This window comes from Shewanella woodyi ATCC 51908 (genome assembly GCF_000019525.1).
Lineage (GTDB): Bacteria > Pseudomonadota > Gammaproteobacteria > Enterobacterales > Shewanellaceae > Shewanella > Shewanella woodyi.
Genome location: NC_010506.1, coordinates 3,806,323 through 3,921,665 on the forward strand (window position 1 = coordinate 3,806,323; position 115,343 = coordinate 3,921,665).

Sequence of the window (115,343 nt, forward strand, 5' to 3'; positions counted from 1 at the left end):
GACGGTCAAGCACCTCAAGTGGACGATGCGAACCGTCTTCGCCTTGATGATTGGGAACTTCGTGAAGAGATCCAGCAGCACTGTCGTGACTTGTGGCCATCGGTAACTACCGAGAACTTAAGCGAGCTTACTGACTACCGTGAATACAAGGATGAGTTCTTGAAGCTATTTGGTTTCGGTGTCGAAGGTGTTGATTATGATGCCGATGTTAACCCAGAGGTTAACTTTGACGTTGAACAGTTTTAAAAACAGCCAAATAAACTGTACAAAATAAAAACTAAGGTGCGTTACTTCAAAAAGTAGCGCATTTTTTTTATTTTAAGTTCCTCATTTGAAAGTAATAATCTAAAATCCGCGCTTCTTACTTATGCCAATAAAGGTAATAAAAAATGAAAATTAGTGCTCGCAATTCATTGAACGGAAAAATCAAATCAATCGCTGAAGGTTCAGTGAACAATGAAGTGGTTATTGAACTTGCACCAGGTGTAGAGATCACTTCTGTAGTGACTAAAGCATCATGTGAAAGTTTAGGTCTTGTTGTTGGTGGCAGCGCTTACGCTATCATCAAAGCAAGCAACGTAATGGTTGCTGTAGATTAACATACCCAAGCTACCTCAAGATGCTCATTTCAGAGCTCCCGTAGGATAGCTGAACAAGGCAGTGATTGAGGAGAATGGTTATTCCCTTGTTGATATCACTAACGCAGTGCAGCGGTTCTACGGGAACTCCCGAAGGGCATGGCGAGAAGCAACATTTTTCTGTGTTATGAAATATTGAATTAGAATAACTAGTCCTACTATTTCATGCCTTGAACTCTGTCACTTCTCGACATGCTGAACCCTGCACCTTGAAGTTGTTTGGGTATAATAACAAGCGTTATTGCTTTTCAATGCAATATACTGAAAAGTATATTGCATTATCTCCCCTCCCCCCACTAACCCAGTCCTCATAATAGTCCTCAGCTCAAACAAGATAAGCCTCACAGCTCCGCTTACCCTTTGCTTACTTCATTAGTGATTAAGCTAGAAATAGCAAAGAGATCCGTGGAGGAAATGACGAAAAATGTCTGGAACCTTATTTATCAACAAATAGGGCCATGTGCAAAAAAGGTCAGCAGATGCTGACCTTTTTATTGGGTTAGTGCTTACTCAATTTATTGTACAGATGAGTAAACCACTTCACTGTTAGCTTTTAGTGTTGCGATAAGCGCACGGTAACTGCCTTCACTGTATTGGGCATTAAGTCGCTGCTTAAGTGCACCTAGCATGTTCTCATCGATGCCTTGAGCTGCATTGACTTTATCAAGCACAATCACTGCATAACCAGAAGCAAGTGCTACGGTATCAACAACAGCACTGTCCGCTGGCTGAGCCATCTGGAATGCCTTGTTGATGATAGCGCCATCAATATCTTGCTCAAAACGCCCTGCATTTGTCTTAGTGACAAACTCAACCTCAGTACTAGGGAAAGCTGTCATCAGCTCCTGAGCCTGCTCTCTAGCAACCTCATTAGCTTGTTCCTGCTGTAGTCGCTGAACAATACCTGATTTCACTTTATCAAAAGCAACCGTTCCTGCAGCCGTGTGAGACTTAATACGGATCACCATAGCGTGATTAGCATCAACCTCAATCACATCACTGTTCATACCATCGAGTAGAACACTGTCTGAAAACGCCGCTTTTAATACATCAGGCTTATCGAAAGGAGCTGGCGCACTGTTTCTTGCAAATACAGGTGTCGTTTGCACTTCAACACCTAACTCTTTCGCAGCTTCACTTAACGTATCAGGTACTTCGTAACTGACGTCTGCTAATGTTTGCTGTAGGCCGAAATACGTATCGATAGCATGCTTCTCTTTAAGCTGAGCAAGTATTTTAGCTTTGACGTCTTCAAATGGCGCTTCGGCACCAGGCTGTAGATCAAGTAACTTGATGATGTGGTAGCCAAAGCTCGTCTTAACTACGGCTGAGTATTCACCATTTGAAAGAGAGAAGAGCACGTCATCAAACTCTGGCTCCATCACCCCTTTCTCAAACCAATCCAGCTGTCCACCTTGCTCACCGCTAAAGGTATCTTCAGATTCTGTTTTGGCCAATTCAGCGAACTCTTCACCTGCCTGCAACTTAGCGTAGATAGCATCAGCTTTTGCTTTCGCCGCTGACTCATCATCACCTAAGTTAACAAGAATATGCGCAGCTAAACGCTTTTCAGGCTTTAGATACTGCTGCTTATTCTCGTCATAATAAGTTTGTGCCTCTTCATCGGTCACTACCACGTCGTTTGCCATATCTTTTGCATTAAGCTCAATATATTCAAGGCTAAGGGTTTCTGGACTCATGAACTGAGCTAGGTTGGCATCATAAAAAGCTCTAGCATCTTCATCAGATACTACGGCCTGAGCGATATAAGGAGTGGCATCAATAACATGATAGCGAATATCGCGTGTTTGCCCTTGAATTCCAGCCAAGTAATCGGCTTCACTAGGCAATACAAACTCAGAACCAACTAAAGAGGCAACCAACTGGCGACGAGTCATATCGGTACGCATCATGTCTCTGAATGAGTTGGCTTGGTAACCTAACTGACGAAGGATTGCTTGATATCTATCATTATCAAACTTTCCATCAGTTTGAAATGCAGGCTCAGTCATAATTGCCGTTCTAATCTGCTCATCAGACACACGCAAACCGAGTTCAGTCGCGCTCTGATCCAGTAGTTTTTCAGCAACAAGACGCTCTAAAACACTCTGCTTTACGCTGGCTAAATAACTGTCATCAGCAGCCAGTGCTTCAAACATCTCGCCTAATTGTTGCTCTAAACGAGCACGTTCACTTTGATAGGCCTGTTCCAAAGCTGATTCACTGATCTCTTCACCGTTAACAGTAGCTGCAGCAGCCTCTGTCGATGAACCTAAATAGCTACTCACGCCAGTAAATGCAAAGGAAAGTATCACTAGAACCAGAATGCTTTTTGCAATCACGCCCTGTGAGCCTTCGCGAATCTTCTCTAACATTGGATATCTCGCTCGTTGCGATAAAAAAATAAAAAGGCGCATCACGGTGTTCGAGATGCGCCTTTTCGTAAACATTAGGGTTTAGCGGAGTGTTTCACTCAACAGAACCCTATCATACTTAACTATTTATAAAAGCACCGCCAGAAGCAGTGCTTTTATCTCTATAAGAAGCTTTAAAGAAAGTATGAAGCCTTACAAAAAGGCTAAAAACTATCTTAGTTTACAGCGTCTTTCAGAGCTTTACCTGCTTTGAATGCAGGAATGTTAGCTGCAGCGATCTTGATCTCAGCACCCGTTTGTGGGTTGCGACCAGTACGCTCTGCGCGTTGACGCACTTCGAAAGTACCAAAACCAACAAGAGAAATCTTATCGCCATCTTTTAAGCCGTCAGTAACTGCTTCAATGAAAGAATCTAATGCACGGCCAGCAGCGGCTTTAGAAATGTCAGCACCAGAAGCGATTTTCTCGATTAGTTCAGATTTGTTCATGTCATCCCCTTGAATGTAATTTTTGTGTCGCAACCATCTCCTTCTCTGGAATGGTCTGCGGAGGCTTTTATAACAAGCTTGAAACTAAAGTTCAAGCTCTACTGGAAAAGCATATAAATATAATTGGAAATAGCTCAAAACCAGCAGCCCCAAGGGCTTGAGGGCGATGAGCTAACCACAGACCTAGGCTACCACAGCTAGCGACTTTAAAAAGCCCCTTTTTGCACTTTTTTTGCAGCATTTCGCTATTTTCATGAGTTAACCCAAGTTTTTCACGATTTCAAAGCCTTCAATTGGTCGTTCTAACGCCAATTTAAGCACTTCGTCAACCCAACGCACCGGATGAATTTCAAGATCGGCAACCACATTTGCCGGAATTTCCTCCAGATCACGCTCGTTTTCTTGCGGAATTAAGACAACTTTTGTGCCTCCACGGTGAGCTGCAAGTAATTTCTCCTTCAAGCCACCAATAGGAAGTACCTCACCACGCAGAGTAATTTCACCTGTCATGGCGACATCGGCGCGAACAGGATTACCCGTTAAACTCGACACCAAGGCGGTACACATTGCCGCACCAGCTGAAGGGCCATCTTTAGGTGTTGCTCCTTCAGGAACGTGTACATGGATATCACGTTTCTCGTAAAAATCTGGATTGATACCTAGCTGTTCAGCACGAGCTCTAACCACAGTCATTGCCGCTTGAATCGACTCCTGCATCACATCACCTAGTGAGCCTGTGTAGCTTAGCTTTCCTTTTCCAGGTACAGAGGTCGCTTCTATGGTTAACAGATCGCCACCCACTTCGGTCCAGGCAAGGCCTGTGACTTGACCGATTTGGTTATTAGATTCCGCTTTACCATAATCGCAGCGCTGAACCCCTAAGAAGGACTTCAAGTTATCTTGCGTCACTTCAATATGTTTCACGCTCTTATCCAGTAAAATCTGCTTAACCACCTTACGGCAGATCTTAGAGAGTTCACGCTCAAGCGCTCGCACACCGGCTTCACGAGTGTAGTAACGAATAATACCGATAATGGCACTATCGTGAACTGTCACCTCTTTTGGCTTGAGTCCATTTCGCTCAATCTGCTTCTGCAGTAAATGCTGCTTAGCGATGTTAAGCTTTTCATCTTCTGTGTAACCGGAGAGGCGAATCACCTCCATACGGTCCAGCAGTGGGCCTGGAATATTCATCGAGTTAGAGGTTGCAACGAACATCACATCAGAGAGATCATAATCAACCTCTAAATAGTGATCGCTGAAACTTGCATTCTGCTCAGGATCTAACACTTCAAGCAATGCAGATGCTGGGTCGCCACGCATATCACTGCTCATCTTATCGATCTCGTCGAGCAGGAATAGTGGGTTTTTAACCCCAACTTTCGACATCTTCTGGATAACTTTACCAGGCATTGAGCCAATGTAGGTACGTCGATGACCGCGGATCTCCGCTTCATCACGCACACCACCTAAAGCGACACGGACATACTTACGTCCCGTAGCTTTCGCAATAGATTGACCAAGTGACGTTTTACCTACACCCGGTGGTCCAACTAAGCACAAGATAGGGCCTTTAAGCTGCTTAACACGACTCTGAACCGCTAGGTACTCTAAGATGCGCTCTTTAACCTTCTCTAGTCCGAAATGATCGGTATCGAGAACATCTTGCGCCTTAGCCAAGTCACGTTTGATTTTAGAGCGCTGATACCAAGGCACAGAGACCATCCAATCAACGTAGCTACGTACTACCGTAGCTTCTGCCGACATTGGCGACATCATCTTTAACTTATTTAGCTCAGCAGTGGCTTTTTCTTTAGCCTCTTCCGGCATTTTAGCTTCATCTATCTTCTTCGCTAGGCTCTCAAATTCATCATGAGACTCGTCGATATCGCCGAGCTCCTTCTGAATCGCCTTCATCTGCTCATTAAGGTAGTACTCGCGCTGACTCTTCTCCATCTGCTTTTTAACACGTGAACGGATCCGCTTCTCAACCTGCAATAGGTCAATCTCAGACTCCATCATCGCCATTAAATATTCCAGACGTTCAGCAACATCCACCATCTCAAGCACAGATTGCTTGTCTTCAAGCTTCAGCGGCATGTGAGCAGCCATGGTGTCTGCTAGACGTGGCGCTTCATCGATACCAGATAAAGAGGTCAACACCTCAGGTGGGATCTTCTTATTGAGCTTGATATAGCCTTCAAACTGTCCCACAGCAGAGCGTACCAGTACCTCCTCCTCTTTCTCAGCCATAGGGTCTGATTCAAGGTAATGAGCCTGAGCGACAAAGAAGGACTCTTCGTCGGTGTACTTCTCAATACGAGCACGTTTGCCACCTTCGACCAACACCTTTACTGTGCCGTCAGGTAGTTTAAGTAACTGCAAAATTGAGGCAACTGTACCAACCTCAAAGATGTCATCTGTAGTTGGGTCGTCAAGCTCAGCATCACGCTGAGCGACTAAAATGATCTGCTTGTCTTGTTCCATCGCCGTTTCTAGGCAACGGATTGACTTTTCCCGTCCAACGAACAACGGAATTACCATATGGGGATACACCACCACATCTCTTAGTGGCAATACGGGTAGTTCGATTCGCGCTTCACTCTCTTGTGTCATAGCTCGATTCCGTTTGATGATAATACTAATCAGTATATTGGGATGAATTCATTAGTTTCAATAGCTAATAGGTATTTAATAAGCTGAGAGTATAAAAAAGGAGCCATATAGGCTCCTGTTTTTCTGCTTGCTATTGATTCGCTGAATTATTGTTCAGCGCTAGCAGCTTGAGACTCACTATTTTCATAGATGAGTATAGGAGTTGACTCCCCTTTTACCACTGATTCATCGATGACAACTTTTGCCACATTATCAGTTGAAGGCAGGTCATACATAATATCGAGTAAAATACCCTCAACAATTGAACGTAGACCACGTGCACCTGTTTTACGTGTTTTAGCTTTTAAAGCTATCGCTTTAAGTGCATCTTCACGGAACTCAAGTTCAACATCTTCCATCTCAAACAGTGCTGCAAACTGCTTAGTCAGTGCATTCTTTGGCTCAGATAAGATCTGAATCAAAGCTGCATCGTCAAGCTCAGCCAATGTTGCTAGGACAGGAAGACGACCGATGAACTCAGGGATCAAACCATACTTAACCAGATCTTCAGGTTCAACCTGCATCAAGGTATCAGAGATAGTTGCCTTGTCGTCCTCACCCTTCACCTGAGCACCAAAGCCGATACCCGTTCCAGTGTGAGAGCGCTGCTCAATCACTTTTTCTAAACCTGAGAAAGCGCCACCACAAACGAAGAGGATCTTAGAGGTATCAACCTGTAAAAACTCCTGCTGTGGGTGCTTGCGTCCACCTTGAGGTGGAACAGCTGCAATGGTTCCCTCAATCAATTTAAGTAGGGCTTGCTGTACACCTTCACCCGATACATCACGTGTAATTGATGGGTTGTCAGACTTACGGCTGATTTTATCGATCTCATCGATATAAACGATACCGCGCTGTGCCTTTTCAACATCATAGTCACACTTTTGTAGTAATTTCTGAATGATGTTCTCAACATCTTCACCCACATAACCTGCTTCGGTCAGTGTTGTGGCATCAGCCATGGTGAAAGGAACATTCAGAAAACGGGCAAGAGTTTCTGCCAATAAAGTTTTACCGCTACCGGTTGGGCCTATCAGCAAGATATTACTTTTACCTAACTCTACACCATCTTTAGGACCAGCATTTTTCAAACGCTTATAGTGATTATAAACGGCAACAGAAAGCACTTTCTTCGCTTTCTCTTGTCCAATTACATAATCATCTAGATGCGCTCTCAACTCGTGTGGAGTCGGTAACTTGTCTTGATCTTGTTTCGGTGAGATCTCTTTAATCTCTTCCCTGATGATGTCGTTGCAGAGCTCTACACACTCATCGCAAACGTACACCGAAGGACCAGCGATGAGTTTTCTTACCTCATGTTGGCTCTTTCCACAAAAAGAGCAGTAGAGTAGTTTCCCACTATCACCTGTACTTTTGTTATCGCTCATTACTCTACCTCTTGAACAGTCTGCACTACTGTCTAAATCGCCTACAGCCTAATCTCATCATAGCTCAGGCGAAGATAAAAATCAGCCCCGTTGTTCAAACACCGAATCAACTAAACCATATTCAGCAGCCTGTGCTGCACTCATAAAGTTATCACGATCGGTATCACGCTCGATAACTTCCAATGGCTGACCAGTATGCTCTGCCAAAATATTGTTTAGCTTGTTCTTGATCCCTAAGATCTCTTGCGCATGGATAGCGAAATCCGATGCCTGACCTTGGAAGCCACCTAATGGCTGATGGATCATCACACGTGAATTAGGTAAACAGTGACGTTTTCCCTTCGCACCACCGGCAAGCAGGAATGCCCCCATGCTTGCAGCTTGGCCGATACATACAGTGCTGACGTTTGGTTTAATAAACTGCATCGTATCGTAAATAGCCATACCTGCAGTGACAGAACCACCTGGAGAGTTGATATAGAGCGAGATCTCTTGATCTGGATTCTCAGATTCCAAAAACAGTAACTGAGCTACGATAAGGTTAGCCATATGTTCTTCAACTTGGCCAACAAGGAAGATGACGCGCTCTTTAAGCAGACGAGAATAGATATCGTATGAACGTTCACCTTTAGCGGTTTGTTCAACCACCATAGGAACGAGTGCATTTAGTACTGATTCTGGTGCATTTTGCATTATTTATAATCCCTAAATAAAAACGGCTCGCATGAGGAACCTCATACGAGCCATTATAAATGGTGAACAACCATTTAAGTCAAGCGAAGCTTAACCTTGTTGAGTAGCCTTGTTCATAAATTCTTCAAAGTTGACTGCTTTCTCAGTCACTTTTGCAGTTTTTAACAATGCTTCAACGGCTTGTTCCTCAAGAGCGACATTACGCATGTTCTGCATCATCTCTTGGTTGCCATTGTAATATTCAACAACTTCACTTGGATCTTCGTATGCAGAAGCCATAGAAGCGATAAGTCCTTGAACTCGCTCTTCTTCAGCTTTCAGCTCGTTAGTCTTGATGACTTCACCCAATAATAGACCAACTTTTACGCGACGTTCAGCTTGTTCAGTAAATAAATCAGCTGGAAGTTCTGGCATGTTGGCAGCTTGGTCACCGAAGCGTTGCATAGCTTGCTTACGTAGCACTTCAACTTCACCAGCAATTAGAGAAGCAGGAAGCTCAATCTCGTTCTGCTCTAGCAGACCATTAAGTACTTGCTCTTTCACATTTGCTTTAAGCGCTTGCTCAAGTTCACGACCCATGTTCTTGCTGATCTCAGCTTTAAGTGCTTCTAGGCCACCTTCAGCGACACCGAAAAGTGTAGCGAACTCATCGTTCACTTCAGGTAGGTTAGCCGCTTGTACTTCATTCAAAGTAATAGCGAACTTAGCAACTTTACCCTTTAGGTTTTCAGCGTGGTAATCTTCAGGGAAAGTAACTTCGATATCGAACTCTTCACCTGCTTTATGACCTTCAACGCCTGATTCAAAACCAGGGATCATACGGCCAGAACCTAGTTGAAGTTCGAAATCTTCAGCTTTTCCGCCTTCGAACTCTTCACCATCGATAGAACCAACAAAGTTGATTTTAGCTTTGTCGCCATCGGCAGCAGCACGTTCAACAGCTTCATAAGTAGCGTGTTGCTTACGTAGTGTTTCGATCATAGTGTCGACATCAGCATCGGTAACATCTGAAGTTGGTTGCTCAACAGCAATATCTTCTAGACCTTTCAACTCTACTTCTGGGTAGATTTCGAAAGTTGCTACAAACTGGAAGTTCTCAGCATCTGATTCGCCAGGAACGAAAGTTGGCGCACCAGCTGGGTTCAATTTCTCAGCGATGATAGCTTCAACGAAATTACGTTGCATGACTTCGCCAGTGATATCTTGACGAATAGCTTTTCCATAACGCTTGTTGATGACACTTACAGGTACTTTTCCTGGGCGAAAACCAGGAATACGAGCACGCTTAGCTTCGTTTTTTAAACTATCGTTTACAGCTTTCTCAATCTGCTCTGCAGGAACAGAGATGGTCAGACGGCGCTCTAGGCCTTGTGTTGTTTCAACAGAAACTTGCATTTTCTTACCTCAAAATAAGTCTAACGTCCTTTGTAATAGTCGAATTTTCAACTATTAAAGTATTCGTTTCTTGATCTTAAAATTTGACTAAACACCCCGTGAATACTCAGATCCAGCGTTAGTCATTCATAATTGATATTTATCAAGACGCGACATTATAGCCACGCTTTACAGCAGAGTCGACCACAAAACGTGAATTTCAGGCGTAAAAAAAGCGACCTTAGGTCGCTTTTTTTACTTTCTTACAAAGAAATGGGGTGACTGATGGGGTTCGAACCCACGACAACCGGAATCACAATCCGGGACTCTACCAACTGAGCTACAATCACCACTGATATGGTACGCCCGGCAGGATTCGAACCTGCGGCCACCCGCTTAGAAGGCGGGTGCTCTATCCAACTGAGCTACGGGCGCTTCGAAAATGAGTTAAATACGACTCATATCCTGAATTAGCATTGAAAGACTAATCTTTCATTTTACTCGCAATAAAGCAAATAAATATCAAGTGGTCGGTGATAGAGGATTCGAACCTCTGACCCTCTGGTCCCAAACCAGATGCGCTACCGGGCTGCGCTAATCACCGAGAATCTAACTTTTTCTATTTCTTCAATCAGCACCAGAGTGTCTCTGGTTCCGCTATCGATTCCAATACTGGATGCGACATAAGGCTGCGCTAATCACCGAAACTTTACAACACTCTCAAATCAAAGGCTGTTTGCCTTCTCGTTGAGAACGGAGCGCATATTAGCCCCTACTCTTAGATGCGTCAACGGTTTTTTTATAAAGAAAGTGAGCTTGGCTATTTAACCAACTAAACGCGCTAAAAGCACACAAGTATTCATCATAAATAGCTCAAAGTTAAAAATATGGAGCAAGCGGCTACTATACAGGTAGTCAAGATTAAAGAGCTTCCAGCCTTTCATGGGGCTTAGAACCTAATTAATAGGCTAGCCTTGTCACTTCAAGCTAAGTAGGCTTTCATTAAAATGCTTTAGATGAAGTAAATTATCCGTATATCAGAACTGATTGTTGCGCAGGTTAATAAATGACACCGAGTCTATGGCCTGTTAAAATGCTGCCGATTTTCATTATCGCGCCTTTATAAAGGATATCTCCCCCACATGACAGCTCAAACAATCGATGGAAAAGCCATTGCACAGTCCATTCGAACACAACTCAAAGAAAAAGTGACAGCCCGTAAAGAGGCTGGTAAAAGAGTCCCAGGTTTAGCCGTTATCTTAGTCGGTGCCGATCCAGCCTCACAGGTCTATGTAGGTAGTAAGCGCCGCGCCTGTGAAGAGGTAGGTTTTTTATCTCGCTCCTATGATCTCGAATCCAGCACCACTGAAGAGCAACTGCTCTCACTCATCGATGAGTGTAACCAAGATCCAGCAATTGATGGGATCTTGGTGCAATTGCCGCTTCCTGAGCATATTGAAGAGTCAAAAGTGATTGAGCGTATCCGTCCCGATAAAGATGTTGACGGTTTCCACCCCTATAATGTGGGTCGACTTGCACAGCGTATCCCAGTTTTACGCTCATGCACGCCAATGGGGATCATGACCCTGATAAAATCGACTGGCGTCGACACTTATGGCTTGGATGCGCTTGTAGTAGGTGCATCAAATATCGTTGGCCGCCCGATGAGCCTTGAGCTACTGCTTGCGGGTTGTACAACCACAACTTGCCACCGTTTTACCCGTAACCTTGAGCAAAAAGTAAGACAAGCCGATCTGGTCGTTGTCGCTGTCGGTAAGCCAGGCTTTATTCCTGGCGAGTGGATAAAACCCGGCGCTTTAGTCATTGATGTTGGTATCAACCGCCTCGAAGATGGCAGTTTAGTAGGCGATGTTCAATATGATGTTGCCGCTCAAAATGCCAGCTTTATTACCCCAGTTCCCGGTGGTGTCGGCCCTATGACCATCGCGAGTCTGTTAGAGAATACTCTCTATGCAGCTGAGCAGTATCACGATGAAGCTTAAGTTCTAGGTTCTAAAGCACAACGAAGATTTATACCCATCCCTGGTAAATCTTCATCAATGTTCCAGACATAAAAAAACCTGCATTAAGCAGGTTTTTTTATGTGGTGAGTTCTAAATTACTTCTTACGCCACGTTGTCCCTTCAGGGCCATCTTCCAAAATCACACCTAAGGCGTTAAGTCCATCACGGGCGATATCCGCAGCAGGCCAATCTTTCTCAGCTCGTGCTCGATTACGCTCTGCGATTAATGCTTCAACCTCAGCGACTTCAGCATCGTTACTCTCGCCTTTAAAGAAGCTATCGACATCTTGCTCGAGTATACCAAGTACACCAGCCAACTCTTTTAGACGCACTGCGAGAGCCGAAGCTTGAGCTAAATCAGTGACTTTAAGACGGTTAACCTCACGCACCATATCAAACAATACTGAATATGCTTCAGGCGTATTAAAGTCATCATCCATCGCCTGTTTAAACTTAGACACAAAGTTTTCAGCCGCCGCAGGCTCAACAGTTAAATCCAGATCTTTTAGTGCCGTGTACAGACGTGCTAATGCAGATTTAGCTTGCTTAAGGTTATCTTCTGAGTAGTTAAGTTGGCTACGGTAGTGACCAGACAACAAGAAGTAACGAATTGTCGCCGCATCATAATGAGCTAATACATCTCGGATAGTGAAGAAGTTATTAAGAGACTTAGACATCTTCTCTTTATCGACCATCACCATGCCTGTGTGCATCCAGTAGTTCACATAAGGCGTATTATGGGCGCAGCAAGATTGTGCGATCTCATTTTCATGATGAGGGAACTGAAGATCGCTACCACCACCATGAATATCAAAATGTTGGCCAAGATGCTTGCTGTTCATGGCTGAACACTCGATATGCCAACCTGGACGACCAGGTCCCCATGGAGACTCCCAAGTCGGCTCACCTGGTTTTGACATCTTCCACAGTACGAAATCCATAGGATCGCGCTTGGAGTCTTCGACTTCGACACGAGCTCCGGCCTGTAGTTGCTCTAAATTTTGTCCAGACAAACGACCATACTCAGGGAATGAAGAGACACTAAACAACACATCACCATTGGATGACACATAGGCGTGCTCTTTCTCAATAAGCTTTTCAACCATCTCGATAATCTCAGCCATGTGCAACGTTGCTCTAGGCTCAAAATCGGGACGCTTCATGTTTAACGAGTCGAAATCTTTATGCATTTCACCGATCAAACGCTCTGTCAGTGAATCACAGCTCTCCTTGTTTTCTGCCGCACGCTTGATGATCTTGTCATCAACATCAGTAATGTTACGCAGAAAATTCACATCGTAACCAGAATAGCGTAGGTACCTTACTATCATGTCGAAAGCTACAAAGGTACGCCCGTGACCAATATGACATAAATCATAGATGGTGATCCCACACACATACATGCCAACTTTACCTGGCTGTAATGGTTTAAATTCCTCTTTTTGGCGGGTCAGGCTGTTGTATAGCTTCAACATCGATATTCTCTTCTACAAAAAACAAATAAAATAGTGGGTTTAGTCTATCATTGGCAAACTAGCGCTTCCATTAGTTTTAAAGCTTAATAGCGCGATGGTAAACACATTTATCAAACTCGGCAGCAAGAGTCACGAATAAAAGCTGAAAAAGCCAGCAGTTCACAGCATTACTCTTTATGCGCTAACGCATTTACGTTAGAATCCTGCCACTATTTTTTATTGTTAACTTAATGAGAATCAAATCATGATCACTCTTCATACTAATCACGGTGAGATCGTTTTAAAACTTGACGCAGAAAAAGCGCCAATTACCGCAGAAAACTTCACCAAGTACGTTAAAGATGGCTTCTTTGATGGCACTGTTTTCCACCGTGTCATTGACGGTTTCATGATCCAAGGTGGCGGTTTCACTGAAGATATGGTCCAAAAGAACAGTGGCGAAACCATCAAGAACGAAGCTAATAACGGTTTATCAAACCTAGTTGGCACTATCGCGATGGCAAGAACCTCTGATCCTCATTCAGCAACAGCTCAGTTCTTCATCAACATCAACGACAACACTTTCCTTGATTTTAAGTCTGAAACCTCTCAAGGTTGGGGTTACTGCGTATTTGGTAAAGTGACAGCTGGTATGGATGTCGTCAATAAAATTAAAGCGGTTAGCACAGGCAACCGTGGCATGCATCAAGATGTGCCTCTTGAAGCAGTTATCATTGAAAAAGTAACCATTGCTGACGCTGAATAAGCCAGCTTAATGCGTACACTTTTTATTGGCGATCTGCATCTATCTGCAGATCGCCCTGATATCACCTCAGCCTTCAACCATTTCCTCGATAATGAACTTCATGATGTGGAAGCTCTCTATATCTTAGGTGATCTGTTTGAAGTATGGATTGGGGATGATATTGCAGAGCCTTTTGCTCTTGAACTCGCCACAAAATTAAAAGCTATCTCAAGCCGATTGCCCATCTACTATATCCACGGTAATCGTGACTTCCTCATTGGTCATGTGTATGCTCAGCAATCTGGCATGACCTTACTCCCCGAAGTCCATAAGTTCAATCTATACGGCGTGCCAACAGTCATTCTTCATGGCGATAGTCTGTGCACTTTAGATAAGGCATACCAAAGGTTCAGATGCTTTAGAAACCTAAAACTCGTCAAGTGGCTCTATGGCAAACTCCCAAAGAACTCTCGACTCAAGATAGCCAGAGATATTCGCTCTAAAAGCACTCAAAGTAATCAGCGTAAAAGCATGACCATCATGGATGTAGAAAGTGAAGCTGTAGAGCAGTTGCTGGAGCAAACAGATGCAATGCAGATGATCCATGGTCATACCCACAGACCCAAGATGCACACTATCCACACTCAAACACATACTCAAAAAGAGTGTACAAAAACACGAATCGTGGTGGGTGACTGGTATGAACAAACCAGTGTGCTAAGCATCAGTCCTGAAAAAATCTCACTATCGGCCAGCCCACTGGTGTAAATTGACTTAGAAGGCAGTGGCCATTTCTACGTCAATACGTCTAGAAGTTAACTCCCACAACGTCTCTGAAACGAGCTTTTTCGGGTAGTTTGAAAGTAATTTTTACTCTTGGGCACCGCTGTGAAAGTTAAACTCAGGATCGATAGAGCTAATAAGCTCAGCTTCACGCTCTGCAATAATGGCCACCCGCTCACTAATATCACCTCCAGCAATATCTTCAGCTAAAAGTAAGTAATCCTGATAATGTCTGGCTTCTGAGCGCAGCAGTGACACATAAAATTTGTTGAGAACCTCATCAAGATATGGCGCTAATTTCGCAAAACGTTCACAAGATCTCGCCTCAATAAATGCCCCGATAATCAATTTATCTATCATGGCAGCAGGTTCATGGGTTCGAACCATCTTCATCATCCCTTTGGCATAACGACCTGCTCTGCGGTTTTCATAGGGGATCCCCCTCTCAAGCATTATCTCTAATACCTGCTCGAAATGGTGAAACTCCTCTTTAATCAACCGAACCATTTTGCTGATCAAGGCATCGCCCTGCTCAAAACCCGCTTTAGCAGTCAGTTCAATTGAGACATCATTCTTTTTACTGCTTCTCGCTAAAAAGACCGCAATGTCCCTGTCTTTGCGATACACAAACTCCTCATAGGGCTTAGCCCATTCAAGTAGTTGCTTACCACTTTGTTGCTCAACCGCATATTTTCTCACCAGAAACATCGCTGTTTGCGCTGCTTTTAGCTCGCAATTACAGTGATCAATTAACAGTGTAGGTAGGTTCTCAGGCTTAATTGCCGCTTGGATCCAACTATCGGGGGTTTCACATTTAAGAAAAGCATGTATCGGGGCTAACAACTGCTGCATCTGCTCTCAACTAAGGATAAGTCTAATTAATGATATTGTATCAGTTACTCACACTAAATGAGCTAGCTAATTTAAGGCCGTTTCTCGACAAATCTTTATTAAATTGATTCACGACAGAATAAAAAAAGAGCAAAAAGAGATTAAATCCAACAAATCAATAACAAAGTAAACTTGACTCCTCCTCATTTTTGTTCAATAAATAAACTTATGCAGAGCAAGTTTTAGCTAAGCATTATTGGAAACATATCGTGAGCCGCATGGTCTTTGGGAAATGACCAATAGGCTAATACCCATAACAACAATAGATCACATTTGGGTATAGAGGGTTCGTCTGCAGTTTGGCGAGCAAAAAGTAAAGCTAAACAAGGATAATTATAATGATATTGAATCACTTAATGGGGCTATACACTCATCCAAAAGAGGAGTGGCACACAATTGAACAGAATCATGAAGCATTAAAGAGCAGTCTGAGTCATGTGCTTTTAGTAGCACTCATCCCAGTGATCTGCACCTTTTTCGCTTCAACTGAGATAGGTTGGAACTTAGGCGTTGGCGACCCACTCTTCCTCACACAGCAAAGTGCGATGTTAATGTCTGTGGGCATGTATTTCGGATTAATCGCAGGCGTATTTGGCCTTGCATACTTAGCATTTTGGATGGCAAAAACTTTCGACGCCGATCCGAGCTTTACTCAAGCACTAGAGCTCGCCTCTTACACAGCGACGCCACTGTTTATGGTAGGTTTAGCTGCACTCTATCCAAGTATTTGGTTTGTAATGGTTATCGGCCTACTGGGTTTAACTTACTCCGTTTACCTTCTCTATACCGGCGTACCTATCATCATGAATATTCCCGAAGAGAAAGGCTTTATCTACGCAAGTTCAGTTGTCACAGCAGGCTTAGTACTGTTAGTCGCCTTAATGGCGTCAAGTGTGATTTTATGGAGCATGGGCTTAGGCCCAATCCAGCAATAATATTAACTCCTAGCAAACAAAAAGGCTTTAGGGTTTCCCCTAAAGCCTTTTTAGATCTTACGTATGGTACTAATTACTGAGAACTCATTACTGAGAAGAGTCTCGTAATGCAACGGTTAGATTGAATACCAAGTTTTCTGGTGTTGAATCTTTATTGTCTGCACAGAAGTAGCCTTCACGCTCAAACTGATATGCTTTTTCAGCTTCTGCAGCCACAAGACCTGCTTCAACGAAACCATGAGCTACAACCAGAGAGTCTGGGTTAAGTACCTCATCGACAGTCTCAGCAGCCGCTGGGTTAGCATCGGTAAACAGACGATCGTAAAGGCGGAACTCTGCAGGTTTAGCAGATGTTGCTTCAACCCAATGGATAACCCCTTTTACTTTACGCCCATCTGATGGATTCTTACCTAGCGTCTCATCATCATAGCTACAGTAGATAGTAGTGACATTGCCATCGGCATCTTTATCACAACGCTCTGCTTTAATGACATAAGCGTTACGTAAACGCACCTCTTTGCCTTGAACCAGACGCTTGTACTTCTTATTCGCTTCTTCACGGAAGTCATCAGCATCGATATAAAGTTCACGACCAAAAGCCAATTCACGCTTGCCCATCTCTTCATTAGTTGGGTGTATTGGTGCGCTCAAGGTTTCAATTTGACCTTCTGGGTAGTTCTCGATTATCACCTTAACAGGGTTGATCACAGCCATTGCACGAGGCGCTTTGTCATTAAGCTCCTCACGGATACACGCATCTAACATTCCAACTTCTACCATGTTGTCCTGCTTAGTTACGCCAATGCGTAAACAGAACTCACGGATAGCCGACGGCGTATAACCACGGCGACGAAGCGCTGCAATGGTCGGCATACGTGGGTCATCCCAGCCATTAACCAATTTACGAGTCACAAGATCGTTAAGCTTACGCTTAGACATCAAGGTGTACTCTAGGTTTAGACGAGAAAACTCATACTGACGAGTACGATTTGGCGCTTGGAAATCATCTAAGTGATCCAATACCCAATCATACAAACGGCGATTATCCTGAAACTCTAATGTACAAAGTGAGTGACTGATGTTCTCAATCGCATCTGAGATACAGTGAGTAAAATCGTACATAGGATAGATACACCACTTATCACCAGTTTGATGGTGATGAGCAAAACGGACACGATAGATTATCGGATCACGCATGCACATAAATGATGATGCCATGTCGATTTTAGCTCGAAGAGAACACTCTCCCTCTTTGAACTCACCTTTACGCATCTTTTCAAATAGCTCGAGGTTCTCAGCTACTGATGTGTCACGATAAGGACTGTTCTTTCCAGGCGCTTTAAGTGTGCCGCGATACTCGCGAGTCTCTTCCCCATTAAGGAAACAGACATAGGCTAAGCCTTTCTCGATCAACTCAATCGCATACTTATGTAACTGGTCAAAATAGTTTGATGAGTAGCGAATATCGCCATCCCAGTCAAAACCAAGCCACTTCACATCATCCTGAATAGAATGAACATAATCGATATCTTCTTTCTCAGGATTCGTGTCATCGAAACGTAAGTTACATTGGCCCTTGTAATCCTTTGCTATACCGAAGTTTAAGCAGATAGATTTTGCATGGCCGATATGAAGAAAGCCATTAGGCTCAGGTGGAAAACGGGTATGCACACTCTCATGCTTACCGCTTTCAAGATCTTCATCTATGATATTACGAATGAAGTTACTAGGACGAACTTCGCTGTCCAGATGACTCATGATATTCCTCTTAAAGAACGCGGACCAGCCATCCGCTCGATGATTGTCATCAAGGTAATGGCATAGGCAGGTTTTGATGTAATTAAAAAGATGATCCTATATCTCTGACGGAGATACAACGCTTGATACAGAAATATTTAAAACTAAACATGATAAAACAAAAAAGCAGCGATAAACGCTGCTTTTTAAGACGAAATGAAGTTTATTCGGTAATGATTTTAATACCAGGAATAATTGTTTGACTACGTTTCGCTTTGCGTTTTAACCAGAAGTAGAAGAATACCAGAGCCACAGCAAAGAATCCAATCCATAAACTTGAGGTCAATGGGTGGGCGCTAAAAGTCGCCGCTTGATAAAATACTGTCGCTGTTCCGTAGGCTAAAGCAAATGTCCAAACCCCAGCAAATGCCGCCCAGCGCCCGCCAAATTCACCGACTAAAGCCCCCATCGCAGCAACACATGGCGTGTATAGCAAAATGAAAAGCAGGTAAGCAAATGCCGCAGTGACACCAGTAAATCCAGCTTGAAGTGCCGTAAAGGTCGATGTATCTACCTCAAGCTCCTCAGATGCAGCTTCTACAGAGGAGACATCCCCAACAGAAAGAGAGAGAGGATCATCAAGCTTGATGCCAAACAGATTCTCAGGAATGGTGGCTATCGCCTCATTCAGTGATTCAATAAAAGGAGTCAGCTCTTCATCACCATCGGTTGGCGTGCTATATAAACTGTTTAAGGTACCGACCACAGCTTCTTTAGCAAAAATACCAGTGATAATGCCAACGGTTGCTGGCCAGTTATCCTGCTCAACCCCCATAGGTGCAAATAGAGGTGTCACCTTTTGGCTTGCTACACTCAATACAGACTCAGAGCTATCTTCATGACCAAAGGTGCCGTCAATACCAATGGCATTGACAAAATTAAGCAGCGTCACAACAATCACAATGGTTTTACCCGCCCCTAAAATAAAGCTCTTAGTGCGTTTTCCGGTGCGATTTAATACGGTTTTTAACTTAGGCTTCTCATAGCTTGGTAGCTCCATCACAACCGCACTGCTTGTGCCAGGCAATAGGGTTGAGCGTAATAACAATCCTGTACCTACTGCAGCTAGTACGCCAATAATATAGAGAAGAAACACTAAGTTCTGCCCAGACTCTGGGAAAAATGCCGCAGCAAATAGCGCATAAACAGGAAGACGAGCACCACAAGACATAAACGGCGCCATCATTCCCGTGACAATACGCTCACGCTCACTGCCTAGAGTACGTGTTGCCATAATGGCAGGTACGGAGCAACCAAAACCCACAATCATAGGCACAAAGGCCTTGCCAGGTAGGCCTATTCGACGCATTAAGCCATCGACAACGAAGGCTGCACGAGCCATGTACCCAGAACCTTCAAGTACAGAGAGCGCCAAAAACAGAGCGGCAATGACAGGAATAAAGGTCGCAACGGTTTGCACACCTTGTCCGACACCACCTGCAACAATTGTCACCAACCAAGCTGGGGAGCCGATGCTTGACATCAATGCGCCTAGATGATCAACAAACAGTGCCCCAGCTGTGATATCGAAGAAGTCGATAAATGAGCTACCGACATTGATACTAAACATAAACATCAAGTACATAACAAACAAAAAGACAGGCACACCTGCAACTGGATGCAGAATAACCTTGTCTAGCTTGTCACTGATCGTTTCAGCACCGTTGGCAGCCACAGAGGAGTCGTAGACACTTTGCACAAAATCAAAGCGGGTTGTAGCCACCATGATCTCAATATCTTTACCCTGACTCGAAAGTGACTCAGAACATTGATTCACCTCATCAAGCATTTGACCATTTTTACACTGACCACAGCCAAGTCCATTGGCTAACATCGCAAGCGCACGACCACGGCTTAAGGTCTCATCACTTGAAAGTAGTGAGGTAACGCCTGTTTCTATTTGTGCATCATAATTTAAGACTAAAGGTGCTTCAGAGACTTTCCCATCAAGCAGATCAACGACCTGTTCCTTAACCTTTTCAATATCCCCTTCATCACGAGAACAAACACTGACCACAGGGCAACCTAAAGTCTCACTCATCTTGGCTGTGTTAATCTCAATGCCATGCTTCTTTGCGGCATCAATTTTGTTCAGCACTACCACCATAGGAATGCCAAGTTCACGCAGCTGAACGGTCAGATATAGGTGACGTTCAATATTGGTTGCATCGACTAAATTAATAATGCCGTCGACTTGTTGTTCTGCCAGATATTGCTGCGCAATCTGCTCATCCAAAGAGCAATCACAGCTGCTTCCTGCTGGAAGCAGATCATAAATACCTGGAAGGTCAGTGAGATACACATCTGCACCGTTAAGGGTAAAAAGGCCTGTTTTCTTCTCAACTGTCACACCTGACCAGTTACCAACTTGCTGATTGGCTCCTGTTAATGCGTTAAAAAGCGTCGACTTACCTGCATTTGGGTTACCGACTGTGACACAATGAAACTGCTTAGCCATTCGCTTTTTCCACCTCAAGTTCTACTACTTCAACTCTCTCGACTTCAATAATGTCGGCCAAATCACGGCGCATACATAAGCGACTTCCACGAATATCAAGCTCTAAGCCCGAGCCTAATGGCGCTTTACGAAGCAATCGAAAACGAGTATTTGGCGTGATCCCCATTGAAAGTAACTTGCGCTTAACGACTGCAGGCAGGTCCAGTTGACCGACTACAGCGATGGTGGCGTGCTCACCTGGATTTAAATCGCTTAATTTCATTATGCTTTATACCTTGTGACAGGCCTCAATAATTCTAAAACTCGAACCGATTTTAACGGAGGTAAAGGAGAAATAATCCTACCTAGATCAATATTTGGTATTGGAAACGATAATAGTTTTCAATTGTATTCTGTATTATGTGACAAAAGTCCCAACTAATAAACGCTCTAATGGAATTAATTCCTTTACCCGCTCTTTTGTGAGAACGATTATCACTACGGACGGGAGTATGGCGAAGCAAACCTGAACATTAAGTGATATAAGTCACGATTTTACTTTTCCTTTTCTCAATCACCGCCTTTTACCTATTAATCACACAAGCTTGTTAAAACAGGGTCACAAGAGTATTAAAGAATTGAATACGTCAGTAACCATCCCCACTTTAATTAGCCGGCGAAAATATAAAACATCACAGAAACGCCCCTCAAGTATCTACCCCTAAAGAAATAGTCAGACCTAACTCACATAAAGCGGTTAAAACACCTGCTAAATGCTTCGCGCTTAGATAGCCTATAGGTGGAAATTAATTCCACACACTAATCTATTGATTTTCAAGGAATTGAGAATAAGAATCACTCTTATCTCAGCCTGAGCTAAATTAGCTATGATTAGTGATGATTAAAACTATTGCAGGGAATAATCATGATGAAACAGTTCAATTTTAATGCAGCGACAAAAGCTGTGTTAGGTGCAGGACTTCTCTCTTTTGCTCTGATCGGTTGCGGCAGCGACGGTGATGATGGCTCAAACGGAGAAGATGGTATTATCGGTGTTAACATCGATTCAGCAAAAAGTGTCAATGCCGTTTTTACAAGCGCTAAAGTAGAAAATGGTGCCGTATTCGTTGATTTTAAACTTGAAGATGGTAATGGCGTCGCTGTATTAGGCCTAACCAAAGATCACGATCTACGCTTTGGTATCGCCCAACTGACCCATGAAGTGCGCACTTTTGGTGAAGGCGAAGAAGCAGTTGAGTTCGATCGTGGCTTCCAGTGGCAAGCGTATATCAACGCAGAAAAAACACCAAATGAAGACTGGATCCCCGATGGCGAAACAGACATCAATCCATCAAATCAATTCCAAGCTAACGTAGAAAAAGCGTCTAGCTGTGAAACCTGTTTTGTTGATAATAAAGACGGCACATACAGCTATACTTTCCAACAAAATGTCTCAGGCGTAACTTCTCCAGTAGAGGTTGTTTACAGCGCTGAAAATACACAACGTGCCACACTGGAACTTGAGCTGCCTTCTTTTGCAGTCAATGCCCACTTTGACTGGCAACCATCTACTGGCTTAACTGAAGATATTCAAAGCCGTGATGTGGTTTCTATCGATGCATGTTATACCTGTCACCAGCCTGATAGCATAGCATTCCACGGCGGACGTCGTATCGATCTTGAAAACTGTGCTTCTTGCCATACTGGCACCTCTGGCGATCCTGAAACAGGTAACAGTGTAGATTTCACCTATATGATCCATGCGATCCATAAAGGTGATGCTCGTACAACTTACGCCCCAGATTCACCAGACGCTGATGAGAAAGGTAATATTCCAGCACCATACAAGGTGATTGGATATGGTGGTGGCGTACACGATTATGGCAAGGTGATGTATCCACAAAAGCCAGCTGCTGATTGTGCCGCTTGTCACGTTACAGGTGAGAACGCCCCAGCTGATGCAGAGTTGTTCCTTGCTAACCAAAGCAATACGGCTTGTATCGCCTGTCATACCACTATGCCAAAAGCCTATCATGACCCAAGCGATGAAAACTGTATCTCTTGTCATATCGAAGAGGGTTACGCACGTAGTGGCGCAGAAGCTCATGGCGATGCGACTAAGCGTTACAAGGCAAGCCAAGATTATTCAGCTAAATTTAGCAATATCAAAGTTGCAGGCGATGTGTTGACTTTCGATGTGCAAATTCTTAACGAAAATGGTGAACCTGTAGCAAAAGAGTTTATCGCAAACCCTAGTAAATATACTAAGTCTAGCGTTTACTTCTCTTGGGATACCGATAAGGATTACCCGGCGTACACTGATGGCACTAAATACAGTGCACGTGGTTTCGCGCTATTAAACCCTGACGTATCAAGCTACGATCCAGCAACAAAGACATTCACCATTGATAGCACCAAGAGCGCGCTTGAGCTTCCAGCTAACTTAAATGGTAAGAGTGTTGAGCTATTTGCTGGTGTTGCAACTTGTTTCAAAGCCGGTGGTTATGGTCGTCCAACTGTTGAGCCTACAGCTTGTCAATATGACGAAACTGATCCAACTAAGCTTCTAACCGACGCCGCTTATATCCAAGATGCTCCGTTAGGCTTTACTTGGAATGATACTGACACCAGTGAGCCAGCAAAAGCTCGTCGTGACATTATCGACAGCAGCAAGTGTATGGGATGTCACAATCAAGAGATCGTTCACTATGACAACGGCGTGAACTGTCAAACATGTCACACTCCGGACAAAGGACTCAATAAGTGGGGTGGTAATGTACCAACTAGCTTCGCTTATAAAGCTCACCATGCAGAAGGCCACTACCTGAAGTATGCTGGTGTTGGTTCAAGTACTGTTGTTAAGACAGATTGTAAAACATGTCACACAGACAGCGGTATCGAGCTAGGTCGCTCTCCTGACCGTGCATGGCGTTACGGTGATGCTGACGGTAATGATATCTGGGTATCATCAGATGCTGGTGCATGTTTAAGCTGTCATCAGAAGTACTTAAGTGACTCAGGCAAGGCACACATCACCACTAATGGTGGTATCTTAGATGGTGTTGATGCTGAAGATGTGCAAAACCGTGCTAAAGAAGCTTGTTCTACTTGTCACTCTCCAGAGAAAGTGATGGAGTTACACGGACACTAATTGATTAAGGTGGATGGGACAACCCCCATCCATCAATATTCAATTCACCCATAAGGGAGGCTTAGCCTCCCTTTTTAATGAGAACGATTACCAACAAACTGCAAAAAAATGAGTTACAACTTTCACACATCTACCATCGATAACAGCAACTTTTTCTCCCTTTACCCCCTCCCCTTTATACCCCTTTATAAATAGACGGATCTTGGTCACACATTAGTACCCATTTTGCAGATTTTTGCAGATTTTATGCGCTCATTACGTTAGCCTTTGGTTGGGGATTTTTGTTTCCAGCATTGGCTTAAGTAGCACATTTATAATGAAAAACATGCGAATGATAATCAGTATCGTTTTTCGCCCAGAGCACATAAGTCGATGTCAAACCTATGCAGGGAAAAAATGATGAACGTACAAAATAATAAATTTGCGCTGCTTCTCGCAGCAAGCGCCGTATCAATGGCCTTAACCGGTTGTGGCGGCAGTGATGGCAATGATGGCGACAGCGGTAAGCCAGGTGGTCCAGCAGCTGAAGTGGTTAATGTTTTAAACCTTGATGTCACAAAAGTGACCTACCAAGATGGCAATCCATCAATCACGGTTTTCGCAACCAATGAAGAAGATTTACCTGTCGTTGGGTTAACAGCGCTAGAAGTTAAAGCGGTTGCTCAGCTTCTTCCTCAAGGCGCTACTGGAGCTGGCGATAGTGCTCAATGGCAAAAAACAGGGTCTGAGAAGGTCTTTGTCGATCACAAGAATGGTAACTACACTTTCGATATAGCCTTAGAGGGTTACAACCCAGAGCTAACACAAAGATACAATGTCATAGCCAGTGCATCGACACTGCAAGATGGCATCACCACAGTGCCTCGCACAGAGCTCTCTGAAGATTTCTCAGGTGACGGTTACCAAGCGCTGTATACCAAAGATATCGTCTCTACCCAAACCTGTAATACTTGTCATGCCCAGGGAGAGAAGATCTACCACGGCTACACATCAGCAGAGACTTGTGCCTCTTGCCACACCCAAGAGTGGGCAGAAGGTCGCGGTAAGCCTGAAGTCGCTTTCACACATATGGTTCATAACGTCCATAACTCAGCGAAAGGCTACAAGGCTGACAGAACCACAGGCGAATTCACTAAAGACGCTAAAAAAGCCCACGCCCTGTTACAAGACAACTGTAAAACGTGTCACGTAGCGCCAGCAGAAGACAGCGATGAGTTAAGTGAATGGGGTAACTGGTCACGAGTTCCAACCATGGAAACCTGTACTAGCTGCCACGTCAATATCGACTTTAAAGCTGGCAAAGGTCACTCTCAACAAGATGACAACTCAAACTGTATCGCTTGTCACAACGCAAGTTGGACTGAAGAGCTACACACTGACGGTTTTGCACAGAAAAAAGCCTTTGTTGGCCAATATGGTATGGACGCATCACTAAGTGCTGTGGCGACCGATACCGGCAGTGACACCACCTTAAGTGTCACTATCACCAATGCTGAAGGCATCGCTCTCGATGCAAGCGCACTAGTTGCCAACATCCAGCAGCTTGAAACCATCACTAACGTTGGCCCTAACTTCCCAATTATGGGTTATAACCCAAATCCAGCTGGGTTAAAGAAAGTGGCTATCGATTTCGTTAAGGCTGGTATTTTAGACGCCAATGTTGAGATTGTGGATGGCAAATTTGTCACCGTTATCAAAAATCTTCCATACGGTACAGGTGATACTGACACCGCCTTTAGCTTTGTTGGTTTGGCACTGTGTAATGACGGTACTGACTTAGTTGCTTGTGGTGAAGGCGTTGAAAGTACAGGCATGAAGGCTGAACTTGCTCACGGCACGCTATCTGGTGAAGCGCCAAGCGTTCGTCATACAGACACGGTTGAGTTTACTGCATGTGAAAGCTGTCATGGTACAGAGTGGGGAATTCATCAAGGTTCTCGTCACCCAGGTTTTGTGATGACAGAGCAACTTGGTCGCGTCAATGAAGCTGGTGAGATGATTGTGGGTATTGACGGCTGTGCAAGCTGCCACACTCCTGATGGTACTTATGCTTCTGGTGCAAACTTAGGCTCAATTGAGATGAAACTGCATAAGACCCATAGTCAAGGCGACTACGGGGCCATTCCTGGTATGAACTGTAGCCAGTGTCACTCAGACTTTAAGCAAGAAGCCTTCGCTAAAAAAGGTGCGCTTGCAACCGATGGCGGCTACACAACCCCAATCGCAGCCACGTGTTATTCATGTCACAGCTACAGCGGTGACAAGTTTAAGAATCACGTTGAGAGTCAAGGTGCTAAAGTCAATGCTGACTACACTGTCGCTAATGAAGCAGCCCAGTTAGAAACCTGCTTTATGTGCCACAACCCAAGCATCAATGATCACACTTCGGTGAAGATGTAATTTGCCATTTTGAGATTGAACCTGGGGGAGTCTCTCCCCCACTTTCTCCAAAGTATGCAAATTCAGGAAATCTATTATGAAGATCATAAAAACAATGAAAAAATTCTCTACTGGCATGCTGCCGGCACTGATGGTCTCAGCCATCTTATCGCTGGGCTTCGCCACATCTGCAACCGCTTCTAAGTGGGATGCAAAGATGACTCCAGATGAAGTCGAAGCCACACTTGATAAGAAGTTTGCCGAAGGTAAATACTCACCTAAGGGCGCAGACTCCTGTTTGATGTGTCACCGCCGCTCTGAAAAAGTGATGGATATTTTCAAAGGTGTTCACGGTGCTATCGATTCAAGTAAGAGTCCGATGGCTGGCCTGCAGTGTGAGTCATGTCATGGCCCCCAGGGTAATCATAACAAAGGCGGCAATGAGCCGATGATCGCCTTCGGTCCACAGTCAACTCTTTCTGCAGAAAAGCAAAACAGTGTCTGTATGAGCTGCCATCAGGATGATAAGCGCATGGCGTGGAATGGTGGTCACCATGACAATGCTGATGTTGCCTGCGCCTCTTGTCACTCTGTCCATACGGAAAAAGATCCTGTTCTGTCTAAAAACACTGAGATGGAAGTGTGTACTAGCTGCCACACCAAACAGAAAGCAGACATGAACAAGCGCTCTAGTCACCCAATGAAATGGAACCAGATGGTGTGTAGCGATTGCCACAACCCACATGGCACCATGAGCGACTCAGATCTTGTCAAGCCTAGCGTGAATGAAACCTGCTACTCATGCCATGCAGAAAAACGTGGCCCAAAGCTGTGGGAACATGCCCCCGTCACTGAAGATTGTGTTACCTGTCACAACCCTCATGGCAGTGTAAACGATGCCATGTTAAAGACACGCGCACCACAACTATGTCAGCAATGCCATGCCAGCGATGGTCACGCAAGCAATGCTTACTTAGGTAACACAAGCCAAGGTGCTAGTGTCGGCGGAAATGCTTTCACAGGTGGCCGTAGTTGTTTGAATTGTCATAACCAGATCCATGGTTCAAACCACCCATCTGGCAAGCTATTTCAGCGCTAAAAAGGAGTCGAGAAGATGAAATTCAAATTAAATTTAGTCACGCTCGCCCTTCTTGCTAATGCTGGCATTGCCAGTACAGCAATGGCAGCTGGAGGCTACGGTCTGCAAAATGCCAATACAGACAAGGTGAAGTTCGATAAGTGGGACTGTAAACGCTGTGTGGTTGAAACCGGCGTTAACGGCACCGTTGGTGTGGGCGTGGGTTATAACGATAGTAATGATATTCGATCTGCCAATGCTTTTGCTGCTGAAAATGAGTTTGCAGGCAAGGTCGATGCTGATCTCACTTATGTGGGTAAAAGCGGCTACCGCGCCACTGTCGAAGCTGACAATCTAGGCATGGAAAACGGTCGGTTAGATATCAATGCGGGTAAAGTGGGTCAATACAATTTGAACTTGAACTATCGTCAAATTGCGACCTACAAAACCGACAGTGCCATGAGCCCATATCTGGGCATCGGCGGCGATGATCTAACCTTGCCAGATAATTGGCAAACGGCGGGTTCTAGTCAGGATATGAGCGAGCTATATAACAGCTTAAATCCACTTGAGCTGTCGCTAGAGCGTAAGCGTGCAGGCCTAGGCTTTGCTTACCAAGGTGAGGAGTTATGGAGCACCTACGTTAACTATCAGCGTGAAGATAAAACTGGACTCAAGCAAGCTTCTGGCAGCTTCTTCAATCAGTCAATGATGTTAGCAGAACCTGTTGACTACACCACAGATACCATTGAAGCTGGCGTCAAACTAAAAGGCGATAACTGGTTTACCGCTATCAACTATAACGGTTCCGTCTTTAAGAATGCGTATAGTCAATTGGGTTTCGACAATGCATTTAACCCAACTTTTGGTGCGGCAACACACGGCTATATGTCTCTTGATCCAGATAATGAAGCCCACACAGTATCATTGATGGGTCAGATGAATCTTAGTCAAACCATCATGAGCGCACGTGTTCATTATGGTCAGATGACACAAGATCAAGCCTTTGTCACCTCAGGTTACGGCTACCAAGTGCCAACTGAATCTCTTGATGGCAAAGTTGATATGACTGGGGTTAATCTAAAGTTAGTCTCACGTATCAGTCGAAGCGTACGCGTTAACGCTAGCTACGATTACTCAGATCGTGATAACAAGACCAACATCGAAGAGTGGACTCAGATCAGCATCAATGACGTTAACGGCCAAGTTGCCTATAACACGCCATATGATATCACCACTCAACGCGCTAAGTTAGGCGTCGACTACCGTATCAACCGTGGTATGAAGCTTGAAGCCGGTTACGATTACCGTACTGATGAGCGTTCATATCAAGACCGTGAAACCACAGATGAAAACACGCTTTGGACTAAATTCCGCCTAAGCAGTTTCGAAAACTGGGATATGTGGGTTAAGGGAAGTTACGGTCAACGAGATGGTTCGCAATATCAGGCATCTGAGTGGACATCGAGTGAGTCAAATGATCTTCTACGTAAATATAACTTAGCCGATCGCAAACGCACCATGATTGAAGCTCGTGTCACTCACAACCCTACCGATAGCCTTACGTTAGACTTAGGTACTCGTTATGCTATTGATGACTATGATGAGACTCAGATTGGCTTAACGGAGTCAACCGACCTAAGTTATGACGCTAGCGTCACTTATATGTTAAGCGATGACATGACACTGACGGCTTTCTACAACCGTCAAAACATCGAATCTGAACAGGCTGGCAGTAGCAGTTTCTCTGCGCCAACTTGGACTGGTGTCGTTGAAGATCAAGTCGACGTGATAGGTGCTGGCTGGAGCTACAATAATCTGATGGAGAAGAAACTGCGCCTTGGCGTAGATTACACTTACTCAAATTCAGACAGTAATACTCAAGTCACTCAAGGTATCACTGGTGACTACGGTGATTACTACGCTAAGGTCCACAACGTCAATATCTATGGTCAATACCAAGCCACTGAGAAGATGGCACTGCGTGTAGACTATAAGATGGAGAAGTATGAAGATAACGATGCTGGCAATGATATCGCGCCAGACGGGATCTGGAATGTAGTCGGTTTTGGCTCTAACAGCCACGATTATAACGCTCACTTAATCATGTTAAGTATGAGCTACCGCTTGTAAGCTTCGAGCTTAGAGCTTCGAGCTTCGAGCTTCGAGCTTCGAGCTTCGAAAAAAGGCTAGATCCCATACCCATGGGTTCTAGCCTTTTCTTTTGGTAAAGATATACTGGTGTTAACGCCCACTAGAGATTTTTACTGCAAGTAATGAAAACAGATAATCTCACCAATTTAATGGCTCAAATTTCTGCCTGTCAGCTTTGTCAGGAAGAGCTTCCCCTACCAGCTAAACCCATTATTCAACTCTCAAGTGAATCTAAAATATTGATTGTAGGCCAAGCGCCTGGAATTAGGGCTCACGATCATGGACGCGCATTTAGTGACCCCAGTGGAGAGAGATTGAGATCATGGCTGGGGGTCAGTGATGAGCAGTTCTACGACCCTAGTCTTTTTGCTATCTTACCCATGGGATTCTGTTTTCCCGGCACCATAATCACCAACGGGAAAAAAAGTGGCGATAAACCACCACTAAAAAGATGTGCAGAGACTTGGCGTGAAGCACTACTCAGTCAATTACCTCAAGTTGAACTGACCATTATTCTCGGCCAATATGCCATCGACTATCACCTAGGGAAGTCTGCAGAGGGTAAAAAGCTCACCGTGACCCAGGCTATCTCCCAATGGCAAGATTACTGGCCAGAATATATGGTGTTGCCCCACCCCAGCCCCAGAAATAACCTATTTTTGAAAAAACACCCTGAGTGCGAAGCGAACCTGCTACCAGCACTTAAAGCACGAGTAACAAAGCTTATTGCTGCTAACAAAAACTGGTAAAGATAGACAAAAAAAGCCTACATACTTGATGTAGGCTTTAGGTCTGAGTTTGTGCTTAAAAACTTATGCACGAGGTGCTTACATAAGCAAACGCATCTGTCACATCCGCCACTGGGTAGCCAAGATCCCTTGCGGCATTCTCAGCACCGCATGCAGCATCTTTAAAATCACTTGTCGCAGACCAATAGAGTTGGTTGGCTAGTACAAATACATCAAAAGATTTATGGGTATCCCATCCAGTCTTATTAGACAAAAGGTAAAATGCTCGGTTAAATACACCTGAAGAGTAGTGAACGTCCATACCGTCAGTGTAGTAAGATGCGTCACCGATTGAGTTACCGTCTTGGGTAGGATCATCCATATAACGCAGTGCACCACTGCCTTTAACTATGTCATACCCCACCTTCCAGTCGTTACTACCGCGCATGTAGAACTCAGCAGCTTCACCAGCCATATCGGAAAAAGACTCATTAATTCCGCCTGACTGACCACTGTACTCAAGACCTGAGTTTTGCTCTGTAAACCCATGGCTCACCTCATGAGCAGATACATCTAAGCTCACCAAAGGATAAAAATAACTATCGCCATCACCGAAAGACATCGCTCTTCCATCCCAAAAGGCATTTTCATATCTACGGCCATAGTGCACACGCATCTCTAACTGAAAGGTGAGAGGAGCAGTTTGATACCAATCTTGGTACATATTAAAGATAACATTACCAAAGTAATGAGCATCATTTAGTGGGGAATATGCATCATTGGTTGTCTTATAGGTGTTTTCAGGACAGGTAAAGGTGAATGTATTTCCTCCACGAGTCTTGCTCTTCATGTTAATGGTTTTAACATTGTCGTTCACCATGGAGCAGGTGCCACCAGACTCCTGTACCGCTAAGGGACCAAAGTCACTGCCATAATAGTATCGACCAACTTTAGCATTTCCTCCTGGTCCACTGGCATCATAGGGAACAGGTGTGCCACCACCAGTACCGCCACCAGGTTTACCTTTACCATTTTTAGCCGTCATTAGCTCATTCCAATGACGAATAACCTCACCACTGTTGGCATCAACTAAGCCCGCAGGACGGGAAATAGTGTCGCCTTTATCACTCAGATATGACACGCGATAAGCTAAACGGGGAGCCTTATCCTGCATCAAGACCACCAGCTCAACCTCTTTTTGACCCGAAGCGGCAGAGCCTTGATATAGCTTATTGAGTGAAGCAATCGCCTGACCTCGAGTGATCCCAGCTTGAACAGAGAACTCATCATCAATTTGCGCCAAACGACCAGAAGCTATATTTGACTCGCCATCAGTTTCAACCACTAGATGGTGGCCATAAACAGGCACGCCATTGAACATCTGTTTTTGTTTACTTTTTTGAGTCCCCTTTGCGGTTTTAACTGAGAGGCTCTTTTCAAAGTGATTGAGTTGACTTACTCCTGCAGCATGATTAATTGATTGATTTTTATTAAATTTAAACTCAGCTGCTTGTAGATGAAACGAACTTGTCACACACACTGCGACTAAAGTTGGAACTAACCTAGGTATTTTCATTATTATGTCCTATTTGGATGTCGGATACTAAATAAACGGCATTCAGTGGACACATATTGTCACAATTTTAACAAAACTGAAACTTCCATCTTTAAACTGTGGTTTTTTCAGATAAAAGGCACTGCAATAACAAGTTAAGCAGTATTATAAACTAGGGAAGTAAAATAGAATTTATTCCAATTAGCTAAGCTTAAATCACTCACCAAATACCAGGGTTAAATCTTGATACGTTAAGGTTTAAAACATTTAAATATTAATAATATGAACAAACATTTAGTGGAACTTGACGAGCTTTAGTCCTTAGACTCAAGTTTAATTAAACATCCCCTCCATTAAGCTATTATCTCAACCTTGCAGAAACCAATATCATCATGCTCCCTACTGGGAATACACCAAACTTTAACAACACCAATGGTTATCTGCTGCAATCCACACTCTCTCATATGAGTAACGATCATCTTAATCGTTAATCCCAAACTTAAGTCAAAGTAGTAACAGGTCTATAAAACTGTTCTTTGAATAGCAGTTCGCTTGCTTCAAGCTGGCATAACGGCTTTATTAAACTTTGTTATGCCTCATAGTTCATATGCCTAAAATCCTTTAAGCTAAATGAAACTTTTAGGAGAATGCCTGTGTACTTTCTTGACTCAACCTTGGCTCAACTGATTGTTGAACGCACGATGAAGATCATCGTTCACAACATCAATGTAATGAACGCTCAAGGTGTGATCTTAGGCTCTGGCGAGAGCCATAGAATAGGCTCAACTCATGAGGGAGCACTACTCGCCATTAGCCAAAACAGAACAGTCGAGATCAATGCGGCCAGTGCAGATACTCTCCATGGCGTTAAAGCAGGCATTAACTTACCTTTACATTATCAGGGTGAGATTATTGGTGTTATTGGTATTACCGGCGATCCCGAGCGCTTAAACAGCTATGGAGAGCTGCTTAAGATGACAGCAGAGTTGATTGTGGAGCAAGCAAACTCTCTTGAGCTAGCTCAATGGCAGTATCGCCAAAAAGAGGAGTTTATTCTTCAGCTAATTAACTCCACGCAGGAGTTAACACCACACCTGATTGATTGGGCTTCACAGCTTGATATTGATATCTACGCGCCTCGCGTCGCTGCCATCATTCAGGTTCAGGGAGATAAAGAGCAGATCTCTGCCAACTCAATTTTAAAAAAGGTGCTAAATCTGCTCGAAAGCCCCTCCCGCGGCAATCTAGTTGCCATGACTTCAATGACAGAACTGGTTATTTTAAAACCCGCTTTCCTCAATGGTAAACAGTGGGATCCTCAGCTAGAAAGTCAACGTATCGATCAGCTTCTCTCCCGTTTACCTCTAAAGATGAACGCCAGATTAAAAGTATCTCTTGGCCACTTCTTCATTAAACCAGCCGATATCTCACGCTCTTACCAAACCGCAAAAGAGACCTTAGCCTTGGGTATGCAGTTGTCACCAGATCAAAACAAATATCTCTATGATGATTACTCCCTGCGTGTTCTGCTCTCAACCCTCAAAAACGATTGGCGCGGTGAGGAGTTAATCACCCCGTTTCAGACATTAATAGATGCAGATAAAAAGGGCCAACTCAATAAAACTTTAACAGCCTATCTTACCCATTTTGGTGATCAGCAAAAATGTGCCAATGCACTGTTTATTCACAGAAACACATTAAGATACCGCTTAGATAAGATCCAACAGATCACAGGAGTTGATATTCAGCAGCTCGATGGGCTACTCCAGCTCTATCTCGGACAAATATTGACGAGCCAATAGATAATAACAATCAGTATAAAAAGCCTCTCACCGACCACCAACTTTAGCCAAGGGTGATAAACAAAACTGTTATTGTACTTCCCATGGTGTAAGCCTAAGAAGATATTGCTCCCAAAAACTCTCTCTTAACTAAACTTAATTAAATGTAAGCAGCAGTTAAAGGCTGAGCGGTGAAGAAAAAAGCAGTAAATGAACGCGAACCAAATAACCTCAATTTATCCACATTAAATATTGAAGTTGAAGAGGTGGATTGGCATAAATGGCAACGGCTTATCAATATTTGCGCCGAGATGCTTAATGCGCCAGCCATGATCATTAACCGCGTCACTCCCGAAGGAGTTGAGAAGTTTCTCGCATCACAAACATGCCAGAAGCAGCTAGACACAAACCAATTTAATATGGATCACAACAAGTTTTGTCTAAATGTCATAACCGAAAGTCAGATATTGTACGTTAAAGATATTAGAGAAGATTGCAGGTATCAAAAGGAGGAGATGCCTTACCTCTCCTACCTTGGGCTCCCTATCACTTGGCCAGACGGCAGTATCTTTGGCTCCTTAAGCGTACTGGATACACAAACAACGAATTATCCTGATGAATATATTGATGCACTCAGTGTAATAAAGGAGGTGATTGATAGTGATCTTCGCCACCTCTACAAAGAGGATCAACTGTTGAAGATGAGTTATACCGATCCTCTAACCCAAATCTATAACCGCCGTGGCTTAATTGATCTTTTACAGAGCACTCAGGATCTAGCGCGCAGACTAAAGCGCCAACTCATCTTAATCTATTTCGACCTCGATAAGTTTAAAACCGCTAATGACAAGTATGGCCATGATATGGGAGATAAACTCCTTAATCTTTTTGCTATGAATCTGAAGAAAAATAGCCGTAGCTGCGATCTCGTTGCACGCTGGGGAGGCGATGAATTTATTGTCATCATACATGCTGAGGATATCGAATCTATTAAGGTCTATATTGATCGCATGAACCAACACCTTGCCGATCAAACCTACCTTCCGGAGATCCACTTCTCCTATGGCTATGCAGTCATTAAACCTGATGACAGTTCAACACTGGCACAACTGCTCTCAACCGCTGATGAGAACATGTATCGCAATAAACAGCTAAAGAGAACAGATCATAAGAAATGACCTTGTTTCCCACTACCTCCCTAGCGTATCATCACTATAATATGAGCGATAACCCACTGTTATAAAACGATGAAGCCAACTCTTCTTGTCTGCTTTACCCTTCTATTATCTCCCCTTATCTGTCATGCAGTCCAACTTAGCGACTATGATGCGGATGTTGCCGCCCTGCTGCTTGAGTATCAAGGAGATGGTGACGTTGCAGCGCTACTTAGGAAGTATCAGGGAACCACTGCAAGCTCAGCCATGGCAAGGCCATCGGTACTCACCATCAAAGAGCAAGGTGACGCCAGCACCTATGTGGATTTCGAGCGGGGTATCATCTTAATCGAAACTCCAGACAAAGCTTTGCTGAAAGAAGCTATCGTGCAGGTTTTACTCACTCAAATTGACCCTAAGCTTATCGACGCTAAAACTGCTCAAGACTTTGGTTTAATCAATAAGGGAAAGAAGCCTTTTTTCTGGGGACAAATACACGATCATCAAGGAGAAGCAATTGAGTACTCCTGGCGGGCAGAGCGTTTTGCGGATTATCTCATCAAGCACAAGCTCAGCCAAGACAGTCGTGTCAGAGTCGCCATACATATGGTAGCCGAACATACCAAGATAGCTGGAGGGAAATATATTCACTACGCTCAAGCCGCAAGCCGACGTTATGGAGTATCAACCGAACTCATAATGGCCATTATGGAAACGGAAAGCTCATTTAACCCTATGGCCAGATCCCGCTCTAACGCCCTAGGCTTAATGCAGGTCAAAGCCAATACCGCGGGACGTGATTACTTCTCTTTAATTAAGGGTTACAAACACACCCCCTCTTCTGCATACCTTTATGATCCACAAAAAAATATCGATCTTGGTACTGGTTACCTACAGATATTATCAAAGCGCTATTTAGCAGGCATTAATCATCCTAAAAAACTGGAGTATGCCATGATCTCAAGCTACAACGGTGGCAGCGGCAACCTATGGAAAAGTTTAGATCCTCAAGCAAATCGCACTAAAGCGATAGCCCGGATCAATAAGATGAGTGTTAGCGAGTTTTATTGGTTTCTCACCAACAGACATATCAGGGGAGAGACCCGCAACTACTTAAAAAAGGTTAGCAGTAAACAAAAGAAATATGCTCACCTGTAATATCAATCAATATACAGATTGATCCCTCAGCGATAAAAAGCTCCCCTTCCCAATTAAGCTCAATGGCTTCAGCCTTCCTAAAGAGAAGGTATCTCTTATACCGATTGGTATTAACTGGCTCAGCTCGCCTCTTCTCTCAATTATTGTGCATGCGCACAATAAAGTGACCTATATAAAAGTAAAATTAGTGATCACAGACGATGATTGATTGTATTGAGCACAGGATAATAGCCAAAAAACTTAGCCATCACGGCTAATCCATAAAAATAGCGATAAAAACCCAAACAGGGACCCCTATGAGCCAAGTACTTATCTTGTTGGCAGTGATACTCTTCATTGTTATTGCCACCTCAAAATTTAAATTACATCCATTTTTAACACTGATTTTAGCCTCCTTCATCACCGCGTTTGCCTATGGCCTCCCCAGTGCAGACATTGCCAAAACCATCACCAGCGGATTTGGTGGGATCTTAGGATATATTGGGTTAGTGATCGTACTAGGTACCATCATAGGAACCATACTGGAAAAAAGCGGCGCCGCTATCACCATGGCCGATGTGGTCATAAAAGTGCTAGGTAAACGCTTCCCCACTCTCACCATGTCGATAATCGGTTACTTGGTTTCTATCCCAGTATTTTGTGACTCTGGCTTTGTGATCTTAAACTCACTAAAACAGTCGATGGCTAATCGTATGAAGGTCTCGAGCGTCTCTATGAGTGTCGCCCTTGCCACAGGCCTGTACGCCACCCATACCTTTGTGCCGCCCACACCGGGCCCGATTGCTGCTGCGGGTAATTTAGGCCTTGAATCAAACTTAGGTTTAGTGATCTTTGTAGGCGTATTTGTTGCTGCAATTGCAGCACTTGCCGGTACCCTATGGGCAAACCGCTTCGCTAATGTCGAACCTGACGGTGAAGGCGCTGAGGAGCTAAAAACTCAGGTTGAGGAGTTTGATAACCTAAAAGCGGCCTACGGCACATTGCCAAGTCCAACTAGTGCATTTGCACCGATATTCGTGCCTATCTTACTTATCTGTTTCGGCTCTATCGCTAACTTCCCGTCATCTCCATTAGGCAACGGTTTAATGTTCGACGTGCTGGCTTTCCTAGGTCAGCCAGTCAATGCACTCATGATAGGTCTGCTACTTTCTGTTTCACTGCTTAAAAGCAGCGATAAAATCAGAGAGTTCAGTGAGCGTATCAGCCAAGGTTTAGTCGTTGCTGCGCCCATTCTATTAATCACAGGGGCAGGTGGTGCATTCGGTGCAGTCCTTAAAGCCACAGAGATAGGTAACTTCCTAGGCACATCACTCTCGGCACTTGGGATCGGGATCTTTATGCCATTTATCGTGGCTGCTGCATTAAAGTCAGCCCAAGGCTCATCAACAGTAGCCTTAGTTGCAACATCTGCACTCGTTGCCCCAATGCTCGGCGATATTGGCCTGGCAAGCGATATGGGACGCGTACTAACGGTTATGGCTATTGGTGCAGGCGCGATGACCGTCTCTCACGCCAATGACAGCTTCTTCTGGGTCGTCACTCAATTTAGCCGCATGAGTGTTAAACAGGCCTATAAAGCACAAACCGTGGCAACACTTATCCAGGGCCTGACTGCAATGACGTTAGTGTTTATCCTGAGCTTAGTGCTACTTTAAACTGATATACGCCACCAAATTTAGTGCCTGCGATCGAGATAGCGTCAGGCACTAATTCAAAAATTAAGCGACCTCCTCCTATAGGAAAACACGATGAAAATAGTTATCGCCCCCGATTCATTTAAAGAGAGCTTGAGTGCGATGGAAGTGGCCGATGAGATTGAACGCGGCTTTAAGATGGTGTTACCCGATGCAGAGTTCATCAAGCTCCCTGTTGCCGATGGTGGTGAAGGCACTGTTCAGTCGATGGTCGATGCAACTCAAGGCAGCATTATCAATCTTGAGGTGACGGGCCCCTTAGGTAACCGCGTACACGCACACTATGGCATTTTGGGTGACAATGACGACAACGCAGTCAAAACGGCAGTGATAGAGATGGCATCAGCCTCTGGACTGCACCATGTGCCGATACATTTGCGCGATCCGCTTATCACCACAAGTTACGGCACTGGAGAGCTCATCTGTAACGCACTCAATCGGGGGATTAAGCGTATCTTAATCGGACTCGGTGGTAGTGCCACAAACGATGGCGGAGCAGGAATGGCTCAAGCGCTCGGGGTTCACCTACTAGATAAAAAGGGCAACCCCTTGCCAGTAGGTGGCGCATCTCTTCAGCAACTTGAACGCATTGATCTTAAAGATATTCACCCGCTTATCGCGGAGTGTGAATTTGAAGTCGCCTGTGATGTAGATAACCCACTCTGTGGCGAAAAAGGGGCCTCTGCTATTTTTGGACCTCAAAAAGGGGCTAGCCCTGAGGTGGTCTCAATACTGGATGCTGCCCTAACTCGTTATGCCGATATCATTGCTCAACACCCACTCCCTGACAGGCGTAATATGGCAGGCTCTGGCGCCGCTGGCGGCATGGGCTTAGGGGTCATGGCTTTTCTAGGGGCTTCACTCAGACCCGGCATCGATATCGTGATGGAAACCGTAAAGCTCGATGAAAAGATAAAAGGTGCCCAGCTTGTTATCACAGGTGAAGGAAGATTAGACAGTCAAACTTTACACGGAAAAACCCCTATGGGAGTGACACGGATCGCAAACGCACTGCAGATCCCTGTGATAGCTATCGCAGGATGTGTCAGTGATGATGCTAATATCTTACTCAAGCACGGTATCAGCGCTATCTTCTCTATCACACCAAGAGCACTGCCTATTGAGGAGGTGCTCGCTAGCGCAAAGCATAACCTGTTTACCACTTCGCACAATATTGCAGCACTTTATGCCCAAACAACTTCAAGATGCAGGATTCAGCATGTCGAGAAGTGACAGAGTTCAAGGTCGTTAATTGCTCCTGCATTAACGACATTCCCGCCATCCGTGGCGGTTTTCATGAAATAGTAGGACTAGTTGTTCTCGGCTCTGGCATCCTCGGTAACAGCTCCTGCGTTACTCTACCTCCTGAATCCATTCAGTCGTGCTTAGCCCTACCTTCTGCATCTGACTTCCATGGAAAGGAAGAAATGTCTTATTTTGTATGGAACAAAATAGACCATGCAATCGTAATTCAATCATTTCATAACACAGAAAAATGTTGCTTCTCGCCATGCCCTTCGGGAGTTCCCGTAGAATCCCTGCACTGCGTTAGTGATATTAACAAGGGAATAACCATTGTCTTCAATCACTGCCTTGTTCAGCTATCCTACGGGGCTCTGAAACGAGCATCTTGAGGTCGCTTGGGGATATACAATGCAGCATAAAGTGGGGTAATCCTGATGAAGAGTAATTACTGGTGACTCTTCACTCTTCTCCTTAGCGCATAGAGAGAAAGAGGCTGGTTAAACAAGCGCCACAACTTTACATTCCCCCTGAATCGATTTAACTTTGCCCTTGATGCTCCCAAGATCATAAAGTAAAGTGAGCCCCCTTTTGGAAAACTGCAACTAATAGCAGCTCCTATTGAACATAGTGTGATAGCAAAGAGAAAACCATGTCGATGACACAAAGACGAGCCACAGCTTCTGAAGAGGCACTACTGCGCATCTTCACCGTCCCTGAAGCCCCTGATTCCACCTTGAGTGTCATCGAACAAAATATCTCCCAGAACCTAATGGGCTTTCTGCAGGAGAGTGTCGTGGCGGTCGAAAAGCCTCTATCTGAGATTGAGCGAGATTTCCAACAACATCAGATCCCCTCGGCGCCGCAGTTTGTCTCTGATTACGCCGACGATATGATGAAAACCTTGGTCGCCCACTCAGTACATACCTCGGCTCCTAGTTTTATCGGGCATATGACCTCAGCCCTTCCCTATTTTGTCCTACCGCTGTCTAAGATGATGGTAGGGTTAAACCAGAACTTGGTAAAAATCGAAACATCCAAAGCCTTTACTCCTCTGGAGCGTCAAGTCTTAGGCATGATGCATCATCTTATCTACAGTGAGAGTGATGAGTTTTATCAAAGCTGGATGCACAGTGCTAACTACTCGCTGGGGGCTTTTTGTTCTGGCGGTACAGTGGCCAATATCACAGCGCTCTGGACCGCTCGTAACCAACTATTAAAGGCTGATGGCGACTTTAAAGGGGTATCGGCTCAAGGTTTAGTGAAAGGGCTACGCCATTATGGTTATGACGATTTGGCAATCTTAGTATCTCAGCGTGGCCACTATTCACTGGCCAAAACCGCCGATCTACTCGGCATAGGCCGTGAAAATATCATTCAGATCCCAACATCGTCTGATAACAAGGTCGATGTGAGTAAGATGCGCGAGATGGCAGCTAAGCTCAATGATGACAACATCAAGGTGATGGCAATTGTCGGTGTTGCTGGCACGACTGAAACCGGCAATATCGATCCCTTAGATGAGTTAGCCACCTTAGCATCTGAGCTAAATTGTCATTTCCATGTTGATGCAGCATGGGGCGGCGCATCGCTGCTATCAAATAAGTATCGTCACCTGCTTAAAGGGATAGAGCGAGCGGACTCAGTCACCATAGATGCACACAAACAGATGTACGTGCCTATGGGTGCGGGTATGGTTATCTTTAAAGATCCCGCTTTTGCCAACGCCATTAAACATCATGCAGAATATATTCTTAGAAAAGGCTCTAAAGATTTAGGCAGTCAGACATTGGAGGGCTCTCGCCCTGGCATGGCGATGCTGGTTCATGCTTGTCTTCAGGTGATCGGTCGCGACGGTTACGAGATATTAATTAACAATAGCTTAGAGAAGGCGCGATATTTTGCCGATCTGATAAAACAACATCAAGACTTTGAGCTGGTATCAGAGCCTGAACTGTGTCTACTCACCTACCGCTACGTACCAAAGTCAGTTCAAATGGCTATGGCACAAGCCAGAGAGAACAAAGATGTTCAATCCCTTATCGAATTTAACCGTTTATTAGATGGCCTCACTAAATTTGTGCAGAAACGCCAACGAGAGCAGGGAACCTCTTTTGTCTCCCGTACTCGAATCAACCCAGAAGCAGGCATAGTGGATATAAAGTCTGTGGTATTTAGGGTCGTACTCGCCAATCCATTAACTACCCATGAAATATTAGCTCAAGTCCTAAGCGAGCAAAGTGAGATAGCCAATCAAGATAATAAGTTTCTGCCGCAGCTATTACAGTTAGCTAACTTAAAAAATTAACGCTTAAGAAAAAGGCGAAGAGAGCAAATCTCCTCGCCTTTTTTATATTGCGAATTAATTAACACATTAGTTGAATTTACTCCTACTTAAGCTGGGCTTATCGAGCTCCAGCTGCATAAACAAGGTGTTGTTTCTGCCCTCTGACTGATGAAAAGTAAAACCATTTTTCTCCATCACCATAATGGAGGCGGTATTATCGATATCGACCCCGCCCACAAAGGATTTTACCTCTCCTGAGGCTTTCGCCCACTCAACTAAACCTGCGATCAATTCACTTGCATAGCCCTTTCCCCAGTAGTTTTCGGCTAACAGATACCCAAGGTGAAGCTCACTTTTAATAGAAGCGTTATCAGCTCCTTGAGCAATTGCTTCTAGCTCTTGTGCCAACTCATGCAGAAATACAAAGCCGATAACTTGATCATCTGAGCTCTCCTGTACCACTAAAAAGCAGCTCTCACTGGCTCTGTCATTCATCCAGAGAAGGGCATCTTCAATGTGATTAATGTCTTGCCAGCCTTCTGGTAAAGTCGCTGTAACTCCAGGGGTTAAAGTTTCTAATACAGTTTGGGCTAATTTGACTTCAGAAACACCACAATTAACGTGTTCCCACCAGCTAGAGACGGTTAATCTAGGGGTCCTAAAATGGCATAAATCTTCGAATTCATTCATATTCGACCTCTTTATTCTATAGATCACATCTTGTTAAATAAGGTCACTCGATAAAACGACTCAGTACGGCATCGGTTGGTAAGATACAGGTATCGCGGCGACCAAAAAGTGTATAACGATTTCGTGCTAACAAACGGTAAAAATAATCTCTTATCCCCCTTGGCAGAAACTTAGCGATTGTAAATACAGGCCATAAACCAGATAGAGATTGAGCGATCTCTAAAGCAGCATCAGTGCGCATATAGCAGCGATTATCTTTGATAAGTAAAAAAGTTTCCCCCATCTCTCCATCCACGTTATAGGAAGCGATTAACTCCTTGGCGGTGTCACTCTGCATCGGTGTAAAAACAAAGCGACATTCGGGATCTCTGTTAATAATAAAATTCACGGCACCATGGCAAAGGTTACATACGCCATCAAAGATAATGATCTCTTTTTGCTCCATCTCTCTTCTCACCGTACCTCCAAAATAACTCAATACCAAACGAATCCTAGATGCGAGTATATGTTTTTGCAGTAGAGCACGACTCATCTTGATGCGTGTTCAGGTACTCATCTCCTCCTTAAGTATAAAATGTGACACCTTAAATATAGCGTTAAAACATAAAGATAGCTCAAAAAATACCGATAAATATTTTTTACAAATAATCACTTTGATTACAGATTGAGGTTAAGCACAATTTTGTACAAAAATCTTGCAGGCTTTTACGCTATGATAATTTGATGAAAACGACAGAGTCCAGAGTCCATACACAAAAAGAAGTTGCCGAGTTCACCCATGTCAAAGAGTTAGGGGGAATTGAGCTGCTTAGCGCCAGCTACCATAAGCAAAACTTCTCCCGCCACAGTCATGAGGGCTATACCGTGGGAGTGATAGAATCTGGAGCGCAACGTTTTTACCGTACTGGTGGCAATCATATTGCTCCCCAGAACAGCATCATCTTAGTCAATGCCGATGAGGTACACAATGGCTGCTCCGCTGCAGAAAATGGTTGGTCCTACCGCGCTATGTATCCTCTACCTGAACAGTTTTCTCAGTTAAATCAGGAGTTGGGGTTAGCCAGTAAAGGGGCCCCCTACTTTCCTGAACCTGTGGTTTATGACAAACCTATGGCCGAGATGCTGCGTATGATGTTCCACACTCTGGACACCTCTGACAACCGGCTACTGCGTGAAACCTTGCTCTACTCCGCGATGATGAAACTGATATCTCGACATAGCCGAACCAAAGCTGAGCCTTCGAAACCAGCTGCAGCTCAAACTCAGCTGTTACTGGTAAAAGAGTTTCTTGATGACTATCCAAGTATCGATATTTCACTTGAAGAGTTAGCCACACTGGCAGGACTAAGCCCCTTTTACCTCATTAAACAGTTTCAAAAAAAGTATGGTCTTCCCCCGCACGCTTATCAGATCCAATCACGGATCCGGCTTGCAAAACAGAAGATCAAAGAGGGATATAAACTAATGGATGTAGCACTGGAGTGTGGCTTTCATGATCAAAGCCACCTAAGCCGCCACTTTAAGCGCACCATGGGAGTTACTCCGGGGAAATATGCTAAGTAATCGAGTATAACCACAAGTTTGTACAAGCTTGAAAGCTTAAGATAGGTTAACTTCATTTTCTACCTTCAATTATTTTCGGATCTCTGACTCCATGGATTCACCGTCAAAAGAAACCATAACCACCACAGCGCTTGATGCAGCGATTAAAGGCACTCTCGTTATTCTCCCTCTCACTATCGCAGTGATCCCTTGGGGAATTCTTGCTGGCTCATTTGCCCTTGATGCAGGCTTAACACCAATGGAGAGTCAGGCGATGTCAGCCGTTATTTTTGCTGGTGCCGCCCAACTCGTTGCTTTAGGCATGATAAAAGCTGGAGTTGGTTTAACAGCTATATTGATCACCACTCTACTTATTACATCACGACACTTTCTCTATGGTATGGCCATGAGGGAACAGATAAGCCCTATGCCGTTAAAATGGCGCTTAACCTTAGGTTTCCTTTTGACCGATGAGCTTTTTGCGATCGCCAATCAAGGTAAGCAACATAAGTTAGACCCTTGGTTTGCTTTTGGTGGCGGCTTTAGTTTCTATCTCGGTTGGAATATCGCCACAGCCATCGGGATCATTGCAGGCCAAACCCTGCCAAATTTAGACTCTTGGGGACTAGATTTTGCCATCGCAGCTACTTTTATCGCCATCGTTGTTCCCGCAATCAAAAAGCCATCCATTCTTATCTGTGTGCTTGTCTCTTTAGTAATGAGCCTTATCTGTGAATTGATGAATATTCAGGCAGGTTTATTGATTGCCGCCCTATCAGGCATGGCCTGTGGCACCTTGTACGCGAAAGTAACGGGAGAGAAAGCATGATCTGGTTAACTATCATCACCATGGCCATACTCGTTTTTGGCAGCCGCTACCTTTTTCTTGAACCTAAGTTACCTGTCAGGTTAAGTAAAAACACCCTAACATTTTTAAGTTACTCAGCCCCCGCAGTACTCACCGCCATATTTGCACCAATTGTCTTTATACGGGAAGGAGAGCTAGCCTTAAGCTTAGATAATAGCTATTTGATTGCAGCTGTACTGGCTGCATTGCTGGCATATACCACTCGAAATATCCTTTTAACCACAGTAGTAAGCATGGGTCTATTTTTTATCATTCACTAATTATGGAGTTTATATGACATCGAAAAACAACCTTGAACAGATGCCAATGAAGGTGACCTGTCATGTGAAATATATCATCGACCCAGATATGCTCAGTGAATTTGAACACTATGCCAAGCTCTGGATCCCTCTGGTTGAAAAATTTGGCGGACAACACCACGGATACTTTCTACCCAGTGAGGGCGCCAATGATGTTGCTATTGCCCTCTTCTCCTTCCCAAGCCTAGCGGATTACGAGGTCTATCGACATGAATCAGCTCAGGATGTTGATTGCCTTTCCGCATTTTATTACGCTAAAAAACATAAGTTTATTCTTAGATATGAACGTAGCTTTATGCGTCCAGTTCTTGAATAAGTGCTATTTCCCGCTACTTTTTCTTACTTTCATCTCCGTACTTCACTTCCATTAATGCAATGTAGTCATGCATCTCCTCTCCTGGCGACACGGCAAAGTGTCGTTCTAACTTTGTCAGATGAATAATTCTATCGACTCTGAAATTACGAAAGTCAGCTCTTAATTCACACCAGGCCAACAAGGTCCAGATCCCTTTCCAAAAATAGATGGCAAGAGGCCTTATCTCTCTTTGAGTGGCCTCCTCGTTAGCATCTCGGTAATCCATTAAAAGGTACTCACGTAAACGTGAAGACTTTCTCAGCATATCCAGAAACTTAAACTCGTCATTATCGATATAGAAATCAGGCGCAAACATGAGTGACTGATACTCTTGCAACCTTGATGGCAGTACGGCTTCAACCTTTATCATCGCTTGCTTGGCAGCACTTGACAACTCCTCCCCTCCCCAAGCCTGAACCATACGCATGCCCACTTGAATCGCTTCAAGTTCAGCTTCATTGAACATCAAGGGCGGAACATTAACCTCCTGGCGTAGTAGGTAGCCCACTCCTGCTTCTCCCTCAATAGGAATCCCACTTAGGCTGAGGTCTTGAATATCACGATAAACAGTACGAGTAGATACCTCCAGTCGCTCTGCAAGCTGCTGCGCAGTGGTTAATCGTCTGCTTCTGAGGATCTGTACTATCTGGAATAACCGATCGGCACGGCGCATAACACTCCTTGGGATAAATACTCTAGTTCACTTGTTTGTATAACAGGGAATGTAAAATAGAAACAGTAAGATTCCCTTAATAAGAACTAAGAGCTGCACGCTCAAACAACAAGTTTGCGGTTAACACCAATATAGATATCTACCCCATCCGTTGCCGTATAACACTCATAGTCAGTGAGGTATCGACGCGAATATGAGCAGTTTTCATCATTAAAGTATTGCCATACCTCACCCCATAGTTTGATCACGACTTCAGGCATCTCTCCCTTTGCCCTGAACCTCAGGTATTCACCCGCTTCTAGATTGAGCTTGGTTAACTCTGAGTTTATAGGTTCAACTTGCTCTTTCATCAGTCCAAGGAGAACATTAAACTCACCGTTTACATCAGACTCATAATCAAAATAACAGCCATAAATAGGTGAGCTGGTATTACTCTGTACATCGCTACGCTGCATAAACCCCTGCCAAAGTGGCGCAATTTTTTGGGTATTAACATCTTGCTCAGCACGGTTTGAGGTTCTAACAAACATCCCCTTGACCCCTATGGCCTCTTGGGTAACTAAAACCGGCATACAAGGCTCCTCCTTAAACTGACTCATTATCACTCCTTTATCTAATACATTGAATTAATTTAACTAATAAAGCCAGTTCAATACTGGCTTCAGGTCCTAACACACTCTCTACTTACTCTCCATTGACCAGAGGCCAACGGTATTGCCTTCACAGTCTTCAAACAGGGCGATAAAACCGCACTCCCCCTCTTTAATTGGCATCACAGGGAGCAGTATATTCACGCCAGCTTGAGCAATCTTTTCCACTAAAGGTGTGAGTTTGTCACTTAAATGTAGATAAAGCACACTACCATGCGCCGAGGGCTTCATCATCTCATGCTTAACTAAACCTATGCTGGCCGCTTCTTTATCCTCAGTTTCCAGAATAGCCATATCCATATCATTCATGGTTTCTCGCCTGAAACTGACACCGAAGTGCTTACCATAAAACTCAACAGCCCTGTCCATATTCTCAACGGCAATCTCACCCCAGACTAATGGTGCTTGATGTAACATACTGAACTCCTTCTTATTACTAAGCTAACATTCGACATGAATATTTTCTCTTAGCGATGAAACAAGCATAAAACAGGGCTACTGACACCATAGTGTCAGTAGAGTATCAATCGAGGGATATTTAAATTCTCTGCATCAATAAACTTCATACCCTCATAAGAAGTCTTCATAATAAGGGCACAAAAAAAGCACCCTAAAGGTGCTCTTGAGTCGTGAGGTTTAACTGCTTAAACTAATATGTCACTTTTTGAATATGCGTGATCACTGCATCACCATCTAATGGTTTGTAGATATTAACCATAGCTGGGTATACAGAACTGCCTAAACCTGGGATCTGTGCATTACAGAAATAAGCATAATTCAATCCAGCAACAACTTGTGTTGCCACGGCAACAGGTGAGTAATCCACACCGACAAAATGCTCCATCGCTTCAGAGAAAGCTTCCTTTGCTTGAGTATCGATTTCTGAAGTGAATGGGCCATAGGCACCAAGATTTTGATTTGACATGATATATTCCTTTATAAGTGGTATTCCTATTCATAGTAATCAAGTCGCCACACATTCAGGGTAAGATGGCTCGTTGACAGTCCTAATCAAGTTAGGGCTTTAACTATAGTAACCAATATCGCTATTTGCCAAAAATCTTATGTAAATTTCAAATCGACATAAAAATCAAATAATATCAACAAATTAAATTCTTATATATTTTGAAACATCACCTCTAACCTAAAAGTGAGAATTATCTGATCCAACCTTTCGCTCTCAAGCTCTTTACGCCAGTTGTACTCAGGAGTGATCTCGAAAAACAACCATTCACGCAGAAAATTCTGACGATATGTCACTGCCACTCTCGCATTCTCAACATAATGATATGGAGTGTCGACGCCATAGATACTGGCAATATAGTTGATGGCTTGTTGACTGCTAATGTAGTGGTAAAGGTTTAAGCTGCTGCCAAACTCCCAGCCATTTCCCCGATTTTCGTACTGAGCCACGGCGCTCCAGCGCAGGAGAAACTCCTCATTAAATGAGTGTTCAATATCAAATTCGGTAGACTCACCCGTCACTTTTTTCTCTTGGTAAACTTTCTGAGTCAGACGGGTAACGGTATTATGTGAAATGGGATAGGTATAACGCCAACGAGCCTCTAATTTAGGCTTCAAATTCGCCTTAATATTAAAGCTCACTCTGTCTTTCCCATACCAATCATAGCGCAAACCAATATCTCGCTCCCCCTCGTCATCAGGTCCTTTGAGAAACGCAAAAGGATCATCTTCACCTTGAGTATCAATGATCACCTTTAGTTTTTGGTTTACACCAGGTAGATTAAATCGAGCATTCAGCTCTGTTCGGTACTTAGCCCCCTCCTTTTGGTAGTAGGAAAAATCATTTGTCCAACGAACCAAAGTCCCAGCACGAGCATCCTCTTGGCTACGCTCATCAACAAAGAAACTATCGAACCAGATAGCAGGCTGGCAAAATTTAGTATTGAGGTAATCAAATGCCCCATCAATCACCCCATCTTGCTCAGATTGAGTAAAACAGGGATTAGAGATTTCTGCATCACTGCTGCGTTCTTGAGACTTTTCTATCTCATCATCGGCAAAACTGAGTGTTGATATGAAAATAGAGCAACATAGTATAAAGCGTAAAAAGATCAACAAGGCTCCAAAAAACTATAAATATCAATCAGATTTTAATGAATAAACCTAAATTATGTAATAAAGTAAATCAAACTAATTTATAAGGAATCCCATTGATAAAAGTGATTAGGTGTTGCTTATTAATCATCTTCTCTTTTCATGCTAACGCTGAAAATGATGCCAGTATGCTTTTTAACACCATTAACGAGCGACTCTCCTATATGGAAGATGTCGCACTCTTTAAAGCTGTCAATCACCTCCCCATTGAGGACTCACCACGAGAAAAAAGGGTGATAGCTAGCGCTCAAATCTCCGCCGCTACACAAGGGCTAGACTCTGCTCTTATTAAGGACTTTTTTAAAGCACAAATCGACGTTGCTAAGGCAATACAGTACCGTTACCGTGCAGACTTACTCTCGCAACCACGTCTAGACACTCCCAAAGACCTTAGGCTAGAGATCCGCCCTCATCTTATCCGCCTTGGAGATAGCTTGATTGTGCAGCTCAGCAACTACATCAAGAAACATGGTCAGATACAAGCCAATGAATTTGAAACGTTTAACAGCAGTATTGAACATAGATACATCAGCGATGCCGACAAGTTGCGGCTATTTAACGCTTTAATGCAAGTGGACTATTTAAATAAGCCGGATTCAAATAAGCTAGACTAGTAACCAAGCAGGGGATAGAGCTTCCCCTCCCGAATCACCTTATCTGCATTCGCTAACGTTCCATCTCTTGCCCAACTTTTCAGCACAGGAGTGAAAATAGCTTTCACTCTTGTCTCATCCATGCCAGGTATCACCTCCTTGTGATAGAGCATTTTCAATAAAATACCATCTAATCCGGAGAGAAGATCTTGCGGGGTTTTATCATTAAAAATAGAGGGGTATACTTTATCTGAATCATTAGGTAGGCCCATTATCTGTGTCAACTCCTCAACCACACAAGCCAATAACTTGCCATGCATCTGCGCCTGATCAACAGGTATCACAATCCATGCTTTAACTATCTCATCCTTAGTATTAGTGGCAACATTTGCCATACACACAGCACCATGAAGATTCTTTGCCGCCCCAGGCCCTAACAGAGATTTAACCTCCTGGAGCCACCGGCTCTGCCTAGTAAAAACCAGATGAACATTAGCCTGATCCAGCTTATTAACAAGCTGGAGTTCATGTCCAGTAATTGCAGACAGATGCTCCATATGCATACGGGCGAGCGCTTCATGTTTCTTCTCATCACCCACACGATGATCCAACCAAATCCCGATCGGCTGAGTCCATTTACGTACTAAGTGTTTTCCTGTGTCATACTCATTTCTCAGCGCAACCTCAACAAACGCCTGTTGTAGGTATTCAGGGGTTTTCCAATCAGACGCTAAAGAGGAAACTGAGACAAATAAGCACAAAAGTACTAATAAATGATTAAGTTTGTTCTTCAAATTAGGCTCCATAATCCACAATATAGACAGAGTAACAAAAGCATTGAACAATTGCTTTTAAGTAAACACACCACAACAAACAGACCAATGCTTAAAGTTTCTTCGCTTCGACACTTTAATTCATAAAACCTAAATAAGTTTGTCGGAAATCACATTTATGCTCAATTATCTCCCCTATACTGCACGCCCTTCTCGGGGTTCTGTTAGTTTTTCCATTCATATTTTGGTTCTAAACTCCCTATCTTATATTGCTTATGTCATTTCGCCCGATATTTTCGTACATCTTGCTTAATGCAGTAATTTAAGATTATATGCAGAACCCTTATAAGGTTAGATAAGAACCGATTAAGGAGATGTCCATAATGGACACTGTAATTAGCAAAACTGAAACCGCCTCGACACAAATCGAAGTCAAATCAAGCTGGAGTAAAAGTGATACCCTATGGGTATTAGGGCTTTATGGAACAGCAGTAGGTGCTGGCACTCTTTTTCTTCCCATTAACGCAGCACAAGGTGGTTTAATACCACTGATAATGATGGCCCTTCTTGCACTCCCTATGACCTTCTTCGCCCATCAGGGGATGACACGATTTGTGTTATCAGGGTCTAAGCCAGGAGCTGGGATCACAGAGGTGGTTGAGGAGCATTTTGGTGTTGGCATGGGTAAGGTTATCACCTTGCTTTACTTCTTTGCAATCTACCCCATTCTATTAGTCTACAGTGTCGCACTAACCAACACTGTTGAGAGTTTTCTGCTGCACCAGCTAAATATCACCCCACCTAACCGTGCGACTTTAGCTTTAGTCTTGATCATAGCCTTGATTGCAGTGGTGCGCTTAGGAGAGCAGTTAATCATCAAGGCGATGAGTGTATTGGTATTCCCCTTTGTCGCTGTACTTCTGATGCTCTCTTTCTATTTAATTCCTTACTGGAACACGGCAATCTTTAATAACATCGTGCCTGCAGAGGGAGGGATCAGCACTATCGTCATGGCTCTGTGGCTAATTCTGCCTGTGATGGTCTTTTCATTTAATCACTCGCCGGTTATCTCCTCCTTCGCCGTCGATCGCAAAAAAGCACATGGTGATAATGCTGAAAAGCAGTGTTCACGAATTCTAGCTATGAGCCATATTCTCATGGTCGCCACTGTGATGTTTTTTGTCTTTAGCTGTGTACTAAGCCTCTCTCCTGCAAATTTGGCAGAAGCAAAGGCACAAAATGTGTCGATATTAACCTATTTGGCAAATCACTTTAATACACCAATTATCGCCTATGCCGCGCCTATAGTAGCAATAATAGCTATCACGAAGTCGTTCTTCGGTCACTATATTGGTGCCAGTGAAGGTTTTAATGGCTTAATAATTAAATCTGCACGTAGCAGGAAGAAGGAGATCAGTTCAGTCACCTTAAATCGTTTTACGACTGCCTTTATGCTGCTAACAACCTGGGCTGTAGCCACAATTAATCCCAATATCTTAGGCATGATCGAAAGCTTAGGCGGTCCGATTATCGCACTACTACTTTTTATAATGCCTATGTATGCCATCAAAAAAGTACCAGCAATGAAGCAGTATTCAGGTCAATTAAGTAATTTTTTCGTCGTTATTATCGGGCTAATTTCGATATCGGCAATCTTCTACTCTCTTGTTCAGTAAATAAAAAGGAGACAAAAACTTAGCAGTTTATGTCTCCTTAACAAGCATTTACAATCTCGCTCCTCTATATGACCATAGACGCAATATAGAGGAGTACAACAGGAGGAGAAGAAGTAGGCTCATCACGCCTCCAGAGTCATTTTTAATCTCTATTTTCTCCCCCTCTTTAACCGTGATTTTGACTTTCGCCGTTGCCATTGCACCTGAAGAGTCGATAATAAAATAGGTAATCTCAAATTCACCTAGAAACTCGCTATCTGGAGTGATCAGCAGTTTATTCCCGCTCATCTCCACCTTGCCAATATCAGAAGATACCTTGTGCAGTGATAGTCGATCGCCGTCAGGATCACTATCGTTACTCAGTACATCTATACTCTCTTGTGAATTTACCAACATGGTCAACTCATCATCCACTGCCAGTGGTAATGAATTTCCTGTTACCACATCGAGCAAGACATTGGCTTTAGCAACTCCACCCATCTCATCTGAAATGACATAGCTGATAGTGTCATTTCCCAAAAAGCTGTCAGAAATCGGTCGATACCAGATAACTCCATCAATAATTTCTGTCATGCCAAGTTCAGCAACAGCTTCAATAACGACAAGATTATCGCCGTCGCTATCACTGTCATTGTCTAATACATCCAGTGGTGACTCTACTGCTCTCACCAACTCAATGAAATCATCCACGGCAACAGGGTCATGATTATCAATCGAATTAAAACTTTCAAGATCTGTTAATCCGCCGGGATCCATCAAAATACCATTTTCCAAACCATCGGAATCATTCAGCCCTCCCTCTTTAATGGTTAACCTCAGACACCAATCTCCTACCGTAAGCCCAGAAACCCAGCTAGGATCATTGGGCTCAGGACATAAACCTTGATTTGAATGGGCGCTTGCCAGTTGATCCCCCTCACTGGTATCAAAATCAACCCACTCATTGCTCTGTTGAGAGAATTTTAAATATACTGCCTCTTCCGGAATAGGTTTTCGCTGTGGAAATACCACTTGATAATCACTTCCTTTGGGCTTACCGAAAATGACAAAATCAAATACACCGCCCTCTAAAATTTGGCTATTATCCAGCAGTGATGTCAACTCATCATCTAGAATTTGAATTCCTCCAGAGCGGCTTTGTAAAGCAATATCACCTCGCATAATGCAGGTCTCAGCTTCGGATTCAACCAAAAAGAGACGACCATCACTCTCTTGCTCATTGATGACTGAACAATTTTCAGGAGTCGCAAGTACAACTGGTTGCGACTGGATTAACATATTAACTCTTGCTGTGACCTCAAGCCCTTGAGCAGAAGTTAACATTAAGCTTATCTGCACATTCCCAGATGAGATCTCTTGAGGATCAAACACAAATTGGGATACTTGGGTAGAATGGTTCACTATCTCTTGACTCGAAAACCATTGATAGGAAGCGTCTGCAACATCACCCGAATCGACAAGGGTATAAATAGTGACTAGCCCATCAGTATCTTTGACGGTATATGTTTCGATACCAGCTTGAAGTGGTTTCAATCTAATATCGGGCGCACGGGCCTCTTCAGTAATAGTTAGTAGATGCGCAGACTTGCCAGCAAGGTTAGCTTCATCAGATAACTTAATCTCTAAGGTTTCATCTCCCTCAACCAGAGAGTCACTAAAGGTTTTAAAGTGAATATGTCCCAGACGCCCTTGAGTTAAGCTGATGCTACCAGAGAGAAGGTCATGATCATTTTCGTCTGCAGTGCCACCTAGAGAATAATCCAGCACAACCGGATAATCAGGAGCATCACCATTAAGATAGAACCCCACACTCACCGCACCTCCCTCCTGTACATGACTATCACTACGAAGTGAGACTAAAGGGTGAACTTTAACACTTTGACTGCGGCTGGTTTTACGTCCTCTAGCATCTTCAGCTGTCCATAACACCTGATGGTTACCTGGCTCAAAGTAACTTCCCGATGATTGGCTAACGCTAATAGGGTTATTGAGATGATCCTTTGCAGTGGCAAACCCTAGTGAAACTTTTGTGAGTAGACCTGTAGCGTTAACCTCAATATCTTGCGGTAACACTAAGGTAGGTGGTGCCCCTAACTCAGGATCACTGGTAATTGACACCTCAACGTTCGCTGTCGCTGTCAATCCGCCACTATCGGCAATGGTATAGCTGAGAATGTCTGTTCCGACGAAATCAAGAGGGCTTTGATATTCCAGTTTATCACCGACAAGCGTCACCTCTCCCAAAACAGCACTGGCCTCCTGTAGCGTGATAAGATCATCTACATCAGGGTCAGAGTCATTGACTAAGACCTCTATCAACCCCTTCTGACCCTCTACAAGAGTAAAACTATCATCTTCAGCTATAGGGGCATCATTGATATCTATCACCCTAAGCTCAAACGTAACACTCTTCGCCTCTCTCTCTTGTGAATCGCTAATATGGAAAGTTATGCCTGAATAGGTCGCAATATCTTTGACTCCAGGTGCACCTTTGACCTCCCCTGTTGCACTGTCAAGTTGCAGCCATTCCGGTAAATTATCAGCCCGAAATACAAAAGGAGCTTCTCCTCCAACCACTTTTTGTGTCACGAACAGGTGCTCATCTTGCAACAAAGTATCTGGTAACTGTGTTTCTAAGCTAAGTAATAATTTATCAACAACGAATGCCGTTACGCTTAATAGATTAGAGATATTTCCAGCAGTATCGGTAATACGCAGCAGACAATCACTATAGTTGCCATCTGCTAGCTCATTAAAGGTGACCGTGTTTTCACCTTCTGTTGCGATAACAGTGCTTGAGCTACAACTGCCTAAATAACTAATACTGCCAGCTTCTGTGCTGCTGAAACTGTAACTTGGCGTGCTGTCTGATGTAGGCGTAGTGACTGGAGTGACCTCACTTAAGGTTGCCCCTTTGCTGTCCACCACAAAGCTATTTACACTTAAGAGGTTGGAAAGATTACCTGCAACATCGGTCACCCGCAGCTGACAATCACTGTAATTGCCATCAGCTAGTGCATTAAAAGTGATGGTATTACTGCCACTGACTGCCACCGAGGTGGCTGAACTACAGCTGCCTAAGTAACTGATACTGCCCGTTTCTGTGCTGCTAAAACTGTAACTAGGTGTGTTGTCACTTGTGGGCGTAGCGACAGGAGTGACCTCACTTAAGATAGCCCCAGTGCTGTCCACCACAAAACTGCTGACATCGAGTAAGTTTGAGAGATTACCCGCAGCATCAGTCACTCGCAGCTGACAATCACTGTAGTTGCCATCAGCTAATGTATTAAAAGTGATGGTATTACTGCCACTGACAGCCACCGATGTGGCTGAACTACAACTGCCTAAGTAACTGATGCTGCCCGCTTCTGTGCTACTGAAACTGTAACTTGGCGTGCTGTCACTTGTGGGCGTAGTAACTGGGGAAACCTCACTTAAGGTTGCCCCTGTGCTGTCTACCACAAAGCTGCTGATACTTAAGAGGTTGGAAAGATTACCTGCAGCATCAGTCACCCGCAACTGACAATCGCTGTAACTGCCATCAGCTAATGCATTAATGGTGATGGTATTACTGCCACTGACCGCCACCGAACTCGCCGAACTACAACTGCCTAAGTAACTGATACTGCCGGCTTCTGTGCTGCTGAAACTGTAACTTGGCGTGCTATCCGTTGTGGGCGTAGTGACAGGAGTGACCTCACTTAAGGTTGCCCCTGTGCTGTCCACCACAAAGCTGTTGATACTTAAGAGGTTGGAAAGATTACCTGCAGCATCGGTCACCCGTAGCTGACAATCACTGTAGTTGCCATCAGCTAATGCATTAAAAGTGATGGTGTTACTGCCACTGACCGCCACCGAACTCGCCGAACTACAACTGCCTAAGTAACTGATACTGCCCGCTTCTGTGCTACTGAAACTGTAACTTGGCGTGCTATCCGTTGTGGGGGTAGTGACAGGAGTGATCTCACTTAAGGTTGCCCCTGTGCTGTCTACCACAAAGCTGCTGATACTTAAGAGGTTGGAAAGATTACCTGCAGCATCAGTCACCCGCAGCTGACAATCGCTGTAACTGCCATCAGCTAATGCATTAATGGTGATGGTATTACTGCCACTGACCGCCACCGAACTCGCTGAACTACAGCTACCTAAGTAACTGATACTGCCCGCTTCTGTGCTGCTGAAACTATAACTAGGTGTGCTGTCACTTGTGGGCGTAGTGACAGGAGTGATCTCACTTAAGGTTGCCCCTGTGCTGTCCACCACAAAACTGTTGATACTTAAGAAGTTGGAAAGATTACCTGCAGTATCGGTCACCCGCAGCTGACAATCACTGTAGTTGCCATCAGCTAATGTATTAAAAGTGATGGTATTACTGCCACTGACCGCCACCGAACTCGCTGAACTACAGCTACCTAAGTAACTGATACTGCCCGCTTCTGTGCTGCTGAAACTATAACTAGGTGTGCTGTCACTTGTGGGTGTTGCGACAGGAGTGACTTCACTCAAGGTTGCCTCTGTGCTGTCCACCACAAAACTGCTAACACTGAGTAAGTTGGAAAGATTCCCCGCCGAATCAGTCACTCGCAGCTGACAATCGCTGTAGTTGCCATCAGCTAATGTATTAAAGATGATGGTATTACTGCCACTGACTGCCACCGACGTGGCTGAACTACAACTGCCTAAGTAACTGATGCTGCCCGCTTCTGTACTGCTGAAACTGTAACTAGGTGTATTATCTGATGTGGGAGTATTAATAGCGCCACTCTCAGCAATAACAGGAGTACTATTGTCTACCACTAAACCTGTTGTTTCACTGGTATCACTGTTACCAGCCAGATCGATAACTGAAACAGTATCATTGCTGGTCAATATCTCTCCTCCACCAGAACCTATAGTGCCGCTACATAAAACGGTATTACTTACTGTGGCAGGTGTTGGTGAACAAGTCATATCCGCTATCGTCAAACTTGACCCCGTCTCCACGCCTGTACAAGTTGTGGAGATATTGGTGGAATCATTAGCCGTACTAGGATTACTACTACAACTTGGTGCTGCTGGTGCGGCAGTATCAATTTTCACTAATAACGTTGGAGAGTGGGCAGACTCATCACCTGAGAAAGTATCGGTATAGCTGATATTATGATCACCATCAGACAATACACCTGCAGTAATAGACTCTGTTCCCACACTAGTACAGATCTGAGTAGCAAGATTAGTGTCTGAAGTAGGATTGTCGGAGTAAAGCGTAATTGTATTACCAATGTTGCTACAATTAATATCAAAGCTTGGCGTCTTATCTAAAGTAATGTTGTCACTGATCACCACTCCAGAGTCCGATGTAACCAGCAGATCGGGTGTCTGTGATGGCGTTACTGGTGCACACTCTCTTCCACCATCAGTTATGACCCAACTATCACTGGCGATCATATTTACCCGCGCACCTTCACTGGCACAATAAACAGAGTTGCCGCCATCAAATATAACGCCGCTTTGTAATGTTTGCGCGTTAAAACTAACCAGAAGAGCGTCGTAATTCACCTTTGACAGTGTTGCTCCGGAAAACATTGAGCTCATATTGCCAACGCTGGAGATGTCCCAGCTATCAAGGTTTTGATCAAAATTGGTGGCGTTTTGAAACATAGAAACCATAACGGTCACTTTCGTAGTATCCCAACTACTAATATCCTGATTAAAGGCTATCGCACCATCAAACAGAAAAGACATATTGGTAACTTTAGCCGTATCCCATACACCAAGAGGCTGATTAAAATCACTGGCATTCTGGAACATACTTAACATGCTGCTCACTTTTGAGGTATTCCAGATTGAAATGTTCTGATTAAATGTACTGGCTCCTTCAAACATGGCTTGCATAGTGAACACCTTGGAAGTATCCCAGCTGCTAATATCTTGGTCGAACGCAGAAGCGCCTCTGAACATATCCAGCATGTTAGTGATATTCGAGGTGTCCCAGTGATTAATGTCATCATCCATGGTCGTCGCATCGCGAAACATTGCTCGTAAACTAGTCATTCCGGTCAATATTGGTGCGTCAGTTGCGTCTATTGTCAGATTAGTGGCACCATAAAATGCATTTTGCATGCTAGTCCAGACACCTGCTCCCCACTGGTCTACTGAGAGTATTTTCTCCTTATCACCAACATTGTTAAAATAGATCCTAGGGAAATCTCCCCGTATACGTATGCTATAAGTACCTGCCGTACCAAAATCATGAGTCACCGAACCTGTTAAGCCAAACTCATCAAACGTACCGTCGTTATTCCAATCCACATCATATGAGTATCCCGTTCCGGTAGTTGGAATAGTTATTGATGTCGCGTTAGAACTGCCACTATTATCTGTTTTCCATGTGGTCACAAAATGCATATTAGGACAGCTTTTTCCACCATCAGTAATTACCCAGCTATCACTAGCGATCATATTGTCTCTAGCAGACTCACCACTACAATACTTGGAGTTCCCTCCGTCAAAGCTAACCCCATTTTGTAGAGTTTGCCCATTCCAAGCAGTAAACAACGCATCATAATTAGCTGTGGTGAGCGTGACACCAGAAAACATAGAGCCCATATCAGTGACATTCGAGACATCCCAACTATTCATATTAGGGTTTGCAGAAGTTGCACCAGAGAACATTGATGACATGTTAGTAACGGCTGAAGTGTTCCAACTACTGGTATCTGGATTGGCTGAAGTTGCATTGAAAAACATAAGCTTCATCGAGATAACTGATGAAGTATCCCAACTACTGGTATTTGGATTAGCGGATGTAGCACCACTAAACATAGAGCGCATGGTCGTCACCGAAGAAGTATCCCAGCTACTGGTATCTGGGGTCACCGATGTCGCAGCAAAAAACATGGCATACATACTAGTTACAGATGAGGTATCCCAACTACTGACATCTGGATTTGCCGATATAGCCCCGTTAAAAGTCGACCTCATATTAGTCACTAGAGAGGTATTCCAGCTACTGGTATCTGGATTAGCTGAAGTCGCATTCAAAAACATCGAATGCATATTCGTCACTGCTGACGTATCCCAACTGCTAGTATTCGGAGTTGCCAGTGAAGCGCCTGCAAACATCGATTCCATCGTCGTCACTGAAGAAACGTCCCAACCACTGACATCAGGGTTAGCAGCCGTGGTGCCGGCAAACATAAAACTCATAGTGGTGACTTTTGAAACATCCCAAGCACTCACATCTGGGTTGGCCAATATGGTATCTTGAAACATTGAGCTCATCTGTTGGACACTAGATACATCCCAACTACTGACATCAGGGCTAGCCGACTCCGCGTTGAAAAACATGGAGTTCATATACACCACTTTTGAGACGTTCCAGTTACTGACATCTGGATTTGCGGATGTTGCGTTAGAAAAAGTGGCGCTCATATTTTCAACATTGGAGACATCCCAGTTACTGACATCTGGGGTGGCAGCATATGCACTTAAGAACATGTTGTTCATGGAGACAACATTGGAAACATCCCAACTGCTGACATCTGGATTTGCCAATACAGCATCCCAAAACATATTTATAGTACTAGTAACGCCCGATAAATCAGGAACATCCGTCGCCGGTACAGTCAGGTTCAATGCGCCAGAAAAAGATTTTTCCATACTGGTCCATTTTCCCGTCCCCCATTGTTCAATGGTCAACAGTTTTAGCTTGTCTCCAGTTTGATTGAAGTAAATACGAGGAAAACCTGTACTAGCACCAGAGTTATCTTCAACCCTGACAGTATAAGTTCCAGCACCACCCAAAGAGGTGTAATCACAAGTGTAATCGGCAGTTTGAGCCGTAGCTTCATCGGTACCGTCATCATTACAATCAATATTGTAATTATATCCGCTACCAGTAGTGGGAAGAGTGAACTGAACATCTGAAGAGGTGCCGGTGTTATTAGATTTTATGGTGAACACAAAATCGTCCGTTGTCGCAGCAAGGCACGCTAAAGGAAACAGATATAAAATGAATGCCAGCACAGCAGACACTGAATTGGAGATAATCACACTTAAAGAGACGAACCAAACTCTCATAGGCCAATCCTCACTAAAAATTAGATGAGTTCTTCTAGTTTAGCCCTAAATTGGTACGTCTAATTTATTTCCTTAGTGTGATCCTATAAATGTAAAGTGAACTTGCTAACGCTGGTTAAGAAATATCACAAGTTCACTGACCCTCCCTTGTCAAAACTACTTAGGTAATGAAGCTTGGTGGGCTTCAATAAATTTATCCATTTGAGCGCGTGCTCTTAGTTGAGCTGTTTCTAAACTATCATCTATTCCCATAATTTCAACAACTTCGTAATAACATTTTATTTTTGGCTCAGTCCCAGAGGGCCTCACTATCACCCTAGCCCCTCCCTCTAAGCTGTAAATAAGTACGTCACTTAAAGGTAGCGCAATGGTTTCAAGTCGGCCATCAGCAAATCTGCGCTCACCACAACTGATATCATCAACAGAGAGCACTTTACGTCCTGCCACTGTTACTGGTGGGTGCTCACGAAGATAAGCGCCTATATTTGGAGTATCGGGCTTTAATGCGATACTCACCTGAGCATTAAGGTGGAAGCCATGCTCTTTATAGATATCCGCTAATCTATCCCAAATCGTCTCGCCTTTGCTTGCAAGTTCAGCAGTTAATTGCGAGAAAGCCACGAGCGCAGATAGCCCATCTTTGTCCCACACCATATCCCCAACTGTGTAACCTAGCGCCTCTTCATAGGCAAATAAAAAACGGTTATCAGGGGTTTGTTCTGCTATCGCCACGTTCATGAGCCATTTAAAGCCCGTCAGTGTCGTAATACACCTTGCCCCCATACTCGCCGCAACTTTCGATAGTAAACTTGATGACACAATAGTGGTACAGGTCAAACGTTGCTCTTTAGACGCGTGTTTCAGTAAATAATGACCAAAGAGCACTCCCACCTGATCTCCTGTCAACATCTGATAATCACCTGCTCTCTTTCTAACCGCAACAGCGAATCGGTCAGCATCAGGATCGTTGGCACAAGCTAACATAGCGTCATGTTTTGTTGCCTCTGCAATCACTAGATCCATCGCCCCCTTCTCCTCAGGATTAGGGAAATTCACCGTTGGGAAATCACCATCTGGCTCCCGTTGAGCAGCCACAGAGTACACCTGACTGACACCTGCATCCTTAAGCACGGTTTCAGCCATTTCAGCCCCGACACCATGCATCGCCGTATAAGCTAAGCTCACTAACTCTGGCCGAGTATGATTTTGTAACACCTCGGCATCTTGAATCCCTTGTCGATAGGTCTGATAGAAATCATCTTCCAACATCACTAAGGTGCCAGAAAGCCGAGCTTGCTCTAGGCTGAGTAACTCAATAGTTCTGCAGATAGACTGATCGGCAGCTTGATGAACACAGGCTGCAATACCTGAATCGTGAGGTGGAATGATTTGCGCGCCATTGCCCCAATAAACTTTATAACCATTATATTGTGGCGGATTATGGCTGGCCGTCACCACAATGCCAGCTGCGGCCCCAAAATGCAGTACACCAAAAGCCACGAGTGGTGTAGCGGCAACGTTACTGGTCAAATAAACCTTGATACCCATCGCTGTCAGCACACCCGCTGCATCATGGGCAAACTGCTTAGAGTCATGACGACCGTCATAGCCTATCACCACACCACGTGAGTCAAGGTCACTTACCTGAGCTTTCAGATAGCTTCCAAGCCCTGATGTGGTTTGCTGCACGACAAATCGATTCATGCCCATTGGACCTGCCCCAACCACGCCCCTTAACCCTGCAGTACCAAAAGCCAGTCTGCCAGCAAAACGTTTCCCAAGTTCAGTGTCATCATTGTTATCGACTAACTGTTGAAGCTCTCTCTTCGAACGAGGATCTGGATCAGCTTCTATCCAATTTTTTACTCTCAATGCTAATTGTGTATTCATGCTCTACTCCAATGCGGCCTAATAAACCTGTGAGAATGTTAGGCGAGTTGAAAATCATTAGCATTGACAGTAATCCTCGTCTCATCAGAGAACAAGTTAATTTGCATTAAATCTCAGTGATCACACATTTAAGATGAGTATTCTACTTTCTATTTTTAGCCCAGAGATGACCCAATAATCAGCTTACTGTTTAAACCAAAGCTCCTTCTCACTCAGGAGGTTTTTACTCTCTTGAGACAGCAAGGGATTATCTAGAGTAAATATCCGCCTTAACGGTAAATTCGCACGCTCAATCACTTGGGAAGTAATAGCATGATGATTAAATAGTGCTTCGAAACTGCCATCTAGTAACGCGTTTCTCAAGCCATACTCGACCCGCTCAGCCAGTCTTTTATCATCCGGATTAACGAAAAAATAGATAGGGGAGGGGTAGATAATCACAAAGGAGGAGTCGATCATCAGACTAGGATGTCCAATCACTTCATCCCATGGTTCATGAAGAGCACGTAAAAAGTAATCGAAACGATGCATATTCAGCATTGAGAGCAAGCTGCGAGCCGCCCCCCTCACTAAGGTAAAACCTTGCTTTTGCAAGATATCACTATCAGGCCAGTCACTTCCTTGACCAACAGGAATAACTTGAAGCTCCTCAACACTTTCAATGTCGGCGAACCTCTGCTTATCTTGACGCCGGATTATCGCAATTCTATAGCCCATCAAGCCTTTAAGTAATGGAAAATAAACTGGAGTAAGTCTGCGCTCTCTATCGATACTGGTCATGGTCCACACTAAGTCTAACTCGCCCTTTTGTACCAGTTGAACCGTACGGGCCTGAGCCATCTCACTCACCACAGCTTGAAGTTGGTAATCACCATAAGGTTCACGACTCTTCTCCAGTGCTAAACGCAGTAAGTCGATATAATAGCTCTGTTTCGGATCCACAAACTGATCAGAAATATTGTAACGAATAACCTGAGGCTCAGCGTTAACTGGTAATGCACAAAATAGTAAAATATATGGGCTAAAAAAAGTTAAAATCCGCACTCACTCTCCTCTTTAGACTAACCACAAGGTTTAGCTATTTGAACATGACAAACTAAACTGAATAAAGTAGTCATTTCGCTTTAAAACCTAATAATAATCGCTAGTGAAGCAATAACACATATCACTTGTAATAGTGTAAACTTGACAGCTTACTATCGCCTAAATACGCTACTTAGTCTATGAGTCCAACTCTCCCCAAAATTGAATGCCACATTAATGTCGACTCATGTGAGGCCAATGCCGCTTCCTTACTTGCTAATAAGAGTGGGTTATCTAAGCAGCAGATCAAACAAGCCATGACCAAAGGGGCGGTGTGGCACACCCGCAAGCACAATACATCCCGCCTTAGGCGTGGCAAGAAATCACTTAAAGTGGGTGATGAACTCCACCTATACTATAACCAAGAGGTGCTTGAACATCAGATTGATGACGCTGAACTCATTGCTGATATGGGCCAGTACAGCCTCTGGTACAAGCCCTACGGTATGCTATGCCAAGGTTCAAAATGGGGTGACCACACTACCATCAACCGCTATTCAGAGACTCACTTGACTCCAGATAGACCCGCTTTCATTGTGCATCGTTTAGATAGGGCTGCGACTGGACTTGTTCTGATCGGGCATAGTAAAAGCATAACGGCAGCATTAGCTAAGCTTTTCGAACTCAGAGAATTAGATAAATATTATCAGGTAATTGTTGAAGGCCGATTCAATTCAGGTAGAGAGGAGGTTGTCACTGTAGATAGTGATGTTGATAATAAATCAGCCTGTTCACACGCCAAATTGCTTGAATACGACGCTAAGCAGAACCGTTCTCTGGTGCAGGTCAAGATCGACTCAGGACGAAAACACCAAATTCGTATCCATATGGCTTCTCTTGGTCATCCTGTCGTTGGTGACAGGTTACACGGCATAGCCAGCGGTTCTGACATCAATCTGCAGCTGACATCTTGCTATCTCAAATTTCCCTGCCCTGTCACAGGCGAAATAAATGAGTTTGAGCTGCCAGAGCGATTACGACCTAAGTTGTAATCAAAACTCGAGAGCGGTTTTGTTGCTAATGACGATGCTTCATAAATGAGCTTTTCACTTTTATTTTACCCTTGTGAAAAGTGAAAATATCGCACCCTTCTAGCTCTATTTTTGTGCCGTCAGGTTTAGTGGCGGTAAATATCCACTCTGAGCAGCCTCTATCAGCCTGTACAAAGTGTTTAGCCTGATTAAAGCTGACATCAGGCATGGTTTCCAGCACAGAGATAAACCTTGCTTTTACTGCTTCAAAGCCTGAATGGCGGGTACCATACACCTCTGCCCCACCTCCAGTTTCAAATACACAATCCTTTGACATAAAAGACATGATTTTATCTATGTCATGCTCATTCCATGCATCAACATAAGCTTGCAGGTCATCAGTAATCATAATACTTTCCACTCACATAAGTGATTAAACAACTTATTTGATTTTAGTATAGCAACACAAAAGTAAGCTTGTTTACCGCTCTCAAAAGAGGGTTAATCGAGCTTTCTCCACACTTCAACCTCTTTAAGCTTGCCCGCTTCGACGCGTTTGGTATGCAGCTTATCCCCCTTCACTTCATACTCAAAGGCAAATGATGCCCCCTCTTTTGCCCCAAAGGAGTTAAGTGTCGGGTACTCGATATATTGGGAGTCATTGTATTCGTAACGCCCTGTGCCAGCAGCCCAGAACTCCAACTTATTAACGCCTTGCTCACTCGTCTCTTTAACAGTAGTGAAACTGAAATGTGAATCTGAGATCACTTTAATCGCGTTAAGATGTAAACTTTGATAATCACTCCAAGCACCAGTCTCATCTAGGTATCGACCCGAAAGCAACTGCCAACTACCAATAAAGGGATTTGAATTCAGAGCCGAGAAGCTTTTCTCTTTCGGGGAGTGAACTTGTGAAGAGCCTGTGTCCAAAACCTCAACATCAGCGAGCAGCGCTAATGTCATGGACTCAACACTCGATGCTATTAGCTTTGGCGATACAGTGGCAGCACAGCAGGTCAAAATTGCGATTGATAAAAACGGTGGTTTCAAACGGGGCATAGGTGATATTTTCATCCTTGAAATAATTATCATTTTTAAATACTGACTTAACTAAGCTATTTACTCGATTTCAGTGAGATACTCTCTCAATTTCACCATGCCTTGGTCAATGCTCACAATAGCTGAATAGCCGAAATCTGTTTTCGCAGCAGAGATATCAAAATAGTGACTGGTTGATAGCTGCCTTGCCACAAATCGAGTCATCACAGGCTCCTCCTGCTTATTCATCAAGCTATAATAGGCTTCAAGTATTACTCCAACACCATAAGCTAAGCTGGCAGGAACTCGCTGAGTCACTTTAGGCATATCGACACAAGCTAAAATTTTATTCAGCATATCAGCCATAGTGATAGGCTCATCATTACTTAAATAGTAAGCTTTTCCCGCGACTTTAGTATCAGGCTCAGACAGATTTATAGCCGCGAGAATATGGGCATAGGCAGCATTATCAACATAGATGGTATCAACTAGTTTATCTTCTCTCCCCACCAATTTGAGTCTGCCGGCTTTTGCTCTAGATATCACGCGAGGGACGAGGTGAGGGTCTTCCGGCCCCCAAATAAGATGCGGCCTCAGTGACACTGTTTTTAGCACCTCTGAGTTAGCATCGATCATCATCTTCTCTGCAACCGCTTTTGACTCACCATAATAGTTCAAAAACGTTTCAGCATAGGGCGCAGTTTCATCTAGGCCCGCTTCATCCTCTCCGGCAAATGTTACGCTTGGCGTACTGGTATAAACAAGGTTTGCAATACCTAACTGCTTACACCCTTGGATGATATGGGCAGCGCCAGCGACATTAGGTGAAAAGTAGCTTAACTTACTCCCCCACACACCAGCTTTAGAAGCCACGTGAAAAACCAGATCGCAACCTTTCATGGCCTCGATCACACTTGTTTGATCGGCAATATCCCCCTTAATCATCTTAACGCCCATGGCGCTAAGCTCAGGGTAATCCCCTCTTGCAAAACCAGTCACTTGGATACCTGCAGCGAGTAAGCGTTTGCAGATAGCTTTACCTAAAAAGCCTCCAGCTCCGGTCACAAAGGCGTGGTGTGCCTTAGCCTTAAGCTTAGATAGCGCAACTTGCTCCTCAATGGCAAAGTTATGCAACTCCAGCCCATTCATATCTGGCATTTCAGACATACTCAAGCTACTCCTTATGTTTACTTTGTGCCCACACAGCCAATTTTTCACGAAAAATCTTGGCGTTGTGACGAATATCAACAGGAAAACTAGGATGAACTAAAAAGCGCGAGATCCCCTTAGTTTGCTCGTGACTCTGTGCGATTTGGTTAAGCTCTGCATAGAGACTTGCACCAGCAGAGCAAGCCAAAGAGGTATCGAGCTCAATACATAAAAGTGGCACTGTATCGCCGCTAACATTAACGCCAACCAATGCCGAACGCTTCACTTGAGGATGAGTATTAAAAATACGTTCACAAGGGATAGAGAAATAACGTTGTGGTTGATGAGGTAACTGAGTACTTGCATCGACTCTATGAGCTTTTCGGCCACACATCCATAGCTTACCTTCACTGTCTAGGTAACCTAAGTCCCCCATACGGTGACGTACCCCATCTCCATCGATAATTTTTGCCTGTTCCGTGGCACTGTCACGGCGATAGTAACTGCGACTCACCATCGGCCCCTTGACCACAATTTCACCTATGTCATTCGCCGCTAAGCGCAATGTTTCATCCCAAGTGTTAATGGGGTGTTCATTAATCTCGATAATCGCAATATCGACACCATCTATCGCCTCACCCACACAGATCCCACCACCGTTATCTGTGATATCTGTGGTTGCAAATAGGGCCTGACTGGCCATCTTACTCAGGGGAAGAGATTCGGTCGCGCCGTAGGAGTTAAGTACCTCAACACCTTCACCAAGCATCCGACTAAAGCGCTTAATTGAAGAGATAGTCGCAGGGGCACCTGCTGAGATCACGCGCTTAATACTCGGTAACTGATGACATTGATTATCGGTTACCCCAGCCTCACCTAGGCGTTCAATCAAAGCAGGGTTCACAAACATATTACTGCACTGGTACTTTTCAATGGCAGCAAACAGGTAGTCAGGATTAGCCGTGATAGGTTTACTGGCATCCATCTCAGGCACTATTGAGGCCATGCCCAGTGCAGGACCAAAGAGTGAAAACAGTGGAAAGGTTGCTAAGTCTCGCTCACCGGGCTCAATTGCATAATCATGTTTAAGGGCGGTGATTTGAGCTTCAAACATCTTGTGAGAGTAGACAACTCCTTTAGGGGTTCCCGTACTGCCACTGGTAAACAGAATCGCAACCATCTCATCTTCATCAAGAGCAGCCATCTGATAAGGTGTATCTGGCGTACCTTGCAACAGTGTATCTATGCTCACCCCGCCCCACAAACACCTGCCACCAGCGGTAACCAAAAACCTTACACTCTCCTTTCCCCAACCAAAGAGTTTTCTGGCCAAGTGCGCCTTAGGGATCCCAATAAATGCATCGGGAGCGGATTCAATAAAGCACTGTTTTAGGTTTTTCACTCCCATGCCAGGATCCACTAAAATAGGGATAATCCCCGCCTTAAACAGCGCAAATGTTAGGGTAAAGAAATCCAGACTAGGGGTCACCATCAGCACAGCTTTCATGCCGCGTTTAATACCATAGGCATTTAATCCATGTGCTAATTTATCACTTTGACGATTTAACTCGCCAAAGTTGAGCTCTTGATAGCTTAATGTTTTAGGTGAGAAAAATGAGCACGACGCAGTTTGTACAGCAACGGCCAACTGTTCTGGAAAAGATTGAGATGCCAAGGTTAAGTGGCGACAGAGGTTTGCACTTCTCGCAAGTGAAAAGTCGTGCGAAGGGTTTTGTGAAGAGAGAGTCATATTCGTGACCTTACTCGTTTCTTTCAATAAAAAAGCGGATCTGATGATCCGCTAATACTTGTTCAAACTGTCATGCTAGCTATTAGCAATAAGCGAGTCATTTGAGATAAAGTCGCTAATATGCCCAACGACCTCTTCACTTGCATCTTCTAAAATATAGTGACCACAATCAGCAAACTCATGTACGGTAGCGTGAGGCATCTCCACTTTCCACTGAGCTAAGAAATGTTTATCAAAAACAAAATCTTTAATACCCCAGCAGATCAGTGTCGGCACGTTAGCAAATTTAGGTAAACTCGCGGCAATCTCAGATACTAACTCATAGTTTCTGTCACCTGGCTTAAGCGGAATATCTTGCACAAACCTTAACGTCGAGATGCGGTTAGCCCAAGAGTTAAATGGCGCGACATAGGCCTTACGGATCTCAGCAGGCATAGGTTTACGCTTAACCCCGACATAGGAGGCGATAGATGAGAAAGCGTTAAAACCACGAACCAAAGCCGTTCCTAACAGGGTATTACGACAGATCCACAGGGGCCAAGGAAATGGTTTTGACTCAGGCAGATGAAAGGCGCCCGTATTTAACACCACAAGGCGTTTAATACGCTCAGGGTAACGGGCTGCATAACCCATCCCTATCATCCCGCCCCAATCATGAACCACTAAGGTGATATTCTCTTTGACATTAAGGTGATCGAGCAGAGCTTCGAGATCGTCAATACGGTTTTTTAACGTGTAATCATAGCCGCTATCATCGGGCTTATCCGACAAACCGCAACCGATATGATCAGGAACAATACATTGATGCTTACCGCTAAGTGCAGTGACTACATTGCGATAGTAAAATGACCAACTTGGGTTTCCATGAACCATAACGACCGGCTCACCTTCTCCCTCATTAACATATTGCAGTTTATGCCCATCTCTATAGAGATAGTTACGTTTGAAGGGGAACAGAGTGTCTAACATGACGCTTCCTAATATTTTTATCAACAAAGCCCGATTAATCAGGCTCTGTTTTTATAGGCTTAATTAGGCTGTCACTCAAGTAAATTGAGCACAGCCTTTATGCAGAGTGTTGCTTACCACTTAATCCCTAACATCATGCAGTTCAAGCCACTGCCGATGCCAAGAAAGCTCACCTGATCTCCCTTTTGAAGGAAACCTTGATCGTGTGCCAAAGCTGCGGTCACAGGTAAAGACACTGTGCCCATGTTGCCAAGCAACTGGTAAGTTGGAAACTCTTTCTCTTGAGGAATATTTAGGGCATTTAGAACCTGACGTCGGTTAGATGCACCAACCTGATGACAGATCACCTTATCAACCTGCTCAACCACCCAATCCCTCTGCTCAAGGAAGTGACTCCAAGTATGACGCGCCAGCTCAACGCCCTCTTTGAGCAAAGCAACACCATCGGTACGCATAAACTCACGGTAAAGATGCACACCAGCTTCCTGCAGACCCCACTGACAAAGGTTGTGGTGCTCTGGGGCTGAAAGGTGACTCGCACCAAGCAGTTGATGTTGGCGATCGCTTTTTAATGGCAAGCTACCATCGGTAAGCAATACTGCCACCGCACCTGAGCCACCGGTTAAGGTTGCTAAAGACTTTGCATAGTTCTGCATCGTTGGTTCAGCAAGCATATTATCGATTGTAATATCAACAATATGGCGTGCAGATTCACATGAAACCACTAAGCCTGCTTTTATCTGACCTAACTCAATGCGGTTAGCGATATCCAAAATGCCAGATAGCACACCTAAACAGGCGTTACTGATATCGTATATAGCGGTATCTTTAGAAACACCAAGCTCAGCAGCAATACGACATGCGGTTGCTGGTTCATGTTGATCTCGGCAAACACCGGTATACACAACAGCACCGAGATCGCTCACCTGAATACCTGTTTCATCGATCGCTTTATGCGCAGCCGATAAAGCACCATCAGATAACCTGTGACCCTTAGGCCACCAACGACGCTCTTGAATACCAGTCAATGCGGCAAGTTGCCCCATTGGAATGCGAAACTTCTTGTATAGCGGTGCCAATCGAGATTCTAAATCGGAAGTGGACACGACTTCAGGTGCCAGTTCATATGCCAGGCTATTAATAAATACTTGGGAATATTTCATGCAACAGTAATATTTCGCTCACTATATTGGTGAAAAAACAACCAATATTTATTGTTTTTAGTGTTAACCCGACATTTGAGCAAGAAAAAGCTAATGATTCAATAGAAAACCGCCTAAGGCCCACTTTATTTAATCATTAAACCTTAATCATCACAAAGATCACGGAGATTTTTAAAGATTATAAAACACAGTAAAATACAAATACCAACTACAAACAATCACTTACAGATCAATTGATACAACAAAGCTAGCCTTGCTTACTTTTTAGCCTTGATCAGTAAATTTCTGGGGGTTATCTCATTATTACAAAACTGTTCAAGTGTAACCTCATACCCCTGCTCCTCTAAATAGCAGACTCTGTCGAGCAGTAACCAATGCTCAAATACACCGCGAAACATATGCGCAACCAGATCAATTCTTCGAGTCAAGCGTTGTCGCTCGACACCCAACTCAAGAAAGCGCTTGAAATTGAGATTCTCTGGTAAATCGACGCTCTTCTGTTCAGCGGCCCAGTAACAGAAAGTGGAAAACTCACCATTTAACTGACTCTGCTTCAGCGAAGGAATTGGCAGATAGCAAGAACCCCCTCTAACTTCACGCTGCAAAGAGTCAAAACCTAAACGCCATGCAATCTCTCTATGCCTTAACTCTTGCTGCTTCCCTTTAGCAATTGTGCTTTGCTGCAGAGGAAGCTGAAGATCATGGCGACTCAACCTCAGTTCACTTTGCAGGCCAACCTTAGACATGGCTTGATACTCCTTCGCCTGAATAAGATGATAACAGCAAGGAGAGATAGCAATATGGCGGGTTCCAGCCTTGGCAGCCAAATAGAGTAAACGAACATGGAGATCGCCACAGGCATGCAAAGCAACCGCTTGTTGCTCAACTTTAAGTTCACTTTGCTGATTATCAAACGCATCAGCGCAGACAAATTTCTGTGGAAGCTGCCACTGCTGAGCAAACTTTTCACCAGCATCACACAGGGCTTGCTGCCACTCAAGACTAACAACCTCTCTTCCCTGCGATTTTGAAATTAACCTTCCTAGGTGACCTTTTCCTGCACACCATTCAAGTACTTCGCACTTATCTGCGGGTAACTCTTGGGTAAAGGCGGTAATTTGAGCCCATTTTCGCCCCTTGATCCCTGCACTAAAGTGGGCAATATCTTGAAACTCCATCTCCCTGACTCGAGAACCTGCGCAGAGTGGCGCCTTAATATTCAGTAATTCCAGAGACCAACTTTCAGACAAGAGGACTAAATCTTTGTTAAGTGCAGGCAATAAACAGTTCAATAGTTCGGCCTGCACTCTATCTAGCTCATCGAGAATATCATCATCAAGTGACCAAACAAGTGCAGCCAGATTAGGGAAGTTTTCCTCCCAAGGCTGTTTGTCACAGTCAAATGCCTTTACTTGCCACAGCTGCCGACTTTGTAACAGCAGAGAGTCTAATTGAGATAATAACGCACTATGGGACATGAAAAGCTCTCTACACTAATGAAATTCCAGCCCTAGGCCGAGGGAGCGAATTATACAGCATAATCGTGCCAATATGCTGAGTGAGATAATAAAGGGAAGAAATAATAGCGTTGAGAGCAGCTAATGCCTGTCCATTAGCTGCGGTATAACTATGTAGCTTTAGCAGGTTTAACCGAGCGTTTACTCTCCATGCGCTTGCCTAACCAAACCCCTAAACCAAGTGGTGCAAAGAAAACCACAATTAGGAAAAGCACAAAATAGAGAATTAAGCTCTTAAGTGTCTTGGTCAACTCCTGAAACACCACTTCAACAGTATGTTTAGAGATCTCATCCAAGTTCGCTGCAGCTTCAACACGCTCTCGGCTTACCATCTCCTCTAATGCAAGACGCTCATTCTTCACCATCAACTCCAGTGCCTGACGCTCAACTGAAAGCTGTGCCAGTTTATTATCAGTAGAGTCACTAAGTTGCTGCAAAAGCGGGCTCAACTCGCGACGCATATCCACAGCTAACGCCTGCATCATCTCAGGACTTTGAGCCATCAACTCACGAAACTTAGCTGAAGTATCACTGATATTAGCCAATGTATCTTGGATCTCTGCAGCATTAATATTGGAGTGAAGTGCATATAGCTCCGCCTTCCAACCTAAGATTTTTGGCATCTGCTCGGCGATCATCGCCATGCGATCTGAGATATCACTCATCACTTCAGGTACCGAACCAAAGGTGGTCACCGCTTCAAACTCATTAATGCCTCTGAACGTTAGCCAATCATTAAAGGCCGAGTGCCGGCTAAATGTCATCTCAGTTAGCGGGTTTTTATCTACATATTGCTCGATGAATGCCTTGTTTTGATCAAACTCACCTGGCTTTACGAACCCCTTGATGGTGTTTTCAAATTGCACCTGCAGCGATCGGCTTACCTCAACGGCTAACGCTTGATCTGAACCAAAGAGCGCTTTACCTGCGCCGGTTTCATAAAACTCTGTCATCTGAGCTGTTAATGCCCACGTATCAACCATGGCAGCAACGGGTGAAGCTTGAAAAATCGTGCGTTGTAGAGCCTGCTCAGAATAGATCTTCCACATCAAACTATTTGAATGGATATAGATAGCATCAGCTTCATCCTTATGAAGAAGGGCTATCTTATCCGCAGTTTGCTCCACCTTGCTGTAAAAAGAGCTGCTAAAGTCACGGCTAAACACCCGCATATTTAGCTGCTCTTGAGGAAGGGGTTCAATACCACTCTCAAGCTTAACCTCTAATAAAGAACATGCTGTTGTTAACATGCCAAGCAATGCCATAACACTTAAGCGCAGTAACGCTTTCATAACGCCTCCAATGACTCTTCATAATCCATTGAAAAGTGGGTGTAAAAAAATACAAAAAATTCTGGCGAAGTCTACCAAGTTTGCTGTGATTAACCTATAGCCTGAAAAGCTAATCACTATTCGTCAATAAAATATATTGACCTTAATACCTAACACTCACAGCTATTGAATACTGTGATAAAGAGCATTAAAATCGCACCCCATAAAAATTTATTCTAAAAATCAAGAGTGGACGTAAAATGATTCAATCTCCTTGTGTAGCAAAGTGTGGCGTGAATGAAGATGATATCTGCATGGGGTGCTATCGAAACATCGATGAAATCGTCGGCTGGAGTAAAGCTGATAACGCTTTTAAGGCCGAAGTCTGGAAGCAGATCCCAGCACGAAAAGCAGCCTTAGGTAAAGGCGAGAACAGCCAAAAGATCAGTAGAGATAAGTGGCAAGAGGTCGCTGCACGCCTTGAGAGTGACACGGCTGAAGCTTAACCGAAACAAAAAGAGATAGGCTAAGTGCCTATCTCTTCCATTTAAACCTAGCGTAAATAAAGCCTATCGCAAAGTGCCTGCAAGACTACTTCTTCATCATGCCTTTAAGGTTTGCAAAAGGGTTGTAAGTTGCAGATTCAACTACCGCTTCTTTAGTCGCACCATATTGGATTAACTCTTCAAATTTGGAGTGTTCATTATCATGACAGTAGAGGCACAACAGCTCCCAGTTAGAACCATCTGATGGATTGTTATCGTGGTTGTGATCTCTATGGTGCACGGTAAGTTCACGTAAATTCGCATTATTAAACTCACGGGTACAGCGTCCACACACCCAAGGATACAGTTTTAACGCTTGCTCACGATAGCCAGTTTCACGTTTAGCCTTGTACTCTCTAGCTTCGGCCAACACCCTATCTAATTTACTTTGCCCTTGATTTGCTGACATAAAGATCATCTCTACTTAAAATAACGAAAACTATCAAATTGAGATTTTACCCCAAAACTAACTCAATAGATAAAAAAACAGCCCTAAAAAGGGCTGTTTAACGTTATCTGAGCCTATTCAGAAATAACTAAGCGTTAATCTCGTCACCCACATACTCAGAGTTAGTTAAATGCAGATAATGCAGATACTTCTCATACTGAGTGACAACATCGGCTAAGATCTGATCTTGATTAAAGCCCATTACATCATAATGCTGACCGCCATGTTCAAGGAACACCTCAACACGGTAGTATTCAGTCTCACCACCATCAACCTCACTCTCGATTGGATTGATAATAGTAAATGCACGAATACGCAGACCATAGGCAAAATCATCATACTCTTCATTGGCAATAACAAAGCGAATTCGATTCTCAAAATTCAACACTTCAGCAGGGATCTCTTTACTAATAAAGCTCTCACACACCTTAGTTAGTGCTGGAGTTGCCACATTATCAAGAAAATCTTGCGCATCTTTTTGACTCGGATGAGAGACCAGAACATCAATATGATCTTCCCAGTTCACATCAGTTTTAGTGAACTGAACACTGGTATTATGAGACTGCACGCTATTGATCTTAAGCCAATCATCTTTTAGAGCTTTATACAGACCAAAGCACATTAATAGCATCACAAGTAAGAAAGGTAATGCACTGGCTATCGCAACAGTTTGTAATGCTTGTAATCCACCAGCAAGCAGAAGCACAGATGCAACAACACCTTGCAGTAAGGCCCAAAATACACGCTGCCAAACTGGAGCGTTATGATCGCCACCCGACGTGAGATTGTCTATCACAAGTGAGCCAGAATCTGACGATGTCACAAAAAAGGTCACCACCAAACACAGGGCAATAGTGGATAACACATTAGACAACGGCATATGCTCAAAGAAGACAAACAACGCCACGGACACATCCGAAGATACCGCTTCAGAAAGGTAAGTCGCACCATGATTCATAATCGCATCGATAGCCGTATTACCAAATACCGTCATCCAGAGGAAAGTAAACGCCGCTGGCACAAACAGTACCCCAACGAGGAACTCTCTGATTGTACGTCCACGTGATACGCGGGCAATAAATGTCCCTACGAATGGGGACCATGAGATCCACCAGCCCCAATAGAGTAGCGTCCATCCGCCAATCCAATCATTTTTCTGCTCATAAGCATATAAGTTAAACGTCTTGCCGACGATATCGCTTAAATAGCTACCAGTATTTTGAACAAAGGCTTGCAATAGCTCAACCGTAGGGCCAAATATCAGTACAAAAATAAGCAGTAAAACGGCTAAACCAAGGTTCAACTCACTGAGTCGTTTCACCCCTTTATCTAAACCGGAGAAAACCGAAACTGTCGCGATCAAGGAGATGGCAATAATCAGCCCAACTTGAATATAAGTATTCACTGGTACGCCCAGTAGATAGTTAAGACCTGAGTTAACCTGCAGTACGCCAAAACCTAAAGAGGTCGCAACACCAAACATGGTACCTAATACCGCAAAGGTATCGACAGCATGACCGATTGGACCGTAGATCCGCTCACCAATTAATGGGTAAAGTGCACTACGTGGAAGCAATGGAAGCTTATGACGGTAGGAGAAATAAGCCAAACTGAGCGCCACTACAGCATAGATGGCCCAAGCATGGACTCCCCAATGGAAGAAGGTGATCTTCATGGCATCTTTAGCCGCTTGAATCGACGCTGGTGTCGCATCAGGTGGCGCCAGATAATGCATAACAGGCTCTGCTACACCGAAGAACATCAAGCCAATTCCCATGCCTGCTGAAAACAGCATGGCGATCCAGCTCTTATAGCTGTAATCGGGCTCAGCGTGATCTGGACCTAACTTAATATCTCCAAATCGGCTCATCATGACAAAGATAATAAAAATCAGAAATACAGCAACGCCAAGAATATACAACCAACCGGCTTTCAATTCGAACCAAGACTGAGCTGACTTAAATACGGTTTGTGCTTGAGTAGGCCATACAGCCCCAACAAACACCATTAACGCGATTAGAAAAACAGAGGAGAAAAACACAGGAGGATTTATACTGGATTTGATCGACATACCACTCTCGCAAATTAATCAATAGTTGATATACCAAAATAGAGTGATAGATGAACTAAACATCTACGACCCATTCAGTATGGCTCACGCAACTACAAATATCCCGGTCAACATTGGACGGTGAGACATCATACAAGTCACATTAACTATCAATACTTGTATCTGTGCCGGGAAGTACAATTTGTGAACGCCAGTTATGGCTATATACTCAGTATTTCACTGAGGCTTTACACTAGAAGCTAAACTATATTTTTATTTTAAATGAATAAGTTAGCTTATAGAAACAGCAAATCCCATTGAATAACGACCAAAAAATGCCTAAAACACAAGGCTGGCGCTATTGAATACAATCTGCCTATACACAAAGATTTACACACTATACAGGAAAATTATCGTTAATTCTGAACAAACGACTACTTTATATCCCATATTAGAAAAAAAGCAGCGTAATGCTGCTTTTTTAAGGTAAAAATCAGTGATATAGATCACTTAAACAGAGAGAGTCAATTTACAGGTTGAGATCTTTCTCCATCTCTTCGTAGGAGACATGACGAACATCTTTCCCTTTGACGTAATAGATGATGTATTCACAGATATTTTGACAACGATCTCCAACACGTTCAACCGCACGAGCCGCCCAAAGTACATCAAGGACTTCAGGGATAGAACGAGGATCGGCCATCATGTAGGTCATCAATTGACGAATGATCCCTTCATACTCTTTATCTATCTTAAAATCTTCTTTATGAAGCTCTAGCGCGACCTCTGCATCCATACGCGCTAACGCATCTAATGTTGCATGTAGCAAGCGCGTCGCATGACGCCCCATATTTTCGATGCTAACCAGTAAAGGTTGTTGATTTTTAGAGCGCTTATCCATTGCCGCCTTAGCGATTTTCACACACGCATCACCAATGCGCTCCAGATCGGTAATGGTTTTAGAGATAGCTAACACGAGACGTAGATCGCTCGCCGCTGGTTGACGCTTCGCAATGATCCTCGTGCACTCCTCATCGATAGCCACTTCCATACCATTAACCTTATGATCCCCCTCTATCACCTTTTGGGCGAGCTCGGCATCCAAGGCACTGAGCGCATCAAGTGATTGCTCAAGTTGACGCTCAACCAATCCACCCATCGCCAAGACTCGATTACGGATATCATCAAGTTCAGCATTGAACTGGCCCGAAATATGTTTACTTAAGTTCATATTTTCCATTGCGATTTAAACCTTTTAATTCTTTACCAAAGGGAGTTTTAGGCCACACTCGTTAACCGTAACGTCCAGTAATATAATCTTCTGTTTTACGGGTTTTAGGAGTGGTGAATATGGTATTGGTATCCGCATATTCAACTAACTCACCCATATACATGAAGGCAGTTTGATCCGACACCCTAGCAGCCTGCTGCATATTGTGGGTCACTATCACCACCGTATATTTAGATTTTAGCTCAGTGATCAGCTCTTCAATGGTCAAGGTAGAGATAGGATCCAATGCAGAAGTGGGCTCATCAAGCAGTAACACTTCAGGCTCGATGGCAATCGCGCGAGCAATAACCAAACGCTGCTGCTGCCCGCCTGAAAGCCCGAAAGCGTTATCATGTAACCTGTCTTTTACCTCATCCCAGATAGCCGCGCCGCGCAGTGAACGCTCCGCCGCTTCATCAAGAGCTCGACGGTTGTTTACCCCTTGCAGACGTAGGCCATAAACCACATTTTCATAGATAGATTTAGGGAATGGATTTGGACGCTGAAATACCATACCCACATTACGTCTCAACGCAGCGACATCCACTTTTTTGTCATAGATGTTTTGACCATTGAGTAAGATTTCACCGCCGATGTGACAGTTATCCACCAGATCATTCATACGATTAATACAGCGTAGTAAAGTCGATTTACCACAACCACTTGGTCCAATAAAGGCAGTAACCTGCTTCTCAGGTATCTTCATTGATACATCGAATAGAGCCTGCTTGTCTCCATACTTTAGGTCTAAGTTACGGATCTCCAAGGCAGTTTCTTCTTGACTCAAATTGTTGAGGTCTATTTCATTTGTGCTCATGGCAGACTTATCTATCGAAATCATTTTATGTCCTATCACTTTAACTGTTTTTATTTACTACATATACAGAGCGAATTTAAATCGTGATCAAGCTTAATGCTCTAGCGAGCGATATTTTTCACGTAAGTGGTTTCGTACGCCGATAGCGGTCAGGTTCAGTGACACAATGACGGAGACCAGCAAGAAAGAGGTCGCATACACTAAAGGTCTTGCAGCCTCAACGTTGGGACTTTGGAAACCAACATCATAAATATGGAAGCCTAGGTGCATAAACTTACGTTCCAGATGCACAAAAGGAAAGTTCATATCTATTGGCAGAGTCGGCGCGAGTTTTACAACCCCCACCAGCATTAGGGGGGCAACTTCCCCCGCCGCTCGTGCTACCGCAAGAATCAGCCCAGTCATAATCGCTGGGCTTGCCATAGGTATGACAATACGCCATAAAGTTTCAGCCTTGGTTGCCCCTAAGGCTAAGCTGCCTTGGCGAACAGCACTGGGTATACGACTAAGTCCTTCTTCGGTTGATACAATGACCACTGGCAGAGTTAATATTGCCAAGGTCAATGCTGACCAGATAACCCCTGGCGAGCCAAAGGTTGGAGCAGGCAAAGCTTCAGGATAGAAGAGCTGATCCAGCGTGCCACCGAACATATAAACAAAGAAACCTAAACCAAATACACCATAAACAATGGAGGGAACACCAGCCAAGTTGATCACGGCAATGCGTATCATCTTAGTCACAGGACCTTTTTTAGCATATTCATGGAGGTAGATAGCCGCAATCACACCAAATGGCGTCACGATAACGGCCATCAACATCACCATAAATACAGTACCGAAAATGGCAGGGAAGACACCACCTTCAGTATTGGCTTCGCGAGGGTCATCACTAATAAAGCGCCCCATACCAACAAACCAGTGTCCAACTTTACTAAACAGCCCCATTCGGTTGGCATAGGTCACATCAAGAATTGAGTCTAGTTTTAAAGTAACTTCTAGGCCTCGCATATCTTTAATGATGACCGAGTCACGTCCAGCTTCCTCTCTAAGCGCAAAAAACTGCTTCTCTAATACTAAGTAATCGGCCTGAAGGGTGCTACGTGCTGTCTCCAGCTCAAGTTTACGCGCATCGGTTAACTTGTTATCCAACTCATAACCACGCTCCTTTAACCTCAACTTCTCTAGGGCATAGTTAATTGAACCTATCTCACTTTTCTGAAGCTTCACCGCTTCATCATTGAGCTCAACCGCACGCTCAATATGAGACATCAACGAGGACTCAACATCCTTAAGCTCAAGACGTTGCCCATTTTCTATCACAGCAACCGGATAGCCATAAAAGTCACCGTTCTTACTTCGCTCAATCACTGCAATATCATCAGGTTTACTGCGTGAAATAATATCAGTTGCTAATATCCAGCGAAAATCCAAACCCACAAACTCACGGTTACCCGTTTTAATAAGATATCGCTTAACGGTATCACCAGGCGCCTGTTCAAATTGATGCCCAGCAGCCACTAAACGTTCTGTCGGCACCTCTTCGCTGTCATAGATCTCACCAATCAAGGTGTATTGTTGCCCATTTTGGTCATTAAGCTCCCACTGATAGATCTCAGCAGGCCAAAAGTAGCTTAGGCCGCGCCATGCAATCATTAGAAGTAGGCCGAGAACAGCAATTAAGCTGATGCTAACAGCACCACCAGTCATCCAGATCCATGGGGAACCTGATTTAAACCACTTACCCATGAGAAACACTCCCTAGGTTTAACGCCAAAACACACATATTCGACTTCATATACTTAATCATCATGTTCTTATATTTAAAGTGAGCTGTAACGTTCACGAAGACGTTGTCTAACGACTTCAGCGATAGTGTTAAAGAAGAATGTAAAGATAAACAGTACAAAAGCGGCCAAGAAGAGCACTCGATAGTGTGAGCTGCCTATCGCCGACTCAGGCATCTCCACAGCGATATTAGCCGCTAGGGTTCTCATGCCTTCAAACACACTCCACTCCATGATGGCCGTATTACCCGTAGCCATCAGTACGATCATGGTTTCACCAACAGCGCGGCCAAGCCCCATCATCACTGCGGAGAATATCCCAGGACTTGCAGTTAATAGCACCACGCGCGTTAAGGTTTGCCAGTTGGTAGCCCCAAGAGCCAAGCTACCATTTGAGAGGTGACGAGGAACCGAGAAAACCGCATCTTCAGCAATAGAGAAGATGGTCGGAATAACCGCAAAGCCCATAGCGATACCGACAACAAGAGCGTTTCGCTGATCGAACGTGATCCCTAGTTCATTAGTAATAAACATGCGTGAATCACCATCAAACAGGAGGATCTCAATCGCTGGGCTGATGGTAAATGAGAACCAACCGATAAACAGGATGACAGGGATTAACATCAACTCTTGATAAGTATCAGGTAACCTCTGCTTCCACTTACCAGGCAGGTGATACCAGGCAAAGGCACTTGAAAGAATCGACACCGGAAGCAAGATGAGTAAAACCAATATTCCAGGCAGATTATCCTCTATCAAGGGAGCAAGCCAAAGACCAGCTAAGAAGCCTAAAATAACCGTCGGCAGAGCTTCCATAATCTCAATGGTTGGTTTAACAATAGAGCGGACTTTAGGAGACATGAAGTAAGCCGTGTATACCGCACCAGCAATCGCTAAAGGCGTTGCAAACAACATGGCATATAGCGCAGCTTTCATAGTACCAAACGCCAAAGGCATTAAGCTTAATTTTGCCTCAAAGTCATCAGAACCAGAGGTCGACTGCCACACATATTTTGGTTCAGGATAACCCTCATACCAAACCTTGCTCCACATGGCGCTCCAAGAAACCTCTGGATGCTCATTCTCAACATTGAAAAGGTGTAACTTATTTCCAGCCTCAACAACCAGTGCATTCGATCTTGGGCTAAACCCTATTTTACCCGGATTCTTCAGATCAAAATTCTCAGAAAACAGCTTACGCTGACTAGTGGTATAGAGCAGAGAGAGCTCGCCTTTATCACTTACCGTCACAAAGCTCTTACGGTAAAACTCGCTGGCAATACTGGCAACATCACCGAGTTTGTCGAAACCTCGAATCTCCTGATATTGGCGACCCCTCTCGCCGTTTACCTGAAAGTATTGCAACACAACACCAGAGTCATAACTCACCAAAAGCGAGCTGGCACCAGCAAGTAAACTGACACTTTTAACTTGTGTATTTGCCAAATCAAGTGCTAACACTTGCATCAACTGAATATCTTCGACATCACGAATATCGTAGATAAACAACTTGTCACTGCTTCTTAAGATCAATTGGCGTTGATCGGGTGTCATTAGCGCTTGCTGCACATTCGAGGGAGCTTCTTGAATAACACCCGTTGAGGAGATCCATTCAACCTCTTCGGTCATCATGTTCTCTTCACCTTCTTGACGTGCTAAACGCCACACTTTAGCGTCATCTTGATAGGCAAAACTCATCACTTCACTGCTATAACCAAAAGTCAGGTGATGAAGTGCAGAACCGTTCTCATCAATAGTTAATGCCTGTGTACCAGCAGGGAACCTGATATCAGGTGTAATAAGACGTTCATTTTCTGGGTAAGTCACCCCAAAGCTAATGCCTGCGAGTAAAAGCTGACCATTATCGAGCCCAAGGGCAAACCTTTGTTCACTCGGCGCTGAAACAGCACTACTGCTTACTTGAGTACCGTTAGGTAAAATCAGTTGTTCCCTTTCAAGCAGTTGACCTGTTTTCGCTTTATAGAAATCTACCTGGCCTGTATTTGAAACGCGGTAGATAAGCTCATTTTGCTCATCGCTACCCACCATCAAAGCTGGGCTCGCATCATCCGACAGTTCAACACTCACTAGAGGCTTAACTTCAGCCCCATCAAAAATAGGTTTAACAACATATAAGAGATAAAAGAAGATCAATAAAAGCGCCACAAACACCATGGTGCCGCCTATGGTCACACCAACCTGAGTCATCTTGTCCGTGATCGCCCTGCGACTCGAACCTTTGCCCATCAGTAGAGCGTTAGCCTTAGGATCAGGTTTTATCGCCTGAGTTTCCATTAAAACCTCGTTAATTAAATAATCGGTAGACTTTTCACTGGGATTGTTACGATTGCTATGCTAACAATAGTTAACCCCTTTATTTTGATGGGTAGCATTATATGACGCAAAGATGACACTAGTGTTACAGTGCAATAAGCAAGAGAGAATTATTAATCATAGGAGCTATATCAATATGTTACGATACTTAGTGACCCTTCAAGTCCCAGATAAAAATGGCTTAGTTGAGCAAATTGCACATGCTGTGAGTCGTCATGGAGGAAACTGGTTAGATTCAGAGCTTCGCCACATAGATGGCATCTTTGCAGCCATACTCTTGTTAGAAGTTCCCGCTTCAAATTGGGATACTTTAGTAGAAAATTTAGAGTGCATTGAGGGCTTAAGTTTAACCTACGCTAAAACGAGTAAGGAGCAATCTCTACCGACCCACAAAAGTTACTCTTTAGTTGCCTATGACAGGCCAGGCCTAGTGCACGATATTTCAAATAAAATCAGTTCAATGGGGATGAATATCGAACATCTCAGCACGCGTTATGAAAGCGCTGGCCACACAGGGGTCGCCCTATTTAGAGCAAACTTTGACGTTGCCATGAAAAATGATGCACAAGAGGAGCTGCTCAGCGATGCTCTCTACACAATTGGTGATGATGTTGTGCTGGATAAGGTGTAATAACAGAATATAAAAGAGATGATCACTTAACCAAGTGTGATACAGCATTTAGTGGGCTCATGCATATTTAAAATAGCACTACTCTGATATAAGGGAGGTTACGCTCCCTTTTTATCCAATCCCTCTTTCCATTTTTATCATCAATTTACCTTCTTCACTGCAATCGAAAAAATCAATCAAATATCCCAACAACAATCTGATAGACTAACAAAATTACAGATTGGCTATCGGTATCGGAACGTTAGATTTTGAACTTAAGCCAAATCAATGTCTGCTACACATGTATCTAAGTACATTTATGCTAGGAACCCCCTAATGTTAGGATCAATAAAAAAAATGCGTGCCACACTGGATGATAACCAGCAGGTACAGTATCAATTGCCAATTGGCGATCAATTAGTAGAGATGAACCCGCTTATTGGTACAAGCGTGACCTTAACTCACACAGGCAAAATAAGCTGTAGTAACTGCGGTAAGAAAACCAAGAAGAGCTACTCTCAAGGTCACTGCTTTGTCTGTATGAAAAAACTAGCTAGCTGTGACATGTGCATAATGAAACCAGAGACTTGCCACTTTGCACAGGGAACCTGCCGTGAGCCTGAATGGGGAGAAGCTAACTGCTTTGTGCCACATTATGTTTACCTTTCAAACACCTCTGGTCTTAAAGTGGGGATCACTCGACACACCCAACTACCTACCCGTTGGATAGATCAAGGCGCGACTCAGGGATTGCCTATCTTAAAGGTCTCAACGAGGCAGATCTCTGGCTTAGTTGAAGTCGAACTGGCTAAGATGATTGCCGATAAGACAAATTGGCGCACTATGCTCAAAGGCAATGCTGAAGCGATAGATCTCAAGGCTAAAGCCGCTGAACTTCTGCCTGAAGTTGAAAACAAGATACATGAGATCTGCATGAAAAATGGTGAGTATGCCATTGAAAAGCTAAATGAAGATATTCAGGACATTCAGTTTCCAGTCACTGAATTTCCAACCAAAATCAGCTCACACAACTTCGATAAAGACCCTGTTGTCAGCGGTGTATTGCTTGGCATTAAAGGGCAGTACTTAATCTTCGATACTGGCGTCATTAACCTTAGAAAGTTCACCTCTTACGAGATAAGCCTAAGTTAACGTAAAAAGCCAGTACAGCAAGGACCTGCCATGGGTCCTTTTTTACAAATTAATCTTCCCGCCTTAATTCATTAATCCTCCGGACATTTAAGCATGGACAAAGAGCCAGCATTAAATTAACATTTAGGCAACAAGGATGTTGGGTTGCATGTTAGCACAAATCAAAATATTGATTTCTCAGTGCTGGCATAGGAAATACAAGGAAGTGTCACGTGATTGATCAAGCCAATAATTTACCTATCCCCTCTTATCAAACCTTCAAGCAACTTATTGGTAAAACGGTAAATGTTGAAGACCCCCAAGGTAATCATCTTGAACTCATCATAGATGAAATTGTTACCGGCTCTGCCCATAATCAAAACTATGAGAGCTTTACCACACGCCTTAAAGACACCTTACCTAACCGAGTACCCCAAGGGTGTTACACCTTCAGTCATCCAATCATTGGCAAACAGTGGCTATTTTGCTCGGCAATCTCAGCGACTCAATATGAGATCGTGATCAATAGAGAGGTTGAGCTATGACGCCATTACTTACTCAACTTGCAGCTTGCCACTCCATCAATAGATACACTTCGTCCGTCTGCGTTTTTAACTTAAAGCCTAAACGCTCATATAGCGCTCTGGCAGGGTTATTTCGCTCCACATGTATGCTCACGGTCAAACCTAAGGTTTCAGCTTCAATAAATAACTGTTCCAGCAGACAACTGGCAATCCCGATCCCTCGATACTCAGGCATCAAAGAGATATCGACAATACGGATCTCTTGGTTTTCGTCCAACCAGTAATCAACAAACAGACGACCGACCGCTTGATTTTGGTAATAGATAATGTCGAATCTGTCAGTGCTGTAATGCTGACAATAGTAGCGGTACTGAGCGCTGAACTGCTCAGATAAAAAAAGGTTTAATTGCGACTCAGGCCAATTAGCTGCGGCAAACTCATCGCGGCGAACAGAGGTATAGAGCTGCAGTAAAAAAGGCAAATCAGCCTCACTATGAGCTTTAAGTTCGAGTGATGTGAGTTGTAAACCGTCCATGTTCGGTCACCTATATTTTGTCGGTGGATTGTACCCAACATACTAAAAAATCTGAAAATAACAAGATTAGGAGAGTAACAATGTCAGAACCTTTTATCGGCGAGATCAAGATGGTGGGATTTAACTTCGCACCAAGAAGCTACGCAAAATGTGATGGTGCGCTTCTTCCCATTTCACAAAATACAGCCATGTTCTCACTATTAGGTACGGAATTTGGTGGTGATGGTCGCACCACTTTTGGCTTACCCGATCTTCGTGGTCGCACCCCAATGCATCAAGGTAATGGTCCAGGTTTAAGCCCTAAAACAATGGGGCAAAGCTCTGGTAGTGAGAGCAATACCTTGCAGTTGAATCAAATGCCCAAACATACCCATAGCGCACAGTTAGATGCTGTATCTACGGAAGGGACCTCAGCAGTACCCGATAATAATATGTACCTCGCTAAATCCAGTAGTGGTTTAACTTCTGTCAACAGCTATAGCAACGGGACACCCGATACAGTTATTAGTCCCCACGAAACAAACACTGCCGGCGGCAACTCTGCGATTAATAACATGCAACCCTACCAAGTCGTTAACTTTATCATTGCAATACAGGGACTATTTCCATCACGGCAATAATTTAGAGCTAATTCAATACAAAGAAACAGGTCGGTAAAATTGAAGTCCCGACCTTAAAAAATTTACAAGAACAGGGACAGGACTATGAAATACGGATTATTACTTATACTTATCGGCAGTCTAGCCTCCCCTTTATCGGCCAGTACCATCGACTTCGAATCAGGTGTCAGTGGCGCTGGCACTCAAACAATCACCACCACAGTAGATGGAATTACTTTAACTGCCGTAAGTAACGATGATACTTGGATAGTGGCTCATAATTCTGGTAATGCTGGTACAATTGCTAACGTCGCCGCAGTAGATCAATCTACTGGTGCTAGCCTAATCACGATATCTTTTTCCGCTCCGGTCAACTTGACCAGCATTCATACCAGCGATATTTCTCAAACCATTAATAGCCTTACCTTTACCCCAACAGACGGCAGCGGCAATAGCGCTTTTACTGATAATAATGGTGGTTCTACTTGGGGGAATAACGTAAATGGCAATAACATTTCCTTTACTAGCTGGAGCAACCCTAGCAGTTCATTTACCATAACTGGCAGCACTAGCGCAGGTAATGTAATGCTGCTAATAATGGACAACATTATTTTTACAGCTGCGCCCACCAATACCGCTCCAACACTTACTAACATCAATGGCGACAGCTTTACCTATACCGAAGGCGATGGCACTCAAATAATTGATCAAGGTACGGTAGCTTCTGTCAGTGATGCAGATGGCGGTAATTTCGATGGCGGAAACCTCACCCTGACCATCACTTCAGGCGAAGATGCTGCAGAAGATATCCTCTCTATTGATACTAATGGCACAGTATCTTTAGCTGGTACAACAGCGGGAAGTAACGTTGCTATCACCGGCCCTGGCACAATAGGAACTTTGGCCAATAACATTGCCGCGGGCAATGACTTTGTCATCAACTTAAACGCATCAGCCACCCCAGCTCATGTCCAGACTTTAGTACAAGCATTAACTTACCAAAACAGCGATACTGATAACCCAACCGCTGGCGCAAGAAATGTCCGTTTAACTATTAATGATGGTGATGGTGGCACCTCGAGTAATGCAGATATTACTGTGACTGTCGCGGCAGTAAATGATAATCCCACTTTATTAAACCTTGCAGGTGATAACCTCAATTACAGTGAAGGTGACGGTAAGCAAAACATCGACATATCCGCCAATGCGACGGTTACCGATGTAGATTCGGTGAACCTCAGCAGTGGAACACTTACGGTTACAATCCCCACCAATAAAGATGCTAGTGAAGATATTCTTGGTTTTGACAACACAGTCACCACAACAGGATTAGCGAGTGCCAGTATCACCATTAGCGCCACCAATATCGGGACATTGACCAACGCCATATCAGAGGGTAACGACCTTATCGTTACTTTCAATAGCAATGCCACACCAGCACTTGTGCAGTCGCTCATTCGTGCTATCACCTATGAAAATAGTGATAACCTAACTCCTACCGAAAATACTCGTACGGTAAGAGCAGTACTCACTGATGGCGACGGTGGCAGTAGTGGTAATATTGATACTAGCGTTGTAGTGAGCCAAGTGAATGATCTCCCCGTTAGCAGCAATAACACGCTCACTCCAAATGAAGGTGATGTGTTAACAATTGCCGCCAGTGACTTTGCTTTTAGCGATCCTGAAGGTGACACTCTTAACCATATCACTATCATTACCGCCCCTGTGAATGGCTCACTCTGGTTAGATCTCGATGCCAGTGGCAGCATCAACAATGCAGAATCAACACTAACAAACAGTGCCACCGTGACTAAAGCTAACCTAGATGCCAACCAGCTCAAGTACATCCCTAATGGTGACACTAGCTCTAGCTTCACCTTTAGTGTCAATGACGGTATCTCAGATTCCATTTCGAGTTATACCATCAGCCTTACGGTCAATGCCCAGCCTACTGTGACCGTTAACCAAGGCAGTGGTCAAAACGATCCAACCAACAATGCCACCGTAGTATTCGATGTGATCTTTAATGAGTCTATTTCTGGCTTTGACGTAACAGATATCAACCTGAGCGGTGGTGTCACTGCCAGTGTTACCTCTGTTTCAGCAAGCTCGGGGACTAGCTTTACGGTTATAACCAATATCAGTGCCAACGAAGGTGACATTATTGCTCAGGTGTTAGCAGGGGGCGTAACAGATGCATTTGGCGCAACCAACCAAGCCAGCACCAGTACAGATAACAACATTAAGTACGATATCACCGCGCCAGCAACTCCCACAGCCTTAGATATGAGCACAAGCTCAGATACAGGTAGCAGTGATAGTGATGATATTACCTCAGATCAAACCCCTGAGGTTTCAGGTAATGGTGAAACAGGTGCAACGCTTACCCTGTTCAGTGACACAGATGACGATGGTGTTTTAGATGGAGGGGAAGTCTCTATTACTACAAGTGTCAGTAGCGGTGCTTGGTCAACCTCCATGCCCTCTCTTACCAGCACAAATCACTCACTTAAGGCCTTTCAAACCGATGCAGCTGGCAATGACTCACCTGTAAGCACAGCTTTGAGTATCGAAGTTGATACCAATGCTCCCTCAGGTCATAGCGTGTCGATCACTCAAAACCCTGTCAACAGCAGCAATGAAGATGCCGTCAGTTTCACTTTTACAGCAGGTGAAATTGCTAGCCTGTATGCCTATACCATCAGTAGTTCTGGAGGCGGGACAGCCGTTACCGGTAATGGCAGTTTAGCCACGGCAACAGACACCATTGACAATATTGATGTAAGCAGCCTTGGAGATGGCACCCTCACTCTTAGTCTGGTATTAACCGATATTGCAGGCAACAGTGCGAGCGCGGTTAATGACAGCAGCACCAAAGACAGTACAGCGCCAACTGGCCACAGTGTCAGTATTGATCAAGGCATTATTTTAGAATCAAATGACAACGCAGTAAGCTTCACATTTACAGGTGCTGAAGTCGGCGCTAATTTCAGCTACACGCTCTCATCTGGCGGAGACAGTGTTAATGGCTCAGGGACGATTGCATCTGCCAGCGACCAAATCTCAAATATAGATGTCACTTCACTTAGTGATGGCACGTTAACCCTTTCTGTTGTTGTCACAGATATAAACGGAAATTCAGCTACTGCAGTGACAGATACAGTGACTAAAGATGCCTTAGGTCCTGTTGTTCAATCTGTGACCTTAAATACAGGCCACTTGAAAGCGGGCGAAACCATTACAGCCACAGTGCAACTTGATGATACCGTTATCTTGTCTGGCACTAACGCCACCGCCACTCTCTTAATTGGTGGGGCAAGTCGAACCGCGGTTTATACCAGTGGACATAGCTCATCCAACTTGACCTTTAGTTATGATGTTATCAGTGGAGACAATGACAGCGATGGCGTCACTGTGACATCGGTTCAAAGCAACTCTGATACAGCTCAAGATGCCAATGGCAACTTAGCAGACTTTAGCTTTACAGCATTAACAGAAGCAAACTTGTTAATCGACACCCAAGCTCCAGCACCAGCGACCCCTCAGCAATCATCACAAACACTTAATGCCGATAGCATCAGCTTAACTCAAACCGATTACCCAGAAGATGGGATCACCATTGTTGCACTCTCCGATAGCGATGCTAATGGCATTGCCGACAGTAATACACCTTTAGCCAGCAGTAGCACCAATTCGGGTTCATGGTCACTGACACTCAACCTTAACCAAGATTCCGATAATCACTTTGTGTTACGTAGCCAAGATACAGCTGGCAATATTTCAGATATGGCCATTGGCAGTTTTCTTGAAGATTCTATCGCTCCAGATAATGCCGTCATCTTAAGTCCAACATCTCCTATCTATCAGTCCACAACAGCCATCACCATTGAAGGGAGTCAGAGTGAAAATGGCATATCGGTCGGTCTCTATCAAGATGCGGATAACAATGGTATCGCTGATAATAATACTGAGATTGCATCGAGTACTGTTACAGCAAATAGCTGGAACATCAGCCTCACGTTAACCGATAACACGGAGACTAACTATGTAGTTATCGCTAAAGATAGCGCAGGTAACAGCGCTCAAGCAGTAGATCTTGTCTCTCTCACTCATGACAATATTGCACCAAGTGCAGATATCACATCTGTCACAAGTGTTGATACCACGCCATCGCTTACAGGCTCTGTGACTGATGCAGGAGGAATAGCCAGTTTATCTTTCACTTTAGAGGCTGACGACAGCACTATATTTGGGCCTTTCGATGTCGACAGTTTCAGTGATATCTACAATGGTAACTGGTTAGATAACGAGCTGGCAGACAGCTTAAATGAAGGGAGTTATGACGCACACCTCTCCCCAGTCGACCTTGCTGGCAACACCCAAGTTATAACCATTTCCAACGCAGTGACCATAGATACGTCAGCCCCAGCTAACTACGAGGTAGAGATAGAACAAGCGTATATTGACGCCAATAATGAGTCTGCACTTAGCTTTATCATCACGGGAGGCGTGAGTGGAGAAAGCTATGTCTATCAAATAAGTGATGGCAGCAACTCAATCACAGGCAGCGGTAGCATTAGCAGTGACCCTCAGACCGTGAACGGTGTTGATGTCAGCAGCTTAAATGAAGGCACACTTACCCTAACCCTCTCATTAACCGATGAAGCAGGAAACCAAGGTGCTGAAGCCACAGATGGTGTACACAAAGCATATAACTTCACTCCGGTTATCACAGGTGTTCCAGCCAGCTCTGTCGATGAAGATAGCCTTTATAGTTTCACTCCAACGCTACTTGATACCGACAATGGTGACACTCACCATTTTACGATCAGTAATAAACCAAGCTGGGCAAGTTTTAACAGCGCCAATGGCAATTTGTCTGGCACACCTACCAATGACGATGTGGGCATAAACAGTAATATCATAATCAGCGTCACCGACAGCACAGCCGCATCAGCAAGTTTGCCAGCATTTAGTATCGAAGTGCTCAATATCAATGATACTCCGACTCTCAGCAGTACTCAGTTTGAAGCATTAGAGGACACTGAACTGGTGTTTAGCCTAGATGCCAAAGATGATGAAGGGGACGAGTTAACCATAAGCCTAGTTAATCAGCCTCAACAAGGCTCCCTTGACACAAGTGGTGCTAAATGGACCTATCAAGCCAATGAAAACTTCCACGGTGATGACAACTTCACAGTCACCGTGAGCGATCAACAATCCAGTTCAAATCCCATTAAAGTGAGCATCAAAATACTTCCCGTAAACGATGCCCCCAAAGCACAAGATGACACCTTTGAGCTCGACTATACTCCAAGCGGAGAGTATCGTTTACCTGTATTAGCCAACGATGAAGATATCGATGAGGATACACTTTCTCTCATCAGTGCAGAGTCGAGCTTAGGCAACGTAGAAATAGAAAATGAACAGTTACTGCTGACCTTAAGTTCAGGTATGACTGGCGATATTAACTTAAGCTACTTAATTGTTGATCCTGATGGTGAAAGCAGCCAAGCACAAGTAAATCTGCAAATCACTCCTAACAATGAGGCTCTGCCCACACTAACTGTGCCAGAGGCTGTAAGCGTCCAAGCTCAAGGCTTATTCACACGCGTCGATCTAGGTGTTGCAACAGCATTTGACAGTGAGGGAGAACCTCTACCTGTCAGCCTTAAATATGGTCAACCTCTATTCCAACCCGGTCGTCACCTTGTCTACTGGGAAACCACTGACAACAATGGCAACACGAAAATCGCAAGCCAACAGGTAGACGTTTATCCCTTGGTTAACTTCCATAAAGATCAATTTGTCGTAGAGGGAGGAACGGCGTCCGTCACCCTTTCCCTCAATGGTGACTCACCACAGTATCCCGTTATGATCGATTTTAGCGTCGCTGGTGATGCTAAGCTCAATGAAGATTACTCCTTGAGCAGTCAGCAAGCTATTATCAGATCAGGGCGAGATGTAACACTGGAGATTGAGATCTTTGAAGATGGAATAGATGAGCAAGATGAGAAATTGAAGCTCGTGCTTGATGAAGCGGTGAATAGCGGCTATAAGCCCAGTCACACCATGCATATCGTTAACCGTAATATCGCCCCAGAGATATCCCTTGCTATAACCCAAGCCAAAGAACCAAGGTTGCTGATCTCACAAGATGGTGGAGAGGTGACTCTCACCGCCAGCTATTCAGATAGCAACCCCCATGACCAACTCACTATCAACTGGGAGTTATCTCATCTTGTATTAGAGGACTTAGACACATCAGAAGGGATCATACGTTTCGACCCAACCAATGTTGAGCTGGGCGACTACACGATAAAAGTTCAAGTCTCAGATGGCCAAAAAAGAACACAGGTTACCCGCCGCTTAACACTCGTTGCCAATCTACCTTTACTCGATAATACCGACAGTGATGGAGATATGATCCCTGATAATGTTGAAGGGTTTGGCGATGATGACTTAGATGGTATAGCCAACTTCCAGGATGCCCTGCCCAGCTGTAATGTTCAGCCAGAAAATGAGGATGAGCAAGTTCAATATCTTATAGAGGGAGAAGCAGGTGTTTGTATCAAGCTAGGTAGCCTAGCAGTTGGAGGAGAGCGAAACACCCTCCTGCTTGATAAAGAAGACCCTCTGCCGCAAGACAGTGAATTTAGTTTCACCGGTGGAGTATTTGATTTTATCGCCAGCGGACTACCTATACAGGGTAATCAATATCGAATTGTTCTACCTTTGACTAAGGCTATCCCCTCAGGCGCTGTGTATAGAAAATATAATGAGTCTCAAGGTTGGTACGAGTTTGTTGAAGATGACTCCAACCATATCCACAGTACCAGTGGTGAACCAGGGTTCTGCCCCTCTCCGGGCGCGAGCAGCTGGCAAACAGGTCTGATTGAAGGTGCATGGTGTATCCAGCTCACCATAGTGGATGGCGGACCAAATGATGACGATGGCGAAGCCAACTTCCACATTAGCGACCCCGGAGGAGTAGCAACACTGACAACGACTAACTTATCGCCAAATGCAGCAGATGATGTCGTTGAGCTAATAGAAACCAGTTTGCTTCTACTCGATCCGACCCTGAATGACAGTGATCCCGAAGGCGATCTCATCGAGTTGCAGAGCGTACAGGGAAGATTAGGAGCAGCAAGTATTAATCATACAGGCCTTTTACAATATCAAGCTCCAGTCGGTTACTTAGGCGATGACGAAGTGCTCTATACTGTAGTTGACGCTCAAGGTAATAGCGCAACGGCTCGGGTGCTTATAACAGTGAAAGCCAATGAGGCACCGGTGACCAATGAGGATCACGCATCCACCGACGACAAAACCAGTATTATCGTGGATGTACTTGCTAACGACATCGATGATCAAGAGATAACTCTTAGCTTTGTTACTGCAAAAGTCGGCCAGGTTAGTATCACTTCTGACAATAAAATCCAATATATACCGCAACTTGGATTTGAAGGAGAGGACCGAGTGCTCTATGGTATAGAAGATCAGTTAGGCGCTGAAATGGAAGGAGTTCTCACAGTGACTGTAGATGCATACCAAGAAATTAAGATAAATAACGAAAGTAGTGGTGGTTCAGTCAGTGTATTCACTGCCGCTCTCTTGCTTGTATTGGGATTAATCAGAAGAGGTAAACAAATTGCACAGATACTGCTTGCCAGCTTAGTACTGTGCAGTACAGCACAAGCGACATGGTTCGCAGATATTCAAACGGGTTACAGCCGAACATCTGCCGAAGTCGATATCAACAAGCTTGAAGCAGCTGGAATGCAGGTATCACAATTTTCCAGTGACAATAGTGATTGGAGTTGGGGCTTAGGATTTGGTTACCAATTCAACCCCAATTGGCACATTAACTTGGGTTATCAACACTTAGGCGATTATCAGTTCACAGCAAAAGGTATCGCGTTAGACCCCGCCCCCTCGATCAAGATAGCAGAGAATTTAGGCCCACGTTCAGCGACAGGTATCGATTTAGGGATAAGCTATCTGTGGCAATTTAGTGAGCCCGTTGGATTAAAACTGGGTGGCGGGGTATGGTTCTGGCAAAGTGACTTTAACAGCCTGATAAACCAGGAACTCGTAGAAAGTGATGAAAACGGTAGCGATTTATTCAGTGATGTATCACTTTATTGGAAGATTAACCCACAATGGCAACTCGCACTTGGCTGGCAACATTTTGTCATTAAGGATGATAAAATAGACAATGGTTTTATGCGACTAAGCTATCAGTTTTAAGCAGCAAATAATTCAAACTAAATAGGGGCATTTGCCCCTTTTCTGTTCAAGAAATAATTATTCAGCCTCTTTATCCAGTACTGTGACTGCAGCATCTTTTTCCGCCAGATAAAACACCACAATTTTAGCTGGCTCACTGCTGATATTTTTCCCGTAATGAGAGGTATTGAACAGCTCAATAAGCGGCTCGCCAGCTTTCAGGTTTTTCTCCTTACCATCGCGTGTATACACAATTAACTCACCACTAAGCAGTATGCCGGCATTTATCGCAGGATGCTGATGCCAAGGCAGCTGCTCACCTGGCGCAATCACTATCTCTTTAATCGTCACCTCAGGTTGAACTAGTGAATATTGCGGTAATGTTTGTCCATCCCAAGTCTCTGTAGACTTGATCAGATCTTTAGAGGTAGCAGCAGTAGCGGAGAATGCCCCCATCAAGAGCAATGAATATAGCGGTTTGAGCATTAAAAAGTATCCTTACTATTAAAATTAAGGAGACAGTGTACAACAACCACAGAGCGAGTCATGGCTAACAAGAACAGTAATCTCGACCACCAATAGTCACTTCATCCACACAGGTTAATACAGGCAAAATAAAGCACTAACCTAGCAATTAAGGTGTAGAGTTATAGCTAAAAATAGCTAAGTACACAGTTAAATCCCCATTAAATAGCATAAAAATAAAATTATTTTAGCTGCATCTCTCAATCCACTGATCCTACCTCTGGTGTCTTAAACACAGAGCAAAGTGGTAGATATCATTTACCTTTTCTATAAACGCTTGTTTGAAAAAATGCTGAAATACGCATTATGACTGGCTTTGTAAAGAAAATAACTATTGCGGCCTACAGTTTAATCAGTTAACAATAATGTTACACGGTTATTTTTTATACAAGATTGATACAAGTCAACAGATGAGATAACCACCAACAAGACACACTACAACAACTCTGGGGAACCCTATGAAAACATGGCTAACTGTTACAACACTCCTTTTTCTTTGCTTATTTTACCCGGCACAATCCCACGCAGCATCAACAAAATATCCCGTCGTACTTGTCCATGGATTTATGGGCTTCGATGACGCACTTGGAATTGATTATTTTTACGGTATTCCCAGAGCCCTTAGAAACCAAGGCTCACAGGTCTTTGTTGCCAGAGTATCGCCAATTAACTCATCTGAAGTCAGAGGAGAACAGCTTAGACTCTATGTACAATCTGTACTGGCCTACACTGGCGCGCAGAAAGTGAACTTAATTGGTCATAGCCATGGTGGTCCAACTGCACGTTATGTTGCTAGTGTAAGTCCTGAGATGGTCGCATCAGTGACCTCTGTGGGTGGAGTAAATTGGGGCAGCAGCTTTGCAGATTTCCTTCGAGGCGCAATTCCAGTTAACTCTTGGGTAGAATGGTCAGTCAATGTTGCATTTAATACTCTTTCTCAAATCGTCACAGGCGTATCTGGTGGCGGTAGCTTTCCGGCCGACACCTTAGCTTCTACGGAGTCCCTCACCACACAAGGTTCAATTAGGTTTAACCAGAGATATCCTGAAGGTGTCCCTAGCAACTACTGTGGTTATGGTTCAGCCAGAGCCAGCAACGGTGTTAATTATTACTCTTGGTCAGGCACGAGCCAGAGCACCAACTTTTGGGATGCTAGTGATGCAGCCTTAAGTGTCACCAGCTGGGTATTTAATGAAGCTAACGACGGTCTAGTCTCAAGATGTAGCTCACATTTAGGTCAAGTGATCCGCGATAACTATAATATGAACCACCTTGATGAAATTAATCAGATGTTTGGCTTAGTCAGCTGGTTCGAAACAAACCCTAAAACCCTATATAAAGCACATGTTAACCGTCTTGCTAGCAACGGATTTTAATCTATGCCTCAGCAAGTAAAACAAAGTGCTAACAGCCCCCTTTCGGCAAAAAGTATTATGCTTTTAAGCTTAATTCTTGCCTTAGTCGTGGGGGGGCTAATCTATTTTAATGTGCAACATTACTCATCAACGGTCACCAATACCGACGTCAAAATAGAAGAGTTCAAGATACAACCTGAGCCCGTTAAAGAGGATAAAGTCGCCTCCCGAAATATAGGGCAATCAGAGCTTGAGTTAAACGAAGAGCTCAGATGGAAATTTGATGAGTTAATTCTCACTCATCAAGAGACAGGTCAAACCATAACGATCCTATTAAACAAGCTCTCTACCCAACTGGATTTAACTCCTGAGGCTCATATATATCTACTGGATCTTTTTAGTCGCTATCGCGATTATAAAATCGCCTTAGTTGAGATAAAACAAACGGGCCCTAACATGCTCAGTGAACTCAATATTGATGACACAATGAACTTTATAGAGCGCGCCCATCAAAGCCAATTTGATTATTTTACCCAAGTTGAAATAGAAGCCTTTTTTTCTCATGAAAATCGCTACGACAATCAAGCAATAGAGAGAATGGCTATCTTACAGGACAGTTCACTTTCCACTCAGCAGAAGCAGATGCTAATCACCCATCAAATAAGCCAGATGGATGAGGAGGAGAGAGAGGTGTATGAGCCTACTCTGCAGGTTTTTAATATCGTCGATAATTTAGATGGCAATAGTAACCAACTCAATGAGTTTACACCGCAAGTGATGGAGAGAATTGAGCAATTAAAAGCGGATGAACAGGCTTGGAAATTAAAAGTTAAAGAGTTTCAATCCTTTGAAATTAAAAGTAGAGGTGAATTCACCGATCAACAGGAGGTTGAAGAGGCACTAAGTCACTACCAAGGTCAACATTTCACTCCAAATGAAATAAAGCGGCTTAAGGTATATATCAATAACCCTGAACTGTTAAATGCAGGCTAGCCTAACCAAATTAGGCTAGCCAAAGGGCTTATTGCTTACTAGCAGGTTTTTTCCCCAGCAGATCCAATTTGCCTTTCTTGGAAACTCCCGCAATAGCTAATGTTTGACTACCGACACTGTCATAGGTCAAATCGATAGACTTTATTTTCAGATCACCTTTCGGAATAGAGATACTGCGGCTCGATAATCCTTTAGTTAACACTCCGAGGTTATCTAGCGTTTTACTCGTCCCGTCACTCATGTTAATGACAACTTTATGCAGATTAACTGTTCCTTGAGTGCACTTAAGCTTAATGTGAGTCACATTTTTCTCACTACCTCTCGGCGTCACGGTATCGGTTTCAGTTTTGTAATTAACTGTCTTGTCAGCAATCTTTATCCACTCTGTAGATGCCACTCCTTGAAACGAAAACGCCATCAATAGAACTGCGCATATACCTAATATCGTGTTTTTCAAACTCCCTCTCCTTTTTTTACTAAATTGCTGGTATCGCCGTCAGCATCACAGAAATAAACTCATTAAACCCCTGTTGACGCTTAGCACCATCTCTCTCAAAATCGGTAAAACCTTGCCCTAATGCTCTCCAAACAGGCTCTGGAGATTGAGGTTCAAACAAAGCCACTAACACAGATCCCTTCTCATATTTATTCATATCCACACCAAAAGTGGATAATCCGGGCACTAACCCCGTTTTCTGTAGTATCTCGCTATCACTCATGTCTGAGCTCAATGTCAGACCAAACCCCACCAACAAATCAGGTGATTGCTGACGTGAAACGAGTTGATACCCTTTAGCTTCCAACGCTTTCTTTAAAGCTTGCTGCATATTGCCGATAACCTGATCGCTTTCCACTCTTTCGTCGGCCACCACTTTGGCTAATGTCGGATGCCAGGCAAAATGTCGAGTTTGAGTAGATAAAAAGCCAAGATCGCCAGTGGCCACCATAGTTGTACGTTGAGGGCTTGGCTTAACAGCCTCAGAAGCGGTGCATGCAGTTAATGTGGAAAGCAGCAGTAAGCAGCAAATTTGTCTTATCATAATAAAATTCCATTTTGTTATTAGGACCATACTAGTTGAAATAAGATTAACCTAAGCTGACTGAATAATCATTCGCCCTGTAATACTGATTGGTATAAAGCAGGCTTGCTTGTTCCCCCTATCCCACCTATGATCGCCCCGAGGTTGAGAATCAACCTTATCAATATATCGAGATAGGTGAGTAGGCATGACACAGCAAGACACAGAACTTCAATTGATCGCAACACACACTCAAAATTGGGTCGAGCGTATGATAATGAAGTACAACATCTGCCCCTTTGCACGACGTGAAGTTGAACGCCGCAGTATTCGCTATGCCGTTATCGATGAATCCAAGATGCACAATGTCCTCGAAGCCTTAATTAAAGAGTGCCAGTATTTGGATGAACATCCTGAGACCGAGACCACACTCTTTATCATTCCCCGCGGATTTGAAGGGTTTTACCCCTATTTAGACCTGGTCGATATCGCCAACGACCTATTAATAGATCAAGATTATGAAGGTGTATATCAACTAGCTAGCTTCCACCCTGACTACTGCTTTGAGGGTGAGCCGATGGATGAACCATCTAACTATACCAATCGCTCTCCCTACCCGACTTTACACATTATTCGAGAGGTCAGTATGGAACTCGCGTTAGCAAACTACAATGATCCAGAGTCAATCCCTGAGCGGAACATCGCTTTTGCACAGAAGAAAGGCAGTGATTTTTTTGAGAAAGTTTTAGCTGGTTGTATGGGAAAAACATCTCACTAACAGACTAAATTAATTAAAAACAGACTAAGTTAAATACACGGCCCGTTCCAATAACCTTTACGGGTAGTGTTCTTTACGGGCAGTATTAATGATGATAAACAAAACCCCCATAGAGGTATTTAGTTGCCTCAGCGCCCAGTATCAATACCTTATCCCCTCTTCTAAGTTTTCCACTGTTAACCAGTTTGGCAAAGCTAACCCAGATGGCAGCAGAGCCTAAATTACCTAAGCCTTTAGCATCATTGATAATACGTTCAGGCTCAATTCCCAACGCCTCGGCCAACATGAGATCAATATAACCATTGGCTTGATGAGGTAAAATATAACGAAAATCATCTAGCTGGTAGCCTCGTGACAAAACGGCTTGCAAACCCAGTTCAAACAACTGACTGCCATTAGCGCGTACAGCTTCTGTATTATGATGAAAACGAGTCATCTCACCTTTGCCTACATCCATTGAACCTGAATCAAGGTAGAAACCTGGCGCTTTGCCTTCTCCAATCTGGCCAAAGTAGATATCGGTTAACTGCCCCTCCCCCTTCTTTGCAGGGCCCAATATCACCGCACCAGCACCATCTCCCATCTGGACATAGTTGACTAACTGCTCTGTGGTCAAAAATGCCTTAGCAATCTCAAAGTAAACCGAGCCTGTTTCTGTGCCTACTATCGCAACAGGCGCCTCATCAGTAGTACAAAATGTCGAAGCTATCTGCAATGCATTAGCAAACCCAGTACAGGCTTGTCTTAACTCTAAGTATGGCCCCTGAAAGCGAAGTTCATCAGCAAGCCAAGCCGCATTGGGAGGCACTTGTGTATGGGGAGTACACGTATGGCTAAGAAGATACTCTAACTCATTAACATCAAGGCCAGCTTGCACTAGCGCTTGGTTTAGCACATCCACTCCAAGGGCAATGCTATTTGGCGAGGGCTGGCTTTTAGCGCTTGTCAGATCCCGAACCAAATGACGACTCTCAACACCTAACCGTTTGGCAATGCTTTTAGCTTTACGCTTAGCCAATGGACCACAAAGCTGACCTAAGGCCTCAAGTAGTTCCTGATTTGAGACCACCTCATTGGGTAAAACATAGGCTGATGACAACAGAGTTAATCCATTTTTTGCAAATTTTACGCCCATCTGTCCTCCAAACGCTCAAATAACTTATCCAGATGAACACCTAACTGAGTAAAGTGAACCTCTTGACCAGTAAGAAGCTCATAAAGCCGGTTTACTACCATTTTATGCTCACCAATAAACATCGCTTTTGTTGCTCCAAGCTCTTCAGCATGATGCTTTGCCACGTACACATGCTTAGCTTCATCTTTTTTTATCAAGCCGCAAAGCCTAGCAAAGGGGTGACCAGGACCGAGTTTACTATGTTCAAATTCATGCATAATTTGAGTCACACAGGTATCAAGAATAGCGATACGAATAAAATGCTCACAGTAAGTATCTACTCTTCCCAACTTAAGATAAAAGCGCTTAGCCTGTCGCTGAATATCGTTAATACCGGCTACAAGTGGCAGTTCAGATTGCACTAACTGCAAGGCGCTATCATGGATAAACTCTTCAGCTTCAACCTCTTTCAAAATCTTAATCCTAGTCTGAATATCCTCAACCTCAGAGTGACATAACCTGTTTATTTCATTATTAAATACAAGTTGAGCTGACTGCTCGCCACAGAGTAATAACGGCAATAGGTGAGCTAATGCGTTTCGTTCCACCTCTGTGTAGTAATTGGCACTATTGTATCGATTACCCATCCACTGCTTTATGCGTTTGCTGTTAGCTAAATCACACTCATCTAGCTCCTTTACACTTGGATTAACTGGCGATGGAAAGCATCGGTGAGGCATAAGTTCAATCATGATCCCTCCCAGCGATAAGGGTCATCAACATTGGCAGCATGATCAGATCAAACAAGAAAGCAAAAGCCACAATAAGCATGGAGAGAAAGCTCAGTTCAACAATAGGGAAAAAGTCCGAACTCAATCCCAATGCAAAACCAAAAAACAGTAATAGGCTAGTAAACGCCACCGCAGGCATAACTGAAGTTAATGTTTTAGAGAGACCTTTGCCACAGTCTCTCTCATCTACCTTTAGCAGTAGGTGAAGTGAGTCATCAATAATAATACCCAGCATCATTCCCATCACCACAGCACTACCCAAACTCAAACCACCTCCCAACCACTGCCATAGTCCGAAAACCCAAATAAGTGGCAGTAAGTTCATCGCAAGAGCTAGCCCACCTAATTTGAAGGAGCTTTTAAGCAAAGTCACAATAAAAAGTAGAAAAAGCAGAGCACAACCAAAGGAGTAGAGCATAGTTTTAGCATTAGACAGACTAAGGTGGGCAAAAATCATACTTTGACTTAACCCCTGCCCGATCGATATTTCACTGTCATTTTGAAGCTTCCATTCAGCTACCTTTTCCTCAAATGAGATAAGCTCAGCTGCTGTCATGGGGATCAAATCCACTGTCACCACAGAGGCGCTGGCCTCAGCATTAATCAATCGCCTCGCTTGAGCATTGAGTTGCTTAGGCGCGCTGAGTACCTGACTTAAACGATTAGCTCCAAGGCCATAAAGCCTGATCCAATCGACAATGGAATGTACCTGCAGCACCTCCTCCTGCTTTCTTAAAAATCGGCTAAATTGGTTAACCCGGCTCACATAATCTTGCTGGGCAATTCCAACACCATCAAAGGCTTTGTGAGCTTCTCTCTCTTCACTCGCAACCACATAATAGAGCTGGTTCACGCCATTAAAGTGCTGTTCCATCTTTAATTTTGACTGACTAAATAGGTTAGAACCGGGAAAATAGTTCATTGCATCATCGTCAAACTTAAGCGATGAAACACTATAAATAGCCAGTAAAGAGAGCAGTAATCCCGAGCCTAAAAAAAGAGTTTTATAATGCCAACTGATGACCTGAAGACGTGCGAAAAATCCTCTGCTCACTTTTTGTGAACAGACCATGGGTTTAGCTCTTTTTGCTATGGGAAGGAGTATGGTTAGATTCACTAAAAAGTTAACCATCACAGCAAAAGCAACCAACTTACCAAAATCTTGGATAGGTGGAGATGGACTAAATACCAGTAGAAAGAAGCCCATTGCAGTAGTTAAAGCTCCCCAAAATAGTGGCTTAATATTGGTACTTAATGATTGCTGCAGCGCCTGCTGCTCATCGGCTCCTTCATCTAATGCATTACGCCAACCAAAATAGAGGTGAACAGCATATGCCACACATAAACTCACTATGACCACAGGTATAAATCCGCTAATTGCCGCTAAGATGAATCCTCCCCACCCAGCTACACCTAATGTCAGAAATATCGTTATCATAGATGAAGTGGCAATCCCTAAGAGCCACATCTTTTCCCTCACAACAAGTAGCAAAATCACACTAAACATGATTGCTAAGCCGGGAATAAACCACGATAAATCGTGTTTTAGCACAGAAGCATATTGCCAATTTAGGGCTAATGCTCCGGAATAATAAACTTGAAATAGCGGAGTGAAATGAGTATCAAATTGTTCGATATATCGATTAACAGATGAAACACTCTCTAAGAGTGCCTTGGTCCCTTTTATCGCTTCGACGTTAAACGACACAGAGAGAATAATTGCTTTGGCATCAGGTGAAATGAAACCGATATTAACTGATTTCGCTTTATGAGAGAGGGCCAATGACATCGCTGACTCAAACTCATTTGGATTGTACCCATCTACCCTCTTAACGGCTGCTAGCTCACTCAATCCAGCCTTAAATCGAGAAATCGAGTCATCTTTTAAAGGAAACGTATTTTCAGGTTCAGCCTCTAACAACAAAATCAGTTCATCCTGTCTTGAGAACTCATGCTGAAAATCTTTAAATTCAGTGTAAAGAGGATCGTCTTTTGCAAAATAAGCGCTATAGTCAGCATCTAAAGCTAACCTGCTGACCCCTATTGAGGCGAGTAAACATAAGGCGGTCCAACATACCACGCTCACATACTCAGTTTTTCGCGCCATTAAAATTGAAGCCAGCAAGCGAACTCCTCTCCCTAAATTAAAAATTAGATTGATATAAAGAGTATTAGACCTCCCTAACCTCAATTAATATTCAAATTGGTACAAATTCAACGTCAAACGGCAATAGCATCTACAGCAAGTACCTTAAGCATAACGAAGAGATGAAAATCGCCACGTTAGAGCGAGTAAAATTTAAACCCCATCTCCTATTTTACGACCTCTATCTATATTTAAGCCTACTTTTGAGCGCTACTAGAATAAAAATTCATTGATAATCAGATTGATAATTTATCTCCTTCACCAAAAATCCTCTGAAGTGTTTATCTGGCCTAGCTTGAATAAACCCGTTTTTAACACTAATTTTAATGGAGAGTATTTACTTAATGGGCTAACCATGAAAACTTTTCAAACTCAATGGCATGATAATCACTGGGCTCAAAGCGATAAGATAGAAGATCTCGATAGCAAGCAGACACTTATTCTTATTTTTGGAGAGATACACCTCCAACCTGATGCCATCGCAAAGATGAAAAGTTTATCTCCAAATGCCTGTATCACAGGTTGCTCCACGGCGGGAGAGATCCAGGGAAGGCAAGTTAATGATGACAGCCTTATCGCCACGATTATTGCTTTTGAAAAAACCAATATCACCATGATAAGGGGAGTTGATAAACCAGATATCAACTCAAAAGAGCTCGGCGTAAATCTAGCAAATCAACTGAATGAGACCGATAATCTCTGCCATGTATTAGTTTTAAGTGACGGTCTCGGCTTCAATGCCAGTCACCTCATAGAGGGGATGACAGATATACTCGGGTTAGATATACAAGTATCTGGTGGCTTAGCAGGGGATAGACATAATTTTGTCAAAACTCATCTGCTTTTTAATGACGAGGTCACCTCATCAGCGGTTATCGCTATCGGTTTCTATGGTGAGCAACTTGAGGTCAGCTGTGGCACTCGAGGGGGCTGGTGCTCATTTGGCATTGAGCGGCGAGTGACACAAGCTGAAAACAACATGCTAGTAGAGCTCGACGATGAAAATGCACTCTCTATTTACAAAAGTTATCTCGGAGAGCTCGCAGAGCAGTTGCCAGCAAGCGGCTTAAGATTTCCACTGGAGATCAGTGAGCCCAATAAGATAACCAAGGTGGTTAGAACCCTGCTCGCTGTCGATGAGGAGACCGGCACCCTCACATTTGCAGGCAATATCCCCACAGGAGCAACCGCGCAGCTGATGCGCTCTAATGTCGAATCTTTAATCCAAGGTTCATTAGAGGCTGGAAAGATATGTCGTCATAACATCTCAAGCAGTCCGCAAGTTGCCATATTGATCAGTTGTGTGGGCAGAAAGTTGGTATTAAAGCAGCTTGTGGAGGATGAGATAGAGGTCATTAGTGAAGAGTTAGGTGAACAAGCACTACTTTGCGGATTTTATTCTTACGGAGAAATAGCCCCCTATGATAGAGGTTGCCTAGCTGAACTCCACAATCAAACGATGACTATTACTGCCTTCGCGGAAATTTAATCTATGCATAGGATGCTTAAACGACAACTTAAAAAAGCCTATCCAAAGGGAGCACCTGATAACATTGAGTTCGAGCAATTTGTAAAACTCATCGATCAAGCCTACTTCTCCATGAGTGAGGAGCTTAGCATCACAGAGCGCTCCTTAGATTTAAGCTGTGAAGAGTTAAAACAGCGTAACGACACCTTAAGTGGCATACTTGATGCTCTACCAGACATGAGTATGTGGTTAGATCAAGAGGGGGTTATCCGCGATATACGCGTAGGCGAATTTAATCCGCCTCTGGTAAGTAAAGAGGATGAGCATTCCTCAATCTCCAGCCTCCACTTTTTCAAAAACTCAATCCCTCTACAGCACTTTCTCATCGACTATAAACAGATCGGTAGCAAGAGCGGAGAACTCGAGCTTAGCTGTGACAGTTTTACCTATCATGTAGAAGCAAAACTCACCTCTGTCAGTAAACAACGATGGCTTTTAGTTATTAGAGATATCTCGTTAAGACGTAAACTAATTGAGATGCAAACTGAAAGAATGGACCAGATTAAGCGGACCCAAAAGCAGCTTCAAGGTCTTATAAATGCTGCACCAACGGGGATTTTAATCACAGATGAAAGTAAAAAGTTAGTCATGGTGAATGAATTTATCTGCCAAAAGCTCTCCCTCACTACTGATGAATTATTAGGAAGAAACCCATTAACTTTTATCGCTAAAAAATACCGATTGGAATACCTCAGTGAGATACAAAAACATATCAGCTACGACGACACAATATTAGACTCACGCATGGATCTCACCATGACCCTGCCCAGTAATGAGACAATAAAGGTTGAAATGGCTTTTAGTACTCTGATTTTTGAAAAGAAAAAACTGGTGATTACGGCCATTACCGATATTACAGAACGCAAGCGTCTAGAGACTCAACTTAGAATTCTCGCATCAACAGATCCCTTAACTGGCGCATACAACCGACGCTGCTTCAATGAGCTGTCTCAAAAATCCATGTCATCTACCGAGCGTCAAGAGCAAGAGTTCACAATACTCTTAATTGACTTAGATTTTTTTAAAAGTATCAATGATAAATTTGGTCACGCTGCTGGTGACGATGTATTAATCGAGACAGTAAAAGCCATCAACACCTGCATACGTGAATCAGATATCTTGGGACGTTATGGCGGTGAAGAGTTTGTGGTTGCACTACCAAATTCAGATAATAAAAAAGCCAGAGAGGTCGCCAACAGAATACGCCTATGCATTGAAAATATGGTGGTCAAAACCCAAGGACATGACATCAAACTCACTGCAAGCATTGGCTTAGCGACATCAAGTGGAGGCCACCAGCTTGAAAAGCAGATCAACCAAGCCGATACCTATCTCTATTACGCCAAAGATAATGGCCGTAACCAAGTTGTCGATCATAAAATTTACCATGCTAACAGTAAGCTCTGCCGTTAAATCAATAAGCAATCCAGCCCACTGATTAACCAGTTGATTCACTTTACTCACAAACTGTTTGTCTAATCGATATCATTAGGTAACTATGGATAATCTATGTAAGTGCAGCGGGTAAGAGATAACATGGCAAGTAAATATTATGTGGTTTGGGTGGGAAGAACCCCTGGTATCTATACCAGCTGGGATGAAGCTAAAAAGCAGGTCGACAAATACCCTAAAGCCAAATACAAATCATATAAGAGTAAAACCGAAGCTGAAACGGCTTATGCTAAAGGCTCGACTCAGGTCTCTTACAGCAAAAAAAGCACAAGTTCAGCTCAGACTCCAGCCTCCCTATCTAACCCTGCAGATGATACTCAATATAACGTCGAAATCTTCACCGACGGCGGTTGTGAGCCTAATCCAGGAAAAGCCGGCTCCGGCGTTGCCGTGTATCGTGAAGGGGTATTGGCTGAGCTATGGTATGGGCTGTATAACAGCTTTGGCACCAATAACTCCGCCGAGTTAAATGCCCTACACCAGGCGCTACTGATGGCAAAACAGGCACTCATTGAGAATAAAACCGTGCACATTCGCAGTGATTCCCAATACTCAATAAACTGCATCACCAACTGGGCATACGGCTGGAAACAGAAAGGCTGGAAACGAAAAGTCGCTGGTGACATAAAAAATCTGGACATCATTCAAGCCGCACACGCTCTGTATGATGAGATAAAAGATCAACTTAAAATCTCTCATGTGGCCGCTCACATAGGCATAGAGGGCAATGAATTGGCTGACAGAATGTCAATCTACGCGATAGATCAACAAGATAGTAAATTTTGCCGCTACCCAGAGCCCATCGAACTATCGGCAATATTGAGCCTAAGAGCAGGTTAGTCCCAATCAATATAAACAATGTTCCCTCAAGCACTAAACAATCTTTAGTGCTTTATCCTGATTAGCATTATTTCCTTCATTTCCTCACATTCTCTTCTAAATTTAATTGAACAACAGCTTAATAATGGTGGCAATAGCCGAATCTATGCTATACCCAAGCTACCTCAAGATGCTCGTTTCAGAGCTCCCGTAGGATAGCTGAACAAGGCAGTGATTGAGGGTAATGGTTATTCCCTTGCTGATATCACTAACGTAGTGCAGCGATTCTACGGGAACTCCCGAAGGGCAAGGCGAAAAGCAACATTTTTCTGTGTTATGAAATGATTGAATTACGACTGCATGGTCTATTTTGTTCCATACAAAATAAGACATTTCTTCCTTTCCATGGAAGTCAGATGCAGAAGGTAGGGCGAAGCACGACTGAATGGATTCAGGAGGTAGAGTAACGCAGGAGCTGTTACCGAGGATGCCAGAGCCGAGAATAACTAGTCCTACTATTTCTTGAAGACCGCCATGGATGGCGGGAATGTCGATAATGCAGGAGCAATTAACGACCTTGAACTCTGTCACTTCTCGACATGCTGAATCCTGCATCTTGAAGTTGTTTGGGTATATACCTATGAAACAGCCTATGAGACAATCCGCGCCATGAAAGTATATGCACACGTCCATAAAGCGCCCATTCGTGTTTTTCGCATCAGTAAGCGACGTTTTTGGCTGCGTTTAAAACGTGATCTGCTTATTCTTAAGGAAGCCCTATCTCAAGAGAAGCAGGAGACCAAAGAGATGTTGGTCACCTATAAACGCTACACTAGAAAACAGGCAAGCAGTGAAGAGCTACGTGAAGCGAATAAGCAGTTTGGCGATCTTTTAAAAGGGTTAGGGTTAGGAATGTTTGCCGTGTTGCCTTTTGCGCCAATCACAATCCCCCTTGTTGTCAAATTGGGCAAAGTAGTTGGTGTAGATGTGCTACCCAGCTCCTTTAATAATATGGGTGAAAAGATGAGACAACGAAAAGCGGCCAATGATGACAAAAGTCAGTAGTCCAGAGTCAGTCAACAAGCCCCCACACTTTCACCTAGATTCAATCCTTGTTACCCTAGTGTATTCCCTCTCAAATAACGATAATTAGCAGCGAGAACCAGCCTCACATGACCAATTTATTGATTTCAGGTGCTTCAGGTACCCCACTCTCTATTCTCCATACAGATTCTTTCGACGCCTGGTTAACAGAGCAAACTCAGCAAACCAAAAACTGGTTATCTACAACACAATTTAGCGGTAAAGGGATGAGCCTTATTCCCGATGCTAATGGTGAACTCTCGCAGGTGATTTTTGTCAGCAGCGAACCCGAGTCCTACTGGGTATGTGGCGATCTAGTCAATCAACTTCCCGCTGGCCAATACCAGCTAAAAGCAAGTGAAGAGCAACTGAAAGTGGCTGCATTCAGCTGGGGTCTAGGTGCTTATAAGTTTGACCGTTACAAGAAAAATGAAAAAACTTACCCAACACTTGTGATTAATAATCAACAGATAGTTGAGCAAGCACAGAAATTAGTTCGCTCAGTTTCTATCGTCAGAGATCTCGTCAATACACCAGCAGCCGATATGATGCCGCAGCACTTAGGTGACACCATGGAAGCCTTGGCCACTGAGTTTGGGGCTAAAGTAAGCCAGATAGTCGGTGATGATCTTCTTAAACAGAACTACCCCACTATCCATATGGTTGGCCGCGCAAGTGAGAACCTACCGCGTCTTATCGATCTTACATGGGGTGATGAGTCCGCGCCGCAAGTGACTCTAGTCGGTAAAGGAGTCTGTTTCGACTCTGGTGGACTCGATCTAAAGCCTGGCGCTGGTATGCGCTTAATGAAGAAAGATATGGGAGGTGCAGCCCATGTGATAGGTCTAGCACATCAGATCATGGCCAGTAACTTGCCGATCCGTTTACGTGTACTTGTACCTGCCGTTGAGAACGCCGTATCAGCTAATGCCTTCCGTCCAGGCGATGTTATCACTACCCGTAAAGGGATCACCGTTGAGATTGATAACACTGATGCCGAAGGCCGTTTAGTACTGTGTGACGCCCTTGCAGAAGCTAACAATGACAATCCTGATTTAGTTATCGATTTTGCCACCTTAACAGGTGCTATGCGGATCGCATTGGGCACCGAACTGCCTGGCTTTTTCAGTAACGATGATACCTTGGCTGCCGAGATGACAGTCTCAGGGCTCAAGGTTGAAGACCCAATCTGGCGCATGCCACTACACAAACCTTATATGGAGCTCACAGGCAGCGATATTGCCGATCTAGCAAACTGTGGCAAAACCCCTTTTGGAGGAGCCATTACAGCGGCGCTTTATCTAGAAGCCTTTGTTGAGAAGGAGATAAGCTGGGCACATTTCGACGTCATGGCTTGGAATAACCGTAAACTGCCAGGTCGTCCTGTCGGCGGTGAAGCCTTCGGTATTCGCGCAGTATTCGATTACCTAGAAACTCGCTTCAAGAAATGATCCCTCAATGATTACTGGAGTAAGGCATATTTAACCTTACTCCGCCTTCAATATGTAGTAAACAAACACCAAAATATTATTTACCCGCCATTTATTTTGTAATTCATCACATTTTTAGTTCGATAAACACACAAACCGTAGTAAAGTTAGATTAATTCCTTTTAATCTGATCTATTTTTCGTATAATCCTTTTCCGGCTCTAACCTCAGGTTCTATGCTGGCTGTTACAAGGAGAAGTGATCGACCCACGGAGCTGGACCGGCAACACTAAGTTTTAGGGGTTCCACCCCTGTATTAATGGCCGGACAACTCAAATCGCTCGACTAAGCTCACTAACTTAGCCGACGTCAAATGTCGCTTTATTCAAAGCACCTTCCTAATCCCATAATGCAGTTTAAGAACACCTACAACTTGCACTTTTAATACCAATTATTATAAAGATTTGATCGCTCAGCGAGAATTTAGCGGTGCTGAGGCAAGGCAACGAGTGAAGAGCATAGTTGTTCTACGGTTAAGCTCGTTAACACAGCATCAGCATCGCAAAAACTCGCCTAAAAGGAGTGTTTTTGGCTGCCTACTTCTGCGTTGAATGAACTCACAAGGGAATAACCATTCTGTCATCCATTCGCCTTGAATTAGTTTGCAAAAAAAACTCTGAGTAGATCAAATTCTTATACTAATTGGTATAACTTAATTTGGGAAATATAATGCAGTTGTTGATTAGCTTGGCCGGGATCTCATTCCTTATTCTTTGTGGTTGGATATTCTCTGAAAACCGTCACGCCATCAAATGGCGCACCATCATCGGTGCTTTTATCTTACAAGCAGGTTTAGCCGCACTTGTTCTCTACGTTCCGATGGGACAACAGATACTAGGCTCTGTAAGCCAAGGTGTCGCTTCTGTACTGGGCTTTGCCGATGAAGGGATTAAATTCCTCTTTGGCGATCTTGCCAGCAACAGTTTTGTATTTGCTATCCGAGTACTGCCTCTGGTTATCTTTATTAGCGCCCTAATCTCAATGCTCTACTATTTTGGGATTATGCAGTGGGTCATTAAGATCATCGGTGGTGCACTCCAAAAACTGCTTGGCATTAGTCGAGCAGAGTCTCTAGTCACCACAGGTAACATCTTCCTAAGCCAAGGTGAATCACCACTACTTGTTAAACCCTTTCTACCTAAGATGACTCGTTCAGAGCTTTTCGCTGTGATGACAGGGGGAATGGCGTCTGTAGCTGGCAGCGTATTAGGTGGATATGCTGGTTTAGGGGTCGAACTTAAATATCTAATTGCAGCTAGTTTTATGGCGGCTCCAGGTAGCCTAATGATGGCCAAGCTTTTAGTTCCAGAAACCAGTCTGCAAGAGTGTCAGCAAGAGATAGATATGAGTAAAAGTGAGCACGGTAACGCCGTCGATGCTCTGGCATCGGGAGCCATGAATGGTATGCGCGTCGCCGTTGCTATCGGCACTATGCTACTCGCCTTTATCAGTGTCATCGCCATGTTTAATGCGGGGCTTGAACAAGTTGGCACTTGGTTTAATTTTGAAGGTGTCACCATGCAAAGCCTGCTAGGTTATATCTTCGCACCAGTGGCTTTTCTAATAGGCATACCTGCAAACGAGATGATGCAAGCAGGTGGTTTTATCGGCCAGAAGCTTATTCTCAATGAATTTGTGGCATTTATGGACTTCACTTCGGTCAAGGAGCAACTATCGGCTCATTCACAAGTGATCATCACTTTTGCCCTGTGTGGTTTTGCCAATATAGGTTCTATCGCGATTCAACTAGGCAGCATAGGAGTCATGGCTCCTGAGCGTCGCAGTGATGTTGCAAGCCTTGGCTTTAAAGCGGTATTGGCTGCGACCTTAGCAAACCTCATGAGCGCTGTACTTGCTGGGATATTTGTCTCACTCTAATCACATATAACAGAAAACAAAAAGGCGAGCATTAAGCTCGCCTTTTTATACTGATTGGTATTAGTGACTAATCAAAACGCTGATTAAGCTTCAACACCTTTACTGGCAAGAAACTCATCATATGTGCCTTTGAAATCATTAACACCGTCTTTAGTGATCTCAATAATACGGTTGGCCAATGATGATACGAATGCGCGGTCATGACTAACAAACATCAAGGTACCTTCATACATCTCTAGCGCGTTGTTCAAAGACTCAATAGACTCCATATCCATGTGGTTGGTTGGCTCATCGAGTAGCAAGATGTTTGGCTTCTGCATAATCAGCTTACCAAACAACATGCGACCTTTCTCACCACCAGACAGGACTTTTACTGACTTCTTGATGTCGTCTGAGCCAAACAGCATACGGCCTAAGTAACCACGTACTGACTGGTCATCGTCTTCAGGCTTACGCCACTGGCTCATCCACTCAAACAGTGTCATGTCGTTAGCAAAATCAGACTCATGATCCTGTGCGTAGTAACCAATGGATGAATTTTCAGACCACTGAATCGTACCACTGTCTTGAGGGATATCATGAACTAACGTGCGCAGTAGAGTTGTCTTACCCACACCGTTCTCACCTAAAACCGCGATACGCTCACCCACTTCAGCAATGATGTTCATATCTTTGAACAGTGGGCCTTCATCGAAGCCTTTAGTCAAATCTTCAACCACTAACGCGTTACGGAACAGCTTCTTCTCTTGCTCGAAACGGATGAAAGGGTTCACACGGCTAGATGCTTTAACTTCATCAAGCTTAATCTTATCGATAAGTTTTGCACGTGATGTTGCTTGCTTAGCTTTCGAAGCGTTAGCAGAGAAACGGGCAACGAAGCCTTGAAGTTCAGCGATCTGCGCCTTCTTCTTAGCATTATCAGACATCAAACGTTCACGCGCTTGCTGCGCAGCCATCATGTACTCATCGTAGTTACCAGGGAATAGGCGAAGTTCACCATAATCCAAGTCGGCCATATGCGTACATACTGAGTTCAAGAAATATCTATCGTGAGAGATGATGATCATGGTGCTGTTACGCTGGTTCAGCATCTCCTGTAACCAACGAATAGTATCGATGTCCAAGTTGTTGGTAGGCTCATCGAGAAGCAGTACATCAGGATCTGAGAACAGTGCCTGAGCAAGAAGAACGCGTAGCTTAAAGCCAGGTGCGATTTCACTCATTAGACCGAAATGCTCTTCAACGCCGATGCCAACCCCCATCAGTAGTTCACCTGCACGAGACTCGGCGGTATAACCGTCCATCTCAGCAAACTCCATCTCAAGCTCAGCAACTTTAATCCCATCTTCCTCTGTCATCTCTGGCAGAGAGTAGATACGGTCACGTTCCTTTTTGACTTCCCAAAGCTCTGCATGACCCATGATCACTGTGTCTACAACGTTAAACTCTTCATAACCAAACTGGTTCTGACTCAGTTTACCCAGACGTTCATTCACATCCAGAGAAACGTTACCCGCTGTAGGCTCAAGATCGCCGGCAAGGATCTTCATAAAGGTTGACTTACCACAGCCGTTTGCACCGATAAGACCGTAACGGTTACCGCCGCCAAATTTGACTGAGATGTTTTCAAACAGTGGCTTAGAGCCAAACTGCATGGTGATATTAGCTGTAGTAATCAAGTATAAAATTCCGAATTTAGTTATGCGATACGCGGCAGTATTTAATGCTCATTTCCAGTTAAGCGCCATCATAGATAATACCTATAACACTTATATGAGCCGCCTACGTGAAAGTGGGCAAAATTAAGCGCGAAATTATAGAGGAAGAGGCCTAAATTATCAACTAACCCAGACCTCTTAAACTGCAAAGCAAAAATCGAAAACCACATAAGTTAACGCTTAAACTTCAGGCGTGCTTGAGTTTAACTTTACATACCTTAAACGATTAGCATTGGTCACCACAGTTAACGAAGATAGCGCCATCGCTCCTCCCGCTATCACAGGGCTGAGTAACAATCCCGTAAAAGGAAAGAGTACGCCAGCTGCGATAGGGATCCCTAAACTATTGTAGATAAACGCACCAAATAGATTCTGCTTAATATTTCGCATACTCACTCGTGCAAGAGAAAAAGTGTCTGCCAGTACAGATAAACGGCCCGATAGGAAGGTAAGATCGGCGCTTTCAATGGCCACTTGAGTGCCATCTCCCATGGCTATACCCACATCGGCACTCACCAAAGCGGGGGCATCATTAATCCCATCTCCCACCATGGCCACCACCTCTCCTTCAGCCTGCAACGCAATGATATGTGCCTGTTTCTGTTCAGGTAAAACCTCGGCAATCACCTCTTTAATCCCAACCTGAGTCGCGACCGCTTTTGCTGTGCGGATATTATCGCCACTTAATAGCACGACTCGCTTCCCCGATTGAAGTAATGCTGTCATCGCAGCCTTCGCATCAGCTTTGATGGGATCTGTGACTGCAATTATCATGCTTAACTGACCGTTTTCGGCAATATAGACAGGGGTCTTAGCTTGCGCTGAAAATTGACTAATCTCAGCATCAAATCTATCTAAGCCTGATACTCCTTCGTTCTGCATTAAGCTGCGGTTTCCCACCGCCAATGAACAGCCATCTACCACACCCAAGATCCCTTTTCCTTGAACATTGGTAAAGGATTCTGGCTCAAACAGTACCAACTCTCTTACCTTGGCCTCTTCAAGTACCGCACTGGCTAATGGATGCTCGGAGTAACGCTCTAAACTGGCCACTCGGGTAAAGAGTTGCTGCAAAGCTAGATCCTTATCATCAACTTCAGAAGTGGCTCCACTCTTTGAGATAATCATCACATCTGTCACACTCGGTTTACCCTGTGTAATAGTGCCAGTTTTATCCAAAACAACACAGGTCACTTTACTGGCTAATTGAAGTGCCTCGCCATTTTTAATCAGCACTCCCATCTGAGCTGCTCGACCAACAGACACCATAATCGACATAGGTGTCGCGAGTCCTAATGCGCAGGGACAAGCGATAATAAGCACACTGGTTAGCACAATTAAAGCATGAGATAACTGGGGCGCTGGACCAGACAGATACCAGATACTTGATGCAATCATCGCGATAAGCACCACCGCTGGCACAAAGTAGGCTGATATTTTATCGGTTAAACGCCCGATTGGCAGTTTAGATGTTTGAGCCTGCTGAACAAGATCAATGATTTTGGACAGTCGTGTATCACCCAGGCCAGCAGTCACTTGGTAAATAATCGTGCCATTGCCATTAACTGTGCCGGCGCTAAGCAGATCGCCAGTCACCTTATTCACAGGCAACGGCTCTCCGGTCAACATTGACTCATTGATTGTTGAACTCCCCTCAATCACTTCACCATCTAGGGCAACACGTCCTCCAGGCTTAAGCCTTAACCTATCACCCAGTTTAATCTCAGCAATCTCAACTTCGATATCGCCTGTGTCAGTTATTTTCGTTGCTGTGGTCGACTGTAAGCCGACCAACCTCTGCACCGCTTCACTGGTCTTTCCCTTTGCGCTTAACTCTAAGGCATGACCCAAATTAATTAGGCCCAAAATCATCACACTCGCCTCAAAGTAAACGTGACGAGCCGAGGGAGGAAATGCATCGGGTAGCAGCACTACCACCATGGAATAAAGCCAAGCTGAGCTGGTTCCCAGCACAATCAAGGTATCCATGTTGGCACTGCCGACCTTAAGTGAACGCCACATCCCTTTATAGAAATGTCCGCCAGTCGTGACTAAGAGCAGTAAAGTGATAACTCCCATCACACCCCAGCCAAACTGCTGAGCAGGACTATTGACCATCATCTCCCCACCTAACAATCCCCAAATCATCATAGGGATCCCCAGACCTAAGCCCAGTAAAGATTGGATAATGCGGGTGCGATACTCACACGCCTCCTCTTTCGCTTTAACTTGCGCAGCACGTTTTACATCCTGTATCTGCTCACTGGCATAACCGACACTGGCAATCGTCTCTATTGCCAATTGAGCACAAATTTCTCCCTCTACAATGACCTGTTTATCGGCCAAGTTCACTCTGGCATTGATAGCAGATTTTTTTTGCTCTAATGCGCTAAAAGCTCGCTCAATTTTGGCGACACAACTAGCGCAATTCATCGTGGGAACATATAAGGTTATGCTGTTCATATCGTTGACTCCAAATTTTCAAAATTTGTTGAGTTGGTATACGTTGTAAAGCAAGCTTAATGTCTCCCCTTATGGGAGGGTCAATACACTTTTAAGCTAAATATTGATGGAGAGATGGCAATGAAAATTGGTGAAGTATCAAAACTAACAGGTTTATCAGTTAAGAGTATTCGCTACTACCACGATATCGGACTTGTTACCGCGCTGCGCGGTGAAAATGGTTACCGAGAATATGAACAACCCCAGCTTGATTCATTAAAGTTTATCAACCATTGCCGGGAATTGGGGTTCTCACTTGAAGATTGCCGCTCCCTATTACAGTTAAAACAGAACAACTTAAGAGATGCGGAAGATGTAAAATCTTTAGCTAAGGCACATTTGAAGCAGGTAAGCGGCAGGATCATCAAGCTTCAAACATTAGAGGCGCAACTCACTAATTTAGTCAAAAGCTGTCACGGAGGACAACAACCTGACTGTGCCATTTTAAAAGGGTTAAGTTAACTAACGCTATTTAATCCTTTCTCAAATGCTCTGCATTTTTCAGTGTTAGCTTAGGGATATCATCTGCTGGAGTAAACCCGAACACACTACCATAGAAAGAGAGCTCAGCTTCCATCGCAGCAGCCCTATTTTTAGGATCTCTGAGGGTATAATCCTCTCCATCGAAAAATAGGTAGGCAGTGGGGACACCACTGTTTTTAAGTGCGGTATAAATGAGTTTCGACTGCTTATCCGATACAATTGGATTTTTCCCCCCTTGAATTAACAAAAGAGGCTCAGTTAAACCAGACAAGTTATTCATTGGCGAGCGCCTTTTTGACTCGCTGTCTTTACCAATCAGCTGCGTAACATAATGAGATTCAAATTTATGCAGATCTTGCTTTAGTACCTCAATATCACTGATGCCAGAGTAGCTCACCCCAGCTTTAAAGGTATTATAAAATGCCAAAGCGGATAATACTGTTAGTCCTCCAGCGCTGTTTCCCCTAATGGCAAGCTTAGTACCATCCACCCAGCCTTTATTTACTAAGTAGCCAGCAGCCCTAACCGCATCCTCCACATCAGCTTGTCCCCAGCGACCATAAATACTTCGACGATAGTCGCGGCCAAAACCCGAACTGCCACGATAGTTAAGATCCATCACCGCAAATCCGCGGCTAGTCCAATATTGAATAT

General features: G+C 44.0%; 87 protein-coding genes and 3 tRNA genes (2 of these 90 only partly in view). 40 read left to right on the forward strand and 50 right to left on the reverse strand.

Features of this window, described 5'->3' with window-relative positions:
- Together fabV and SWOO_RS16015 are read left to right on the forward strand one after the other, a co-directional pair.
- Positions 1-246, forward strand: the final stretch of a protein-coding gene (fabV, locus tag SWOO_RS16010; protein ID WP_012325714.1) for an enoyl-ACP reductase FabV. The gene continues 957 nt to the left of window position 1, outside the view; 246 of the gene's 1,203 nt are visible here — the last part of the coding sequence; its start codon lies beyond the left edge, outside the window; it ends in the stop codon at positions 244-246.
- Between the two features lie 143 nt (positions 247-389).
- Positions 390-599 (forward strand): TOBE domain-containing protein, encoded by a 210-nt coding sequence (locus SWOO_RS16015; RefSeq protein WP_012325715.1) that lies wholly within the window; start codon positions 390-392, stop codon positions 597-599.
- Positions 600-1,153: 554 nt separating this feature from the next.
- Here the strand turns inward: SWOO_RS16015 and SWOO_RS16020 are convergent.
- The 9 genes from SWOO_RS16020 to SWOO_RS16060 all read right to left on the reverse strand — a co-directional run bounded on the left by SWOO_RS16020 (position 1,154) and on the right by SWOO_RS16060 (position 10,215).
- A complete protein-coding gene (locus tag SWOO_RS16020; RefSeq protein ID WP_012325716.1) occupies positions 1,154-3,013 on the reverse strand; it encodes a SurA N-terminal domain-containing protein in 1,860 nt (619 codons plus the stop codon).
- A 215-nt stretch (positions 3,014-3,228) separates the two neighbouring features.
- Positions 3,229-3,516 (reverse strand): HU family DNA-binding protein, encoded by a 288-nt coding sequence (locus SWOO_RS16025; protein WP_181950463.1) that lies wholly within the window; start codon positions 3,514-3,516, stop codon positions 3,229-3,231.
- 243 nt (positions 3,517-3,759) lie between these two features.
- The gene (lon, locus tag SWOO_RS16030; RefSeq protein WP_012325718.1) at positions 3,760-6,117 is read right to left on the reverse strand and encodes an endopeptidase La; all 2,358 of its coding nucleotides are present in this window, start codon (positions 6,115-6,117) and stop codon (positions 3,760-3,762) included.
- Positions 6,118-6,263: 146 nt separating this feature from the next.
- Entirely contained in the window at positions 6,264-7,544 is a 1,281-nt protein-coding gene (gene clpX / locus SWOO_RS16035) for an ATP-dependent protease ATP-binding subunit ClpX (protein WP_012325719.1), read from the reverse strand.
- An 81-nt stretch (positions 7,545-7,625) separates the two neighbouring features.
- Complete coding sequence (clpP, locus tag SWOO_RS16040; RefSeq protein WP_012325720.1) at positions 7,626-8,237, reverse strand: ATP-dependent Clp endopeptidase proteolytic subunit ClpP; 612 nt, start codon at positions 8,235-8,237, stop codon at positions 7,626-7,628.
- A 90-nt stretch (positions 8,238-8,327) separates the two neighbouring features.
- Positions 8,328-9,632, reverse strand: coding sequence for a trigger factor (tig, locus tag SWOO_RS16045; protein WP_012325721.1), 1,305 nt, complete (start codon positions 9,630-9,632; stop codon positions 8,328-8,330).
- A 253-nt stretch (positions 9,633-9,885) separates the two neighbouring features.
- Positions 9,886-9,961: transfer RNA gene (locus tag SWOO_RS16050), tRNA-His, on the reverse strand.
- Between the two features lie 8 nt (positions 9,962-9,969).
- Positions 9,970-10,046: transfer RNA gene (locus SWOO_RS16055), tRNA-Arg, on the reverse strand.
- Positions 10,047-10,138: 92 nt separating this feature from the next.
- Positions 10,139-10,215, reverse strand: a tRNA-Pro gene (locus SWOO_RS16060).
- Between the two features lie 538 nt (positions 10,216-10,753).
- Between SWOO_RS16060 and folD the strand changes: the two genes are divergently transcribed.
- Complete coding sequence (gene folD / locus SWOO_RS16065) at positions 10,754-11,614, forward strand: bifunctional methylenetetrahydrofolate dehydrogenase/methenyltetrahydrofolate cyclohydrolase FolD (RefSeq protein WP_012325722.1); 861 nt, start codon at positions 10,754-10,756, stop codon at positions 11,612-11,614.
- A gap of 116 nt (positions 11,615-11,730) precedes the next feature.
- Here folD and cysS read toward each other — a convergent pair whose 3' ends face one another.
- Positions 11,731-13,110, reverse strand: a complete 1,380-nt coding sequence (cysS, locus tag SWOO_RS16070) for a cysteine--tRNA ligase (protein WP_012325723.1) — start codon at positions 13,108-13,110, stop codon at positions 11,731-11,733.
- 244 nt (positions 13,111-13,354) lie between these two features.
- On the opposite strand from cysS, the gene SWOO_RS16075 reads away from it, so the two are divergent.
- Both SWOO_RS16075 and SWOO_RS16080 read left to right on the forward strand, forming a co-directional pair.
- Positions 13,355-13,855, forward strand: coding sequence for a peptidylprolyl isomerase (locus tag SWOO_RS16075; RefSeq protein WP_012325724.1), 501 nt, complete (start codon positions 13,355-13,357; stop codon positions 13,853-13,855).
- Between the two features lie 9 nt (positions 13,856-13,864).
- Positions 13,865-14,602: a UDP-2,3-diacylglucosamine diphosphatase gene (locus SWOO_RS16080; RefSeq protein ID WP_012325725.1), complete on the forward strand. Its 738-nt coding sequence runs from the start codon at positions 13,865-13,867 to the stop codon at positions 14,600-14,602.
- 102 nt (positions 14,603-14,704) lie between these two features.
- Here the strand turns inward: SWOO_RS16080 and miaE are convergent, their stop codons facing one another.
- A complete protein-coding gene (gene miaE / locus SWOO_RS16085) occupies positions 14,705-15,469 on the reverse strand; it encodes a tRNA isopentenyl-2-thiomethyl-A-37 hydroxylase MiaE (protein ID WP_012325726.1) in 765 nt (254 codons plus the stop codon).
- Positions 15,470-15,846: 377 nt separating this feature from the next.
- Between miaE and SWOO_RS16090 the strand changes: the two genes are divergently transcribed.
- Positions 15,847-16,443 carry a Yip1 family protein gene (locus tag SWOO_RS16090; RefSeq protein WP_012325727.1) on the forward strand — a complete coding sequence of 199 codons (597 nt, stop codon included), beginning with the start codon at positions 15,847-15,849 and terminating at the stop codon, positions 16,441-16,443.
- A gap of 87 nt (positions 16,444-16,530) precedes the next feature.
- On the opposite strand, the gene glnS is transcribed toward SWOO_RS16090, so the two are convergent.
- The 3 genes from glnS to SWOO_RS16105 form a co-directional block, all read right to left on the reverse strand.
- Entirely contained in the window at positions 16,531-18,201 is a 1,671-nt protein-coding gene (glnS, locus tag SWOO_RS16095) for a glutamine--tRNA ligase (RefSeq protein ID WP_012325728.1), read from the reverse strand.
- Positions 18,202-18,403: 202 nt separating this feature from the next.
- Positions 18,404-20,698 carry a Fe(2+) transporter permease subunit FeoB gene (feoB, locus tag SWOO_RS16100; RefSeq protein WP_012325729.1) on the reverse strand — a complete coding sequence of 765 codons (2,295 nt, stop codon included), beginning with the start codon at positions 20,696-20,698 and terminating at the stop codon, positions 18,404-18,406.
- The gene (locus SWOO_RS16105) at positions 20,691-20,960 is read right to left on the reverse strand and encodes a FeoA family protein (RefSeq protein WP_012325730.1); all 270 of its coding nucleotides are present in this window, start codon (positions 20,958-20,960) and stop codon (positions 20,691-20,693) included. Before SWOO_RS16105 ends, feoB begins: the two co-directional genes overlap by 8 nt.
- Positions 20,961-21,602: 642 nt before the next feature.
- On the opposite strand from SWOO_RS16105, the gene SWOO_RS16110 reads away from it, so the two are divergent.
- From SWOO_RS16110 to SWOO_RS16130, 5 genes are all read left to right on the forward strand, one after another.
- Positions 21,603-23,828, forward strand: coding sequence for an OmcA/MtrC family decaheme c-type cytochrome (locus SWOO_RS16110; RefSeq protein WP_012325731.1), 2,226 nt, complete (start codon positions 21,603-21,605; stop codon positions 23,826-23,828).
- Positions 23,829-24,224: 396 nt separating this feature from the next.
- Positions 24,225-26,228, forward strand: coding sequence for an OmcA/MtrC family decaheme c-type cytochrome (locus tag SWOO_RS16115; protein ID WP_012325732.1), 2,004 nt, complete (start codon positions 24,225-24,227; stop codon positions 26,226-26,228).
- Positions 26,229-26,304: 76 nt separating this feature from the next.
- Complete coding sequence (locus tag SWOO_RS16120; RefSeq protein ID WP_012325733.1) at positions 26,305-27,306, forward strand: DmsE family decaheme c-type cytochrome; 1,002 nt, start codon at positions 26,305-26,307, stop codon at positions 27,304-27,306.
- 15 nt (positions 27,307-27,321) lie between these two features.
- Positions 27,322-29,418, forward strand: a complete 2,097-nt coding sequence (locus tag SWOO_RS16125) for an MtrB/PioB family decaheme-associated outer membrane protein (RefSeq protein WP_012325734.1) — start codon at positions 27,322-27,324, stop codon at positions 29,416-29,418.
- A gap of 143 nt (positions 29,419-29,561) precedes the next feature.
- Positions 29,562-30,188 carry a uracil-DNA glycosylase family protein gene (locus tag SWOO_RS16130; protein ID WP_012325735.1) on the forward strand — a complete coding sequence of 209 codons (627 nt, stop codon included), beginning with the start codon at positions 29,562-29,564 and terminating at the stop codon, positions 30,186-30,188.
- Positions 30,189-30,243: 55 nt separating this feature from the next.
- Here SWOO_RS16130 and SWOO_RS16135 read toward each other — a convergent pair whose 3' ends face one another.
- Positions 30,244-31,743: a M4 family metallopeptidase gene (locus SWOO_RS16135; protein ID WP_012325736.1), complete on the reverse strand. Its 1,500-nt coding sequence runs from the start codon at positions 31,741-31,743 to the stop codon at positions 30,244-30,246.
- A gap of 632 nt (positions 31,744-32,375) precedes the next feature.
- Between SWOO_RS16135 and SWOO_RS16140 the strand changes: the two genes are divergently transcribed.
- The 6 genes from SWOO_RS16140 to panP all read left to right on the forward strand — a co-directional run bounded on the left by SWOO_RS16140 (position 32,376) and on the right by panP (position 41,059).
- The gene (locus tag SWOO_RS16140) at positions 32,376-33,524 is read left to right on the forward strand and encodes a sugar diacid recognition domain-containing protein (protein ID WP_012325737.1); all 1,149 of its coding nucleotides are present in this window, start codon (positions 32,376-32,378) and stop codon (positions 33,522-33,524) included.
- Between the two features lie 170 nt (positions 33,525-33,694).
- Positions 33,695-34,681 (forward strand): GGDEF domain-containing protein, encoded by a 987-nt coding sequence (locus SWOO_RS16145; RefSeq protein ID WP_012325738.1) that lies wholly within the window; start codon positions 33,695-33,697, stop codon positions 34,679-34,681.
- A 69-nt stretch (positions 34,682-34,750) separates the two neighbouring features.
- Complete coding sequence (locus tag SWOO_RS16150) at positions 34,751-35,815, forward strand: transglycosylase SLT domain-containing protein (RefSeq protein ID WP_012325739.1); 1,065 nt, start codon at positions 34,751-34,753, stop codon at positions 35,813-35,815.
- 296 nt (positions 35,816-36,111) lie between these two features.
- Positions 36,112-37,470, forward strand: a complete 1,359-nt coding sequence (locus SWOO_RS16155) for a GntP family permease (RefSeq protein ID WP_012325740.1) — start codon at positions 36,112-36,114, stop codon at positions 37,468-37,470.
- 93 nt (positions 37,471-37,563) lie between these two features.
- On the forward strand, positions 37,564-38,742 hold the full coding sequence (locus tag SWOO_RS16160; protein WP_012325741.1) for a glycerate kinase family protein: 1,179 nt from the start codon (positions 37,564-37,566) through the stop codon (positions 38,740-38,742).
- A gap of 667 nt (positions 38,743-39,409) precedes the next feature.
- The gene (panP, locus tag SWOO_RS16165) at positions 39,410-41,059 is read left to right on the forward strand and encodes a pyridoxal-dependent aspartate 1-decarboxylase PanP (protein ID WP_041418210.1); all 1,650 of its coding nucleotides are present in this window, start codon (positions 39,410-39,412) and stop codon (positions 41,057-41,059) included.
- Positions 41,060-41,125: 66 nt separating this feature from the next.
- Here panP and SWOO_RS25575 read toward each other — a convergent pair whose 3' ends face one another.
- Both SWOO_RS25575 and SWOO_RS16175 read right to left on the reverse strand, forming a co-directional pair.
- A complete protein-coding gene (locus SWOO_RS25575; protein ID WP_012325743.1) occupies positions 41,126-41,728 on the reverse strand; it encodes a GNAT family N-acetyltransferase in 603 nt (200 codons plus the stop codon).
- A gap of 43 nt (positions 41,729-41,771) precedes the next feature.
- Positions 41,772-42,185 carry a thiol-disulfide oxidoreductase DCC family protein gene (locus SWOO_RS16175; RefSeq protein ID WP_229377244.1) on the reverse strand — a complete coding sequence of 138 codons (414 nt, stop codon included), beginning with the start codon at positions 42,183-42,185 and terminating at the stop codon, positions 41,772-41,774.
- A 266-nt stretch (positions 42,186-42,451) separates the two neighbouring features.
- On the opposite strand from SWOO_RS16175, the gene SWOO_RS16180 reads away from it, so the two are divergent.
- The 4 genes from SWOO_RS16180 to SWOO_RS16195 all read left to right on the forward strand — a co-directional run bounded on the left by SWOO_RS16180 (position 42,452) and on the right by SWOO_RS16195 (position 44,753).
- Positions 42,452-43,291 carry an AraC family transcriptional regulator gene (locus SWOO_RS16180; protein WP_012325745.1) on the forward strand — a complete coding sequence of 280 codons (840 nt, stop codon included), beginning with the start codon at positions 42,452-42,454 and terminating at the stop codon, positions 43,289-43,291.
- Positions 43,292-43,382: 91 nt separating this feature from the next.
- A complete protein-coding gene (locus SWOO_RS16185) occupies positions 43,383-44,099 on the forward strand; it encodes an AzlC family ABC transporter permease (protein ID WP_012325746.1) in 717 nt (238 codons plus the stop codon).
- Positions 44,096-44,398, forward strand: coding sequence for an AzlD domain-containing protein (locus SWOO_RS16190; protein ID WP_012325747.1), 303 nt, complete (start codon positions 44,096-44,098; stop codon positions 44,396-44,398). The genes SWOO_RS16185 and SWOO_RS16190 overlap by 4 nt, the downstream gene beginning before the upstream one ends.
- 13 nt (positions 44,399-44,411) lie before the next feature.
- On the forward strand, positions 44,412-44,753 hold the full coding sequence (locus SWOO_RS16195) for an NIPSNAP family protein (protein ID WP_012325748.1): 342 nt from the start codon (positions 44,412-44,414) through the stop codon (positions 44,751-44,753).
- A gap of 13 nt (positions 44,754-44,766) precedes the next feature.
- Here SWOO_RS16195 and SWOO_RS16200 read toward each other — a convergent pair whose 3' ends face one another.
- From SWOO_RS16200 to SWOO_RS16220, 5 genes are all read right to left on the reverse strand, one after another.
- Positions 44,767-45,465, reverse strand: coding sequence for a helix-turn-helix transcriptional regulator (locus tag SWOO_RS16200; RefSeq protein WP_012325749.1), 699 nt, complete (start codon positions 45,463-45,465; stop codon positions 44,767-44,769).
- A gap of 101 nt (positions 45,466-45,566) precedes the next feature.
- A complete protein-coding gene (locus SWOO_RS16205; protein ID WP_012325750.1) occupies positions 45,567-46,064 on the reverse strand; it encodes a GyrI-like domain-containing protein in 498 nt (165 codons plus the stop codon).
- Positions 46,065-46,145: 81 nt separating this feature from the next.
- A complete protein-coding gene (locus SWOO_RS16210; protein ID WP_012325751.1) occupies positions 46,146-46,532 on the reverse strand; it encodes a VOC family protein in 387 nt (128 codons plus the stop codon).
- A gap of 232 nt (positions 46,533-46,764) precedes the next feature.
- Positions 46,765-47,040 carry a hypothetical protein gene (locus SWOO_RS16215; protein WP_012325752.1) on the reverse strand — a complete coding sequence of 92 codons (276 nt, stop codon included), beginning with the start codon at positions 47,038-47,040 and terminating at the stop codon, positions 46,765-46,767.
- A gap of 191 nt (positions 47,041-47,231) precedes the next feature.
- Positions 47,232-48,194: a hypothetical protein gene (locus tag SWOO_RS16220; RefSeq protein ID WP_012325753.1), complete on the reverse strand. Its 963-nt coding sequence runs from the start codon at positions 48,192-48,194 to the stop codon at positions 47,232-47,234.
- 104 nt (positions 48,195-48,298) lie between these two features.
- Here SWOO_RS16220 and SWOO_RS16225 point away from each other — a divergent pair, with 104 nt between their 5' ends.
- Positions 48,299-48,847 carry a chorismate mutase gene (locus SWOO_RS16225; RefSeq protein WP_229377417.1) on the forward strand — a complete coding sequence of 183 codons (549 nt, stop codon included), beginning with the start codon at positions 48,299-48,301 and terminating at the stop codon, positions 48,845-48,847.
- On the opposite strand, the gene SWOO_RS16230 is transcribed toward SWOO_RS16225, so the two are convergent.
- The gene (locus SWOO_RS16230; RefSeq protein ID WP_374700155.1) at positions 48,844-49,587 is read right to left on the reverse strand and encodes a DUF2927 domain-containing protein; all 744 of its coding nucleotides are present in this window, start codon (positions 49,585-49,587) and stop codon (positions 48,844-48,846) included. The genes SWOO_RS16225 and SWOO_RS16230 overlap by 4 nt on opposite strands.
- A gap of 395 nt (positions 49,588-49,982) precedes the next feature.
- On the opposite strand from SWOO_RS16230, the gene SWOO_RS16235 reads away from it, so the two are divergent.
- On the forward strand, positions 49,983-51,275 hold the full coding sequence (locus SWOO_RS16235; protein ID WP_012325756.1) for a serine/threonine transporter: 1,293 nt from the start codon (positions 49,983-49,985) through the stop codon (positions 51,273-51,275).
- A gap of 48 nt (positions 51,276-51,323) precedes the next feature.
- On the opposite strand, the gene SWOO_RS16240 is transcribed toward SWOO_RS16235, so the two are convergent.
- The 3 genes from SWOO_RS16240 to SWOO_RS16250 form a co-directional block, all read right to left on the reverse strand.
- On the reverse strand, positions 51,324-59,336 hold the full coding sequence (locus SWOO_RS16240; RefSeq protein WP_012325757.1) for a BspA family leucine-rich repeat surface protein: 8,013 nt from the start codon (positions 59,334-59,336) through the stop codon (positions 51,324-51,326).
- 156 nt (positions 59,337-59,492) lie between these two features.
- The gene (locus SWOO_RS16245) at positions 59,493-61,226 is read right to left on the reverse strand and encodes a phospho-sugar mutase (RefSeq protein WP_012325758.1); all 1,734 of its coding nucleotides are present in this window, start codon (positions 61,224-61,226) and stop codon (positions 59,493-59,495) included.
- A 183-nt stretch (positions 61,227-61,409) separates the two neighbouring features.
- On the reverse strand, positions 61,410-62,270 hold the full coding sequence (locus SWOO_RS16250; protein ID WP_012325759.1) for a type 2 periplasmic-binding domain-containing protein: 861 nt from the start codon (positions 62,268-62,270) through the stop codon (positions 61,410-61,412).
- 179 nt (positions 62,271-62,449) lie between these two features.
- Between SWOO_RS16250 and SWOO_RS16255 the strand changes: the two genes are divergently transcribed.
- Positions 62,450-63,301, forward strand: a complete 852-nt coding sequence (locus tag SWOO_RS16255; protein ID WP_012325760.1) for an RluA family pseudouridine synthase — start codon at positions 62,450-62,452, stop codon at positions 63,299-63,301.
- Between the two features lie 25 nt (positions 63,302-63,326).
- Here the strand turns inward: SWOO_RS16255 and SWOO_RS16260 are convergent, their stop codons facing one another.
- From SWOO_RS16260 to SWOO_RS16295, 8 genes are all read right to left on the reverse strand, one after another.
- Positions 63,327-63,689: a nuclear transport factor 2 family protein gene (locus SWOO_RS16260; RefSeq protein ID WP_012325761.1), complete on the reverse strand. Its 363-nt coding sequence runs from the start codon at positions 63,687-63,689 to the stop codon at positions 63,327-63,329.
- 92 nt (positions 63,690-63,781) lie between these two features.
- Positions 63,782-64,339: a hypothetical protein gene (locus SWOO_RS16265; RefSeq protein ID WP_195742804.1), complete on the reverse strand. Its 558-nt coding sequence runs from the start codon at positions 64,337-64,339 to the stop codon at positions 63,782-63,784.
- 60 nt (positions 64,340-64,399) lie between these two features.
- A complete protein-coding gene (gene oleD / locus SWOO_RS16270; protein ID WP_012325763.1) occupies positions 64,400-65,485 on the reverse strand; it encodes a 2-alkyl-3-oxoalkanoate reductase in 1,086 nt (361 codons plus the stop codon).
- A gap of 7 nt (positions 65,486-65,492) precedes the next feature.
- Positions 65,493-67,217, reverse strand: a complete 1,725-nt coding sequence (gene oleC / locus SWOO_RS16275) for an olefin beta-lactone synthetase (protein WP_012325764.1) — start codon at positions 67,215-67,217, stop codon at positions 65,493-65,495.
- A 75-nt stretch (positions 67,218-67,292) separates the two neighbouring features.
- Positions 67,293-68,186, reverse strand: coding sequence for an alpha/beta fold hydrolase (locus tag SWOO_RS16280; protein ID WP_012325765.1), 894 nt, complete (start codon positions 68,184-68,186; stop codon positions 67,293-67,295).
- A gap of 113 nt (positions 68,187-68,299) precedes the next feature.
- Complete coding sequence (locus SWOO_RS16285; protein ID WP_012325766.1) at positions 68,300-69,349, reverse strand: 3-oxoacyl-ACP synthase III; 1,050 nt, start codon at positions 69,347-69,349, stop codon at positions 68,300-68,302.
- Between the two features lie 257 nt (positions 69,350-69,606).
- Positions 69,607-70,827, reverse strand: a complete 1,221-nt coding sequence (locus SWOO_RS16290) for a methyltransferase (protein WP_012325767.1) — start codon at positions 70,825-70,827, stop codon at positions 69,607-69,609.
- Positions 70,828-70,976: 149 nt separating this feature from the next.
- Complete coding sequence (locus SWOO_RS16295) at positions 70,977-72,158, reverse strand: hypothetical protein (protein ID WP_012325768.1); 1,182 nt, start codon at positions 72,156-72,158, stop codon at positions 70,977-70,979.
- 239 nt (positions 72,159-72,397) lie between these two features.
- On the opposite strand from SWOO_RS16295, the gene SWOO_RS16300 reads away from it, so the two are divergent.
- A complete protein-coding gene (locus tag SWOO_RS16300; RefSeq protein ID WP_012325769.1) occupies positions 72,398-72,643 on the forward strand; it encodes a DUF1289 domain-containing protein in 246 nt (81 codons plus the stop codon).
- 85 nt (positions 72,644-72,728) lie between these two features.
- Here the strand turns inward: SWOO_RS16300 and SWOO_RS16305 are convergent, their stop codons facing one another.
- From SWOO_RS16305 to SWOO_RS16330, 6 genes are all read right to left on the reverse strand, one after another.
- Positions 72,729-73,091, reverse strand: coding sequence for a YajD family HNH nuclease (locus SWOO_RS16305; RefSeq protein ID WP_012325770.1), 363 nt, complete (start codon positions 73,089-73,091; stop codon positions 72,729-72,731).
- A 127-nt stretch (positions 73,092-73,218) separates the two neighbouring features.
- The gene (locus SWOO_RS16310) at positions 73,219-75,201 is read right to left on the reverse strand and encodes a BCCT family transporter (RefSeq protein WP_012325771.1); all 1,983 of its coding nucleotides are present in this window, start codon (positions 75,199-75,201) and stop codon (positions 73,219-73,221) included.
- 508 nt (positions 75,202-75,709) lie between these two features.
- Entirely contained in the window at positions 75,710-76,420 is a 711-nt protein-coding gene (gene phoU, locus SWOO_RS16315; RefSeq protein ID WP_012325772.1) for a phosphate signaling complex protein PhoU, read from the reverse strand.
- A 52-nt stretch (positions 76,421-76,472) separates the two neighbouring features.
- A complete protein-coding gene (gene pstB / locus SWOO_RS16320; RefSeq protein ID WP_012325773.1) occupies positions 76,473-77,291 on the reverse strand; it encodes a phosphate ABC transporter ATP-binding protein PstB in 819 nt (272 codons plus the stop codon).
- A gap of 69 nt (positions 77,292-77,360) precedes the next feature.
- Positions 77,361-79,013, reverse strand: a complete 1,653-nt coding sequence (gene pstA / locus SWOO_RS16325) for a phosphate ABC transporter permease PstA (protein ID WP_012325774.1) — start codon at positions 79,011-79,013, stop codon at positions 77,361-77,363.
- A gap of 74 nt (positions 79,014-79,087) precedes the next feature.
- A complete protein-coding gene (locus tag SWOO_RS16330) occupies positions 79,088-81,346 on the reverse strand; it encodes an ABC transporter permease subunit (protein WP_012325775.1) in 2,259 nt (752 codons plus the stop codon).
- A gap of 175 nt (positions 81,347-81,521) precedes the next feature.
- On the opposite strand from SWOO_RS16330, the gene SWOO_RS16335 reads away from it, so the two are divergent.
- The 3 genes from SWOO_RS16335 (at position 81,522) to SWOO_RS16345 (ending at position 83,671) form a co-directional block, all read left to right on the forward strand.
- A complete protein-coding gene (locus SWOO_RS16335) occupies positions 81,522-82,016 on the forward strand; it encodes a glycine cleavage system protein R (protein ID WP_012325776.1) in 495 nt (164 codons plus the stop codon).
- Between the two features lie 315 nt (positions 82,017-82,331).
- On the forward strand, positions 82,332-83,147 hold the full coding sequence (locus SWOO_RS16340; RefSeq protein ID WP_012325777.1) for a DUF2797 domain-containing protein: 816 nt from the start codon (positions 82,332-82,334) through the stop codon (positions 83,145-83,147).
- Positions 83,148-83,359: 212 nt separating this feature from the next.
- Positions 83,360-83,671, forward strand: a complete 312-nt coding sequence (locus SWOO_RS16345) for a DUF6916 family protein (RefSeq protein ID WP_012325778.1) — start codon at positions 83,360-83,362, stop codon at positions 83,669-83,671.
- 13 nt (positions 83,672-83,684) lie between these two features.
- On the opposite strand, the gene SWOO_RS16350 is transcribed toward SWOO_RS16345, so the two are convergent.
- A complete protein-coding gene (locus SWOO_RS16350; protein ID WP_012325779.1) occupies positions 83,685-84,185 on the reverse strand; it encodes a GNAT family N-acetyltransferase in 501 nt (166 codons plus the stop codon).
- A gap of 80 nt (positions 84,186-84,265) precedes the next feature.
- Between SWOO_RS16350 and SWOO_RS16355 the strand changes: the two genes are divergently transcribed.
- Positions 84,266-84,805: a phage tail protein gene (locus tag SWOO_RS16355; protein WP_012325780.1), complete on the forward strand. Its 540-nt coding sequence runs from the start codon at positions 84,266-84,268 to the stop codon at positions 84,803-84,805.
- Between the two features lie 84 nt (positions 84,806-84,889).
- Positions 84,890-93,037: an Ig-like domain-containing protein gene (locus SWOO_RS16360; protein ID WP_012325781.1), complete on the forward strand. Its 8,148-nt coding sequence runs from the start codon at positions 84,890-84,892 to the stop codon at positions 93,035-93,037.
- Between the two features lie 57 nt (positions 93,038-93,094).
- On the opposite strand, the gene SWOO_RS16365 is transcribed toward SWOO_RS16360, so the two are convergent.
- Positions 93,095-93,502, reverse strand: coding sequence for a cupin domain-containing protein (locus SWOO_RS16365; RefSeq protein ID WP_012325782.1), 408 nt, complete (start codon positions 93,500-93,502; stop codon positions 93,095-93,097).
- Positions 93,503-93,999: 497 nt separating this feature from the next.
- Between SWOO_RS16365 and SWOO_RS16370 the strand changes: the two genes are divergently transcribed.
- Both SWOO_RS16370 and SWOO_RS16375 read left to right on the forward strand, forming a co-directional pair.
- The gene (locus tag SWOO_RS16370) at positions 94,000-94,917 is read left to right on the forward strand and encodes a lipase family alpha/beta hydrolase (RefSeq protein ID WP_012325783.1); all 918 of its coding nucleotides are present in this window, start codon (positions 94,000-94,002) and stop codon (positions 94,915-94,917) included.
- 3 nt (positions 94,918-94,920) lie between these two features.
- Positions 94,921-95,889, forward strand: coding sequence for a lipase chaperone family protein (locus SWOO_RS16375; protein ID WP_012325784.1), 969 nt, complete (start codon positions 94,921-94,923; stop codon positions 95,887-95,889).
- Positions 95,890-95,917: 28 nt separating this feature from the next.
- On the opposite strand, the gene SWOO_RS16380 is transcribed toward SWOO_RS16375, so the two are convergent.
- On the reverse strand, positions 95,918-96,346 hold the full coding sequence (locus SWOO_RS16380) for a hypothetical protein (RefSeq protein ID WP_012325785.1): 429 nt from the start codon (positions 96,344-96,346) through the stop codon (positions 95,918-95,920).
- Between the two features lie 19 nt (positions 96,347-96,365).
- Entirely contained in the window at positions 96,366-96,929 is a 564-nt protein-coding gene (locus tag SWOO_RS16385; protein ID WP_012325786.1) for a DUF4136 domain-containing protein, read from the reverse strand.
- A 187-nt stretch (positions 96,930-97,116) separates the two neighbouring features.
- Here SWOO_RS16385 and SWOO_RS16390 point away from each other — a divergent pair, with 187 nt between their 5' ends.
- A complete protein-coding gene (locus tag SWOO_RS16390; protein ID WP_012325787.1) occupies positions 97,117-97,686 on the forward strand; it encodes a DUF1415 domain-containing protein in 570 nt (189 codons plus the stop codon).
- A gap of 85 nt (positions 97,687-97,771) precedes the next feature.
- On the opposite strand, the gene SWOO_RS16395 is transcribed toward SWOO_RS16390, so the two are convergent.
- Genes SWOO_RS16395 through SWOO_RS16405 form a run of 3 tightly spaced genes read right to left on the reverse strand, consistent with a single transcriptional unit; the run spans position 97,772 to position 101,716 of the window.
- A complete protein-coding gene (locus SWOO_RS16395) occupies positions 97,772-98,821 on the reverse strand; it encodes a 3-oxoacyl-ACP synthase III family protein (RefSeq protein WP_012325788.1) in 1,050 nt (349 codons plus the stop codon).
- Positions 98,812-99,552 carry a hypothetical protein gene (locus tag SWOO_RS16400; protein WP_012325789.1) on the reverse strand — a complete coding sequence of 247 codons (741 nt, stop codon included), beginning with the start codon at positions 99,550-99,552 and terminating at the stop codon, positions 98,812-98,814. Before SWOO_RS16400 ends, SWOO_RS16395 begins: the two co-directional genes overlap by 10 nt.
- Positions 99,545-101,716 (reverse strand): efflux RND transporter permease subunit, encoded by a 2,172-nt coding sequence (locus tag SWOO_RS16405; RefSeq protein WP_195742805.1) that lies wholly within the window; start codon positions 101,714-101,716, stop codon positions 99,545-99,547. Before SWOO_RS16405 ends, SWOO_RS16400 begins: the two co-directional genes overlap by 8 nt.
- A gap of 376 nt (positions 101,717-102,092) precedes the next feature.
- Here SWOO_RS16405 and SWOO_RS16410 point away from each other — a divergent pair, with 376 nt between their 5' ends.
- The 6 genes from SWOO_RS16410 to SWOO_RS16435 all read left to right on the forward strand — a co-directional run bounded on the left by SWOO_RS16410 (position 102,093) and on the right by SWOO_RS16435 (position 109,986).
- A complete protein-coding gene (locus SWOO_RS16410) occupies positions 102,093-103,226 on the forward strand; it encodes an FIST signal transduction protein (RefSeq protein WP_012325791.1) in 1,134 nt (377 codons plus the stop codon).
- A 3-nt stretch (positions 103,227-103,229) separates the two neighbouring features.
- Positions 103,230-104,678, forward strand: coding sequence for a sensor domain-containing diguanylate cyclase (locus SWOO_RS16415; protein WP_012325792.1), 1,449 nt, complete (start codon positions 103,230-103,232; stop codon positions 104,676-104,678).
- Positions 104,679-104,801: 123 nt separating this feature from the next.
- The gene (locus tag SWOO_RS16420; RefSeq protein ID WP_012325793.1) at positions 104,802-105,557 is read left to right on the forward strand and encodes a ribonuclease H family protein; all 756 of its coding nucleotides are present in this window, start codon (positions 104,802-104,804) and stop codon (positions 105,555-105,557) included.
- Positions 105,558-106,205: 648 nt separating this feature from the next.
- Positions 106,206-106,601 carry a hypothetical protein gene (locus tag SWOO_RS16425; RefSeq protein WP_012325794.1) on the forward strand — a complete coding sequence of 132 codons (396 nt, stop codon included), beginning with the start codon at positions 106,206-106,208 and terminating at the stop codon, positions 106,599-106,601.
- 107 nt (positions 106,602-106,708) lie between these two features.
- A complete protein-coding gene (locus SWOO_RS16430; protein ID WP_012325795.1) occupies positions 106,709-108,070 on the forward strand; it encodes a leucyl aminopeptidase family protein in 1,362 nt (453 codons plus the stop codon).
- 707 nt (positions 108,071-108,777) lie between these two features.
- Positions 108,778-109,986 (forward strand): NupC/NupG family nucleoside CNT transporter, encoded by a 1,209-nt coding sequence (locus SWOO_RS16435; protein ID WP_012325796.1) that lies wholly within the window; start codon positions 108,778-108,780, stop codon positions 109,984-109,986.
- Between the two features lie 83 nt (positions 109,987-110,069).
- On the opposite strand, the gene SWOO_RS16440 is transcribed toward SWOO_RS16435, so the two are convergent.
- On the reverse strand, positions 110,070-111,665 hold the full coding sequence (locus SWOO_RS16440) for an ABC-F family ATPase (protein ID WP_012325797.1): 1,596 nt from the start codon (positions 111,663-111,665) through the stop codon (positions 110,070-110,072).
- Between the two features lie 219 nt (positions 111,666-111,884).
- The gene (locus SWOO_RS16445) at positions 111,885-114,167 is read right to left on the reverse strand and encodes a heavy metal translocating P-type ATPase (RefSeq protein WP_012325798.1); all 2,283 of its coding nucleotides are present in this window, start codon (positions 114,165-114,167) and stop codon (positions 111,885-111,887) included.
- 120 nt (positions 114,168-114,287) lie between these two features.
- Here SWOO_RS16445 and SWOO_RS16450 point away from each other — a divergent pair, with 120 nt between their 5' ends.
- Positions 114,288-114,668 carry a MerR family DNA-binding protein gene (locus SWOO_RS16450; protein WP_012325799.1) on the forward strand — a complete coding sequence of 127 codons (381 nt, stop codon included), beginning with the start codon at positions 114,288-114,290 and terminating at the stop codon, positions 114,666-114,668.
- 10 nt (positions 114,669-114,678) lie between these two features.
- Here SWOO_RS16450 and SWOO_RS16455 read toward each other — a convergent pair whose 3' ends face one another.
- A protein-coding gene (locus SWOO_RS16455; protein WP_012325800.1) for a S9 family peptidase crosses the window boundary here: on the reverse strand, positions 114,679-115,343 show its 3' portion. The gene runs 1,363 nt beyond the window's last position; the window shows 665 of its 2,028 coding nt (coding positions 1,364-2,028); the start codon falls outside the window, past its right edge — the gene reads right to left on this strand; the stop codon is at positions 114,679-114,681.

What these genes read in the sequence shown, in the direction of transcription:
- SWOO_RS16310 (WP_012325771.1), bottom strand. Translation starts at nt 75,201, where the DNA reads ATGTCGATCAAATCCAGTATAAATCCTCCTGTGTTTTTCTCCTCTGTT.
- SWOO_RS16370 (WP_012325783.1), top strand. Translation starts at nt 94,000, where the DNA reads ATGAAAACATGGCTAACTGTTACAACACTCCTTTTTCTTTGCTTATTT.
- folD (WP_012325722.1), top strand. Translation starts at nt 10,754, where the DNA reads ATGACAGCTCAAACAATCGATGGAAAAGCCATTGCACAGTCCATTCGA.
- SWOO_RS16105 (WP_012325730.1), bottom strand. Translation starts at nt 20,960, where the DNA reads ATGAAATTAAGCGATTTAAATCCAGGTGAGCACGCCACCATCGCTGTA.
- SWOO_RS16215 (WP_012325752.1), bottom strand. Translation starts at nt 47,040, where the DNA reads ATGTCAAATCAAAATCTTGGTGCCTATGGCCCATTCACTTCAGAAATC.
- SWOO_RS16360 (WP_012325781.1), top strand. Translation starts at nt 84,890, where the DNA reads ATGAAATACGGATTATTACTTATACTTATCGGCAGTCTAGCCTCCCCT.
- SWOO_RS16290 (WP_012325767.1), bottom strand. Translation starts at nt 70,827, where the DNA reads ATGTCCCATAGTGCGTTATTATCTCAATTAGACTCTCTGCTGTTACAA.
- SWOO_RS16155 (WP_012325740.1), top strand. Translation starts at nt 36,112, where the DNA reads ATGAGCCAAGTACTTATCTTGTTGGCAGTGATACTCTTCATTGTTATT.
- SWOO_RS16305 (WP_012325770.1), bottom strand. Translation starts at nt 73,091, where the DNA reads ATGTCAGCAAATCAAGGGCAAAGTAAATTAGATAGGGTGTTGGCCGAA.
- SWOO_RS16445 (WP_012325798.1), bottom strand. Translation starts at nt 114,167, where the DNA reads ATGAACAGCATAACCTTATATGTTCCCACGATGAATTGCGCTAGTTGT.
- SWOO_RS16080 (WP_012325725.1), top strand. Translation starts at nt 13,865, where the DNA reads ATGCGTACACTTTTTATTGGCGATCTGCATCTATCTGCAGATCGCCCT.
- SWOO_RS16385 (WP_012325786.1), bottom strand. Translation starts at nt 96,929, where the DNA reads ATGATAAGACAAATTTGCTGCTTACTGCTGCTTTCCACATTAACTGCA.
- SWOO_RS16150 (WP_012325739.1), top strand. Translation starts at nt 34,751, where the DNA reads ATGAAGCCAACTCTTCTTGTCTGCTTTACCCTTCTATTATCTCCCCTT.
- panP (WP_041418210.1), top strand. Translation starts at nt 39,410, where the DNA reads ATGACACAAAGACGAGCCACAGCTTCTGAAGAGGCACTACTGCGCATC.
- phoU (WP_012325772.1), bottom strand. Translation starts at nt 76,420, where the DNA reads ATGGAAAATATGAACTTAAGTAAACATATTTCGGGCCAGTTCAATGCT.
- SWOO_RS16400 (WP_012325789.1), bottom strand. Translation starts at nt 99,552, where the DNA reads ATGATTGAACTTATGCCTCACCGATGCTTTCCATCGCCAGTTAATCCA.
- SWOO_RS16240 (WP_012325757.1), bottom strand. Translation starts at nt 59,336, where the DNA reads ATGAGAGTTTGGTTCGTCTCTTTAAGTGTGATTATCTCCAATTCAGTG.
- SWOO_RS16430 (WP_012325795.1), top strand. Translation starts at nt 106,709, where the DNA reads ATGACCAATTTATTGATTTCAGGTGCTTCAGGTACCCCACTCTCTATT.
- SWOO_RS16335 (WP_012325776.1), top strand. Translation starts at nt 81,522, where the DNA reads ATGTTACGATACTTAGTGACCCTTCAAGTCCCAGATAAAAATGGCTTA.
- SWOO_RS16130 (WP_012325735.1), top strand. Translation starts at nt 29,562, where the DNA reads ATGAAAACAGATAATCTCACCAATTTAATGGCTCAAATTTCTGCCTGT.
- cysS (WP_012325723.1), bottom strand. Translation starts at nt 13,110, where the DNA reads ATGTTGAAGCTATACAACAGCCTGACCCGCCAAAAAGAGGAATTTAAA.
- SWOO_RS16300 (WP_012325769.1), top strand. Translation starts at nt 72,398, where the DNA reads ATGATTCAATCTCCTTGTGTAGCAAAGTGTGGCGTGAATGAAGATGAT.
- feoB (WP_012325729.1), bottom strand. Translation starts at nt 20,698, where the DNA reads ATGGCTAAGCAGTTTCATTGTGTCACAGTCGGTAACCCAAATGCAGGT.
- SWOO_RS16120 (WP_012325733.1), top strand. Translation starts at nt 26,305, where the DNA reads ATGAAGATCATAAAAACAATGAAAAAATTCTCTACTGGCATGCTGCCG.
- pstA (WP_012325774.1), bottom strand. Translation starts at nt 79,013, where the DNA reads ATGGGTAAGTGGTTTAAATCAGGTTCCCCATGGATCTGGATGACTGGT.
- SWOO_RS16410 (WP_012325791.1), top strand. Translation starts at nt 102,093, where the DNA reads ATGAAAACTTTTCAAACTCAATGGCATGATAATCACTGGGCTCAAAGC.
- SWOO_RS16185 (WP_012325746.1), top strand. Translation starts at nt 43,383, where the DNA reads ATGGATTCACCGTCAAAAGAAACCATAACCACCACAGCGCTTGATGCA.
- SWOO_RS16280 (WP_012325765.1), bottom strand. Translation starts at nt 68,186, where the DNA reads ATGTTAGACACTCTGTTCCCCTTCAAACGTAACTATCTCTATAGAGAT.
- miaE (WP_012325726.1), bottom strand. Translation starts at nt 15,469, where the DNA reads ATGCAGCAGTTGTTAGCCCCGATACATGCTTTTCTTAAATGTGAAACC.
- SWOO_RS16195 (WP_012325748.1), top strand. Translation starts at nt 44,412, where the DNA reads ATGACATCGAAAAACAACCTTGAACAGATGCCAATGAAGGTGACCTGT.
- clpP (WP_012325720.1), bottom strand. Translation starts at nt 8,237, where the DNA reads ATGCAAAATGCACCAGAATCAGTACTAAATGCACTCGTTCCTATGGTG.
- SWOO_RS16235 (WP_012325756.1), top strand. Translation starts at nt 49,983, where the DNA reads ATGGACACTGTAATTAGCAAAACTGAAACCGCCTCGACACAAATCGAA.
- SWOO_RS16330 (WP_012325775.1), bottom strand. Translation starts at nt 81,346, where the DNA reads ATGGAAACTCAGGCGATAAAACCTGATCCTAAGGCTAACGCTCTACTG.
- SWOO_RS16450 (WP_012325799.1), top strand. Translation starts at nt 114,288, where the DNA reads ATGAAAATTGGTGAAGTATCAAAACTAACAGGTTTATCAGTTAAGAGT.
- oleC (WP_012325764.1), bottom strand. Translation starts at nt 67,217, where the DNA reads ATGACTCTCTCTTCACAAAACCCTTCGCACGACTTTTCACTTGCGAGA.
- SWOO_RS16390 (WP_012325787.1), top strand. Translation starts at nt 97,117, where the DNA reads ATGACACAGCAAGACACAGAACTTCAATTGATCGCAACACACACTCAA.
- SWOO_RS16205 (WP_012325750.1), bottom strand. Translation starts at nt 46,064, where the DNA reads ATGAGTCAGTTTAAGGAGGAGCCTTGTATGCCGGTTTTAGTTACCCAA.
- SWOO_RS16200 (WP_012325749.1), bottom strand. Translation starts at nt 45,465, where the DNA reads ATGCGCCGTGCCGATCGGTTATTCCAGATAGTACAGATCCTCAGAAGC.
- SWOO_RS16245 (WP_012325758.1), bottom strand. Translation starts at nt 61,226, where the DNA reads ATGAATACACAATTAGCATTGAGAGTAAAAAATTGGATAGAAGCTGAT.
- SWOO_RS16395 (WP_012325788.1), bottom strand. Translation starts at nt 98,821, where the DNA reads ATGGGCGTAAAATTTGCAAAAAATGGATTAACTCTGTTGTCATCAGCC.
- SWOO_RS16115 (WP_012325732.1), top strand. Translation starts at nt 24,225, where the DNA reads ATGATGAACGTACAAAATAATAAATTTGCGCTGCTTCTCGCAGCAAGC.
- SWOO_RS16075 (WP_012325724.1), top strand. Translation starts at nt 13,355, where the DNA reads ATGATCACTCTTCATACTAATCACGGTGAGATCGTTTTAAAACTTGAC.
- SWOO_RS16255 (WP_012325760.1), top strand. Translation starts at nt 62,450, where the DNA reads ATGAGTCCAACTCTCCCCAAAATTGAATGCCACATTAATGTCGACTCA.
- SWOO_RS16190 (WP_012325747.1), top strand. Translation starts at nt 44,096, where the DNA reads ATGATCTGGTTAACTATCATCACCATGGCCATACTCGTTTTTGGCAGC.
- SWOO_RS16415 (WP_012325792.1), top strand. Translation starts at nt 103,230, where the DNA reads ATGCATAGGATGCTTAAACGACAACTTAAAAAAGCCTATCCAAAGGGA.
- SWOO_RS16110 (WP_012325731.1), top strand. Translation starts at nt 21,603, where the DNA reads ATGATGAAACAGTTCAATTTTAATGCAGCGACAAAAGCTGTGTTAGGT.
- SWOO_RS25575 (WP_012325743.1), bottom strand. Translation starts at nt 41,728, where the DNA reads ATGAATGAATTCGAAGATTTATGCCATTTTAGGACCCCTAGATTAACC.
- SWOO_RS16160 (WP_012325741.1), top strand. Translation starts at nt 37,564, where the DNA reads ATGAAAATAGTTATCGCCCCCGATTCATTTAAAGAGAGCTTGAGTGCG.
- SWOO_RS16340 (WP_012325777.1), top strand. Translation starts at nt 82,332, where the DNA reads ATGTTAGGATCAATAAAAAAAATGCGTGCCACACTGGATGATAACCAG.
- oleD (WP_012325763.1), bottom strand. Translation starts at nt 65,485, where the DNA reads ATGTCTGAAATGCCAGATATGAATGGGCTGGAGTTGCATAACTTTGCC.
- SWOO_RS16350 (WP_012325779.1), bottom strand. Translation starts at nt 84,185, where the DNA reads ATGGACGGTTTACAACTCACATCACTCGAACTTAAAGCTCATAGTGAG.
- SWOO_RS16355 (WP_012325780.1), top strand. Translation starts at nt 84,266, where the DNA reads ATGTCAGAACCTTTTATCGGCGAGATCAAGATGGTGGGATTTAACTTC.
- SWOO_RS16020 (WP_012325716.1), bottom strand. Translation starts at nt 3,013, where the DNA reads ATGTTAGAGAAGATTCGCGAAGGCTCACAGGGCGTGATTGCAAAAAGC.
- SWOO_RS16285 (WP_012325766.1), bottom strand. Translation starts at nt 69,349, where the DNA reads ATGAAATATTCCCAAGTATTTATTAATAGCCTGGCATATGAACTGGCA.
- SWOO_RS16425 (WP_012325794.1), top strand. Translation starts at nt 106,206, where the DNA reads ATGAAAGTATATGCACACGTCCATAAAGCGCCCATTCGTGTTTTTCGC.
- SWOO_RS16090 (WP_012325727.1), top strand. Translation starts at nt 15,847, where the DNA reads ATGATATTGAATCACTTAATGGGGCTATACACTCATCCAAAAGAGGAG.
- glnS (WP_012325728.1), bottom strand. Translation starts at nt 18,201, where the DNA reads ATGAGTCATCTGGACAGCGAAGTTCGTCCTAGTAACTTCATTCGTAAT.
- SWOO_RS16135 (WP_012325736.1), bottom strand. Translation starts at nt 31,743, where the DNA reads ATGAAAATACCTAGGTTAGTTCCAACTTTAGTCGCAGTGTGTGTGACA.
- pstB (WP_012325773.1), bottom strand. Translation starts at nt 77,291, where the DNA reads ATGATTTCGATAGATAAGTCTGCCATGAGCACAAATGAAATAGACCTC.
- SWOO_RS16125 (WP_012325734.1), top strand. Translation starts at nt 27,322, where the DNA reads ATGAAATTCAAATTAAATTTAGTCACGCTCGCCCTTCTTGCTAATGCT.
- SWOO_RS16015 (WP_012325715.1), top strand. Translation starts at nt 390, where the DNA reads ATGAAAATTAGTGCTCGCAATTCATTGAACGGAAAAATCAAATCAATC.
- SWOO_RS16375 (WP_012325784.1), top strand. Translation starts at nt 94,921, where the DNA reads ATGCCTCAGCAAGTAAAACAAAGTGCTAACAGCCCCCTTTCGGCAAAA.
- SWOO_RS16260 (WP_012325761.1), bottom strand. Translation starts at nt 63,689, where the DNA reads ATGATTACTGATGACCTGCAAGCTTATGTTGATGCATGGAATGAGCAT.
- SWOO_RS16210 (WP_012325751.1), bottom strand. Translation starts at nt 46,532, where the DNA reads ATGTTACATCAAGCACCATTAGTCTGGGGTGAGATTGCCGTTGAGAAT.
- lon (WP_012325718.1), bottom strand. Translation starts at nt 6,117, where the DNA reads ATGACACAAGAGAGTGAAGCGCGAATCGAACTACCCGTATTGCCACTA.
- SWOO_RS16265 (WP_195742804.1), bottom strand. Translation starts at nt 64,339, where the DNA reads ATGCCCCGTTTGAAACCACCGTTTTTATCAATCGCAATTTTGACCTGC.
- clpX (WP_012325719.1), bottom strand. Translation starts at nt 7,544, where the DNA reads ATGAGCGATAACAAAAGTACAGGTGATAGTGGGAAACTACTCTACTGC.
- tig (WP_012325721.1), bottom strand. Translation starts at nt 9,632, where the DNA reads ATGCAAGTTTCTGTTGAAACAACACAAGGCCTAGAGCGCCGTCTGACC.
- SWOO_RS16420 (WP_012325793.1), top strand. Translation starts at nt 104,802, where the DNA reads ATGGCAAGTAAATATTATGTGGTTTGGGTGGGAAGAACCCCTGGTATC.
- SWOO_RS16365 (WP_012325782.1), bottom strand. Translation starts at nt 93,502, where the DNA reads ATGCTCAAACCGCTATATTCATTGCTCTTGATGGGGGCATTCTCCGCT.
- SWOO_RS16435 (WP_012325796.1), top strand. Translation starts at nt 108,778, where the DNA reads ATGCAGTTGTTGATTAGCTTGGCCGGGATCTCATTCCTTATTCTTTGT.
- SWOO_RS16180 (WP_012325745.1), top strand. Translation starts at nt 42,452, where the DNA reads ATGAAAACGACAGAGTCCAGAGTCCATACACAAAAAGAAGTTGCCGAG.
- SWOO_RS16295 (WP_012325768.1), bottom strand. Translation starts at nt 72,158, where the DNA reads ATGAAAGCGTTACTGCGCTTAAGTGTTATGGCATTGCTTGGCATGTTA.